Genomic DNA, 115,343 nt, shown 5'->3' on the forward strand with positions numbered 1-115,343 from the left:
ATCACACGATTAACTAACCTCCCCGATCAGTACAACCTGGTTATTCGCTGCACGACCCACGACCCGGACGGCTGTGTTCCCGAAGCCAAGGACGAGTTTCCCGGCGTGGACTATTGCCCTAGCCTGAACCACCTACTTCGGGACGAACCAGCTCCAGGATTCGACATCACCCACGACATCATCCGCGCAATGCTCCCCTACCGCGGGATTCACATGGAGGTATCGCCGCGGATTCTCGACGGTGATGTAGACATCGAGCAGCTGTAGCTGCCGGCTACGCTGTAAGCCATGAAGGAACCCAGCTGTGGTGTGTGCTGCGGCTGGGTTTCTTCTTGGGGAGGGTGAAGAGGGGACGTGATGGGACACCGGCCACGTCTTAAGTCGGGCAGCGTCTCCGCCAGACCCGGCAGAACTTGCACACCGCTGACTGTAAGCATATACTTACACCTGACATCGTTCGATTACGATACGGAGGGATGATGGACGCAGCACGGCTCGCTCAGATGCTCAGTGCTCTCGGAAGTGAGCCTCGGTTGCGAATTATCGCCTCCCTAGAGACGGATTCGACCCATGTCAGTGAGCTGGCCCGCCGACTCGGGATGTCTCGGCCACTGCTCTACCAGCACCTCAACCGCTTGGAAGCTGCTGGACTCATCGAGAGTGGCCTGGAACAGCTCGGAGAGAGCCGAGTGAGGAAGCACTACTGGGTCGCTCCGTTTCAGCTTGAAGTAACTCCAGACCACATTAGGCACCTGATTAATCAAGAACAGAAAAGGGAATCTTCGTGACACTTACCGCTACCGTATTTCTTATCATCCTCGCCGCCGCACTACCACTCGCGATCTTCGTTGCTCTTACCGTCTGGGTGGTACGCACCGTCACCAGCGCACGACGCGAAACGGCGACGGCGATCGATGGTTCAAACCAACTCATCGTGGAGCACCTACGCAACATCACCGAGCGGTTGGATCGGATTGAGGCCCAACTCAGCGAGATCCCCGAGTAATCAGGCTCTTCCTTAAACAAGGGGCGCGGTGGTTTTGGCTCCGCGCTATGGGCTGTCACAACGTATGCGCTAAGCGCGTCGCGTAGACCTCCAGCAACATAAACTTGCTTGTGGCTTTGGCGGCGGGGTGTGTCTCCGGTCGGGGTGCTGGCCTGCCTCCCTCGCGGATACAGGCTAGGGCTGGGGACGAACCTCCTGATGTGACACCACCCGCTACCTCTTCAGCCCCACTAGCCGACGGAACCGGGAACGGAAACCGACGGAAACCACCACTGTGGTTAGTGCCGTTGCAGGTGGATGGGTAGTTTCGCAAAAGACTCAAGGCCCGAACCGGTTGGTTCGGGCCTTGAACGTCTATGCCGGACAGTTCAGCACATTGGCGCGGTAGAAGCGCCCAGTATCGCAGCTTCAGCGCTTGCTGTCGTAGTCCGAGATGATGCCGATGCGGCGCACGTGGCGTTCGTCTTCCGAGAACGGTTCGTCAAGGAACGCGTCGACAATCGCAATTGCCTGGTCTTCCGGGTGCTGGCGAGCGCCGATCGACACGAGCCAGGCGTCGTTGTGCTGTCGTGCCAGGCGGGCGATTTCTTCGTTCCAGGCCAAAGCACAGCGAGCGCCCTGAACCTTGTTTGCCGCAATCTGCTCGCCGTTGCCGGAACCGCCGATGACAACGCCGAGGGAGTCTTTTCCATCGCGGCGGTCGTCAACAACGCCCTGGGCTGCATCAATGCAGAACTGGGGGTAGTCATCGAGTGCGTCGTATTCCAGTGCTCCGTGGTCGACGACGTCGAAACCGCGGGTCTGCAGGTGTGTTTTCAGGGCTTCTTTGAACTCATAGCCGGCGTGGTCTGTTCCCAAGTGAATTCGCATGCCCTCAGCCTACCGACTTTCGCCTTGCTCTTTCAGCTCAGTGTTCTTGCCTGGCGGTCCGGTTTTCAGCCTGTGCTTCCCCACCGTGGAAGAATGAGTTCAGTTCACCTGAGAATGAGCTCAGTTCGACTACCTGAAGAGGACGCGACGTGGCACAGTACAACCTGACCGAAGCTGAAACCGCTGAACGCGCTGAGATTGTCAGCGTGGATTCCTATGAAGTCCTGCTGGGGCTGACCGGGAAGGGTGAAACGTTCCGGTCTGTCACGACTGTGCGCTTCTCTGCTCAGGCTGGTTCGTCGACTTTCATTGATGCCATTGTCGATTCTGTTCACTCCATTACTCTCAATGGCCGCTCTGTTGATCCTGAAGCTGCGGGCCGTCCTGGTCGCATTCTCCTGAACGACCTTGCCGCAGACAATGTTCTGACTGTCGATGCTGAATTCTTCTACATGAACACCGGTGAAGGTCTGCACCGGTTCACGGACCCCGTGGATGACGAGGTGTATCTCTACACCCAGTTCGAGGTTCCGGATGCCCGCCGTGTCTTCGCTGTGTTTGAGCAGCCGGATCTCAAGGCGGACTTCTCTTTTACGGTCGTTGCTCCCGAACACTGGGACGTGGTGTCGAACTCCCCCACTCCCGCACCTGCTGAGCCGGGCGCCGATGCTGAGGTTCTCGGTCTTGACGGGCAGGGCCTGAAGTCGTGGCGCTTTGCTCCCACACCGCGCATTTCCAGTTACATCACCGCGCTTGTTGCGGGCCCCTACCGCAGTGTCCACGATGAGCTGGTCAGCTCCGACGGTTCGACGGTGCCGCTTGGCGTGTATGCGCGCGCTTCCCTGTTTGATCACCTGGACCCGGAGAACATCTTCGACATCACCAAGAGGGGCTTTGTCTTCTTCGAAGAGCTCTTCGATACCCCGTACCCCTTTGCGAAATACGATCAGCTGTTTGTTCCCGAGTTCAACGCCGGAGCAATGGAGAACGCCGGTGCGGTGACGATTGTGGAGGACTACGTCTTCCGCTCCCGCCCCACCGAAGCGGCCGTGGAGCGTCGTGCGGTCACGATCCTGCACGAGCTGGCCCACATGTGGTTCGGGGACCTCGTTACGATGAAGTGGTGGGACGATCTGTGGCTGAATGAGTCCTTTGCCGAGTTCATGTCCACGCTGGCCACTGCTGAGGCCACTGAGTTCTCTGAAGCCTGGGCAACCTTCGCTGCGTCTGAGAAGTCGTGGGCGTACGCCCAGGACCAGCTGCCGAGCACTCACCCGATTGCAGCCGGTATGGGCGATCTTGTGGACATCGAAACGAACTTCGATGGAATCACCTACGCCAAGGGCGCTTCGGTGCTCAAGCAGCTGGTGGCCTATGTCGGCCGCGAGAACTTCTTCCGGGGCGTGAAGTCGTATTTCGACAAGCACGCCTGGTCGAACACCCGTCTGGCTGATCTTCTGACAGAGCTCGAGGCTGCTTCGGGCCGTGATCTTCAGCGTTGGACTCGACTGTGGATTCAGGAGAGCGGTGTCAACATCCTCCGTCCGCAGTACGAGGAGGAGGACGGTCTGCTGACAGAACTCACTGTGGTGCAGCAGCCCTGTGTTCTGCCCGGTCACGAGGTGCCGAGCCTCCGCCCGCACCGTCTGGGGGTTGGTCTGTACTCGGTTCTCGAGGGGCGGCTTAAGCGGACTGCTCTGCACGAAATCGATGTTGATGGTGAGGCGGCCGAGGTGCCGGTCGATGAGGACACACCGGTGCCTGACCTCATCGTCGTCAATGACGGGGATCTGACCTATGCGAAGGTCCGCTTGGATGAACGCGGTTTGAAGACTGTGCGCACGCATTTCGGCGACCTCAATGATTCGCTGACGCAGCTTGTCGTGTTGGGTTCCGTATGGGACATGGCCCGCGATGCCGAGATCCCAGTGACGGACTACATTTCCCTGGTCTGCGACAACCTTGAGCACCTCGTACATTCGACTGGTCTGCAGACGCACCTGCGGCAGTTGGAAACAGCCGTGTTCTCCTACACTCCCCCGGCCCTGCGGGACACTGCCGCCGAACGCACTGCCGAGGCGCTGTGGGCTGCCGCCGGCTCCGCCCCGGAGGGAAGCGACCAACAGTTCCAGTTCCTCCGCGGTTTTGTCAGCTTCGCCCAGTCAGACGATCAGCTGCGGCTTCTCGCCCAGCTGCTCAGCGGAGAACAGCCGCTGCCGGAAGGTCAGAAGCTCGACGACGAACTGCGCTGGCACATGCTGACAGCCCTGGCCGGTCACAACCGCGCTGGCGAAGACGACATCGAGCGCACGCTCCAAGCTGATAACACCGCCGCCGGTCAGCGCAGTGCCGCACGTGCCGAAGCTTCGATTCCCACCCCGGCGGCAAAAACAGCCGCTTTCAGAGCTCTGACGGAAGACAGCGGCCTGCCCAACGCCGTACTCTCGGCAACCGCTCGCGGCTTCGCCTCCGGACTGCAGAAATCTGACGGCTCGCTCATCACGGCAGAGGCTCCATTCGACGACTTTGCGGCCGAATACTTCGCCCGGGCTGAAAGCTGGTGGGACACACAAACCCTTGAGATCGCACAGACGCTCACCCTGTGGCTTTTCCCGCCCGCGACCGAAGCGACAGTCGCCATGGCCGAACAGTGGCTGGAGGAACACCGGGAGGCCAACCGCGGACTGCAGCGAACAATGGTGGAGAACCTCGACCGAGCACGGAGGGCGTTGGCGGTCCAGCGCCGCAGCGAACATCCATGACCGCACACGAAGCGCACGGCCAGCGTTCCTTGTGCTCCCTCTGATGTTCACTTCCTACACTTGAGGGCGTATGACTGTATTGACATCTGCTGATTCGACCCCTTCGCCGGCACCAACCGACACGATCGGCGAAATCGCTGAAACCGCATCCGATCCGGCGTGGTGGACCGCCCTTCTGGGCACTCCGCTGCGCATTGCGCTCATCGTGGTGTTTGCGGTTATTGCGTCCCTGATTCTGCGCCGCATGATCGGCAAGTTCGCACGGAAGATCGCTGACGGCACGACCGCTGCGAACAAACGCCGACACTACGACGACGGAACCCGTTCCGACCCCGTTTCACGGGCACGACGCGCACAGAGAGCCAACACAGTCGGCTCCCTGCTGTCGTCATTCGCAACCATCATCGTGGCGGCAATCGCGGGACTCATGGTCCTGCAGGAGGTCGGCATCAACCCGGCGCCGATCCTGGCCTCGGCCGGTGTGGCGGGTATCGCGCTGGGCTTCGGTGCACAGTCACTCGTGCGCGACTACCTGTCGGGATTCTTCATCGTGGTTGAAGACCAGTACGGCATCGGCGACACAGTCGACTTGGGCGAGGCAATCGGCACCGTCGAAGAGGTTGGCCTGCGCACCACCCGCATCCGCGACGTCGAGGGCACCCTGTGGCACGTGCCGAATGGAGAAATCCTGCGCGTGGGCAACCAGTCACAGGGCTGGTCGCGGGCCGTTGTCGATGTACCCGTACCCGTCGACATCAACCAGAACACTGCGACCGACATCATCACCCGCGCCATCACCCAGCTCATGAGTGACCCGAACCGTGCGTCCGTCATCATGGAAGACCCGGAGATCATCGGCATTCAGGAACTGACCGGCTCGTCGACAACCATCCGCGTGTTCATCAAAACCCTCCCCAACGAACAGTGGGCTATTGCCCGAGCCTTCCGGTCCTGCCTCAAGTCTGAGTTCGACAAGGCCGGGGTCGCCATCGCCCTGCCTGACCAGATGGTCATCAAGGAGACACCGGGTCAGGCACCACCGGCTGCGACCGGAGCCGATGCCGACGACGGTTCACACGCCTCGAGCAGCTGAACCAGGCGACCTAAACGACGGCCTGACCCACTGCTGAAGCACATAGGAGACAATGACGGCATGACAAACGGTTATGAGCGCCCCGCCAGCGTTTTCGACATGGTCGGCGGACACGAAGCTTTCACCACCCTTGTCGACACCTTCTACGACGGCGTGGCACAGGACGACTACCTCATCGCCATGTACCCGGAGGGCCACGAACTCGAAGGAGCCAAGCACCGCCTGCAGACGTTCCTCGAACAGTACTTCGGCGGCCCCACCACCTATCAGGAAGAGCGTGGCCACCCGCGCCTGCGCATGCGCCACGCGCCCTTCCCCGTCACGCCGAAATCACGCGAACACTGGCTCAAGCACATGCGCCACGCCCTTGACCAGCTGAACCTGCCGCCCATGTACGACAGCCTCATGTGGGACTACTTTGAGCGTGCCGCCACAGCTATGCTCAACACACCGGACGAAGACTCAGACGAGCACCGAATCGATCCCAGCCGCCGGCTGCTCTGATTGCACCGGCAGGGTTTTCAGCCTGCCTCGATTGAGCGGGTGATGATGAAACCCGCAGGTGTCGCAAAGCGCAGCCACGGACCGCTGCGGTAGACCATCGCGGTCTCACCCACGGCAAAACCAGCCACGTCCATGCCGAAAGCTGCCCCCAGCGGAGCAGTCTCACAGCCGGGCAGCGGACGCGACCACACCATCCGGCGAACCTTGTCCACGGCCAGCGCTCCCGCACCAGAAGGTGAGGCTTCCGCCACAGCGGCAATTCCCTCAGCGGCGGCTTCCCGCAGCTGCTGAACCGGCAGCTGCGCTGCCGCCTCCCACCCCGCACGAGGTGGAGTCACGGCCGCCCACGGCATCCTCACCTCGGCAGGGGGAACACTGAGGTCCAGTCCCCCGGTGCGATCCATACGGGCAAAGCGGTCGGTAAGCCCGGAAGCCGGAACCACCGCATCGACCCCGTCGGCAGATGCCGAGCGCAGACGCAGAGCGCGCATCGCAATGACCAGCGGAAGTTCGTCGCCAAGGCCCTTGGGGTACAGAGGAGCACCGGAGACGACCAGGACATCCCCTACTCCGGTCAGCCGCAGTGCAGCACCGGAATCGACACGCTGCATACGCGCAGTGAACTGCCGCAGATCGGCAGCGTCGGCTTCCGCCTGCAGTTCAAACGCCGGCTGTTCCACGCTCACCTCCGCTTGAGCGGAAGCGGACCGACGGCGCAGTCGGCGAAAGCCGCCTGTTCGTCATCACGCAAACGGCGCGCGCGGCCGGTTTCCCCGTCTACGAAGACAAGATCAGATTCAGCGACCGAATAGACCTTCGAAGCATCCGGTTCGAGAATCACATAGCCGACCTTGATGATGACCGGCGTGATCTTGACGATGCACACATCAATTGCGATCGGACCGTCTCTGTACGGGATGGGGTCGCGGTAGTCAATCGCGTGACCGGACACCAGGATCTGCACGTCGGCAGAAGCCTCACGGAATACCGGCGGCATGACAAGACCGAAAGCATCCGTGCGCTCACCGCCGGGCAGCTCACCGGGAATGACATCGCGTGCCGCAGTCGGAGAGCCGAACGCTTTGACACGCGCCTCTTCCAACAGCTTCAGCTGTGTCACGTTGTTGACGTGCCCGTAGGCGTCCATATCACCCCAACGCAGCTCCACGAGCGTTCGCGTAAAGGGGCCGTCGATGAGTGGATTGTGAAGTTCGGTCATGCCGCCATCTTCGCATGACTGAACTCAACGCGTGTCAGATGCGGGCCACAGCGAGAGTTTTCTGCGTATCCTGAGCCAAGGTACGTACGAAGGAGCAGCATGGCCGACACCAGCAACAAGAATGTTCTCGAAAAGATCATCGAGCTCGAAAAGCTCACAGATCCTCCCGCCGGCGGTGAAGAGTTCGGATTCCGGGTGTGGAATCAGCCCAAACCGGACGGCAGGCTTTTCGGCGGGCAGGTCCTCGCTCAGTGCGTTATGGCAGCCTCGGCCACGGTCGATGACGACCGCCCCATCCACTCCTTCCACGGCTACTTCCTGCGGGCCGGCGCCGTCGACGAAGAAACGACAATCGGCGTTGAGGATCTGCGTGATGGCGGTTCTTTCTCAGCCAGGCGAGTCCAGGCCTACCAAAAGGGCATGCCGATCCTGTCGGGAATCTCCTCGTTTCAAAAAGTGCAGCCCGGCCTTGAGCACCGCGAGCCCATGCCGCAGGCTCTCCCCCACCCCGAAGCGCTGCCGAGCCTGGAGAAAATCCTCGGAAAGCTTGATATCACCCGCTTCACCCGAGCTGAGCGGATGCGGGAATGGCTCATGCAGCGGCCTTTCGACATCCGCCCCATTTCGCCCGACATTCACGCGGGCTTTCTCGGCTCACCCGAACCCATCAACCGCTTCTGGGCGCGTCTGAAGGAGCCGTTTACAGGCATAGACAGCCGTGCTGCGACCGCCGCGATCCTGGCCTATGCCAGTGACTTCGCGATGCTTGAACCGAGCTTGCGCGTTCACGGTCTCACATGGGCTGATCCGCGCCTGCGGATTGCCAGCCTCGATCACGCCATGTGGTGGCACTCGCACGTCGACGTGACCGGCTGGCTGCTGTTCGACATGTCCTCCCCGTCTTCCGATGGCGGGCGGGGCCTGGGCATTGGTCGGATCTACAACCAGAAGGGCGAACTCGCAGCCTCCGTCGCCCAGCAGGGCATGGTGCGGCTGAAGGAAAGCTGACTCATACAAACATGTGGGGCCCGCCGTATTCGGCGGGCCCCACATGTTTGTGCGCTGTGAGCGGCAGCGGCTGTACGTCAGTCGCGCGTCAGTCTGCGGTGCGTGGTGCGGTGCGGGCGAGCTGCCTCTACACCGAGGCGTTCAACCTTGTTCTTTTCGTAGCCTTCGAAGTTGCCTTCGAACCAGTACCACTGAGCCGGGTTCTCTTCTGTGCCTTCCCACGCGAGGATGTGCGTGGCCACACGGTCGAGGAACCAGCGGTCGTGGGTAACTACCACGGCACAGCCGGGGAACTCGAGAAGAGCGTTTTCCAGCGATGCCAGGGTTTCGACGTCGAGGTCGTTGGTCGGTTCGTCAAGCAGCAGCAGGTTCCCGCCTTGCTTGAGCGTCAGCGCCAGGTTCAGGCGGTTGCGCTCACCACCGGAGAGCACACCTGCCTTCTTCTGCTGGTCTGCGCCCTTGAACCCGAAGGCGGACACATAGGCGCGCGACGGCATTTCAACCTGGCCGACCTGAATGTAGTCGAGGCCATCCGAAACAACTTCCCACAGGGACTTGTTCGGGTCGATGCCCTCACGTGACTGGTCGACGTAGGAGATCTTGACGGTCTCACCGATCTTGAGGGTGCCTCCGTCGAGTTCTTCCAGTCCGACAATCGTCTTGAACAGCGTGGACTTACCCACACCGTTGGGGCCGATCACACCGACAATGCCGTTGGGCGGAAGCGAGAACGACAGCCCGTCGATGAGTTTGCGACCGTCGAAGCCCTTCTGCAGGTTCTCTGCTTCGATCACAACGGTTCCCAGGCGCGGGCCCGGCGGAATCTGGATTTCTTCGAAGTCCAACTTGCGTGTCTTCTCGGCTTCTGCCGCCATTTCCTCGTAGCGGGCCAGACGTGCCTTCGACTTGGTCTGGCGACCCTTGGCGTTGGAGCGAACCCATTCGAGTTCATCTGCCAGGCGCTTGGCCAGCTTGGCGTCCTTCTTGCCCTGCACCTGGAGACGTTCCTTCTTCTTCTCAAGGTACGTCGTGTAGTTGCCCTCGTAGGGGTACAGCTGTCCGCGGTCGACTTCGGCAATCCACTCCGCAACGTGGTCGAGGAAGTAGCGGTCGTGGGTAATCGCGATGACAGCGCCCGGGTAGGTGCTCAGGTGCTGCTCGAGCCACAGAACGGATTCGGCGTCCAGGTGGTTAGTGGGCTCGTCCAGCAGCAGGAGGTCCGGCTTTTCCAGCAGGAGCTTGCACAGTGCCACACGGCGACGCTCACCACCGGACAGGTGGGTGACGGGTTCGTCGCCGGGAGGGCAGCGCAGCGCGTCCATGGCCTGGTCCAGCTGCGAATCAAGATCCCACGCATCGGCGTTGTCGATCTCTTCCTGCAGTTTGCCCATTTCTTCCATGAGCGCGTCGAAATCGGCGTCTGGCTGTGCCATTTCGTCGGAGATTGCGTTGAAGCGAGCGACTTTGCCCATGATGTCGCCGACTGCTTCTTCGACGTTTTCGCGGACCGTCTTGTCTTCATTCAGCGGCGGTTCCTGCTGCAGGATGCCGACCGTGTAGCCGGGCGACAGCCGAGCTTCGCCGTTCGAGGGCTGGTCGAGCCCAGCCATGATCTTGAGGATGGTTGATTTACCGGCACCGTTGGGGCCGACCATGCCGATCTTCGCACCGGGGAAGAAAGACATGGAAACGTCGTCGAGAATAACCTTGTCACCGTGCGCTTTGCGCGCTTTGTGCATGGTGTAAATGAACTCTGCCATAGCACCTAAGGGTATCGGCAGGGCTCCCGATCAGCTAATCCGAGGTATCAGAGTCCGTCGTCTTTGCGCTGATGCATGTCTTCGCCCGGAAGATGACCCGCACCGTTGTCGTCGCTTCCTTCTTCGCGCTGTTCACCCGCGGGCATTTTCACACCCTTGGGGCGGTCGACTTCGCCGATGAGACAGTCGTCATTGGACTTCAAGGGCGGGTACAGGGCAGCCGTGGCCCCGCCGTTGCGGATCTCCCCAATGACGCAGCCCTTCTTCACTTTGACGGCAAAGACCTTCGAGGGGACATCGTGGTCCAAAGGCGATTTGTCAAGGGTTGCGGCGATGTTCTCCGGCTTGTAACCCCCGTCTTGAAGAACCTTGAGGGTTTCTTCGCTCGTGGGGATGCCGTCTTTTTGTGTCAGCGGTTCGATGACCTTGAGAACTTTTTCGACTTCCGCAGTCTGTTTGCCGGCTGGGCCGCCCTCAGGTTCTGAGGCCGATCCGAAAAGCCCGCAGCCGGACAGCACAAGAGCGGCCAGGCCGCTGGAAGAGATAACCGCTGCTGCGCGGGCGCCGAAGAGTTTCACAGTAGACAACTGTAGTACCTTTTCGGCGCCCGCACTCGCAGGCCGGCCCGGGCACGGGGCAGAAAAATCAGAACGGCGGGCCTTCTCCCCCGGCGCCGGCGCCCGCCATCTGCGGTTCGCTGTCCGTGCTGGCAGAGGAACCGCTGTCGACAGAGACCGCGGGCTGATCCGAGTCTCCGGCATCATTTGCCGCGGGGGCGTCGACTTTGGCCCACGGACTGTCACTGTGGCGCTGTTTGATTTCTTCCATTTTCTCGTTTTCTTCGGCCGTAACTGAATTGGAGCGGAACACCGCCATGCCGAAGGACAGATCCGGACCGACCGCGTGGGCGTTGACAGTCAAACGCTCCCCGCTGGCGGTCTCGGTTTCCCACTGGTCCATCGACACCCGGCCGATGACAATGACCCGTTGGCCCTTCTGCAGGGAGCCTGCGACATTGATGGCCCAGGGCCTCCAGACTTTGACGTCGTACCAGGTGGTTGGGCGATTGACATACGTGCCGTCATCTGTGCGGTAAGCGTCGTTGACCGCAAGACGGAAGCTCGCCCAGGTGCTGCCGTTCGAAGCGGTGCCCGAACGAATATCGCTGCCGACATTGCCGACGAGGTAGGTGTAGTGCTGCATTGCTGTTCCTTTCGATCAGAAGAGGTACAGCAATGGTCACCAGCCGCAAACGTTCAGAGAAGAGTGCAAAAGGCCCTGTGGAAAGCCGGAGGACCGTCCACAGGGCCGAGCGCACAAGTCAGCGTCAGAGCACTGACGCCCAGCTGCTCAGCTCAGAGCGTGATAGGTTTCCCTGTGCTTGCGCAGAAGCCGCGTCACAGGTTCGAACACATTGTCTTTCGCGGCCGAGTGAACTGCTCGCTCAATGTCTTCTTCCACCTGGGCTCGGGCATCATCAGCGCCCTTGCGCCTGGCATTCGCGGCCAAGACGGACGTGATGATCGAGCCGATAATGCCAATCACCAGCGGTGCGGCGGCAATCAGGCCCAAGACACTGAGCCGCATGTTCGGCAGGGCCGTCCACAGAATTTCCGGGAAAAAGAAGATTAAGACAGCGGCCGCTGCAGTGGTGATGATCCCGAGGATCGTGAGGATGAAGAACAGCCACTGGAAGAAGCTGGCAACACCCCACCAGCCGGGCCGGCGATGCGAAATGTCGACACTCGAGACAGCTGATTCTAGATCTGCTGAAATGCGAGCGGCACTCTGATCTTCCGCTGCTGCCGCGGCGCGCTTCCACGCTGCGGGTAGTCTGCGCGTGGCACCGCTGATGACCTCGTGGGCCGCAAGATTGATGCGTGCGGTCTGCGGCTGTGTCAGCTCCGGCTGTGCCGCCCGCAGAAGAACTTCGCGGTCTCCCCCGTGGCGGGCGCCAAGCGGGTCGGCTTTTCCGCGGGATGCTTTGGCAAGCAGCGGATAGGCGGTCTTGGCGTATGCGCGACGGGCGTAGTCATCGTGCACGGTTTGCGCAATGGCCGATGTGCCGACGGCTTCGTTCATAGCGCCGATGAGGATGTCCGACTGGGGAATCTGCTCCGGGTCGTCAACCGGACGGCCCAGTTCAGCGCGAATGCGCCCGGCGACATCGGCAAGCTCCTGTTCGATGCGGCGTTTGCCGGCTTCGCGGCTTTCGATCATCTTGACCAGCTGACGACGGATCTCGGGCACGCCTTCGCGTGTGACGGCACTCGCGGCTGCCACTGTGGCCTTTTCCATGCCGTCGGCTTCCAGAAGGCTGCGCAGGTGGCCCAGGGTGGCCTTCTTCTGTTCGGCATCAAGGCGGTCAACCTGGTTGAGCACAACAACGGTGCTTTCGGCTGCCGCTGACATCTTCGACAGGTAGCGGTTGTGCAGCGAGAAGTCCGCATACTTCTGCGGGTCGACAACCCAGAAGACGACGTCAACCATGTCGATGAGCCGGTCCGAGACTTCCCGGTGGGCGTAGGCGGTCGAGTCGTGGTCGGGAAGATCAATGAGAATCAGACCGCGAAGCGGCTCTTCGTCATCCCCGTCGAGAGCGGATTCGCGCCACGTGCGCCGGGAGTTGGGAACTTCGAGCCAGTCGAGGAGGTCGTCTCCGCCCTCGCCCCACACGCATGCAATAGGTTCCGAGGTGGTTGGTCGGCGGACCCCCACCTCGGCGATTTCAAGGCCGGAGACCGCGTTGAACAGAGAAGACTTACCGGAGCCGGTGGAACCTGCAAAGGCCACCACGGTGTGCTCACTGCCGAGACCGCGGCGCGCTTCGGCCCGACGGAGCACCTCGGCGGCAGCCTGCGCGGTTGAAGCGGACAGCGCACCGCCTTCAAGGTCGAGCGCGGTGCGGATGCCCTTGGACAGTTCGTCGGAGCGGTTCACGTCAGGCCTTCCAGTCGGCGAACGGTTGCGCGCAGATCATCAGCTTGGGTTCCGCTGACGGCAACGGAGGCAAGCGCGTCTTCAAAGGGCTCACGGGCCCTCGACAGCAGACTCAGCCCTGTGTCAAGCAAGCGCCGGCGCGCACTCGCGGCGAGCTCTTCTGTGGCTTCCGGACCGAAGATCGTGTTGAGCAGACGGTGCACTGCCAGCCGGTCCTCGTACTCTGCTGAGCCTGTACGAGGCGCCCCCGTTCCCCCAGCACCGGCGCACACGGCATACATCAGCACCCCGGAAACACCTGCGACGCCAAAGGACATGATGCGGGCCTTCGCAGTCTTCGACTGACCGACGCTGCGCACGGTGTCTTCCACACTCGCGGCCCATTCGGCAGCGCGCTGACGGCACAGCTGGTCAAAGCCCGCCGGCAGCGAGCCAAGGCCGGGGTGACGCTCAACAACGGGTCGTCCGTGCGGAAGCTCCTGCCACGTGTCGACTGTCGAACCCGAGGCACGAACGGCCTGTTCGCGCACCAGCACGACAATTGAGGACAGAATCGCCTGAATCAGCAGATCGGCACTGTCGCGCCGGCCGGTGACGGCTGAGGTGATGCGGTCGCGCAGACGGCTGACGGTCGGTTCGAGACCGCGGAAGAACTGGCCGGTGCCGACGAAGTCCTGCCATCTGGCCTGCACTTCACCGCGCAGCACCTTGTCGGCAACAAGAGCCTCGCCCAGCCTCCTGCCGGCCGCGCCGAAGCTGCCTTCTGCGGCCTCCTGCAGTTCGCGGTAAGCGCGCACCTGTTCTTCTGCGCAGTCGGCGAGGACTTCTGTTTGTGGGCGCACCGAGGCCAAGGCGCCCTGAAGGGTGCGCTCGAGGACCGCGGTCCGGGCACGAGGTGACCTCCCCAGGTTCTCGACCCACGACTTCAGGGGGAACACGGCTGCCTCGGGAATGAGGTCGTCTTCCAACTTCAGTTCCGGAACGGTGAAGATCGGCGCGGATCCGTGCCCCGCCTCGGCGAGCAGCTGAGCCAGGTGGTGGCGAACTTCGCGGTTGGCCTGGGGCGGCACGCGGTTCAGGACGACGGCGACTGATGTGCCACGTTCGTCGGCCTGGTGCAGCAGGTCCCACGGGACCGCGTCGGAGTAGCGAACAGCAGTCGTGACGAACAGCCACAGGTCTGCAGCCGACAGCAGCTGCCGGGACAGTTCGCGGTTGGAATCGCGCACGGAGTCAATGTCCGGCGAATCGATGATCGCAAGTCCCCGCGGCACGGCAGTGCTGGCCACCAGGCGCAGCTTCTGCTGGCTTTTAGCGCCCTCACCGCCGTCACGGGTGCGCTGGAGGTGCGGCAGGATCCGGTCGGAAGCGAAATAGGACCGATCTTCCGGATGGTGTACGAGCACCGGCCACACCGTGGTGGGCCTGATGACACCGGACTCTGTGAGCTCTTCGCCGACGATCGAATTGACGAGCGTCGACTTGCCAGAGCCGGTGGACCCGCCGACGACGACCAGCAGCGGTGCATCGGGGTCACGAAGACGCGGAAGCAGGTACTCAGAGATCTGCGTGCCCAGAGCGCGCTGAAGCTGGGAACCCTCTTCAGCCCTCTGCGTGTGCAGGGGAAAGTCGGCAGCGCGCACTCGCGCCGCAGCGTCCGAAAGGATCGGCACTGCTTTGGCACGCAGGTTCAGTCGGTGGGAAGTCACGTACTCACTTTGACGAAATTTTCAGCTTGTCTCCACTCGCCGCGCCGGACAGGGCGGGACAGCTTGCTGTGCGCGGGCTGCGGAACCGCCCGCAGAAACGACTGTGCTCGCTCTGTGCTGGGACAGCAGAACCAGCACAGAGCGAGCACGGACTGAATCAGCCGAACACGGCGCGAAGAGCCAAGACTCCGATCGCACCAATCACCGCGGCAGCCGGCACCGTAATGACCCAGGCAAGTGCGATGGGCTTCATCAGGTTCCAGTTGGCCGCCTTGTTCACAATGCCGACACCGAGAACAGCACCGATGAGGATGTGCGTCGAGGACACCGGAAGACCGAGAACAGAGGCCAACATGACGACGCCGGCGGCGGCAAGCTCTGCGGCGAAGCCGGAGGCCGGGTGCATTTCGGTCAGTCCCGAGCCTACGGTCTTGATCACGAACCGGCCGATGAACCACAGACCGGAAATCAGGGCGACACCTGCAGTGAGCATGACAGCCGGGTGGACCCCCGCCTCGTCATTGATCTGGTTGGTCTTGAGCACATCGAGGATCGCCGCGAACGGTCCGATGGCATTGGCAATGTCGTTGGATCCGTGGCTGAAGGCGAACGCGGAGGCCGTGAAAACCTGCATCCAGCTGAACAGCAGGAACGTTGAGCGCGACAGATCCCGCTTCTTCAGCGAGCGCGCGAAGATGAAGACCGCCATCCACACGGTCGCTGCGATCATGCCCAGGATGAGGAAGTTGCCGACCGAGCTCAGTTCGAAGTTGAGGTTCTTCAACCCCTTGAACAGCATCATCGAGCCGATGACCACGGCGCCGAAAGCTGCCAGCAGGGGCACCCATGCCTCCAGTGCGCGGTGCGCGTTGATTTCCTTGGCCCGGGTTTCTACGCGGTGCAGGTCGCGGTAGTACTCCGATTCGAATTCTTCCGGATCGTAGTCGTCGCGCTGGTAGACCGAGGCATCGCGCGCCATGGCGTTTGTGTACGAGATCTGCTGCAGTTCGTCGAGACGTTCGAAGGCCTGCTTGTGTTTAGTGCGCAGTTCAGCGCGTTCGCGCTTGAGTTCGCGCAGCTTCACGTCCATTTCCTCGTTGTAGACGAGGATGTGTTTTTTGATCTGCCCGAACAGCACCCAGGCGACGATTCCGCCGAGCAGGGGTGAAAGCACCCACGACATGACGATCTTGCCGATTTCGCCCCACTGCACCATTTCGAGACCGCCGGTGCCGGTCGTGATGCCCAGGGTCAGGGCTGCACCGACAATGCCGCCGACAATTGAGTGGGTTGTCGATACGGGCCAGCCCATGCGGGTTGCCACCAGCAGCCAGATGGCCGCGCCCAGCAGCGCTGACATCATGATGAACACGAAGTCCATGGGCTCAAGGTCGATCGCATTGAGGTCGACGATGCCCGAGCGCACGGTCTCGGTCACTTCCCCACCGGCCAGGACTGCGCCGCTGACTTCAAAGATTGCGGCGATGACGAGCGCCTGCTTCATCGACAGGGTGCCGGCGCCAACGCTCGTGCCGAAGGAGTTGGCAACGTCGTTGCCGCCGATGTTGAAGGCCATGAACAGTCCGAAGAGGACCGTCAGCACTAGGACAACCTTGTTCGCTCCGACGTCGACGTAGCCGAATGACCACACCATGAACACGACGAGTGCGATCGTCATGAGGCCGCCGAAGGAAATGTGCCACCAGCGGTCCGGCCCTAAGAAACCGTGGCCACCGGGCTTCACCGAGATGTTCTGCTGAGGTTTGGTTGTCTGCGACATAGAAAGCCTTTCCGTAGTGGCCTCATAGTGACGCAGACGGTTGACACACAGGATCCAATTGTGTGAATTCTGTGTGACGAATGTACGAAATACGATGGAGAGCAGTCGTGAAAGCCTGCACACCGACTGCTGGCAGCCTCGCGATTCGGCTGAGGAGACACCAATGAATACCAACCACATTGCGGAGGCCGCGCACGCTCTGCGCACCGCTGAGCTGACACGCACATCGATTCCACCGTTGACCGAAACCTATCCAGGGATGACGGTGCACGACGCGTATGCGATTCAGGTTGCGCTCGCGCAGAAGCACTTTGCAGACGGGCGCACCCTCATTGGCCATAAGATTGGGCTCACATCTAAGGCAATGCAGCGGCAGATGGGGGTAGACACCCCCGACTACGGGCACCTGTTCGCAGACATGGTCCAGAATGAGCGCGGCGTATTCCTCGCAAACGATCTCATCAGTCCACGCGTGGAACCAGAGATCGCGTTCGTCCTCAAATCTCCTCTGTGCGGACCGGGCGTCACCGCTGAGGATGTGCTCAGTGCAGTCGACTATTCCGTCGCGTCGCTGGAGGTTGTCGATTCCCGGATCGCTGACTGGCGCATCAAGCTCGAAGACACCATCGCAGACAACGGCTCCTCTGCGAGGATTGTGCTCGGTTCCGTCCGGGTACCCGCCGACAACCTCGACCTGAAAGCCCTGAGTGTTCGCGTCTTTCGCAACGGCGCCGAAGTCGGACAGGGAACGGGTGCGGCAATACTCGGATCGCCGCTGAATGCGGTGGCGTGGTTGGCGAACGCGCTAGGCGAACGAGGCGTCACCTTGGAGGCTGGCCACCTCATATTGCCGGGAGCGATGACCGCGTCGGCGCCCGCAGGCCCCGGTGACGTCATCACCGCAGACTTTGACCACCTCGGGACGGTCAAGGCTGAGTTCCGCTCTTCGGATGAAACCCCCGCTTGATTCACGGTTGACGCGCTGCGACCGGCACTCGGATACACGGATTGAACCGCAACCGATCTTGAGGAGAGCTCGAAAGCCCCAGCGTTGAAAACGCCCGGACCGTGGTTGTGACACCACGCGCCCGGGCTGAAGAAGCGCCCCCAGCAGGACTCGAACCTGCAACCTACGGATTAGAAGGCCGTTGCTCTATCCATTGAGCTATGGAGGCTTCAGCACGCCATTCTAGCGCCCGCCGCGACTTCGACGACCCCGGCTGTGCGGTCGTGCCCACACAGACAGCTGGGGTCGGCATCGGATCACCCCGATGCCGACCCCTGCGGAGGTCACTCAGACAGGATCAGGCCTGCGGCACCTCGACAATGAGAGCGTCACCCTGACCACCGCCGCCACAGAGGGCGGCGACACCCTTGCCTCCGCCTCGGCGCTGAAGTTCCAGGGCGAGGTGGAGGACAATGCGCGCTCCCGAGGCACCGATCGGGTGACCCAGGGACACGGCACCGCCGTTGACGTTCACACGCTCATCATCAATGCCGAGGTCCTTCATGGAAGCCAGCGACACCGCGGCAAAGGCCTCATTGATTTCGTACAGGTCGAACGAGTCCGCTGCCACGCCTTCGCGTTCAGCGGCGGCCTTGATGGCCTGCGAGGGCTGGTGCTGCAGCGTCGAGTCCGGGCCTGCAGTCCAGGCGTGCGACTTGATTTCCGCAAGGATCGGCAGGCCCTGCTCAACCGCCTTGTCCTTGTTCATGACGACAACGGCCGCAGCACCGTCAGAGATCTGCGAGGCGTTGCCGGCGGTGATGGTGCCGTCCTTGCGGAACGCCGGACGCAGACCGGCCATGGATTCAGCGGTCGTGCCGGCGCGGACACCTTCATCGCTGTCGACGACGACTTCGCCCTTGCGGGTCTTGATCGTGACCGGCACGACCTCGTCGGCAAACTTGCCGTCAGCCCAGGCCTTAGCGGCGCGCTGGTGTGACTGCGCGGCGAAAGCGTCCTGTTCTTCGCGTGAGAAGTGCACGCCGTCTTCATCGTTCATCGACTCGGTCAACCCACCCATGGCCTGATCCGTGAAGGCATCCCACAGACCGTCGTAGTCCATGTGGTCGCGCATCTGAATCGTGCCGTACTTAAAGCCGGCGCGCGACTTCTCAAGCATGTGCGGCGCGTTCGTCATCGATTCCTGGCCACCGGCAACGACGACGTCGTACTCGCCGGAGCGAACCAGCATCGCGGCGTGGGTGATGGTGTTGATGCCCGACAGGCACAGCTTGTTGAGCGTGACGGCCGGAACGTTCATGGGGATGCCTGCCTTAGCTGCGGCCTGACGGCCAGCACCCTGTCCGAGACCGGCCTGCAGGACCTGCCCCATGAGGACGTATTCAACGGCGTCCGGAGCGACTCCGGCCTTGTCGAGCGCGCCCTTAATGGCGTGTGCTCCAAGATCGACTGCGGAAAGACTTGCCAGTCCACCGGACATCTTGCCCAGCGGCGTGCGGGCACCGGCGACGATGACGGCTTCTGCCATGAGAACTCCTTTGCTGAGGTTTCAGTGAGTCTCGCCTCACTTTGGGAACAATCCTAGAGCACCGACAGTGACCCACGACACTGCGGCCCGCGGGGGCTCCCTCTTTGAGGAAATGTGAAGCTGACTACGTAGAATTGCCCCTAGTGGCTCAGCACTGAGGCGCGCCTGACGGCTGCATCGCCGGGCACGCAGAGCATTCGGACGAAGGAGAATCGGAACCGTGACACAACCGGAAGAATTCCGCACAGCAATGCGGGGGTACGAAAAGAACGAAGTCGATTCGCGTTTGAGCCAGCTCAAGCAGGAAATCGAATCCCTCCGCAAGGCCCTCTCCGACGCTCGCAGCCAGGTCATCGCGGCTGACCGCGCAAAGCTGCAGATCGCAGGCGAACTCTCCGAAGCCAAGCAGCAGCTGAAAAAGGCAGCTGACGACAACGCAGCACAGGCCGGCCCTCCCGGCAGCCGCATCGACCAGCTGCTGAAGATCGCCGAATCCCAGGCACGCGAAACGCTCGCCCAGGCAACCGCGGATGCCGAAACCATCCGCAACAAAGCCCGCGCAGACGCCGCGTCGTCACGTGCTCGTATGCACACCGAAAGCAACGACACGCTCAACAGCGCCCGCGCAGAAGCAGAGGCTACTGCCAAGGCTGCAGACCTGCGCGCTTCTGAAACGATCGATGCCGCAGAAAAGCGCGCCGCGGAACTCAAGCAGACCGCTGAGCGCGAAGCCCAGCAGATCCGCGACGACTCCGCTGCAGAAAAGTCTGACTCCTACGAAGCGCTCAAGCGCGAACTGAATGAAAAGCGCGCCGCTGCAGAAAAGGAAGCTGCAGACACGATTGCCGCAGCCAAGAAGGAAGCCGACACGCTTCTGGAAAAGGCCAAGGCCGAAGCGAACACGCTGCGCACAGAAGCCGAAAAGCAGTCGGCTGAGGCCAAAAAGGCCGCCGACGCCCAGGCTGCCAGCCTCGCCAAGATCCGCGCCGACCACGAAAAGGCCGAAAACGAGCGCTTTACCAAGGCCCAAGAAGAAAACCAGAAGCTGCAGAAGGCGGCCGCTGACCGGGCAGCCAAGGCCGACGCCGATGCTAAGGAAGCGGCTGAGCGCGCCGAGAAGACCCGCAAGGAAGCTCTCGAAAAGGCCGACAAGATCATCGCTGATGGCAAGGCTCGCGCCCAGGAACTCATCAACGAAGCACGCGAAACCGCCGAGGCAACACTGGAAGAATCCGCTGCAGAAGCCAAGCGCTCGGTGTCCGCGGCACAGTCGCAGGTCGACTTGCTGACCAAGCAGCGCCGCACCATCACCGCCCAGATGGAGCAGCTGCGCTCCATGTTCAGCGCACCCGGACTCTTCGACGACGTTGACCTCGAAGACGACCGTTCCGACCAAATCAAGGCAGCCGCCTACCCCACCGAAAAGATCGGGTCGAAGGAAGAACTCGAGAAGCTCAAAGCAGCCGAAGGCTCGGCACAGAAGAAGAGCGGCACCTCGGGCAAAGACAACAAGACAGACGAACAGGGCGACAAGCCGGCGGCTTCCGGCCAGCAGGCTGCCGGACAAAGCTCGGACGCAAAGACCGCTCAGGCGAAGCCCGCAGGCCCTCAGCCCGACAATAAGAAGAACGGTCAGGTGGGCGGCCCATCCCAGGCCAAGAACCCGAACAGCTGACCAGTCAGCTTAGGAAACCTGCAGCATAGAAAACCGGCGTCGCAGCAGCGGCGCCGGTTTTTGCATCAGCGCGGAACATTCACCGACGGCTGCGGGCGTTGAAACACGAGGTGTGCCAGTGCCGACGCTCCCCCACACCGGTCCCCCAGCCGAACTCATCGCCTGAGCGCCACGCGACGGTGTGCGGTGTGGAGGCGGGGAGATCCTGATTGCAGCCCGGGCAGATGTAGACCTTGCCCGGTGTGCCGCTGCGGATCTGCTGCACAATCCACGTGCCGTCGGATTCCGTGATCGAACGGCGCACAGAGTTCATCGACGACAGGGGTCGATGCGGCTGCTGCCACTTATTGCGGCGGCGGTTCGATGGGGAGCGTGGCATAGACATCATTGTGTCACGTAGAGTGTGCGACGTGCGTTTGGTGATTGCTCAGTGCAGTGTTGACTACGTCGGTCGTCTGACCGCCCACCTGCCCATGGCTAAGCGGCTTGTCATGCTCAAAGCCGACGGATCGGTGCTCGTCCACTCCGACGGCGGCTCTTACAAGCCGCTGAACTGGATGACCGCACCGGCACAGCTTCGAGTAGATGAGCCGTCCGACGAGCAGGCCGAAGCCGGCATCCGGGAAGTCTGGACTGTCGCGGCCGAAAAGACCGAGGACCGGCTCATCATCTCGATTGCCGAAATCCTCGAAGACATCACCCACGAATTCGGCGTCGACCCCGGTCTCATCAAGGACGGCGTCGAAGCACACCTGCAGGAGCTGCTGGCAGACCAGATCGACACGCTCGGCGAGGGCTACACAACCGTGCGCAGGGAGTACATGACGGCCATCGGCCCAGTCGACATCCTCGCCCGCAGCGGTGAGGGCGCCTCGGTCGCCGTCGAAATCAAAAGACGAGGCGGAATCGACGGTGTTGAGCAGCTCACCAGATACCTGGAGCTGCTCAATCGAGACCCGCTTTTGGCACCCGTCACGGGCGTCTTCGCCGCCCAGGAAATCAAACCCCAGGCGCGCACCCTCGCAGAGGACCGCGGAATCCGCTGCGTCATTCTGGACTACGACGCCATGCGCGGAGTAGACGATTCAGAATCCCGCCTGTTCTGAGCACTCGCACACGCCGCGGATGCTTTGTTGCCGGCGGCTTTGAGCCGCGAGTGCTAGGGTCATCGCGGTGGGCACGGCAGAGCGCCGTATCTGCCGACGTCCGTCGACCTAAGCTGGTTACCCTCGCAAGGAGCGAGACGAACAATGAGCAATCTGGAAAAGCGGCCCCGCGTTCATGTGTGCACGGCAGCCGATGCCGCTGAACTGACCGTTGTCGAACCGCGCGATATCCGCAGTGTAGACACGCACGGCGTTCCGCTGCGCCGCGCCCTGCCTCACGACGAGCTGGGCATGATCGGCCCGTGGTGCTACCTCGACCACTTCGGTCCGCAGGGCGTTGACGACGAAACCGGCAAGCTCACCTCGCCCACGCACCCTCATGCGGGTGTGGCGTGCATGCCGATGCTGTTCAGCGGCAGCCTGACAGAGACCTTCTCAACAGGCACCTCTGTCACCGTCGAACCCGGCGAAGCATCTTTGTTCATAGCCGGTCGTGGGGCTTCACACTCCGAGTTCACAACGGAAGACACAGAGATCCTCCACGGGGTGGAACTGTGGTACGCGCTTCCAGACAAGCACCGTTTTGCCCCGGCTTCCACCCAGCATTATCCCGCGGAATGCTTTTACGCCGGCGACTGCAAAGTCACGGTCTATGTGGGATCAGTGGGTGAGGTTCGCTCCCCCATCGACCCTGTCGTGAGCGTCGTCGCAGCACAGCTGGACATCTACGGCACGGCCGAGATTCCGCTGAGCGAGCATTTTGAACACGGCCTGCTCGTTGATTCCGGAGAAGCTCAGCTGACACTCGCAGACGGCACAACAGCCGTCATCGAAGCGGAACAGCTCGCCTTCATCCCCCAGGGCAACAGCACCGTTCGGCTCTCCGCCGATGTCCCCACGCGACTTGTGCTGTTCGGAGGCCAGCCCTTCGACGAGGAAATCGTCATGTGGTGGAACTTCGCTGGGCGCTCACACGAAGAAATCGAGCAGTGGTACGCGCAGTACCGCACCGAAATCGAAGTCGATGAAGAACAGGATGACGAGGAACGTACCGTAGTCTTCGGTCCTCTTCCGGAAAACCCGACCGACACGCTTTCTCTGCCAACACTGCCAGACGAAGACTGAGCTGCGCGAAGACTTCAGCTGAAACTCAGCGCTCAGCTGAAGTCGAGCATCTCCGGGACAGCGTCCCGCTCGACGTGCGCGCCGAGAGCACGCAGCTTCTCGGCGAAGAATTCGTAGCCGCGGTCGATGTGATCGACCCCTGCGACCTCAGTAGTTCCACTGGCAACAAGACCAGCGAGAACCAGACCGGCACCAGCACGGATGTCGGAGGCTTCCACCTCGGCCCCCGTCAACTCAGCCGTACCGGTGATAAGAGCGTGATTGCCGTCAATTGCGATGTTCGCACCGAGGCGGGCAAGTTCATGCACAAACCGCCAGCGGGCCTCAAACAGGTTCTCCGTAACCACGCCAACACCGTCGGCGACCGCGTTCAAGGCAATGGCAAACGGCTGCAGATCAGTGGGGAAACCGGGGAACGGAAGAGTAGAGATGTTCACCGAACGCGGACGCTCAGGTCCGATGACACGCAGACCGCGCTCAGTGTCAGAAATCGAGGCCCCGGCTGCTTCCAGCTTGTCAAGAACATTCGGGAAGAGATCACGCGTGACGCCCACGACCTCGACATCGCCGGCCGTAATCGCCGCAGCGTAGGCCCACGTGCCACCCACAATTCTGTCGGGCACGCAGCTGTGCTCCACAGGGCGCAGACTTTCCACGCCGTCGATGACGAGACGAGCTGTGCCGATGCCGTCGATCTTCGCACCCATGCTCACCAACATCGAACAGATGTCGACAATCTCCGGTTCTTTGGCAGCGTTGTCAATGACGGTGCGCCCATCTGCCAGAACCGCCGCCATCACAAGGTTCTCTGTCGCTCCGACAGAAGGAAAGGCCAAGGAGATATCAGCACCGTGCAGGCCGTCCGGCGCCTCAGCAACAAAATAGCCGTGATCAAGATGAACATCCGCACCCAGAGCCCTGAGACCCGCTGCGTGCAGATCAAGACCGCGCGACCCAATGGCATCCCCACCGGGAAGTGCGACCTTGGCGCTGCGCATACGGCCGATCAGCGGGCCCAAAACAGAAATAGAGGCGCGCATCGCACGCACAAGCTGATAATCAGCCTGAATATCCGTGCGCTCAGGGACGTCAATAGAGACGACGCCAGCCCGGGAATCGTAATCAACATCGCAGCCGAGCCGCTCAAGGAGACGGGCCATGATCGAAACGTCGAGAATCGCAGGAACGTTCGTGATGACAGAACGGCCGGGAGCAAGCAGAGCGGCGGCCATGAGTTTGAGGACACTGTTCTTGGCACCTCGGACTTCTACCGAGCCTTCCAAGCGAACAGGGCCGTGGACGCGGAGGACTTCCATCAATTGAACCTTCCGACGGCAATGTTGTCGCCGGGCGGAGACGATTCGATCCACGCGGACAGGGCAGACAGCGAATCAGCATCGAGAGCGAGCCTGCAGATGCGAGGATCAGGGTTTCCGCTGTTGATAGTCAAGGTGGCGATATAGGCATCCGACATAACCGCGAAGCGCTCATCGCCTTCAGGTTTCGTACGCTCAGCAATCTCCATAGTTGAGCGCGGCAAACGCACCGCGGGGCGCGAAGAAAAACCGAAGATCGGATACCAATCAAGAGTGCTGACGCTGAAAACCGCAACGCCCAAACGCCAACGTGGGCGGTGACTGGAGTCACCGCCCACGCTGTATGAGCAGTCAAAGGCGCCCTTAAGGCGGCCAATGGCCCGACGGCGAACGGAGACTGCTGCAACTGCAATAGCAGCCAATCCCACCAACGAGAGCAGAATAATCAGCAGGACAGATGCATTCACAGTGTCAGTCTACGTTCGCAGGCGTCGGGCTTTGGTCAGACCAGCTTCGCTGTGTCGGCGACGATGTTCACACGGTCGTTTTCAACCGACATGAACCCGCCAGCCGCGTGAGCGGTCACAAGCTGGTCGTTGGAGTCAATGATCCTCACGTCGCCGCCGGCGATCACGGCAAGCACCGGTTCGTGACCGGTCAGGATTCCGATTTCGCCTTCAACGGACTTAGCGACAACGCGCTTCGCCTGGCCGGACCACACTTCGCGGTCAGCGGCGACGACGGTGACATCGAGTGCCATGGATCAGTTCTCCTTCTGGAGCTGCTCGTAGTTGCGCAGCACATCGTCGATCGGGCCGACGTTGAAGAAGGCCTGTTCGGGGATGTGGTCGAAGTCGCCGTCGCAGATGCCCTTGAAGCCTTCGATCGTGTCCTTGATCGGAACGGTCGAGCCTTCAACACCGGTGAACTGCAGAGCGGTGTAGGTGTTCTGCGACAGGAACTGCTCAATACGACGTGCGCGGTGAACCGTGAGCTTGTCTTCTTCGGACAGTTCGTCAACACCGAGGATGGCGATGATGTCCTGCAGTTCCTTGTTCTTCTGGAGGATCTGCTTGACGCGCACGGCGGTGTCGTAGTGGTCCTGACCAACGTACAGCGGGTCGAGGATGCGCGACGACGAGGTCAGCGGGTCAACAGCCGGGTACAGACCGCGCGAAGCGATGTCACGCGACAGTTCCGTGGTGGCGTCGAGGTGTGCGAACGTCGTTGCCGGAGCCGGGTCGGTGTAGTCGTCAGCGGGGACGTAAATGGCCTGCATCGACGTAATCGAGTGACCGCGGGTCGACGTAATGCGCTCCTGGAGGACACCCATTTCGTCAGCCAGGGTCGGCTGGTAGCCCACAGCCGAAGGCATGCGGCCCAGCAGCGTCGAGACTTCCGAACCTGCCTGCGTGAAGCGGAAGATGTTGTCGATGAACAGAAGCACGTCCTGCTTCTGAACGTCGCGGAAGTACTCAGCCATGGTCAGACCGGTCAGGGCGATGCGCAGACGCGTGCCCGGCGGTTCGTCCATCTGGCCGAACACCAGTGCGGTGTTGGGCAGAACTCCCGATTCGTCCATTTCGTGGATGAGGTCGTTGCCCTCACGGGTGCGCTCACCGACACCGGCGAACACAGACACACCACCGTGGTCCTGGGCGACACGGGTGATCATTTCCTGAATCAGAACGGTCTTGCCGACACCAGCACCACCGAACAGACCAATCTTTCCACCCTGCACGTAGGGGGTCAGGAGGTCGATGACCTTGATGCCCGTTTCGAACATCTGAGTCTTCGATTCCAGCTGGTCGAAGTTAGGTGCGGTGCGGTGGATGGGCCAGCGCTCGGTGATCTCGTAGGGTTCGTCGATCATCGAGTCGTTGAGGACGTCACCGGTGACGTTGAAGACCTTGCCCTTGGTGACATCGCCGACGGGCACCGAAATGGGGCCGCCGGTGTCGCGGACTTCCTGGCCGCGGACAAGACCGTCAGTCGGCTGCATCGACACGGCGCGGACGATGCCGTTGCCGAGCTGCAGCTCGACTTCGAACGTCAGTTCGCGGGTGCCCTCAGACAGTTCGACCTCAGTCTTGAGTGCGTTGTAGATTGCGGGAACCGAATCGAGCGGGAACTCGATATCGACAACGGGGCCGATAACTCGAGAGATCCGCCCGACCCCACCCTTGACCTGGGGTGTTTCAGTAACGGTTGCAGTCATGTTCTCTTTCTTTTCTGCTCTCTTAGGGCGTTAGACGCTTCAGTCAGCAGATCCTGCGCCGGCAAGTGCGTCTGCACCGCCGACGATCTCAGAGATCTCCTGGGTAATCTCAGCCTGACGCGCCGAGTTGGCGAGTCGCGTGTACGTCCGGATGAGGTCGTCTGCGTTGTCGGTTGCGGTCTTCATTGCCTGCTGGCGTGCAGCCTGCTCAGATGCTGCCGCGTTGAGCAGCGCAGCGAGGATGCGCGATTCGATGTACTTCGGCAGCAGTGCGTTGAGCACAGTTTCTGCGTCAGGTTCGAATTCGTACAGCGGCAGAGGACCGTCCGCGGTGGTCGGTGCCGGATGATCTTCATCGGCTTCAACGACCTCAAGCGGAAGCAGACGACGGTGTTCGGGCTCCTGAGTAACGGAGTTCACGAACCGTGTGTAGACGAAGTAGATTTCGTCGACACCGTCGTTGCCGAAGTCACGGTCGAAGGCTTCCAGAAGCGTGTTGCCGATCTTCTGGGCGTCTTCGACAGTCGGGTTCTCAGAGAATCCCGTCCAGGCGCCGGCCAGCTGACGCTCGCGGAACGTGTAGTACGTTTCGGGCTTGCGTCCGACCACGTAGAGCTGCTGTTCAACGTTCTTTTCGTCGAGAAGCTGAACGAGCTCTTCTGCTCGCCGGATGACATTCGATGAATATGCTCCGGCGAATCCGCGGTCGGGGCCGATGACGACAACTGCCGCGCGGCGCACGTCTTCCGGTTCCGTGGTCAGAACGTGGTCGACATTCGACTGCGTTGCGACTGCGGATACGGCGCGCGTGATCGCGTTGGCGTAGGGCGTTGCGTCCTTGACCCTGCGGATGGCCTTCTGAATACGGGAAGCCGCGATGAGCTCCATCGCCTTGAAGATCTTCCTCAAGGACGATGTCGAGTTGATCTTCGCTTTGAAGACCCTCTGTGAAGCTCCCATCAGTACTTCCTTTCCCTATACCCGATCAGCGCTGCTTGACGATCTGCTCCTGAACGACTTCTTCTTCGTTCGTGGCGTCGAAGTCTTCAGTGCCGATCGCCGAGCCCCCGTCCGAAGACTGGAACTCGCGCTTGAATTCGGTGATCGCGGTTTCAAGCTCGCCCAGGAGGTCCTTGCCGAGCTTGTCGTTGAGGTTCGCGATCGTGGTCAGAATCTCGGTCTTGCGCTCGAGGTAGTCGTGGAATTCACGTTCGAAGCGCAGGACGTCCTCGACGGGGATGTCATCGAGGTGGCCTTCGGAGCCTGCCCAGATGGACACGGTCTGCTTTTCGGAAGGCATCGGGTCGTACTGACCCTGCTTGAGCAGTTCCATCAGGCGAGCACCGCGGTCCAGCTGACGCTTGGTTGCGGCGTCAAGGTCGGACGCGAACATCGCGAACGCCTCGAGCGAGCGGTACTGAGCCAGCGAGATCTTCAGGGTTCCCGAAACACCGCGCAGAGGCTTGCGCTGAGCCGAACCGCCGACGCGCGACACAGAAACACCGACGTCGACGGCCGGGCGCTGGTTGGCGTTGAAGAGGTCCGACTGCAGGAAGATCTGACCGTCGGTAATCGAAATGACGTTGGTCGGAATGAACGCGCCGACGTCGTTTGCCTTGGTTTCGATGATCGGCAGACCGGTCATCGAGCCGCCGCCGAGCTCGTCCGAGAGCTTGGCGCAGCGTTCAAGGAGGCGCGAGTGCAGGTAGAAGACGTCACCGGGGTATGCCTCACGGCCCGGCGGACGGCGCAGCAGAAGCGAAATCGCACGGTATGCCTCGGCCTGCTTGGAGAGGTCGTCAAAGACGATGAGGACGTGCTTGCCCTGGTACATCCAGTGCTGGCCAATAGCCGAACCCGCGTAGGGAGCAAGGTACTTGAAGCCTGCCGGGTCCGATGCTGGCGAAGCCACGATGGTCGTGTACTCGAGAGCACCGTTTTCTTCCAGCGAGCGGCGGACCGACGCAATTGTCGAGCCCTTCTGACCACAGGCCACGTAAATGCAGCGAACCTGCTTGCTCGGGTCCCCGGATTCCCAGTTGGCCTTCTGGTTGATGATGGTGTCGATCGCAAGAGCGGTCTTGCCGGTCTTGCGGTCACCGATGATCAGCTGACGCTGGCCGCGGCCGACGGGCACCATGGCGTCGATGGCCTTGAGGCCGGTCTCCATGGGCTCCTTGACTTCCTTGCGGTCCATAACGCCGGCAGCCTGAAGCTCGAGTTCACGGCGACCTTCGGCTTCGATGTCGCCGAGACCGTCGACTGGGTTGCCGAGCGGGTCGACAACGCGGCCGAGGAACTTGTCTCCGACGGGCACCGAAAGAACCTCGCCCGTGCGGTAGACCTTCTGCTCTTCGGCGATGTTGGCGAATTCGCCGAGAACGACCACGCCGATTTCGCGTTCGTCGAGGTTCTGGGCCAGGCCGAGCGTGCCGTCTTCGAAGCGCAGCAGTTCGTTGGCCATAACTCCGGGCAGTCCGGACACGTTGGCGATGCCGTCGCCAGCGGTCACAACGGTGCCCACTTCCGTCTTGTCAGCCGAGGTGGGCTTGTAGTTCTCTACAAACTTCCCCAGCGCGTCCCGGATCTCCTCCGGGCGAATTGTCAGATCCGCCATCGCGGTTTCCCTGCTTCCTTGGTTTGTGCGGCGCGGCCGCTGTTAGCTTGCGAGCCTGCGCTCAACTTCTGCGAGTCGGTCGGCAATCGTCGAGGTCATAACTTCGTCTCCAACCTGCACGCGGACACCGCCGACAACGTCGGGGTCGATGCGGATGTTGAGAACGAGTTTGCGACCGAAGTTGGCCGAGAGAGCTGCCTCGAGACGGGACTTCTGCTGTTCGGTCAGTTCCCGTGCGACAGTCACGTCTGCAACTGCGCGCTGCTGACGGAATGCGAGGATTTCCGAGAAGTTCTCGTAGGCTTCGGAGACTCGACGACGGCGCGGGTTGACAGCACCGTGGACGAGCAGCATGAGCGTTTCTGCCGAAACGCGGCTGCCGACGATCTGCTGCAGCAGCTGTTCCTTAGCGGCCGGCTCAGCGTCAGATTCGAGGGCCCGTTCGAGGTCGTGATCAGAGAGAACCAGACGCGTAAAGCGGAACAGCTCTTCTTCGACCTCGCCCAGGCGCTCCTGCGACTGCGCGTGTGCGGCCAGCTGCGACACAGCAGCGGTTTCGACTGCGGTCACGTAGTCCTGAACGCGCGCCCACCGACGTCCGGCGGCGCTGACGAGCAGATCGACGGCGGGAGCCGACAGCTTGCCTGCGAACAGCGAGTTCAGAAGGCCGCGCTTAGCTTCAACGTCGACTGCCGAGTCCGTGAGAACGCGTCGCAGCTGAACATCCGAAGCGAAAACGCCGACAGCTGCCAGGAGATCGGCTGCAAAGCCGGTTCCGGGCGTGACGACGGTCGCTGCCTCGTCAACGGTCTGCAGCAGTGAATTTCTGCTCGATGCCAGCATCACGCGTCCTTGCCGGCCGGAGCCTGTGCTTCGAGGTCAGCGATGAAGCGGTCGACAACACCGTTGGAACGGGCGTCGTCCTGCAGCGATTCGCCGACGATGCGGGATGCGAGGTCTGTGGCCAGCGAGCCGACTTCGCTGCGGAGCGAAATCATTGCTGCCTGGCGCTCAGCTGCGATCTGCGCCTTGGCAGTCGAGATGATGCGTTCGGCTTCTTCGTTGGCCTGCTGCTTCATGTCAGCGATGATCTGAGCGCCGTCTTCCTGAGCCTCGGCACGCAGACGGGCTGCCTCTGCGCGGCCCTCGGCAAGCTGCATCCGGTACTCTTCCAGCGCTGCATCGGCTTCGGCCTGTGCACGTTCGGCCTTTTCGATGCCGCCCTGGATAAGCCTGGATCGCTCGTCAAGGACTTCCTTGAACTTCGGAAGGATGAGCTTCCAGAAAACGAGCAGGATGATGACGAAGCAGACCAGCGACCACACAATGTCGTAGACAGCCGGAATCATGGGGTTCTGGTCAGAAGCCCCTGCGGCGATGAAAGTAGTCGGGGTCAAGAGTCAGTCCTTATTCCAGATCAGACGAAGATGAAGTGAGCTGCAATGCCGAGGAAGGCCAGGAGCTCGACGAATGCAATACCCAGGAACATGGTGGTGCGCAGCTGGCCGGAGACCTCAGGCTGGCGAGCCATGCCTTCGACGGTCTTGCCGACGAGGATGCCGATACCGATACCGGGACCGATAGCGGACAGACCGTAGCCGACCGTAGAGATGTTGCCCGAGACTTCAGCGAGAATGGTTGTATCCATGGGATGTTTTTCCTTCCGATATCTTGGCCGACTGGCTTAAGCCGACCGTGGTCCCGTGTGTTACAGGAGTTTGTGGGGTTGTACCTCAGTGGTCCTGAGCGATGCTCAGCTGAATGTACACAGCGGTCAGCAGTGCGAAGACGTATGCCTGCAGCACGGCTACCAGGATTTCGAAGAGTGTGAAGGCGAAACCGCCGACGAGAGTCAGACCGCCGAGTGCGAAGAGACCGCCGCCGGCTTCGAAGAAGAAAAAGTGGGTTGCGGCAAAGCACAGCACCAGAAGAAGGTGGCCGACAATCATGTTGAAGGTCAGACGCAGTGTGAGCGAAACCGGGCGAGCGATGAAGGTCGAGACGAACTCAATCGGGGTCACGATGATGTACATCAGCGGCGGAACACCGGCCGGGAACAGCTGGCTCTTAAGGTATGCGCCGCCGCCCTGGGCCTTGATTCCGGCGCCGATCATGACGAAGTAGGCGACGACGGCCAGCACGAGCGGCATGCCGATGTTCGAGTTCGGCGAGATGTTGAGGAACGGGATGATGCCCGTGATGTTCATGCAGAACACAGTCAGGAAGATGACGGCGATCAGCGGGAAGAAGCGGTCGCCGTCTTTTTTGCCGAGGATGTCGTGGGCGATGCCCTTGCGGCAGAACTCAAGCGCCATTTCCGCAATCGACTGAGCGCGGGTGGGAACCAGTCGGCCGCCGCGAAGCATCAGCCAGAAGGCCAGCACCATGAGGAGGGAAACTGCGATCCGGATGATCATGATCCGGTTGAGTTCAAAGGGGGTCCCGGCGAAGAGCACAGCGCTGGGGAAGAACTCTTCGAGCCCTGGTGCGTGGAAGCCTCCTCCCTCTGCGACGAGGGACACCGATGAAGTCAGAGCTGACGCGTTAAACAGGGCTAACTCCCAAAGCTCAGGGCGCACGCAAGCATGCAGTGGCCATATGCGGATGGTCGATGTGTTTGCAGAGCCACAAGTGCGGGCTCCGGAAAAACACACACGATTCCCAGAGGAATCATCGCGGTTTGACTGAATCTTACCAAGCGCGACTTATGATTCAAAACTCAGTCGCGTTTCCCGAGCGTCGGATCAACCGTCGGAATCCGAGCGTTCTGCACTGCCCATGTTTCGATCGCCAGGGATGCCACCGCACCGGCAACAAGCGTGATGAACAGAACCATCGGGTGATAGAAGCCTTTGCCGGAAAGCATCGCAATGACTGCGAACAGGAGCACGATCTTCACCAGGAAGCCGCCCATCGCCGCACCTGCCGTGACAGCCGGCCCGGCGTCTGCCGTGAACAGCATGATGACCGCGGTGATGCCGAAGAACACAAAGGCAACAGCCGCTCCGATGAGCGCACTGTAGACACCGCTCACACCGACTGTCAGCCCGCCGATCACCGCTGCGATCAACGCGATGGCAACACCGGCAGTCGCACTGAAAAGGAGGATCCGCTGCATGAGTCTACTGACGGCCTGTGCGCTGGTGGACTGCTGGCTCATCTTGTGATTTCCCTTCGGTAGCGACGACGGGCGATCACCGGGTAGAAGGTGAACGCGAGTGTTATGAGAAGGCTGATGCCCACAACGATGATGACGATGTCTGTTGGGAACAGCAGGAAGCCGATTGCACCGAAGGCGAAGTCCGCTGTCCACAGGTACATGATGAGCACTGCGCGAGCGTGAGAATGCCCCAGGCGCAGCATGCGGTGGTGAAGGTGCTTCGCGTCCGCGCTGAACGGCGATTTTCCTGCCGCCATTCGGCGGACAACAGCCAGGAAAAGGTCGATGAGCGGCAGCGCCATAACCGCCAGGGGCAGGATGATCGGCATGTAGGCGGCGAAAACACGTTCGTTCGAAAGAAGCGCGGGATCGACCTGGCCGGTGACGCGAATAGTCGATGCGGCCAGCAGAAGGCCGATGAGCATCGATCCGGAATCTCCCATGAAGATCCGGGAGGGGTTGAAGTTGTGCGGCAGGAAGCCAATGCACCCGCCTACAAGAAGCGCGATGATGAGCGAGGCCAGGTTCGCGTAGCTGGCGGGGCTTGTGTCCACAGCCAGCTGATAGCTGTAGATGAAGAAGGCCACGCCGCCGATTGTCACGACGCCGCTGGCAAGTCCGTCGAGTCCGTCGACGAAGTTGACCGCGTTGATGGTGACCAGAACAACGAACACCGTGAGAATGACCGACATACGCGGCGACCCCACGATGATGTCGACCCACGGGATCGACAGCATTGCCACGCCGTTGAGAGCCATAAAGCCCGCGGCCAGAGCCTGTCCGGCCAGCTTCGCGGCCCAGTTGATGTCCCAGATGTCGTCGATTACACCGATGAGCACCAGAAGGCCCCCGGCGCCGGCCACACCGATGATGGGCGCGGGATTGTCAAACAGGTGCCGAAGGAACGGGGTTTGGGATGCAAACAGCAGTCCGACGAGCACACCGGCGTAGATGGCCACGCCGCCGAGTCTGGGCGTGGGCACCGAGTGGACGTCGCGGTCGCGCAGCGGCGAGAAGATGAGCCCGCGTTCGGCCACGCGTCGGACCATGGGCGTCACAAGATAGGACACGATAGCCGACACGACGACGATGAACAGGTAGACGCGCATCAGCCGTCCCTATCGGCCTCTCCGGAAGCGGGCGCCTCGTCAGCAGCGGCTCCCTCAGCCGGCACCTCGGGGTCTTCGGGTTCTTGGCCGACATCCAGCAGATTCGGCACGTGCTCGGCAAGAGCGGCGTAGGAAATGGGCCCCGAGCGCACCACTCGAGGCGGCTGCGCAGTCATGTCGATGATCGTAGAAGCACCCTGGCCGGCTGCCGCGCCGGAGTCAAGGTAGACCTCGATGTTCTCCCCCAGCATCTGCTCGGCGTCTTCAACCGACAGCGCTGCTGGCTGCCCGTGCGCGTTGGCCGACGAAACAGCCAAGGGGCCGGTGCGGCGCAGCACGTCGAGAGCGGGTTCGTGGTCGGGCATCCGAACTGCCACTGTGCCGTGGGTGTCGCCGAGGTCCCAGTCGAGCATGGGCTGTGCGCGGCAGATGATGGTCAGGGCACCGGGCCAGAACTCTGCTGTGAGTGCCATGGTCGCAGCATCGACGCCCTCGGCGATTCCCATGAGGGTTTCCGGGCGCGCGATGAGCACGGGCGGCGGCATGGTGCGGTCGCGGCCCTTTGCTTCGAGCAGGCGCTCAACCGCTTCGGGTGAAAATGCGTCGGCGGCGACACCGTAGACGGTGTCGGTGGGCAGCACAATGAGTTTGCCGTCTTCGATGACCCGTGCGGCTTCGGCTATCACGAGGTCGTGGACCTCTGAGCTGCGAAGGTCATAGTGCCGCGACATGGGTCTCCTCGTGGGGTGTGAAGCCGGTGGTGAAACGTTCCCTGCCAGTGTAGTCGCGGTGGACTTCCACCCGTTCAAAGCCCGCGTTCGCAAAAGCATCGCGCATCTGCTGCCCCTGATATTCAGCGTGTTCGACAGCCAGTGCTCCTCCGGGAACTATGATCCTCGCCGCGTGGCCGATGAGCGCGCGGGGAAACTCCATACCGTCCTCTCCCCCGCCGTACAAGGCGATTTCGGGGTCGGCTTCAACTTCAGGCAGCTTCGGCTGGCGCGCACGGTCGACATAAGGCGGGTTCGACACCACGAGGTCCACCGGGCAGTCCGGAAAGAACTGCAGTGCGTCACCCTGGGTGACTATGCACTGCGAACCGCAGCGGCTGAGTGTCCGAGCATGGTTCTCAATGTTCTTCTGTGCCCACCTGTAGGCGGTCGGGCTCAGTTCGATGCCGGTTGCCGAGGTGCCGCCCACCTCGGTTGCCAAGGACAGAGCCAAGGCCGAGGTGCCGGTGCACAGGTCAAGCACCTGCCGACTGCCGCGGGGGCGGCTGCGCAGAAAGTCAATGCCCCACTGAGCCAGCAGCTCAGTTTCGGGGCGGGGAATGAAAACACCGGGGCCGACAGCCAGGTCGAGGTGCCGGAAAGGCGCCTGTCCGGTGATGTGCTGAAGTGGAACCCGTTCGCTCCGGCGAGTCAGCGCATCCTCAAGGCGGTGTACTACATCGGCGGGAACAGCGGGATCGGACAAGAGCGTCAGGGACAGATCCCTGACGTCACTCCCCCAGGCCCATGCAAGAAGAAGGCGAGCCTCTGCATCGGCGGCTTCTATGTCCGCGCGGTGCAGCCGAGCGGCTGCAGAAGTCAGAATCTGCCGGGCACGAAGCGGATCAGCAGACAATCAGCCGATCCCCTCGAGCCGCTCAGCACGTTCAGCAGCGCGCAGGGATTCGACAACCTCGTCCAATCGCCCGTCAAGGACCTGGTCGAGGTTGTATGCCTTGTACCCGGTGCGATGATCGACGATCCGGTTTTCCGGGAAGTTGTAGGTGCGGACGCGCTCGGAACGGTCCACCGAGCGAACCTGTGAGCGGCGTGCGCTCTGGGCTTCTGCAGCGGCTTCTTCGGCCTGTTTGGCCAACAGACGCGCACGCAGAATGCGCATGGCGGCCTCACGATTCTGCAGCTGTGACTTTTCGTTCTGACAGCTGGCGACGATTCCCGTGGGCAGGTGGGTGATGCGCACAGCGGAGTCTGTCGTGTTGACCGACTGACCGCCGGGCCCGGACGAACGGTAAACATCGATGCGCAGATCGTTGTCGTCAATGCGGATCTCGTCGGGTTCGTCGACTTCCGGAAACACCATGACACCGGCGGCCGATGTGTGGATGCGTCCCTGCGATTCCGTCACGGGAACACGCTGCACGCGGTGCACACCGCCTTCGAACTTCATCCAGCCGTACACGCCGCCTTCGCGGGATTTAACGGCCAGCGTGATGTCCTTCCAACCGCCCAAAGCGGTTTCCGTGGAGTCGAGGACCTCGACACTCCATCCGCGGTTGGACGCCCAGTGCCGGTACATGTTGACGAGGTCTGCGGCGAACAGGGCGGATTCGTCACCGCCTTCTCCGGCTTTGACCTCGAGCAGGGCATCGCGCACATCATCGGGGTCTTTGGGAACGAGCAGTTCCCGCAGCCGCTCTTCGAGATCGACAATCACACCGTCCAAGCGGTGTGCCTCTTCGGCAAAAGAGCTGTCCTCTTCGGCAAGCTCAGCGGCAGCCTCGCGGTCGCTGCGGGCGGAGTCAATCGCGTCGACGCAGGTTTTCACCTGTCCGAGTTCGGAATACCGCCTGGTCAGCTTGCGGGTCCGCCCCGCATCGGCGAGCACGTCCGGATCGGCGAGTTCCGCCTCGATTCGGTCGTGCTCGTCGATGAGTGAGCGGACACTGGCTTCCAGCTGCGAAGAGTCAAGCGCCATCAGTCGTCAGAGGCGGCTTTCGGCAGCGGGGTGGTCTTCTGCACCTGCATGAGGAACTCAGCGTTGTTCTGGGTTTCCTTCAGCTTCGAAAGCAGAAGCTCAAGAGCCTGCTGCTGTTCAAGGCCAGCGAGCACGCGGCGCAGGCGCCACATGATCTTGCGCTCTTCAGCACCCATGAGGTTCTCTTCGCGGCGCGTTCCGGAGCCGTTGACGTCAACAGCCGGGAAGATGCGCTTGTCAGCAAGGCTGCGCGACAGGCGAAGCTCCATGTTGCCGGTGCCCTTGAACTCTTCGAAGATGACTTCGTCCATCTTCGAGCCGGTCTCGACGAGGGCCGTTGCCAGAATCGTGAGCGAACCGCCGCCCTCGATGTTCCGCGCGGCACCGAAGAAGCGCTTGGGCGGGTAGAGGGCGTTGGCGTCGACACCACCGGACAGGATGCGGCCGGATGCCGGCTGCGCCAGGTTGTAGGCACGCCCCAGACGGGTGATGTTGTCCAGGAGCACAACGACATCCTGGCCCATTTCAACCAGCCGCTTGGCACGCTCAATTGCGAGTTCGGCAATTGCGGTGTGGTCGTCAGCCGGACGGTCGAAGGTCGAAGCGATGACTTCGCCGTCAACCGCGCGGGTCATGTCCGTGACTTCTTCGGGACGTTCGTCGACCAGGACGACCATGAGGTGGACGTCGGGGTTGTTCGTCTTCACAGCGTTGGCGATCTGCTGCATGATCGTGGTCTTGCCGGCCTTCGGCGGGGCGACGATCAGACCGCGCTGGCCCTTGCCGATGGGGGCAACAAGATCGATGATCCGCTGCGTGACGTTCGACGATGTCGTCTCCATCCGCAGGCGCTCCTGCGGGTAGAGCGGGGTGAGCTTCGAGAAGTTCACGCGGCGTTTGGCGTCCTCAACCGACAGACCGTTGACGGAGTCCAGGCGGACGAGGGCGTCGAACTTTTCGCGACGGTTATTGCGTTCGCCTTCGCGCTGCTGGCGAATGGCGCCGACAACGGCGTCTCCCTTGCGCAGACCATTGCGCTTGACCATGTTGTTCGACACGTAGACGTCGTTCTGGCCCGGCAGGTAGCTGGAAGTGCGCAGGAACGCGTAGTTGTCGTGTACGTCGAGGATGCCGCTGACGGGAATGAGCACATCGTCGGGACGCAGGTCGTCGTCACCTCGACGACGCTTGCGGTCTCGGCCACGGCCGCGTCGACCACGATCGTTGTTGTCGTCCCGGCCCCCGTCGTCGTGACGGTTGTTGCGGTTGTCGTTGTTGCCGCGGTTGTCATTCCCACGGTTGTCGCGGTTATCGCCGTTGTTGCGATTGTCCCCGTCGTCACCGTGGCTCTTGCGACCGCGACCTTTCTTGTTGTTCTTGTGGCCCTGCTTGTCGTCGTGGCCGTTCTTGTCACCACGACCACCCTTGTCGTTGTGGCCGTTGTTGTCACGGTTCTTGTCGTCGCGGTTGTTGTCACCGCGGTTCTTATCGCCGTGCTGGCCGTCGCCGGACTGGGAAGCGTCGGCAGAGCTGTTGTCGCCGCGCTTGCCGCCACGGCTGCGACGACGCGAACGGCCGCTGTCGTCGCCCTGTTCGGCACTGTCACGACCGTCGGCCTTGTCTTCAGACTTGCCTTCAGCCTTGGCTTCGGCCTTCTTTTCGTCGTTTTTCTTGCTGTCGGTGTTCTCGGCCTTGTCCGAGGACGCGTCCGAGCTCTTCTTCTTGTCTGCGCCAGCACCGGTGTCTGCACCGGACTGCGCGGCTCCGCCCTGCGCCTGGAGAATGGCGTCGATCAGGTCGCTCTTGCGAAGACGGCGGTAGCCCTTGATTCCCAATCCTGCTGCCATTTCCTGCAGCTGCGGCAGGCGAAGTGCGGACAGGCTTCCGGAGTGGTTGAAGTCAGTGTTTTCTGACACGAAGGTTCCTTCTCCCTCGTTCGGCTGAAGCACAAAGAGGCATTCAGCAATGGTCTGCACATGAAAGTGACTGTGAAAGCACCAGCGTGGGTGCTGAGGTGACTGTTCTTCATCGGAGACAGAACCTGTCGATCCGAACATCACAGCGAAGCGCTGCGGAAGAACAGGTCAAGCATAACGTGAAGAAATGCGGTAAAGCGAATCAGCGCGCCGACAGTCGGCGCGCTGATTCCCCTATGCGTCTGTTCGAGTGATGGTCGCCCCAAAATCTGCTATCGAGGCTGCAATGATCCTGGCATCGTCGTCGCCGAGGACCGAGGCGACTTCATCGCGCAGGTTTTCCCCGGTGCCCAGAACGAGCGCTGTCGGGCCGGCCCCCGAAACAACAGCGGCGAGCCCGTGAGCCCGAAGAGCATCGACCCGAGCCAGCGTTTCCGGCATCGCGGGACGGCGATACTCCTGGTGAAGATGATCTTCTGTCGCCTCGAAAAGAAGCGACGGAGCGCGGCCGATCGCGTGGATGAACAGAGCCGCCGCCGCTGAGTTCGCCACTGCGTCAGCGTGGGGAATCTGCTCCGGAATGAAGGAGCGCGCGTAGTCGGTGTCCAACTTGGTGTCGGGAACGATGAGAACCGCGCGCACAGCCGGGTGGACCGGAACTGAAACAGACCGAGGGCGGCCTTCCGCATCGAGCGTGCTGATGGAGACCCCGCCGAACAGAGCCGGCGCGGCGTTGTCAGCATGCCCCTCGTAGTGAACCGCCCAGGCGAGTCTTTCCTCTTCTGTCAATTCACCTCGTCCCGCGAAGGCAAGAAGAGCATCGGCAATCGAGATTCCCGCAACAACAGCGGCGGCCGAGGACCCCATCCCCCTCGAATGCGGGATCGTGTTGGCACAGCGCAGAGTCAGCCGGTCAGCCAGCGCCCCGTGTCCCTGGTGATCGAGCACCTCGCGCACAACCCTGTGGATCAAATGATCCGAGGAGGTGGGCACCTGGCCGGACCCCTGCCCGGTGACCTCTACACAGCTGCTGAGGTCAACCGGATCGGGGTGAAGTTCAGCCACCACTTCATCGGCAATGTCGAGGGCGAGCCCGAATGTGTCGTATCCGGGACCCAGGTTAGCCGATGTCGCAGGGACCGAGACTTCGATGCTGTAGGGCATTATCAGCTCTCCAGGCCCAGTGCGCGGGCCGCGCTGACAGCGTCAACCGGCACGCTCTTGGCTTCGAATTCGCCTTCTGCCGCCTTGAGTGCCCAGTCTGCGTCTTTGAGTCCGTGACCGGTGACGGTGCACACGATGACAGCACCCTGCGGCACCTGTCCGGCTTCGTGCATCTTCAGCAGACCTGCAATCGAGGCGGCCGAGCCGGGCTCGATGAAGACGCCCTCGGTTGAGGACAGCAGACGGTGAGCGCGGATGATCTGTTCGTCTTCCACCGAATCGATAAGACCGCCCGATTCGTCACGAGCCGCGATCGCCTTGTCCCACGAAGCGGGGTTGCCGATCCGAATGGCAGTTGCAATCGTCTCCGGTTCGTCAACGGGGTGGCCGGTGACAAGCGGAGCCGCACCGGCAGCCTGGAAGCCCCACATGCGCGGGGTCGAATCAGCCAGGCCCTTCTGGGCGTACTCGGTGTAGCCCTTCCAGTAGGCGGTGATGTTTCCGGCGTTGCCCACCGGCAGCGCGTGAATGTCCGGTGCTTTGCCGAGAGCATCGACAACTTCAAACGCGGCTGTCTTCTGGCCTTCGATGCGGTCGGGGTTGACCGAGTTGACCAGATGGACCGGGTAGGACTCCGACAGCTTGCGGCACAGGGTCAGGCAGTCGTCGAAGTTGCCGTCGACTTCCAGCAGCTGGGCGCCATGCGCGACAGCCTGGCTCATTTTGCCGGGGGCGATTTTGCCCTTCGGCACAAGAACCGCACACGTCATGCCGGCCTTTGTCGCATAGGCGGCAGCCGATGCCGAAGTGTTGCCGGTTGAAGCGCAGATGACGGCCTTTGCACCGGCGGCCTTGGCCGCGGTGATCGCGGCTGTCATACCGCGGTCCTTGAACGAACCGGTGGGGTTCATACCCTCATATTTGACGTAGACCTCTGCGCCGGTGCGCTCCGAGAGCTTTTCGGCGAAGATCAGTGGGGTGCCGCCTTCTCCGAGCGAAACAGGCTGAGCCTGCGAATCGATTGCAAGGTGTTCGCGGTATTCGGTCACGACCCCGCGCCACTGGTGTGCCATGGTCTTTCTCACTGTCCTTCGATGCGCAGAATCGACACAACGTCATCGACCACGTCGAGCGCGCGCAGCCGCTCCACGGTCGTCGCCAGCGCGGATTCGCTTGCACTGTGTGTTGCCACCACGAGCTTGGCGCGCGGGTCAGCCGCATTGTCCAGGCTGGTCTGTTCGACCAGCTTGATGGACACCTCTTGGTCGAGGAAGACCTCGGTGACGGTGTGCAGCACGCCCGGGCGGTCTTGCACGGCCAGTGTGATGTGGTAGCGGGTGGTGATGTCGTCGATCGGGACGATCGGCTGCGAATCGCCTTCGAGCTTCCGGTACTGGCCGGCGCCGCCGAGCACCTTGCGGCGCGCAACCGACACGAGGTCGCCGAGCACTGCGGACGATGTCGGGGCTCCCCCGGCTCCCTGGCCGTAGAACATGAGCTCACCGGCGGATTCAGCTTCGACGAACACGGCGTTGAACGCCCCGCCCACGCTGGCCAGAGCGTGGTCTGCCGGGATCAGCGCCGGGTAGACGCGCGCCGAGATTCCGGCGCCCGGGATGCTTTCGCAGATGGCCAGAAGCTTGATGGTGAAGCCCTGGCTGGCCGCGGTCGAGATCATGTCCGCGGTGATGTTCTCAATACCCTCAACGTGGACGTCATCGATGCTCACGGAGCTGTGGAATGCCAGCGAAGCCAGAATCGCGGCCTTGGCAGCAGCGTCATGGCCGCCGACATCTGCCGTCGGATCAGCTTCTGCATAGCCGAGTTCCTGAGCGGTCTTCAGCGCGTGTTCGTACTCCCAGCCCTTGGCTTCCATCGCGTCGAGGATGAAGTTCGTGGTGCCGTTGACGATCCCGAGCACGCGGGTGATGCGGTCACCGGCCAGCGAATCGCCTACGGGGCGGATGATGGGGATGGCGCCTGCTACGGCAGCTTCGTATTCAAGGCGCACCTTGGCCTTGTCGGCGGCGGCGAAGAGCTCGCCGGAGTGCTTGGCCAGCAGCGCTTTGTTGGCGGTGACGACCGAAGCACCGGAGTCCAGCGCCTTGATCAGCAGCTCGCGGGCGGGTTCGATGCCCCCCATGAGCTCGACGACGATGTCGGCTCCTTCAATTGTCTTGTCGAGATCGTCTGTGATGAGCTCGGCCGGAATGCCGGGACGGGACTTCGAAGTGTCGCGCACACCGACGGACATGAGCTCAAGCGGGCTTCCAATGCGCTCGGTGAAGCTGTCAGCCCGGTTGAGGATCGCGTCGGCGACTTCGCTGCCGACGGTTCCCGCTCCGAGCAGGGCTACCTTAAGAGGCTGGGCGCTCATTTTTCTCCGTTCTCATTGGCCCGGGCGAAGCCGGGATCCGATGCAAACATCTGTTCGTAGGTCTCGGGCAGCACCACCCACTCGGCTTGCCCGTCTTCGACGGCGACGACACCGGGGCGCGGTACGTGGTTGTAATTCGAGGACAGAGGCCTGCAGTAGGCACCCGTGCCGGGGACTGCGATGAGGTCTCCCCGGCTGATGTCAGCGGGCAGGTACTCATCGCGGACCACGATGTCGCCGCTCTCGCAGTGTTTGCCCACCACGCGGACAACAGTCGCCTTGGCATCGGATGACCGTGAGGCCAGTGTGCACGAATAATCGGCATCGTACAGAGCGGTCCGAATGTTGTCGCTCATTCCGCCGTCTACTGACACATAAGTACGGATGCCGGACCCGGTTTCGACTTCTTTTATGGTTCCAGCGGTGTAGAGCGAGAACACGGCCTGTCCGACAATCGCCCGTCCCGGTTCAAAGGACACTGCCGGGCGCGGGAAGTCCGCGTCGTCGCATTCTTCTGCAACCGCGGCGGCCAGCAGACCGGCCATCTGCGCAAAGGAGACGGGTTTGTCCTGCGATGTGTAGCGGATGCCAAAACCGCCGCCCAGGTCGATTTCGGGAACGACGAAACCGGTGTCTTCGCGCAGACGGGCAGAGAACTCAATGATCTTGCGGGCTGCGAGGGCAAAGCCGTCTTTTTCAAAGATCTGGGAGCCGATGTGACTGTGCAGGCCGACGAACTCGAGGTGGGGGTCGGCAATGACAGCACGGGCGGCTTGGTCTGCCGCTCCCCCGCTGATGGACAGACCGAACTTCTGGTCTTCGTGTGCTGTTGCGATGAAGCTGTGCGTGTGTGCTTCAACCCCAACGGTCAACCGCAGCATGACGGGTGCGGTGATGCCGCGTTCCGCGGCAGCCTGCGAGACGCGTTCGATTTCGTCAAGCGAGTCGATGACGATCCGACCGATGCCCCAGTCCAGGGCCATGGCAATTTCGTCATCGGATTTGTTGTTGCCGTGCAGGCCCACTGCTTGGGCGGGAACACCGGCGGCCTGAGCTGTCCGCATTTCGCCAAGCGAGCACGTGTCAACGCCCAGGCCCTCTTCGTGTGCCCAGCGAGCAACTGCGGTGCACAGAAAAGCTTTGCCGGCGTAGTAGGCACGGGCTTCCATGCCCTGGGCGGCGAAAGCCGCGCTGAACTCTTCGACAAAACTGTGGGCACGGTGGCGGAAGTCGTCTACATCGAGCACGTACAGCGGGCTGCCGAAGCGCTCGGCAAGCTGTGCGACGGGAACGCCTGCGACTTCCAGAACGCCTTCGGAGTTCTTGACGGTGTTGCGCGACCACAGCGATGCCATGAGTTCATTGACGTCAGAGGGCACCGGCAACCAGACCGGCGACGGTCCGGCGTGCAGAACGCCTGAAGGGTGAGCTGGCATTACATCTTCTCCGGGGCTGAGACTCCGAGCATGCGCAGTCCGTTGGCGAGCACGGTTTTGGTCGCACGGTCAAGCACCAGGCGTGTGCCGTGGACGGCAGCGAGCTCTTCGTCTGTGCGCGGCACAACGCGGCAGGCGTCATACCACTTGTGGAAGCTGCCGGCGAGCGATTCGAGGTAGCGGGCAACCCGGTGCGGTTCACGCAGCTTTGCAGAGTCGGTCACGACGCGCGGGAAGTCGGCGAGTGCCGACAGCAGGACCGCTTCGGTCGGATCGGTCAGCGTTGCCGGATCGACAGGAGCCTGCTCTACCCCCGCCTCGACCGCCCGGCGTTCCACACTGCAGGCCCGTGCGTGGGCGTACTGCACGTAGTAAACGGGGTTGTCGTTCGACGCTGAGCGCAGAACCTCGGGGTCGAGCGTGAGCGGCGAATCGGTGGGGATGCGCGCCAGCGAGTAGCGCAGCGCATCTGCGCCGAGCCATTCGATGAGGTCGCGCAGTTCGATGATGTTGCCGGCCCGCTTGGACAGACGCGCGCCGTTGACGCTGATAAGCTGCCCGATGAGGATCTCGATGTTCTCGTTCGGGTCATCGCCGGCGGTTGCCGCTAGGGCTTTGAGGCGACCCACATAGCCGTGGTGGTCCGCACCCAGCAGGTAGATCTTCTTGGCAAAGCCGCGGTCCTTCTTGGACAGGTAGTAGGCGGCGTCAGCGGCAAAGTAGGTGGGATTGCCGTCAGCGCGGACGAGCACCCGGTTCTTGTCGTCGCCGAAGTCCGTGGTGCGCAGCCACACTGCACCGTCCTCGTCAAAGATGTGGCCCTGTTCGCGCAGGCGGGCCACGGCATCGGCGACCTTGCCTTCGTCGTGGAGGCTCTTTTCGGAGAAGAACACGTCGAAGTCAACGCCGAATGCGGTGAGCGTGTCTTTGATGTCAGCCAACTGCAGTTCGTAGGCTTCCGCGCGCAGCTGGTCGTAGATGTCGGCATCAGCACTGTCGGCCCATTCGGGGTGGCGCTCAAGCAGGGCATCTGCGATTGCCTGCACGTACTGGCCGGGGTAGCCGCCCTCTGGGACATCCTGTCCGCGAAGGCGCGCCAGGACGCTGCCGGCAAATGTGTCCATCTGGGAGCCGAAGTCGTTGATGTAGTACTCGGCGGTCACATCTGCCCCTGCGGCTCGCAGGACGCGCGTCAGAGCGTCGCCGACGGCGGCCCAGCGGGTGTGTCCCAGGTGGAGCGGGCCGGTCGGGTTGGCTGACACAAACTCCATGTTGACCGGATCTCCGGCCAGGGCGTCAGAGTGTCCGTAGGAGCTGCCTGCCTTGACGATGTCGAGGGCCAGTTGGCCGGCAGCCGCCTTGTTGAGGGTGATGTTGAGGAAACCGGGGCCCGCAACGTCCACGGTGTCGACACCGGGATTTGCACGCAGCTGTTCAGCGATTTTTTCAGCAAGTTCCCGAGGTGGAACTCCCGCTTGTTTGGCAAGCTGAAGGGCCGTGTTGGCCGCCCAGTCGCCGTGGTCGCGGTTCTTGGGTCGCTCGACCGTGAGCTTGTCGGGAACCGTAAGGTTTAGGCCTTCGTCGGCCAGGGTCTGAATGGCCTGTTCAATTGCTGCTTTGAGATCTTCCGGAGTCACAGGGTCAACGATATTACGCGCGCGTCCAATGCGGCCAACCAGGTGCCGCGGCACAGACTCAGCCGCGAGCGCGCCTCACTCTTGGGGCACCCCGGAGCGAGCCTGCTTCTGGAGGGGCTTTGCGTTCCCCGGCGTCTTGGAAACCCGGGGCCGGTCGGACAATTGCCTCCTATATCGATATGCGTCAATATAGATACGTGTCGATTCAAGATCAAGGAGCTCCCGGCATGACTGCAGACACCACCACACAGCAGACAACACCCGCACGCCTGTCGACACTGGATAAGTGGCTGCCGGCCTGGATCGGCCTGGCCATGATCGCGGGCCTCCTCCTCGGCCGGCTGATCCCAGGGGTCTCTGAGCTTCTTTCCCATTTGGAAGTCGGTGACATCTCAGTACCCATCGCCCTTGGCTTGCTGGTCATGATGTACCCCGTCCTCGCTAAAGTCCGCTATGACAAGGTCGCCGATGTAACCGGCGATAAGAAGCTGCTGATCTCGTCATTGATCCTCAACTGGTTGGTCGGGCCCGCCGTGATGTTCACTCTGGCCTGGACGTTCCTGCCAGACCTCCCCGAATACCGCACAGGATTGATCATCGTCGGCCTGGCCCGCTGTATTGCCATGGTCGTGATCTGGAACGACCTCGCCTGCGGTGACCGAGAGGCAACCGCTGTGCTGGTCGCGATCAACTCGATCTTCCAGGTGGTCATGTTCTCAGTCCTCGGCTGGTTCTACCTCACTGTCCTGCCCACGTGGTTGGGACTTGATACACAGGGCCTGGACGTGTCAATGGGCCAGATCGCTCTCAACGTGCTCGTCTTCCTCGGCGTCCCCCTGATCGCCGGATTCGCCTCACGGTGGATCGGCGAGAAACGTCGCGGCCGTCAGTGGTACGAAGAGAAGTTCATTCCCCGAGTGGGGCCGTGGGCGCTCTACGGCCTGTTGTTTACGATCGTGCTGCTCTTCGCGCTCCAGGGCGAGCAGATCACCAGTCAACCGTTGGACGTCGCTCGAATCGCACTGCCATTGCTGGTCTACTTCTCGCTGATGTGGTTCGCCGGCCTCCTGCTCGGTAAGAGCCTCGGTCTTGGATACGCTCGATCCACAACACTGGCGTTTACGGCAGCGGGCAACAACTTCGAACTCGCGATTGCCGTCGCCATCGGCACCTTCGGCGCTGCCAGCGGACAGGCCCTGGCTGGAGTCGTCGGCCCCCTCATTGAGGTTCCTGTGCTGATCGGCCTCGTCTATGTCTCACTCTGGGCCGCGAAGGCATGGTTCCGCACTGACCCCTACGCCACGGAGTCGAGCTCGTCATGACTGAAACCACTATGACCCCGACTGCCGATGAACCGTGTGCCCCCGACCCGTCCCACGCCATCGCTCTCGACGTCGCGACGACGCTTGCCGGCACACTCAAGGCACTCGCTGACCCTCTGCGGCTGCGGATGCTCTCAGCGATCAGCACTGATCCGCGTGGAGAGTCATGTGTCTGCGACCTTGCAGAGCTTGCCGATGTTTCTCAGCCAACTGTCTCTCATCACTTGAAAGTGCTGAAGACAGTGGGGCTGCTTGACTCTCAACGTCGCGGCACCTGGGTCTGGTACTCGATTGCCGCTGGTCGCCAGGCCGCTGTGAGCGCTCTGCTGGAGGGGTTCGCCCCCGCCGTCATCGCACCAAACCCGCCGCCCGAGGCAACAATGGTGGGCAGTGCCGTCGACGTCGATGCCCGCATCAGCCGTTTGGCCGCAGACCTGTCGGCAACGTCGGCTGGTGTGTCACCAGAGACCGTCACCGGCATCGTGCGCGATTCCTACACAGCGCTCGCTCGATCGGCGAAAACCACTCACTGCCTCATCCCCTTGACCGAGCGCTTCGCGAAGCAGCGCTTGGCTGACATCACCCGGGACCGAGCCAGCGCACCTCCGCAGGTCCTCTTCATCTGTGTCGCCAATGCAGGCCGGTCCCAACTCGCCGCGGCCCTGACACGTCACTTATCCGGAGGTAAGGTCATCGCCCGCTCCGCAGGTTCGACTCCCGCGGCCGGAATCAACCCGAACGTCGCCGAACTCATCAGCAACCTGGGCGGAGAGAACGTTGGGGAACTGTTCCCAAAGCCGTTGACCGATGACGCGATTCGTGCGGCTGATGTCGTGATCACGATGGGCTGCGGCGACGTCTGCCCCATCGTGCCCGGGCTGCGCTACGAGGATTGGGCAGTCGCCGACCCAGCACTGGCCTCTCCTGAAACAGCGACACTCATCCGCGACGATCTTGCGACCCGGGTCCAGGCCCTACTTGATTCCCTTACCAGCTGATCGAAAGAGAGACCGCCCCTATGACTGACCACAAACCCTCTGTCTTATTCGTGTGCGTCCACAACGCTGGCCGTTCCCAAATGGCAGCCGGCTACCTGCGCCATTATGCGGGCAACCGCATTGAAGTCCGCTCAGCAGGATCCGTCCCGGCCGAACACATCAACCCCATCGCGGTCGAGGCGATGAGCGAAGACGGCATCGACATCTCCGCCGAGCAGCCGAAAGTTCTCACAGACGAGGCTGTGCAGGGCTCAGACGCGGTCATCACCATGGGCTGTGGCGACCCATGCCCCTTCTTCCCGGGAAAGCGCTACGAGGACTGGGAACTCGATGACCCAGCAGGCCAGGGCATCGAAGCGGTTCGCCTGATCCGCGACGACATCAAGACCCGCATCGAGGCACTCGTGGCTGACTTACTCAGTCAAGATTGAGGGGGCACCGGATGACTGATGTCGTAGTCATCGGCGGCGGGCAGGCCGGCCTCGCCGCTGGATATTTTCTTCGCAGAGCAGGTCTCGAATTCGTGATTCTCGATAACCACGCCGGCCCCGGCGGAGCCTGGCAGCACGGGTGGCAGTCGTTGCGTCTGTTTTCACCCGCCGAATACAGTCCACTGCCAGGCTGGCCGATGCCTGCGCAGAAGGGCGAGTCCTTTCCCACCGCCGATCATGTCGTTGACTACCTGACCCGGTACGAAGACCGTTACGATCTACCCGTTAAACGCCCGGTCCACGTCAGCAATGTCTGCCAGGACCGGGGGCAGCTGTTCGTCGATACCGATTCCGGCACCCTGGAGACCACGGCGGTCATCAGCGCCACCGGAACATGGCAACGCCCCTATGTCCCTCACTATCCGGGCTGTGAGGATTTCACGGGACGACAGCTGCACACCGTTGAATACGATTCGCCCGAGGACTACACCGACCAACGGGTCGTCATCGTCGGCGGTGGGAACTCCGCCGCCCAGATCGTCTCGGAAGTCTCGACCGTGGCGCAGACACTGTGGGTGACGCAGCGCCGACCACGGTTCATGCCTGATGACGTCGATGGACGAGTGCTCTTCGATGTTGCCACCGCCCGCGAGGCGGCCCAGCGGGCCGGGCGCGACCACGATGGCGTGTCGGGGCTTGGCGATATCGTCATGGTCCCGCCCGTTCGGGCTGCACGCGATCGTGGCAGCTTGAGCGCCTCGCCGATGTTCGAGCGATTGACCTCGGCTGGGGTTTCGTGGGCCGACGGCAGTGAGTACAGCTGTGATGCCATCATCTGGTGCACCGGCTTCAAACCACACCTCAAGCATCTCGAGGGTCTCGAATTGACCTGGGAGAACGGGCATCCAGTCACCACGGGAACTCGAAGCATCGATGTTCCTGGTCTGCACCTGTTGGGGTATGGCGATTGGACGGGGTTTTCCTCCGCGACCATCATCGGTGCCGCCCGCACAGCGGAGTCTGCGGTCGCGGACGTGAGCGAATACGTGCGAAGCACTCAAGCACAGTAGCTGCCGCGATGCCAATACCAATCGAGTACTGCTTCGGCTGGCGCTACAGTGGACGGGACAGCCCTGGAACCTGACATCAGGATCGAGTTATCAGCCCACCGGCACCAAAGAGCAGTACTGCCATCACAATTGCCATAGCAGGATATCCGCCCAGCAGACCGGCTCAAGCGGGTCCGGCCACAGCGACGAGCGACTCCTGGAAGAACTCGTCGATGCGCATGAGCCCATCATCCCTTGGGCAGCCCCATGCAGCCGGCGGCCCGTTGAATATTGCGCCCCTCAGTGCACACACGCCCCCTTAGAGACAGGCATGAAGAAGGTCCCTGATCAACGTTTCCGTTAGATCAGGGACCTTATCTTGTGCCCGCGACAGGATTCGAACCTACGACCTTCTGCTCCGGAGGCAGACGCTCTATCCACTGAGCTACGCGGGCGAAAAGCTCTCCAACTGTATCACGCGTCAGAAAGCCGAAAGGATCAGTGACCCTTGATCATTTTGCGAGCCGGCACATACTCCCAGTGCCACGGCTCGTACTTGCTGGACTTAGCCCAATCGGGGTTTTCCCAGCCGTACTCGCCTGCGTGAGCGACAAGCCAGTCGTACTGCTGGCCGCTGGCAGTTTCGGCGCCACCGCCGAAGTCAACGGCAATGCCCCAACCGTGCATCGAGGTGCCGGGCTTGGCAGCAAGTCCGGGCTTGGAAGCGGCAACTGCCTGCTGCGATCCGATGGGACGGTAGCTGTCGGTGACCTCGAGTTCTTTGCCGGTGTCCGCCTTGTAGGCGGCGTTCATCTGAGCAAAGGCGACTGCTGCGTCAGCGCGGAGCTTGTGCCCGCCCTTGCCGATCTTGCACATCCAGTCATCCGGAAGCTCGCCGTTCTTGGCTTCGCCAGTCGGCGCTTCACCGGAACAGCCTGGAAGCGCAGTGCGCTCAATGGTGCGCGAAGCCGCGTGGGCCTTGCCGCCCTCAGAGCTCAGAACACCGCCGGACAGGCTGCTGTCCTGACCTGAGGTCGAATCGCCGCCCTGACCGCCGGCACCGTCAACGGCTTCTGCGCGCAGACCGTCCGGTGCATCGCCGGACGCTTCAGCCTTTGCGTAGGCAGACGACCCCAGGCTGGAGCTCATGACAGCGAAGCCACCGCCGATCACGCCGAGTGCTGCGACTGCAGCGACAGACGAACCGGCAAGGCGGCGGCGCATACGGTAGGCGCGGAGACGAGAACCGTCGGATCCGCGAACAGTGGCGGCGGCAACAGGAGCGGTGACGGCCGGCGCAAGGGCTGTTTCGGAAGTATGCACTTCAGCAACTGGAGGTGCGGCCTCGGAGCGGCGCATAAAGCTGAACTTGGCGCGACGTGCAGAGCGCTTCTCTGCGCGGCGAATGTCGCGTCGGCGCATGGGCTGGCCGTTCGATCCTGCGTCCACGATCCTCCCTCAGAAAAACATTCACGGATGCACCGTCATCGACGGCACTCGATGTTACAGCAGTGTAACGACCAATAACGATCTTCACAATTCTGTTACGCAACGAGTGTGTTGATCACAGGCAGATCACCGCCGAGACGCACTTCACATCCTCATCAGCTGGCCGACTCGCGCTGCATTGCATCGTGAACCTCACCCACGAGCTCCTCGAGCACATCCTCAAGGAACAGCACGCCGACCGGCTTGCCCTTTGCACTCATGACGCAGCCGACATGATTGCCGGCTTCCTGCATGCGCTGCAGAGCATCTTCGATTTCGTCATCAGCCGAAATCGTGACAAGCGAACGGAAGCGCTTCGAGGGCACGGGCTTTTCATAGTCGACTTCGTCCTCGACATAGAGGATGTCCTTGACGTGAAGGTAGCCATCGGGCGCGCCATCAGCACCGAGCACAATGAACCGCGAAAAGCCCTTCTGCCCCACCAGGCTGGAAATCCGCTCCGGAGTCACATCTGCTGCGACAGTGACGACCTTCTGAATGGGAACCATGACATCGGAGGCCTTTTTGTCCGAGAACTCCAAAGCTCCCTTGAGCAGCCCGCCTTCGTCGGCCAACAGACCTTCGCGTTTGGATTCGGCGACGATCGCCTGGACTTCTTCGACTGTGTAGGCAGCATTGACATCATCGCGCGGAGTGATTCCGCACAGCTTCAGCAGCGCATTGGAGAAAGCGTTGAGCGGATGGATGACAAAGCCGAAGATCTTCGCCAACACCACCAGCGGCGGTGTCAGAAGCAGCACCGCATGCTTTGCTTCTGCCAAGGCAATGTTCTTCGGAATCATTTCGCCGACGACCACGTGCAAGAACGTCACGATGGAGAGCGCAATCGCGAAGCCGATGGCACTCGCGGCGGCCGGAGGAATCTTCATCCACTCGAGCGGACCCGCCAAGAGGTGATGAATAGCCGGCTCAGCAACGTTGCCGAGCATTAGGGAGCAGACCGTAATGCCCAGCTGGCAGATTGCCAGCATAAGAGACACGTGTTCCATCGCGTACAGCGCGGTCTTAGCCGAGCGACGCCCCTGATCAGCCAAGGGCTCAATCTGCGATCGACGTGCCGACACAACGCTGAATTCAGCAGCCACAAAGAAGGCATTGCCCAAAATGAGGATGACAAGCCACAGAAGTCCCAACCAGTCGTTCACAGCGTCGTCCTCGAATAGTCGGGGATCATGCGCAGACGCTCAATCCGGTGCCCCATCATCCGCTCGACCACAAGGTCAGCGCCGTCAATGCTGAGGCGCGCACCGACCTTGGGAATTTCACCCAAGCGATAGAGAACGAGTCCGGCCATGGTCTCGTAGTCAGGGTCCGAGGGAATCTCCATACCGGTGGCCTCCACCACCTCGTCCGGACGCATCATGCCCGGCACGATCCACGAGCCGTCACGAGCGGGCCGAACCATAACGCGCAGTCGGTCGTGCTCATCCGCGACTTCGCCGACAAGCTCCTCGACCACGTCTTCCAGCGTCACAAGACCAGCAGTGCCCCCGTATTCGTCAATGATGACGGCAACCTGGTTCCCTTCCTGCCTCAGAAGCAGGAGGAGAGGCTCCAGTTCCAAAGTGTCAGGCACCTCGCGCAGCTCCGACATAAGACCACCGGCGTAGGCGTCCTCACGCTTGCTGAAGGGAACGGCGATCGCGTGCTTGACATGCACAACGCCGACGATGTCATCGCGCGAGTCCCCCGCCACCGGGAAACGCGAAAAGCCAGTCGAGCGTGCCTGCGCGATGATGTCGGCAGCAGTGGAGTCCTTATTGACAGACACCATGCGCGTGCGCGGAGTCATGATGTCCTCTGCGGTGAGTTCAGAAAAGCTCAGAGTGCGGGCCACGAGGTCGGCAGTCTGCTCATCAATTGCGCCTTCGTCAGCAGAGTGCCGAACAAGCGCGGTCAGTTCGTCAGCCGACCGACCCGCTGAAGACTCTTCCTGCGGCTCAATTCCCATAGAGAGCAGCGCCTTATTCGCCGACCCGTTGAGGAACGCAATAACCGGCTTGAAGACAACCGAAAAGAAATACTGAAACGGAACAGCGATCTTCGCTGCCGCCATCGGAGAGGCAATGGCCATGTTCTTCGGCACAAGCTCACCGATCACCATCGACAAGAACGTCGAAATGATGAGCGCAAGAACAAGCGACAGAGACAGCGAGGCGGCAGCTGGAAGGTCAAACGCACCGAAAAGGCGTCGGAGAATCACGCCGACCGACGGCTCCATCAAGTAGCCCGTCAAAAGGGTCGTGAGCGTAATGCCGACCTGCGCAGCAGACAGCTGGGTCGACAGATGCTTCAGGCCAAGATCGAGGTACTTGGCGCCGCGCTGCCCTTCGGCAAGCGCTTTGTCGACATCGTGCCGATCGAGCGTCAGGAGAGAAAATTCGCCGGCCACAAAATAGCCCGTGCCGACGATCATGAGGAGGGCCAAGCCCAGATACAGCCACTCCACTACAGAACAACCCCGAACATCTCCGAGGCGCGAATGAGCCCGACGGTCAACGCCGGGCCGAAACTGGCATATTTCATGAGACCATCGTAGCGAACAGCAAGCAGGAAATGACACGGCAACCGCACAGGGAGCCAGCCCCGCAAAGGGCAAGGTGACAGATGACACAGCCGAAATTGAAACCATGCGGGATACTGCCGGTTCAATTGGCTAGACTGGTTCGCGACGTCGTTGTACCCACCGAAGCTTAGGAAGAAGGCGATCAGCGCCGTGTCTGAATCGAACCCGACCATCACGGCCGAAGACTTCGGCTCGAACGAATGGCTGGTTGAGGAGCTCTACGAGCAGTACCTGAAAGACAAGAACTCAGTAGACAAGGCCTGGTGGCCGGTCTTCGAAAAGTACGAAGCTCAGAGCAGCGATTCGGCCCCTGCCGCACAGAAGACGGCCCCGCAGAAGAAGGCCCCCGCCGCATCTTCGCAGAGCACACAGAAGAAGAGCTCGACGTCGTCCAAGGGCGTAACCCCTTCGTCGACGGAAGCGGAAACCCCGAAGGCCGAATCCAAGACCGCCGCCTCCAAGAAGTCTGCAGCCGGCAGCGCGCAGAAGTCCGCCTCGGCACCCCAGGACGCCGAAGACAAGGTCACGAAACTGCGCGGACCGGCCAAGGCCGTTGCCGTCAACATGGACGACTCCATCAACGTCCCCACCGCAACGTCCTACCGCCAGCTTCCCGCCAAGGCGATGATCGACAACCGCATCGTCATCAACTCGCACCTCAAGCGCACCCGCGGCGGCAAGGTCTCCTTCACCCACATCATCGGCTTCGCCGTGATCAGGGCACTCAAGGCCATGCCCACCCAGAACGTCTACTACGACGAACAGGACGGCAAGCCCGCAATGGTGCAGCCGGCCCACGTGAACTTCGGTCTTGCGATCGACGTTCCCCGGCCCGACGGCACCCGCATGCTGCTCGTACCCAACGTCAAGGCTGCTGACACCCTGACATTCCGCGAATTCATGGCCGCCTACGACGACCTCGTGGAACGCGGCCGCAACGGCAAGCTCGGTGCTGAGGACTTCGCCGGCACCACCGTGTCGCTGACCAACCCCGGCGGCATCGGCACCATGATGTCCGTCCCCCGCCTCATGCGCGGCCAGGGCGCCATCGTCGGCGTCGGCGCAATGAACTACCCGGCAGAATTCCAGGGCGCAAGCCAGGAGACCATCAACCGCCTGGCCGTCTCCAAGGTCGTCACCCTGTCCTCGACCTACGACCACCGCGTCATCCAGGGTGCGGGCTCGGGTGAGTTCCTCAAGCTCGTCCACGAGTACCTGCTGGGCGGCGACGGCTTCTACGACGAAATCTTCGAGTCCCTCCAGCTGCCCTACGAACCGGTCCGCTGGATGCCCGACCTCGATGCATCCGACACCGACGATGTCAACAAGACCGCCCGCGTCATCGAGCTCATCGACTCGTACCGCACGCGCGGTCACCTCATGGCGAACATCGACCCCCTGGTCTACCGCCAGCGCACGCACCCGGACCTCGACATCAACAACCACGACCTCACCCTGTGGGACCTCGAGCGCTCCTTCGCAACCGGCGGATTCGGCGGCAAGCCCGTCATGCCCCTGCGCGACATCCTCGGCCTGCTGCGCGACGCCTACTGCCGCACGACCGGCTACGAATACATGCACATCGCCGACCCGGAGCAGCGCCGCTGGTTCCAGTCGAAGATCGAAATCCCCCACGAAGAGCTCACCCGCGAAGAACAGGGCCACATCCTGGGCCGTCTCAACGCGGCAGAGGCTTTCGAGACCTTCTTGCAGACCAAGTACATCGGCCAGAAGCGCTTCTCGCTCGAAGGCGGCGAATCGACCATCGTCCTGCTGGACGAAATCGCCAACGAAGCAGCTGACGCAGGTCTGGAAGAAGTCGCCATCGGCATGGCCCACCGCGGCCGCCTCAACGTGCTGACGAACATCGCGGGCAAGTCCTACGCACAGATCTTCCGCGAATTCGACGGCGTGCAGTCGCCCGAATCCTTCCAGGGCTCCGGCGACGTCAAGTACCACCTGGGCATGGACGGCTCCTTCACCTCGCCCGCCGGAAACACCACCAAGGTGTCGGTTGCTGCAAACCCCAGCCACCTCGAAACCGTCAACCCCGTCCTCGGCGGCATTGTGCGCGCCAAGCAGGACGAACTCGACCACGGCGAAGAGGGCTTCGGCGTTCTGCCGATCCTCGTCCACGGTGATGCCGCTGTCGCAGGTCAGGGTGTGGCCTTCGAAACCATTCAGCAGTCCGAACTGCGCGGCTACCGCACCGGCGGCACGATCCACGTGGTCATCAACAACCAGGTCGGCTTCACCACCCCGCCGGCATCGGCTCGCTCGTCGTTCTACTCAACCGACGTCGCCAAGTCGATTTCGGCCCCGGTCATCCACGTCAACGGCGATGACCCCGAAGCCGTCTTCCGCGCTGCCCGCCTGGCATTCGAATTCCGCCAGACGTTCCACCGCGACATCTTCATCGACCTCGTGTGCTACCGCCGCCGCGGCCACAACGAGGGCGACGACCCGTCGATGACCCAGCCGGTCATGTACTCGCTGATCGACAAGAAGGCTTCGGTGCGCAAGCTCTACACCGAATCGCTTGTCGGCCGTAAATTCATCAGCGACGAACAGGTCTCCGAAGTCGTCAAGGACTACCAGAACAAGCTCGAAGCTGCCTTCGAAGAAACGAAGGAAGCCGAGAAGTCCGCAGGCGCCGACGCCGGCTTCCCGCAGAAGATCGACATCGAACCGAGCGACTTCGGCACCGAAGTCGAAACCGCAGTTTCGAAAGACATCGTCGAAAAGATCGGTGACGCACACGTTGACGTTCCCGAAGACTTCGAAGTCCACAAGAAGCTGCGCAGCCTGCTCAAGAAGCGTCAGGAAATGTCCCGCTCCGGCGGCATCGACTGGGGCTTCGCGGAGCTGCTGGCCTTCGGTTCGGTCCTCATGGAGGGCATCCCGGTCCGCCTTGCCGGTCAGGACTCCCGCCGCGGTACATTCACTCAGCGCCACGCGGTCCTGATCGACCACGACAACGGCAACGAGTGGACGCCGCTTGCCAACCTCACCGACGAGCAGGCTCGCTTCTGGGTCTATAACTCCCTGCTGAGCGAGTACGCGGCCATGGGCTTCGAATACGGCTATGCCGTAGAGAACAAGAAGGCCCTCGTGCTGTGGGAAGCCCAGTTCGGTGACTTCGCGCAGGGTGCACAGTCGATCATCGACGAATACATCGCGTCCTCGGAACAGAAGTGGGAACAGCTTTCCGGTGTTGTCCTCCTGCTGCCCCACGGCTACGAAGGCCAGGGCCCGGACCACTCCTCGGCCCGCATCGAGCGCTTCCTCCAGCTGTGCGCAGAGAACAACATGACGGTTGCCTACCCGTCTAACGGCGCTTCGCACTTCCACCTGCTGCGCCGTCACGCACACACCGAGAACAAACGCCCGCTGGTGATCTTCACACCTAAGTCCATGCTGCGCCTCAAGGCAGCTGCCACGGACGTCGAGCAGTTCACCTCGGGCCGCTTCGAGCCGATCATCCCGGACACGACCGTCGACGCTTCCAAGGTCAACCGCGTGGTACTTGTCGCCGGCAAGTTCTACTGGGACCTGGTTGCCGAACGCAGCAAGCGCAACGACGAGACCACGGCGATTGTCCGCATGGAGCAGCTGTACCCGCTCGACACCGACGCGGTGAAGGACGTGCTCAGCGCCTACCCGGCGGATGCCGAAATCGTGTGGGCTCAGGAAGAACCGGAGAACCAGGGTGCTTACCCGTTTATGGCCCTGCACCTGGACCCCGTGCTCGACGGCCGCACCCTGCGCCCCGTCAGCCGCGCATCCTCGGCGGCCCCGGCTACCGGTCTGAAGAAGGTTCACGACTACGAACAGGCCGAAGTCATCAAGCGGGTTTTCGATAAGTGACCCCGAAGAGGCGCACATCGATCGTCGTGGCCGGTGACCACCTGGTTGCCGGCCACGGCGACGGTCGTGCACTGGGCTGGGTTGGCCGGGTGGCTGTTCGCACGCACCCAGCGCTCGAAAACGCCAGGTTCTACACTCTGGCTGCCCCGAGCGAAGACTCCGCACAGTTTGCCGACCGCTGCATCGCAGAGGCCGAGCTCCGGTACGGCGATGACGACGACAAGCGACTGGTGCTTGCGCCAGGCTGCGGAGACATCGCCGCGGGAATTTCTACGGCACGATCCCGTCTGAACCTGGCCAATATCCTCGACCAGGCCCTCAGCCGCGGATACTCCGCATTCGTTGTCGGGCCGACCCCCGGGCGCAGTCAGAGCGAAAACCGTCAGATCGAAGAGCTCAACCGCGGTTTTTCGGAAGTCGCGCTGCGCCGCAGCATCCCGTACGTCGACTGCTTCACTCCCCTGGCAGACCACGCTGTCTGGCAGCGAGAACTTGCCACATCGAGCGAAGGTCTGCCCGGTCAGGAAGGCTACGGGCTGTTGTCATGGCTGGTGCTCAACCGCGGCTGGTTTGAGTGGCTGGGCGTCGACGACGTCACCGGCTGACACGAGGTGCAGCTCACATTATTTGGCGTGAGCGCAACAGTGTGAAAGAATACCGTAGTTGACCAGGAGGAGATCATTATGAGCAAGCGCGGACGTAAGCGCAAGGACCGCAGGAACAAGCCCGCTAACCACGGCAAGCGCCCCAACGCAGGTCGCTGATCCTCGGTCTCGTATAGACGCAAAGGGCGTGATGGTGTTAATCACCATCACGCCCTTCTTGTTTGTCTGCTGACTTCAGCCAGCCGTGCAGTCTGTCATTCGGTACTGCCTGTCATTCGACGGTGACGACGGCTCAGCCCTGCCAGTGGATCTGGGTGCGTTCGACCGTGATCCTGGCGCGGATGCGATCAGCGAGCCCTTCCGGTGCGACGTCGCAGTTGCACGAGCGGCGCACGAGCTCCTTGAGCATCGATTCGATTTGGTATTCGTCAGAGCATTCTTCGCAGTCGCGCAGATGCGCTTCGATTGCCTGGCAGGCTTCGGGTCCGAGCTCACCGTCGAGGTAGCCGTAGATGCGCTCCAGGCTTTCCATGCGACACGAACTCCAGCGATTTGTCCCTGTCATTTCTTCGCCTCCGTCTTCGCTGTGCCGATGCCCCGCTCCGCCGCGTAGTCAGCGAGCTTGTCTCGCAGCTGACGGCGTCCACGGTGCAGACGGGACATCACGGTGCCGATTGGTGTGTCCATGATTTCGGCGATTTCCTTGTACGGGAGACCTTCGACGTCCGCGTAGTACACCACCATCCGGAAGTCATCCTGCAGGCTGGCCAGTGCCTCTTTGACGTCGGAGTCGGGCATTTGGTCGAGAGCTTCGAGCTCGGCCGAACGCCCCTGGTCCGAGGTGTGGCTGGCTGCCCGGTGCAGCTGCCAGTCCTGAATGTCGTCATCACTGGATTCCAGCGGCTGACGCTGTTTCTTCCGATAGTTGTTGATGAACGTGTTCGTCAGAATCCGGTAGAGCCACGCTTTGAGGTTGGTTCCGGGCTTGTACTGGTGGAAGGCCGCGTATGCCTTCAAATACGCCTCTTGGACGAGGTCTTCAGCGTCTGCGGGGTTGCGGGTCATGCGCATGGCGGCCGCGTACAGCTGGTTGACGTACTGCAGGGCGTCGGCTTCGAAGCGCGTTGAGCGCTCTTCGTCCGTTTCGCGTTCAAGATCAATCGGTTCACTCATCACGGTCAATGCTACGTCGCCGTGATGTGGGGCCTCTGGGAAGTCGGCTGTCCGGGTGCCTGACGCACCGGTCGCCGCGGCCTCGGCCGATGTCTGTCGCTCTTTGCACAGAACCATGCGGTCTCCTCTCGATCTGTTCACTGAACACAACGGCTTGTCATGGGCAACTATTCCGAGGCGGCGCCGCGGAGCGACCGACTCTGCCGATTGCGCTCGTGGGCGATATGCTGGGAGTGCTCTCGAAAGAAAGGACGCAGCTTTGTCTCTTGTACGGCTTATTGCCCGCCCCATGCTTGCCTCGTCGTTCATCGCCAACGGCGTCAGCCGGGCACGCCGCCCCCAGTCCGCTTCTATCGCCCCTCTGACCCGCCTCCTGGATGAAAAGTTTGACGTCCAGGTCAGCCCCGACCTCGTTGCCCGCGGTGCCGGTGTTGCGCAGATCGCCGCCGGCAGCCTGCTTGCAATCGGCAAGATGCCGCGCCTGTCCGCCGGCCTGCTTGTGAGCACCTACCTCATCGATGTTGTTGCAGAACAGCTTGACGGTGAGGCAGAGAAGAAGAACTCGCTGGTCACCAAGACTTCACTGCTCGGCGGTGCTCTGCTGGCAGCTGTCGACACGGCCGGCCGTCCCAGCCTGGCATGGCGTGCCCGCCACGCTGCCGAGAGCGCGTGGGACAGCATCGAAAAGCAGTCCGCTAAGGCAATGGACGCCATTACGCCGAACTCCTGATGACTGACGTTTTCACCACGTGGCCCGCACCCGCTGTTTCTCAGCCGGTGCGGGCTCGTGTTTCTGTTCCCGGTTCGAAATCGCTGACCAACCGTCTGCTTGTGCTGGCGGCGCTGGCCGAGGCGCCATCAACTCTTCGGGCACCGCTCATCTCTCGTGATACTCAGCTGATGCTCGATGCAGTTATTGCTCTTGGCGGTGCTGTTGAGCACGACGGTGACGCTGTGCGCATCACGCCTATTGAAGGCGTTCCAGATGCCCCCGCCGAGGTCGAGTGCGGTCTGGCCGGCACCGTTATGCGCTTTGTGCCATTCGCAAGTGCCGCAGCCGGGGTTTCAGCACGCTTTGACGGCGATGCGCAGGCCCGCGTTCGCCCTATGGGCACTGTTCTGTCTGCACTCCGAGAGCTCGGGGTGGATGTCAGCTCTGAGAGCGAATCTCTGCCGTTCACCATGACGGTTGACGCAGTCCCCCGCGGTGGGTCCATCGACATCGATGCCAGTCAGTCCAGCCAGTTCGTGTCCGGACTTCTGCTGGCGGCACCGCGCTTTGCCGAGGGCCTCACGGTGCGCCACACGGGTGCTTCCCTGCCCTCTGTCCCGCACATCGACATGACGGTCGAAACGCTGCGCGCTGCCGGTGTCACGGTCGATACCCCTGAACCGAATGTCTGGCGTGTGCACCCAGGCCCGATCGCACCGCTGGACATCACGGTTGAACCTGATCTGTCGAACGCTGCCACCTTCCTCGCGGCCGCACTCGTCACCGGGGGCGAAGTCGCCGTCCCGAACTGGCCTGACCACACAACGCAGGCAGGTGATGAATTCCGGTTCATCGCAGAAGCCTTCGGCGGTGAAAGCGAACTCATCGACGGCGAACTCACGGTCCGCGGACCCAAGCAGCTGCAGCCGGTAGACCTCGACCTGTCATCCGTCGGCGAACTGACCCCCGTGACCGCCGCAGTGGCAGCGGCAGCCGGTGGCACCTCGCGAATCACCGGGATCGGCCACCTGCGCGGGCACGAAACCGACAGGCTCAGCGCATTGGCAGCAGAACTGTCAGCCTTCGGCGTCACGGTCGATGAAGGCGAGGATTCCCTCACCATCACCGGCCCACCGGCTCCCGATGCCGGTTCCATCGCCGACCGCGGCTGGAACACCTACGCAGACCACCGCATGGTCATGGCCGGAGCCGTACTGGGCCTGGTCACACCGGGGCTTGTCATCAACGACCCTGACACCGTCAGCAAAACACTGCCCGCATTCACCCGAATGTGGGACGAGGCTTTCGGCTGATGGCAGGCCGCTACACGAACTTCACAGAAGAGGACTACCGCCCCCGCCCCAACCGAAAAGGCAAGAGGCGGAGGACAAAAGAGCTGCCCAGCTATGACGACGCGATCGGCGGGATGATCACATCGGTCGACCGGGGCCGCTACCGCACCCGACTCGACACGGGTGTCAGCGTCACGGGTGTCCGCGCCTCACACCTGAGGCGCACTCCCCTGGTCCCCGGTGACCGGGTGAGGTTGGTGGGCGACACCTCGGGAACCGAGGGAACCTTGGCCCGCATTGTCGTGCTGGATGACCGCAAGACGATCCTGCGGCGCAGCGCCGACGACAATGACGACTCAGAACGGGTGATCGTCGCCAACGCCGACCAGATGGTCATCGTCACCGCCGCAGCTGATCCCGCGCCTTCGGAAGGGCTGATCGACAGGGCGATTGCGGCTGCCTTCAACGCCGAGATCGAACCGATCCTCGCTGTGACCAAGCTTGACCTCGCACCGATCGACGCTCTGCGCGAGCGCTTCGCAGACGCGGGAGTGCCGATCGTCGCGTGCGGATTTGATGACTCCGGACAGCCCAGGACTGAGGAGCTCGCGGAACGTCTGCACGACAGGATCAGTGTGCTGCTCGGACATTCCGGGGTGGGCAAATCAACGCTCATGAACGCGCTCGTCCCCGAGGCCGACCGGGCCACCGGCCACGTCAATCAGGTCACCGGGCGCGGCCGGCACACCAGCTCTTCCGCACTGGCGCTGCCGCTGCCTGATGGCGGATGGATCATCGACACCCCGGGTGTGCGCTCCTTCGGCCTCGCGCACGTTGACGTGGACACCGTCATCGCGGCGTTTGCCGACCTCGCCCCGGCAACGGCACACTGCCCGCGCGGCTGCGAACACCAGGCAGACTCCCCCGGCTGTGCTCTCGACACGTGGGTCGCCGACGGCCGTGCAGGCCAGGGTGGGTTGGCGCGGCTGGACTCGCTGCGCCGCCTTCTGGACAGCCTCAGCACTGACTGAGCTGTTCGACTAGCCTGGTGGGCATGGACGACCTCGAACTTGCCCACTATTTGGCTGACAAAGCCGACGCTCTGTCGCTTCCTGCATTCCGCGCGCAGGACTTCAGCGTTTCGCAGAAGCCGGACATGACCCCCGTGACGGACGTTGACCGCGCAGTTGAACACGCCCTGCGCGAAATCATCGTCGACAACCGTCCCGATGATTCGCTGTACGGGGAAGAATTCGGCGCTTCCGGTGAAAGCGCCCGCCGCTGGATCATCGACCCCATCGACGGGACGAAGAACTTTGTCCGCGGTGTTCCGGTCTACGCCACCCTCATCGGACTGTACGAGGGTGCCACTCCCCTTTTGGGCATGGTGAGCGCACCGGCACTCGGCCGCCGCTGGTGGGGCACCCCGGACGGCGGCGCCTTCTTGAGGTTTGACGGTGATGATCGACAGATCTCCGTTTCTGAAGTCAACGAACTGGCCGATGCATCACTGGCTTTCTCATCTCTGTCCGGTTGGCGTGATCTTGGCCGCCGCGACGCTTTTATTTCATTGACAGACCAGGTGTGGCGCCTGCGCGGCTATGGTGACTTCTGGTCATACATGCTCGTAGCGGAAGGTGCTGTCGACATCGCGGCAGAACCTGAGCTCGAACTGTATGACATGGCCGCCCTTGTACCCATCGTGCAGGCAGCCGGCGGCGTCTTCACGGATGTTGACGGCCGTCCGGGACCGTTTGGACCCAATGCGGTCGCATCGAACGGACACCTGCACCAAGCCGCCCTGGAGAAACTCGCATGACATTAGAGCTCAGCCCTCTGCCAGAAGAGGTCAACCGGGCCGCCGGACTGCTGGACGCTGACGGCAAGCCCACCGAAACGATCTTCGGGGTTATGACGAAGTTCGCCGCTGAACAGGGAGCGGTCAACCTCGGCCAGGGTGCCCCCGGCATTCCTGCTCCCACACCGCTGCTCGACGCTGTCAATCGCGCTATGAAGGACGGCGAGAACCAGTACCCGCCGGGACAGGGTCGTCCCGATCTCATCGAGGCCGTGTGCACTCAGCGGGAACGCGAATACGGGCACAAGGTTGAGCCCGAGCAGGTGCTCATCACAGTGGGCGCGACCCAGGGGCTGACGAGCGCCATCATGGCGCTGCTGCCGCGCGGCGGGAAGCTTGTGACCTTTGAGCCGTTCTTCGATTCCTACCCTGCGGCTGTCGCAATGGCCGGGGGCGAGTTCGCCACTGTTCCCCTGCTGCCCGCTGACGGCAGCTGGCAGCCGGATTGGGCGGCCTTCGAACGTGAAGTCGAGGGCGCATCGATGATTCTGGTCAATTCGCCCCACAACCCCACCGGGACCGTGTTCTCCGCCGAGGCTCTCGACCGGATCTATGAAGCAGCCGAGCGCGTGAACGCATGGATCCTCACCGACGAGGTCTACGAACACCTGGTATTCGACAACACCGACTACCAGCCGATTGCCGCCCGCTACCCGGATTCTGAGCGCATCGTGTCGGTTTCTTCTGCCGGGAAGGCATTCAACATCACCGGGTGGAAGATCGGCTGGCTCATTGCTTCTCCCCGTGTGCGTGCGGCATGCCAGGCAATCCAGCAGTACATGACGTTCTCCGTGGGCAATCCACTCCAGGCGGCACTCGCACAGGCGATCGGCGAAGGATGGTCGTTCCCCAAGGAAAACCGCGATCTTCTGCAGCACAACCGCGAAATCATCGTGGGCGCGCTGGAAGACGTGCAGGGCATGCAGATCCATGTACCCCAGGCCGGGTACTTCCTGCTGGCCGATTTCTCGCAGCTGACAGACAAGGACGCGACGGCGGTCAATGACGTGCTCACCCGAAAAGTCGGCGTGACGGGAATACCGGCTACAGCACTGTGCCGCGAGGGTTCAGAAACCGCGAAGCGCTTCCGCAGCTTCATTCGCTTCAGCTTCTGCAAGTCAACCGAGGAAGTCGAGAACGCAGCCGAACGCATTCGCAGCAGCCTCGACGTTTTCCAGAACCTCTGAGGGTTAAGGCGGAGCCTGCGCCTGGGGGTGGATGACCCGCCTCACCCCAGATGTACGCCTGAGCTGCGTACGCCCCGCCTCACCCCAGATTCACGCGTAAATGCAGATTTGCGCTTTAATGCAGCGCGGCAGCGCGCAAATCTGCATTAAAGCGTGAGAACGGCCCGCAGCGGCGCTGAGCAACCACGACGAGGGCCCCGACACTTCTGTGCCGGGGCCCTTTCCGTTCACACCTGCCGAGGTGCCGCTCTCCCCTGCTTTCCACCTCGGGAGTTTTCGGGTGCTGGGGAGCAGTGCCAGCCTGCGCAAGTCCGCGTTGACTCCCCTTCATCCCAGATTCACGCGTAAATGCAGATTTGCGCTTTAATGCAGCGCGGCAGCGCGCAAATCTGCATTAAAGCGTGAGAACGGCCCGCAGCGGCGCTAAGCAACCACGACGAAGGCCCCGGCATGAAAGTGCCGGGGCCTGCCCGTTCACCCCTGCCGAGGTGCCACTCTCCTTTGCTTTCCACCTCGGGAGTTTTCGGGTGGCGGGGAGCAGTGCGAACCAGCGTGAGTCCGCGTTGACTCCTCTTCATCCCAGATTGACGCGCAAATGCAGATTTGCGCTTTAATGCGGCACATTAACGCGTGAATCTGCATTAAAGCGTGAGAACGGCCCAGCGCCGCAGTCGGTGCGCAACGGCACAGCATAAAAAATCCCGGGACATCTTTGCGATGTCCCGGGATTTCTACGTGGTGGCGGGGGAGGGATTCGAACCCTCGACCTCCGGGTTATGAGCCCGGCGAGCTACCGAACTGCTCCACCCCGCGGTGCGTGTACCACTATACGGAACCTTGCGGTGAACACCAAATTAAGCGGGTGTGATGTGTATCGCACCGCGATTCAGCAGGTGTCCCGGCAACGATTCCACCCAGCAACCACAGTGCTCAACAAACGGTCACCGCCCCCGCCAAGCCCGCTGGGCAAAACAGCTGGCCAAGCCCGCTTGACGCAGCGTCCGCCCCGGCTGCGTCAAGCGGCCGGGGCGAACGCTGCGGGCATCAGTCCTGGTCGCCATCCTGGTCTGCACCGGTGTCGCCACCCTGGCCTGCACCGGCGTCAGCACCGTCGGCCTTCATGGCCTTCTCCAGTGCCTTGCGCAGACGATCCTGAGCCTTGCCGTACTCGTCCCAGTTGCCTTCCTTCATGGCCTTGTCAGAGTCCTTCATTGCCTGATCGGCTTCCTTCAAAGCCTCATCAAGTCCTGCTCCCCCGGCGGCCTTGCCCTTGTCGCCGTCCTTTGAGCCGTCAGCTGTGACCGAGCCCTTTTCGTCGTCAGAAGCCTGGCCGGACTGTCCGTGGTCACCCGCGGACACACCGGAGTCACCGCCGAACACCTGGTCAAGTGCTTCGTCAAGGGTCGGAGCGAAGCCGATCTGCTCACCGAATGCCACAAGCACTCGCTGCAGAACCGGGTATGACGTTTCGCCCTGCGAACGGACGTAGACCGGCTGAACGTACAGCAGTCCCCCGCCGATCGGCAGTGTGAGAAGGTTTCCGTTCTCCACCTTCGATTCACCCTGGCGCAGCAGGTTGAGGTTCTGCTGAATGGCCGGCTCGGTGTTGAAGTTGTTCTGCGCCTGGCCGGGGCCGGGAACCGTCGTGTTGCGCGGCAGCTGGAGCAGGCGCAGGCGACCGTATTCGTCGGCAACCTTGCCCTTTTCATTGCCCGCGTCGCCGCTGGCTGCGAAATAGCCAGTGAGGTTGTTGCGCGTTTGTCCTTCGATGGGGCGCGGAATGAAGCTCGACGTCAGCGAGAACGTGGGCTTTTCCTGACCTGGCATCTGCAGCGTCATGTAGTAGGGAGGCTGCATGAGCTGCTTGTCACGTGCGACCGTCGGGTCAAGCGGCGTCGTCCAGAAGTCCTGTTTCGTGTAGAACGAGTTCGCATCCGGAACGTGGTACTGCGTCAGCAGCTGGCGCTGCACCTTGAAAAGGTCCTCCGGGTAGCGCACGTGGCTCATCAGGTCGCCGCTGATTTCCGAGATCGGCTTGAGCGCGTTCGGGAAGATCTTCGACCACGACTGAAGCAGCGGATCTTCTTCATCCCACGCGTACATGTCGATCGAACCGTCATAGGCATCGACGGCGACCTTCACCGAGTTGCGGATGTAGTTGACCTTCTGCGGCGGAAGCGCAGCCACAGCACCCTGGCGCTGGGTGTTGGAGTCTTCCGTGACGGCCTGCAGGACCTGCGGCGTCGAATACGGGTAGTTCGAGCTTGTGGTGTAGGCGTCGACAATCCACTTAATGCGGCCGTCCACAACCGTGGGGTACGGATCGCCGTCCACTTCGAGGAAGGGAGCGACCTTCTTGACCCTCTCCCGCGGCTTGCGGTTGAACAGAATCTGCGATTCCGGGTTGACCGCATCCGACAGGACGATCTGCTCGTCCTGGAACTTCACGGCGAAGGCCAAGCGATTGAACAGCTTGCCGACATTCGGTCCGCCATCCCCCTGGAATGTGGTGTAGACCTGAGCACCGCCGTCCTTGTCGTCGTCCGTCGGGTAGTCGATCTCGCGCTTCTCGCCGTCCTCCGGGCCGCCGACAATCGAGTAGGTGGGCGACTGTTCGCCGAAGTAGACACGCGGTTCGTATTCGCCGAGCTCACCCGTCGGCGGGATGTTGTGTTCGAGGAACGCCGGGCGGCCATCCGCGCCCTGCTTATTGCCGTAGGCTGCGACAACGCCGAAACCGTGCGTGTAGACAACCGACTGGTTAAGCCATGAAGCCGTCGCCTGCGATTCCGGGTTCAGTTCACGAACCGAGATCACGGTGTCCTGCTGTTTTCCGTCGATCTCGTAGCGGTCAACGTCGAGCTGTTCAGGGAACGAATAGAAGGAACGCTGCTGCTGCAGCTGACGGAACGTGTCCGACACCAGGTTCGGGTCCAGAAGTCGAATAGAAGCCGCCGTGTCAGCGTCAGCCCTCAGGGCACCTCGTTCGCCTTCAGTGGAAGGCTTGTACTGCTGCACTTCGACATCGGCAATGCCGTAGGCATCGCGAGTCGCGTCGATGTTCCGCTGCAGGTAGTCCTTTTCCAGGCTCTGTTCACTCGGCTGGACCATGAACTGCTGCACGGCTGCCGGCAGACCGATGATGGAAACCGCACCGAGAACCAGCAGCATGACAACCGAGACCACTGAGAGCTTCCACATGTCGCGAAAAGCGTTCGCGGCCAACAGAACTGCCACGACCACGGCGGCAATCGCGATGATGAGCAGAGCCGGGATCGTGATGTTCACGGCCGTGTAGCTGGCACCGGCCATAAGACCGGATTCGTCCATCAGCCTCGTGTAGCGCTGCAGGAAAATACGCCCTGCCTGCAGCAGAACCAGAATTGCTGCCGTCACGGCCAGCTGCACGCGTGCGGCTTTTGTCAGCTGAATGCCCTTTTCTTCGCCCGGACGGATACCGCCGAACAGGTAGTGGGCCACGGCTGCTGCCACGAGGGACAACAGTGCTGCCATTGCGAGGAAGTCACCGATGACCCTGAGCATTGGCAGAGAGAAGACGTAGAAAGAAATGTCGAGCCCGAATTCCGGGTCGGCTTTGCCGAACGAGGTGGGGTTGAGGAACAGAAGCACCTCTTTCCACGCACCACTGAGCGAGACACCGCCGATGCCGCCGATCACCAGCGGCATGACAATCGTCATGAGTCGGCGCAGCGGCTCAATTGCTTCGCGGTAGCGGTCAAGGTTTTCCTGCTGCGGGGTCTGCGGCACGTAGACCGGTCGTTTCCGGTAGGCCAGTGACAGCGGCAGGAAGACCGCGAACCCCATAACAATCAGGCCCGCGGCGAACAGGGCAATCCGAGTGATCCACTCCGTGGTGAACACCGCGAGGTAGTCAACCTGGGAGAACCACAGGACGTCCGTGTAGATCTGCGCAAACACCACGTAGAGCGCCAGCAGTGCGATGACCGCGGCAATCGTCAGCACGAGAGGCGATGGGCCCTTGCGCTTCGCTGTTTCCTGACTGTTGGACACTGGGTTCCTTTCGAAGGCTCTCACCTGTCGGCGCTGCACGAAGGCAGGTCGGATGTTCGGTCTTCTGCAATGTCCTCCAGCGCGGTTTTCGCCGCGTGGAGATTGTCGATTCTCACAACTGTGATGTCGCGGCCCTTGGCGGCGTCAACCGCTTCCGCGCAGTTGTCACGCGGGGACAGGAAGTATTCGCTGCCGGCATCGTCTGCGGCGGCGACCTTCTGTCGCGCTCCCCCAATGGGCTGCACGGTGCCGTCGGCTGTGATCGCTCCGGTTCCGGCGACGTTCTTGTCACCTGCCAGAGGCCCTTCGGTCAGCTTGTCGATGATCGTCAGCGCAAACACCGTGCCGGCTGATGGGCCGCCGATGTTGTCGAGGTTGAACTTCACGTCGACGGGGAAGTCGAAGTCCTGGTTCAGCAGAACTCCCATCCGGTGTTTGCCGTCGATCATGGTCGGCTGGACCGTTTCGGTCCGCTCTTTTCCCCCGCTTTCGAGGCGGAGCTCCACCGGGCTGCCTTTCTCGACTTCCGCGTGGATTGTCTGCAGGGCGTCCGGGCCTTCGACTTCTTTGCCGTTGATGGCCAGCACGGTGTCGCCCTGGGCGACTTTGCCGCGTGCCGGTCCGTCAGCGGGGTCTTCTGCCACTCGCATGCGGACTGTGTAGTCCATGCCGAGTTCGCTGAGCGCCGCGGCCGTGGCGATGTCCTGGGAGCTTGTCATCTGCGCCGTGTTGGTCTGGCTGACCTGTTCACCGGTTGTGTCCAGCGGGTACATGGATTCGGTCGGCACGACGGTTTCTGTCCCCTTGAGAACCCCCATGAATGCGCGCAGTGCGCTCATGTGGCGGTCGGGACCTCCCACCACGCCGACGGTGAGCATGTTGAGCTGCCCGTCAGTGGGATAGGTTTTCGCTCCCGTGATTTCAACGACGTCTTTGTCGGTGTCTTTGACTTTCCCCAGCGTGTTGAACACCGGGCCGGGGGTTTCGACCATGTACGGGACAGGCAGAACAACTGTGACTAGCACGAGAACGAACGCGAGAAAGCTCGAAACGGCGAATGCGGAGATCCGCCTGCGGGGCTGGTCAGAGTGCCTGGCCACAGTGTCCTTTCGGTTGGTCGGCTTGAAGCATTCTAGTCGGTGCCGTGACGACACCACCATTCGGCGTTACGTCGAGAGCGAAATGTGCAGTCGACGGCGCTGAGTGGAAATCTTTTAGCGACTCGCTTCGTTACCCTGAAAAGAACGATCAACCCGTGGGGGCCAACATGAGTGATGACAAAGACCGTCCAGATGACGACCCGAGGAACAACATGTTCGGCATGTTCTTCGGCGGCGGGCAGGGGCCGTTCAACATGGATCCAAGCCAGCTGGGATCGATGATGAGCAGCTTCCAGTCGATGATGTCCCCTCCCGACCCAGAAGAAGCCGCCCTGCGGACAGCCGAAAGCGCTGTCCCCCAGCCGGACCCGACCGTGACCAACGAGACCAGCCAAGCCACAGCAGATGCGTTCCGCCTTGCCGAACTGTGGCTCTCAAAGGTGACAGACGCCTCGTCAGGGGCCGCCGGCGTTCAGGCACTCAGCCGCCGAGGCTGGGTCAAGGAGACGATCGGCGGTTGGCTGTCGCTTGCCTCCCCCATCCAGGAACGGACCGCTTCCGGACTCACCGAGAGCATCACGGAGCAGATTCCCGAGGAGATGCGCGGCTTCCTCAGCAGCGCACAGCCGATGCTTGCCTCCATGACAACGTCGATGTTCGCCTCCCAGCTGGGGCAGGCCGCCGCTGCACTGTCCGGCTCTGTGCTCACCGGCACGGAGTACGGTCTGCCGCTGGCATCAAGCCAGCGTCCCTCCATGGTGAGCGCAAACATCACGGGCTTCGCCGCTGAAATCGATGTCGACGTGACCGAGCTGCGCATCTACCTGGCCGCTCTGGAACTGGCACACTACGCGCTGTTTGCTCGCGCTCCGTGGCTGCGCAAGCACATTGAAGAGGCCGTGCGCGCATACGCTGCGATGGTCGAAGTCAACGGGGGCGCCCTCGGTGGCATCACACCGGACATGGATCCGCAGAAAATGCAGGAAGCGGCCGAACAGATGCAGAAAGACCTGTTCAAACCCGCCGATACAGCAGAACGCCGCGCCGCAGAACAGAACCTCCAGCGGCTGCTGTCAACGGTTGCAGGCTGGACCGATGTTGTTGCCTACGCCGCTGTCGAACCGCTTGAAAAGTGCGACCAGATTCGCGAAGCGCTGCGCGAACGCTACAGCACCCAGTCGGAAGCCGAAGCTGAATTCGCTTCGCTCATCGGGCTGAACATCCACCCGACCCGCATGAACGATGCGGTACAGCTGTTCACGTTCCTCGAACAGACAGAAGGCGCTGAAGCCCGCGATGCCGTGTTCAGCCAGGTGGAGTCCCTGCCGTCGGCCGTCGACCTCGACGACCCTCTGGGCTACCTGGAGCGCCGCAGCCCCGAAGCGGCCGACGCCGATATCGAAAACATGGACGAAGCTCTCCAGCGACTGCTGGACGAGGAATCCGGCAAGGACGACTGACGCCTGCTGAAGCAAGCAGCCTCACCGAAGCACAAAAGCGCCGCGGGGAGATCACCCGCGGCGCTTTTGTGTGCTGACGCAGCGCAGCGTTCGGCGGCGCCGCGGCTTATGCCTGTTCAGCTTTGTCTTCCTGCGGCTTCGGCGGCATCTTCGCCGTGCGCAAAGCCTTCGAGGAAGACTTCCGCTGCCTCTGCTTTCGGATGCCTGTTCGCCAAAGCGCGAAAAGCAGGTGAATGGTCGAGGTGCCGCAAATGGGCCAGCTCATGAACCAGGACTGCCTCGAGGACCCACCGGGGAACGTTCCGCAGACGGTCGGACACTCTGATATCCCCCGTCAGACCGCTTGCAGAGGCAAACCTGCGTCGCTGGTTCGCAACCCAGCGCACAGAGCCCGGCTCAATGCCGTCGTCGAAATAGCGGCTGTTGAGCTCCTCGGCGAGGGCTCGGAGTTCGTCGTCGCTGCGGGGAGCCAGCGCCCGGCGGCGCTCGGCACGTTCCAAAAGCCGAGCGATGCCGTCGAGGTTTGCTGCAACATTGAAACGCTGCGGAACAGCGAGCTTCCAGCCGTCGGCGGTCGGCTGCAGCGAGTATGTTTTCTTTCTGCGCGCAGAGCGCACCACAGTCATTTCTCCGCTGCGAAGCATTCGCTCAACATCTGCCGCCGTCATGGTGCCAATCCAAGCAGAGCGCCCCACCAAGAACAAAGTGAAGCGAACATGTCCAGGATGTGACGAACACCACCTACTTAAATCCAACAGATTTCAAAAATTTATGCGTTAACAGCCGAATTTCGCGGATTCTCGGGCCTGAACAGCCATCAACCACATCATCATCCACAGCTGTTTCCACAGGCATGGGAGAAGTCTCCACAGAGAATCCACACGCGTCCACACTGCCAACCGGACTCCGCTTTGACGACGTCCCGTCCGTCCTTTAACTTTGAGGGACGGACCTGCGGAAAACGCAGTGATCACGGGCAAGGGGAAGGCTCGTGAACACTGACGGCCCTGCGGGTCCGCCTACTGAGCAGGGCCTGCACAGTGGCGTCGGTTCTCACCAGCCGACACCCGCGCAGCAGGCCCTGCTCGTGTTCTATCCACAGGTTTTCCACAGATGTAGAAATCGTCTTCCATCCGGCCAGCCCAGCAACGTAGATTGACTGCACTACCGGAGGTGAAGATGCTCATAATTGATCCGGCCGCTGCCGTCATCAGCCGAACGCACGCCTGTGTGCAGTTCGGAATAGACGACCCGGTCCTCCTTTCCGGACTCAGCGACAGCGAAGCCGCCCTCATTGACGCTCTGCGGCTGGGCATTGAAGAAGACGACTTCGAACCCGAAGCACAGACACTCGGAGTCACAGCAAGCAGGGCGCACGAACTCCGCACACTCCTGACGGAAGCCGGAATACTCGTGACCACCCGGGTTCCCGGCACCTCGGCCCCGTGGCGTCTGCGCACGTGGGCGACCCAAAACTCGGCTGATCCCCTCGAGCTCGCGGCAAAAGTGCGCCGCTCCCCCGTGTATGCCATCGGGCCCTTCAATGATGAATTCGCAACGGCAGCTGCTGCCGCAGGACTGCGAGCCGCGCCGGCGGACAGCAGCATTGACCCCCGCATCCACCCGGGCAGCCTCGTGATCATCACGGCAGTGTGGATGCCTGATCTGCTGAGCTCGGATGCACTGTTTGCCCGCGATATCGACCACGTCCACGCTGTCATCGGAGACCACTTCGGAACTGTCGGCGGAGTCATTGTGCCCGGTGCTTCGCCGTGTTCCCGCTGCAGCGTGCTCTGGGCCAAACAGCATGACCCCGGATGGTTGGAAGCGTGGAAAGCCGTCCACCTGAGCGGACCTCGGGCTTCACTGGCCGACCCCGCACTCGTGGCCATTACGGCTGCCCACACAGCCTCCCGGCTGCGCGCCAATCGGGCGGGAATGCCCGGCGCGCACAGCAAGCTGACCGTGTCAGATTGGGGGTTCGAAGAAGATGCGGTGTCTTTCCACCCCGACTGCCAGTGTCGTCAGGGCTCCGATGCCGCTGCCGAATCTGCTGCAGTGATGTCGAGCAGTTCAGCCCCGAACTGAGCGAGTTTGACCGAGCCGAGACCAGGAATGAGAGCCAGCTGGTCCCGGCTGCGCGGAGAAGCTTCGGCAAGCGCGCTCAGCGTGGCCTGTGTCAGCACCATGTATTCGGGCACGCGCAGCTCTTCGGCTTTTGCCGCCCGCCACTGGCTGAGCTGCTGCAGCAGTCCGCTGTCAGCCGGAGCCGCACATGCGGCGCACCTGCCCATGCGCCGTTCAGCGGGCTGAGTGAGTGCCCTGCCGCACTGCCTGCAGGACTTCCCAGCCGAAGTGGCACGCGGTTCTTCTTCACGGTGAACAGGCTGCGAACCGCGCATCTCACCAATAAACCGCGACACTTTGCGCTGGGTGCGGGCACCTGACTGGCGCATGCGCGCCCACGACATATCGAGTGAATCCCGGGCGCGGGTGACGGCAACATAGAATAGCCTGCGCTCTTCGGCGATATCGCGCGGAGTCTGCGCATAGGAAATGGGCATGAGCCCCTCGGTGAGGCCGATAAGGTGCACGCGGCTCCACTCCAAGCCCTTCGCTGCGTGCACACTGGCCAGCGTCACTCCGTCAACCGTGGGTGCGAACTGGTGTTCTCGCCGATCTTCCAGTTCCGCGCTGAACTGCGGCAGGGTGACCGGCAGCTCTGAGCTGCGCTGCATATCTGCGGCCAGCTGCACGAGGGAATTGAGCGATTCCCATTTTTCCCGCAGCGCTCCGGTAGCCGACGGCGGCTGAGCCTGCCAACCAATGCTGGACAGCACCTCGGCAACAGCGGTATCGAGTCTTTCCGTGCGCCGTGCCGCGGCAGAAGAGCGCAGAAGAACCATGGCCTCTTTGACTTCGCGGCGAGCAAAGAAGCGCTCTCCCCCACGCAGCACATAGCTGATGCCGCGGGCTTCGAGGGCCTCTTCTATCGCCCGGCTCTGCCCGTTGGTGCGAAAGAGCACCGCAATGTCAGCTGCGCGCGTGCCCTGCGCGATCTGCGCTGCAATCCGCTGGGCGACAGCGGCGGCTTCTGAAGCATCGTCTGCGTACTCCGAGGCGGACGGCGCCTGACCGCCTTCGCGCACCGCCTGCAGCTGCAGAGCTCCGCTGCCGGTGTGGGCGAGGATCCGGTTGGCGGCTTCGACAATGGGCTGCCGCGAACGGTAGTTGCGCACAAGTTCGATGGTTGTCGTGTCCGCAAAGCGCTGCGCTGTGTTCAGCAGATAGTTCGATGTGGCGCCCGCGAATGTGTAGATGGTCTGCGCGGGATCACCGACAACGCACAGGGAGTCCCTGTCGCCCAGCCAGCGCATCAGGAGGTCGTACTGCAGTGGCGAAACGTCCTGAAATTCGTCAACCACGAAGTGGCGATACTGACTGTGCACGGTGGCTGCGAGGTCGGCACGCGAACCCAGCACTCCCGACAGCGTCAGCAGGACGTCTTCAAAGTCCAGCAGCCGGCGTTCTGTTTTGAGGTCGCTGTAGCCGCGCATGATGTCGACAATCGCGGAAACGGTGAGCCCGCCCGGCAGTTCACGATTACGCGCCTGTTGCGCGTAGTCCTCAATGCCCAGGAGGCTCACGGCCGCGTATTCGATTTCTGATGCGACGTCGCGGACGAGTTCGCGTTCGACCGTCATGCCGAGATTTCCCATGACGCGGGCAACAGCCCCGGCTTTGTTGGGCATGAGCTCTGGGAACGGACCTTCGGCGAACATGGGCCAGAAATAGCGCATCTGGCGCAGGGCCGCAGCGTGGAATGTGCGGGCCTGCGCGCCGTCGACACCGAGTGAGCGCAGCCTGGAGCGCATTTCTCCCGCAGCCTTTGCGGTGAATGTCAGGGCCAGGGTCTGTTTGGGATCGCGCTTGCCGGTGAGCGCCCCATAGGCGATGCGGTGCGTCATGGCCCTGGTCTTTCCAGTGCCCGCACCGGCAAGCACTACGAGAGGGCCGCCGCTGTGTTCGGCAACTGCCCGCTGCTGGGTGTCCAGCGCTTCCAGCAGCTGTTCCGCTTTGGATGTCACAGCAGCTGTTCTCCGTCGAGCCAGGCACTGATGATCTGCCCGGCAATCGAGACTTTGCCGGGCAGAGACAGTGAACCGTCCGCTGTTCCGGCTTTTATGTCTTCGCGACTGAACCACTTGACGTCGGCGATTTCATGGCCGTCCGCCGCAATCGCAGCAGACTGCGCTCGCGCAGCAAAGCCGAGCATGAGTGAGCACGGAAACGGCCACGGTTGGGAACCGAGATAGCGAATGGTGTCGCAGTCGATGTCGGATTCTTCGTGGACTTCGCGCCTGACCGCCTGTTCCAGGGTCTCACCAGGTTCAACGAAACCGGCGAGGAGCGAGTACCGGCCTTCGGGCCACAGCGCGTTGTTGCCCAGCAGAATGCGCTCCGTGCCGGCGTCGTCAGTGTGCAGCACCGCGGTGATCACAGCCGGGTCGGTGCGGGGGAAGTGTTCCGTGCCGGCTTCCGGGTCAACCCGCACCCATCCCCCGGCTGAGGGCACCGTGGGGTCGCCCGTACGCGGTGAATGGGTGTGGGTTCTGTGCCAGTTATCGAGTGCCACAGCGGTCGTTGCCGCATCGATGTCGGTGTCGCTGAGCTGTATTGCCAGTGCGCGCAGATCAACCCACGTGGGATCGTCCATTGTCGTGCCGACCGCCGGGGCCAACAGGAAGTCGTCAGCAGAAGCTGCGGAGTCATCGAGAACAGCGCTGTCGGCGGTTGAGCGTCCGGCGTCGTCAAGCAGCAGCGCAACGAGGTCCGCGGTGTCGCTGCGGCCGATGTAGACCCTGGTGCCGGTCAGGCCGCCCCAGTGCTCCTTGAGCTGCGCCACCCTGAACAGGTGCAGACCTCCACGAGATACCAGCAGGCTGCCGCGGTGGCAGAAGAAGACGCGCGTGCTGCTGCGGGCGAGAACGTCTGCAACACTGCCGTCAGCACCGCGATCAGTGTGATTGCGGTCAGTTCCAACACGAGCCAGCGAGCGTACTGGCAGCTGGTAGCGGTTCATGCCCACCACGATAGCCGCCGGCACTGACACAGATCTGACACGCGCCGTTGCGAAACTGAAGAGCAAGTCCAGCCCGGGTAGATTGGAGGCGTGGACACTTTCGATCTTCGTGCAGTAGCAATCAGCACCGTCATGCTGGACGGGTTCAAGGCCAAGCGCTGGAAACGGCTCGATGACGAACGCGGCCCGCGCCTGCTCGTCAGCGACGGTGAGCGCACCGTTGTCGTCGCGGCCTTTGACCAGGCCGCAGCAATTGATGCCGAGGCCGAAAAGCTCGCATCTGCTGTTCTGCGCTCCATTCTGCCCACCGAGCGCAGCTTTGCCGTGCCCCGCGTCATTGAGTCGCGGACCTTCCGCCCGGGACAGATCAGCGAAGAAGAATGCTGCATCGCGATTTCCCAGCCACTCGAAGGTGCACCCATGTCAACGGAGGATTTCCGCACCGCCCCGAGCCACGTTGATTCTCTTGCAGAGATTCTTGCGGTTCTGCACGGTGCCGAAACAGGCCCGATTGCCGATGCGGGGCTCGTGGTCCACGAACCACAGGAGGCCCGGAGCCTCCTGTGGGAACTGCTGGACCGAGGTGCCGCCACCGGCCGCGTGCCGTCGCAGCTGCTGGAGAGGTGGGAAACTGTTCTTGAAACTCCCGCCCTGTGGCACTTCTTGCCCGTGCCCCTGCACGGTGATCTCACCATTGATGCACTGCGCACCAACGGCGAATCGATTGTGACGGTTGCCGATTTCAGTTCGCTGCGTGTGGGCGATCCCGCTGTCGACCTCGAAGCTGTTTCGCACCTGCTGGAACCTGAGGACTTCGACAGATTCCTCGAGCTCTACACGGAGCGTGTCCGACACGATGATGCCGGTCTGCGCAGCCGCATTGACCTGCGCAGCGAAATGGCTGTTCTTGAGCTCCTCTTGGCCGCTGTTGATTCTGGCGACAACGCACAGATTAAGGAAGTCGAAGAAATGCTGGCGGACCTTGCCGAACTCATTGTTCCGCAGGGGGACAGTGACGCGGCGGGTGGGGAGCCGAAGCAGGGAACACAGACGACGGATGACTCCGACGGTCTGCGCCCGCTGTCCTTCGGCGCCCCCGATGACGAGGGTGAAGCCACCGACGTCATCAGCCGCTGACAGCGGCCTCCAGCTGTTCCCAGCTGAGCAGGGTCCGCTCGCTGCTGTCTGCGCCGGCAGCCGCGAAGCGCACAACGGTGTCGCTGCCCAAAAAGTAGAAGGCCGCTGACACTTCCCGTCCCGCAAACTGCGGCATGCGGGCGACGGCGTGGGCATACATCGAAAGCTGAATCGCTCGGTCTGCCATTTCGCGTTCGCTGTAGGGCGCAGAGCCGGTCTTCCAATCGACAACCTCGAGTACTGTGCCGGTGTCGAATACCGCATCGATTTTTCCGGAGATGACCTTCGGACCGACTTTGAGTTCAAAGGGAAGTTCGACTGCCGCCGGTGTGCGTTCGGCGAATTCTGACGCTTCGAACCGCTTCTTAAGCTGTTCCAAGCGTGCCTTGTCCCTATCTCCCAAACGCCTGGGCGTGTAGTCGTCCAGTTCAAGCAGGCTCGACTGGCCGAACCTGTTCTCGACCCACGCGTGGAACTCGGTACCGAGAGCCGCCGCCGAAGAGGGCTCCTGCGGCATGGGACGGGTGCGTTGACGGTCGAACTCTTCGCGGTCGCCTAAGAAGTCAACGAGAGCTGTTGTCGACAAGCGGCTGAGTTCGGCAGGCGCACTGTGCGGCTCTGGCTCAAGGAAAGCCTGTGCGCTCCTGGCCAGCCCTCCGATATCCGGCATGCTTTCGAGGTCGCGAAGTTCAGTGCCCGAAGCTGACCTGTATTCAGCAATGAGCTCTACGCGCTGCCTGCACGTCTGCTCAGCAACCACCGGCGGCCACACCACGCTGGTCGTAGGCCTGGCACTGGGGTCAGCGGCTTCGGGCAGTGCGACTTCCCGGCCAAGTGCTTCGGCGATCTCCTCCAAGAAGGGCGACGGGGTATTCGGTTTGGTGCGGCTGGTCATTGCTGATGCACCGAGCCACAGGTGCGTTTCCGCACGGGTGACGGCAACATAGGCCAGACGCCGTTCTTCGGCTTCGTGGTCCGCTTTAATCTGCTCGCCGAGCGAACCTGCGAACAGTTCTTTCATGTCTTTTGCGGTGCTGAGGTTCTGCCGTGTTGTGTCGAGGTCGACCAGGTGCTGGCTGTCTCCGCGCAGGGGGTAGGGAAGTTCGGCTCCCGCCAGCCATGCTTTTGTGCTCCTGGGCAGAGTAGGGAGATCGCCGACGGTGTTGTCGGGGATCGCCACAGCACTGAACTCAAGGCCCTTGGACGCGTGAATCGTCATAATCTGAACGGAGTCGGGGTCGGCTTCTTCTGCCGCAGCTTCGAGGGCTTCGCTTTCTTCAGCCACCGTGAGCCAGGCAAGGAAGTCCGCCGCCGTAGCAGACGGGTGCTGAGCACCGTAGTTCTGCGCCATGGCCTTAAGCGAATCGATGGCCCTGCGATGGGGTTCGGAATTGGGCAAAGCCTCGATGTCGAGGTCAAGGTTGAAAACGCGGATCGCAGCACGCAGCGCGTCCACGGGTGACGATGCACTGCGACGCACTGCCCTGAGCCGTCGTGCCAAAGACTGCAGTCTGCTGATCGCGACAGCCGACAGTCCTGCTTGTTCCGCAAGATCGGCAGATGTGGCGTCGTCGGCGAATTCGTCGATGCATTCGATGAGAGTAGGCACCGCGTCTTCTTCAAGACCTTCTGAGCGCAGTCGGCAGAAGCGGTTGAGAGCTCGGATGTCTTTTGCACCCAGTGCTGCCTGCGGTCCGCTCAGCAGCCGCATCACCTCGGTCGATGCCGTGATGTCGACCGCTGAAGCAAGAGCGGCGACTGCGTCGGCGGTGTAGGGGTTGTCGAGCGAACCGCGCGAACCGACAATCGCGTATGGAACGTCCGCGGTCCGCAGGGCGTCCGCAATCGGTCCGATGGATTTGCGAGCCCGCACAAGGACCGCCCGGGTGCCCGTCCGTTCCTTCATCCACAGCGCAAGGTCACGGTACTGGTCGAGGCCGTATTGAATATCTGTGCTGCCCGATGTCGTGCAGATTGTCACAGTGCCGGAGGACGCTTCGTCTGGTTCGGGCACAGCCTGGGTACCCTTTGCGGCGCGCGATTTGTGTTCCAGCTGCTTCGCTGAGGTTGCCGAGATCGCTGTGAGCTTGGCTGAGACAGCGTTTGCCGCGTCCAGGATGAGCTGCGCATTGCGGAACGAAATGCTGAGCGAGTATTCCTGCGCGGGCTGGCCGTTGAACCTGAACTTTTCCGGGAAATCGCGAAGGCTTCCAGCCGAGGCTCCACGCCAACCGTAGATGGACTGGCGGTAGTCGCCGACCGCGGTGACGGCTTTGCCCGCGAACAGGGTCTGCAGCAGTTTGAACTGGCTGTCCGAGGTGTCCTGGTATTCATCAAGCAGAATGATGTCCCAGCGGCCGCGCTCCTCACGTCTGGCTTGTTCGTCAGCGGTCATGATCTTGTAAGCAGACGCAACCTGATCGGAGAACTGCATGCGCCCGGTCTCACCTTTGTGGTCCTTCCACCGGCCAGCCAGCACAGCGTACTGTTTCTTGCGCAGCAGCGATTCGATGAGCTCCGATGCTCCCGCTTCCTGCACCGCAGCGACGGCTCGGTCAATGAATTCTGGTGACAGTGTGCGCATTCCGGCTGCTTCGGCGGCCAGTGTTTCTAAACGCGCGGCAAGGGCTTCTTTTTCCTCTTTGGGAATGCGCTTGCGGCGTACTGCCTTAGCGTGTTCCGTCAGGTTGTCCGAACTGACCGCGTCTGCCAAAGACTCATCGAGGTACTCGACCACCTCGTCTGACGTTTTGAGGTGTTCGTCAATCTGCGATGCCAGGTGAAGAGCGTCTTTGATGACCGTGGCTCGTGATTTTCCCGCCGGAATATCGGCATCGGCCGCTTGGTCGACGAGCGAACCGAATTCCTGGATGGCTTCCGCATCGTCGATGATGGTGGTTCCGTCTTCGATCCCAATGCTCAGACCGTACTCGCTGACGAGTGCCGAAGCATAGGAATTGTAGGTCTGCACGGTTGGTCCGAACAGCGCGTCCAGTGGATCTCGCTCGCTGTCCTCTCCCCTTTCGCAGGGCCTGCCTTTGGCTGCCTCGTAAGCCTCGAATGCGCTGATGAAGCCGTTGATGCGCTTGGCGAGTTCGCCGACTGCTTTGCGGGTGAAGGTCAGCGCGAGGATCCGGTCCTTGGCAACGTAGCGGTTAGCCACCAGCCACAGCACACGCTGCGCAATGACAGCTGTCTTGCCGGAACCAGCGCCTGCGACCACGACAGCCGGTTCGTCGACCGGGCTTTCGATGATCTTCTTCTGTTCGTCAGTCGGCATGGGCTTGGTGCCGTCTTTGAGCGGTGTGCCGACGATCTGGGCGAGGTCTTCCGCTGAATAGAACGGAGGCTTGCAGTTCACGATTCGTCCTCTCCTGTCTGAACAGCGGGGCAAGAGCGCTTCACGGGGCAGAAGCGACACGCTTCGGCACTCGGTGTGGCAGGGAATTCTGCGGAGCGAATGCCGGCAGCTGTTGGCCGTACTTTCTGAGCCAAGAATTCCTCGCGCGTGTCCTCCGTCATGGGGTCCTGCATACGCCGATTCGATGTTCCGCTTGCCCCGGCGGCTTTGCGCGGATACATGAGCATGCCGCCTCCGGACTCAGCGCCGTACTCTGACAGCGGCATCGAATGGCCGTCCTCCCCTTCTATGCGGACCTTCGGCAGCCCCATGGCCGCTTGGTACGCCCCCAGCTGAGGGTCGTTCTGCGCGTCCTTCAGGGATTTCGGCGTTTTCGCGGTTTTGAAGTCGACGATGTGCCGGCGGCCGTCGCTGTCACGTTCCAGCCGGTCAATGCGCCCGCGTATCCGCCAGCCCTCACCGCTGTCGGCAGCCAAAGTCATTTCGGAGCCGATGAATTCATAGCCCTCACTGCGCCGACTCACAAGGAAGTCGTTGAGGTTGGCCACCATGTCGAGGCCTTCGGCATACTGCCTGTCGCGTTCCCACTGGGAGGAGAATTCCAAGAAAGCAAAGCCTTCTTCAAACGCTTCTTTCAGCTCCGCATAACCGCCCTGCGGGTATTCTTCGGCCAAAGAGTGCACGAGGGTGCCTATCTTTTGGGCGTTAGTGGACGGCATCGTACCTGCGTGGCGTGACAGCAGCCATTTGAGCGGGCACTCCAGAAATGTTTCCAGGGTCGACGGCGAAATCGTCACGGGAACATCTGGGGCGGCTGAAGGTTCAGCCGTTGAACGTTCACGCCAGGCGCTCCAGGTTTCCGGCGACGCTGATTCGATGCCGGCATTGGCAAGGCTGGCCAGCAGCTGTGCCCACGGCTTAGGGTCGGCGCTGTTTTCGAACTGACCGCGCGCATAGCCCACAAGTTGGCGCATTGATGCTGGCCCCACGGTCGCATCGTCGCTTTTTGGACCAAGAATTCGCGGCTCGGCCGCGGAGTGCGTGCCCTCACGGCCGAACTGCGCGGCGGCTTTCTGAACGTGTTCGAAAAACACCGACGGCAGGATTTCACCGTCGTTGACGGCGAGAACCACCGCGTTTGAGCGAGCCCGAGACAGTGCCGCTAGGAACATGCGGCCTTCGTCACGGACGGTGTCCCTCTGCAGTTTGCGGTAGCTGTCCCCCGTATCAGAATCGACGGGGCGAGCGCTGTCTTCGGCTGACGTCCTGTCGGCGTCGCGCCAAGCCCCAGCAGCCAGATCTTCGTCGAGCTGCTGTTGAAGGAAGACCGAGCCGCGCACCCGGGTGTTGGGCCACGTGCCGTCCTGCACATCGGCGATGATGACGTGCTCAAAGTCGCGGTGTGCGACTGCCGCCGGTGTGGTCACCGGGACTTCGCGACTCTGTCCGGAGTGTGCCAGGGAGTCCTGTGCAATTGCCTGGCTCAGCACCGTCTGGGCAAAGCTTTCGGCTTGGGCAGTTGCTCTGTCGGTGAATTTCTGTGCCAGCGTCTGCAGGCGGATGACGGCGTCGAGGTCGGTGTTGCGTTCGTCTTCGGGATCGGATTCTGCGCGGCGCTGCCATTCGTCGGCAACGTCGAAAGCTTCCCAGACTTCCCACACTGCGCTTTCCGGATCGAGCTTGCGCGTACCTTCCGCCGCCGTCAGCACGCGCTGCAGCATGCGCACAATCCGGTGTCCCGCCGCGGTGTTCTCTGCTTGCGGTCCCCCGTCCGCGCCCACAGCACCATCCGCTGCATCAGCACTATCAACGGTTTCGGCACGCCGGTCGATAGCGCTGAGCAGAAGCGCCCCCAGGCTGGTATCGCTGGTGTCTTCCCGACTGTCAGTGCGCAGCAGTGCTCGCCGCAGGCTTCCCGCGCCGACCGCGTCGAGTTCACCGTAGGGGCCTGCCGCGATGTCTTCGCACAGGCGTTCGCGCTCACCGGGTTCTGGGTTTTCGCCAAGGGCGAGCAGGCGCAGGATGTGCGCGGTTGCCGGTTGGGAGCTGAGCGGCTGCACCTGTTTCTGCACCGGAATCCCGTGTGCTGCGAGTTCTGCCGCGAGCGCGGATGCGGTCCCGGATGAGCGCGACAGCACCGCGATGTCGTCCCATTGCGTGCCTTCGTCGTGCCAGGTGCGAATGAGCGAGGCAGCCAAGCGCGCTTGCTCGGAATGAGTGCCCACGGCGGCGGTGGACACGGTCGAGGTCCCGGCTGCGAAGTCTTCCGGCGAAGCTGGGACGTGCCGACGGTGAAGATCGCGGGAGATGATGCGGGCCAGGGAATCATAGACGCGGCGAATGCCGCCGGCCCCGCGGTGCACGTGTGCGGCACCGTCGATGGTGAAGGTCTGCGTGCCCGCTGCCAGGTGCCTGAACAGCCGGCCGCCGGCGCCGCGGAATCCCTGCACTGTCGTGTCCGGGGATGTCCACAGGCCGATGGTCGTGCCTTTGGCTTCGAGTGCCAGCAGGAAATCAAGCGCGGTGTCGGGGAAGTCCTGTGCAGAGTCCAGCAGAATGTGGGTCGGCACCGTTTCCGAAGAGAACGACCAGCTGTTCCCGGCTTCAGCGCTGTCGCCGGCGACTACCGAAGCTGCGTGGGCGAAGACCGCGGCTGTGTCGACGCCGCCGAAAACGGGGATCGCAAGGAGGCCTTCGTAATCCTGCAGGACGCGAGCCAGGGCCTGCCATTCCTGCAGGCCTCGCCTTCTGCCCAGCCGTTTCAGTTCATCCGATTTCATGCCATAGCCCATAACGGCGTTCAGTGCATCGCGCATCTGTCGACGAAAGCCGGAGGTGTCACGGAGTTCTCTGCTGAAGCCCGGCGGCCATTCGGGACCGGAAACCCGTCCAGATTCAAAGCCTTCGAGAATAGAGGCCAGCAGGTATTCCTGGTCTGCACCGGAAATGAAGTCAAGCGGCCGGCCGTCTACAGCCGTCGAATGCGCTGATACGAGCGAAAAAGCGTAGGAGTGGACCGACCGGGCTGCCGGTGCGGAGCGAATGGTGTCGGCACTCGGCAGACGATCGCGCAGGGTGTCTGCGTGTTCGCGGCTGGGAGTGAGCGCAAGAACGGATTCGTGTCCCCCACGCCCAGCCAAAACGGAGTAGGTGTTGATCAGCTGTTCGGTCTTTCCTGTACCGGGACCGCCGAACACCGCCGTCCGCTGCCCGGCAAGCAGGGATTCAACCGCCGCGTCGTCCACACCAGCGCGCTCTGCGTCCCTGCTTTTTGCACCCGAGTTCGTCATCATGCTCCTATGAGACCACGAACCACTGACATAAGGGCCGCACGCACAGAAAAAAGATCTAGAATGGTCAGTCGTTCACCGCGGAACAGCTCCTGTCTCCGCGTCCGTCGTCAGATAAGAGTCACACAATGCCGCCGACACCTCGTATGAGACGCGCGCAGCGCCGCGCGCAGATCATCAGCATCGCTACCCGCCAGTTTGCCCAGGAGGGCTACCACGCGACGTCGATGGATGCGATTGCTGCGAGCATCGGAGTGTCCAAACCCGTCCTGTACCAGCACTTCGAATCGAAGCTTGACCTGTTCCTCACGGTCCTTGACGGGGCGATTGACAACCTCAACCGAATGCTCGCCACTCTGCTGGACTCGGTTCATGACCGCCGCGAGCGCGTGTACTCGACCATCAAGAGCTTCTTCATGTTCGCAGTTGAGGACCGCAACGCCTTTGATGTCCTTATGCGCGCCGACAACGAAAACGACGAAAGCCGTCAGCACTGGCGGGATGCTCTGGACAGCTTCGCCGACACGGTGAGCCGTTCCATCCGCCGCGACACCGAGGTCACGGAGGCCGAAGCGAACATCCTCGGCCACGCTCTTGTCGGCATGGCGAAGCAGGCGGCGTTCGAATGGTCCCGCAACCGCGACTACGATCCTTACGAAAGTGCTCGGCTTGTCGGCATCCTCGCTTTTGACGGGCTGTCGGCGATTGAAGATCCCCAGGTCAACTTGCACCTGGGGGAATAAGCGCAGCCTCGTGTGAGGTTGCCTCTGCGAACCGCGAACCCGCCAAGGAGGCGCTATGGAAATCAAAATCGGCATCACACAGTCCACTCGTGAAATCGCCATCGAATCTGATCTTGATGCTCAGCAGCTGAAGGACCTTGTCGATTCCGCGTTGAAGGACGGCACTCCTCTCGTGCTGGAGGACGGTCAGCGTCGCGTTGTCGTGCCGGCTGATTCCATTGCCTATGTTGACTCCGGTCCGTCCACGCAGGGTCGGGTCGGCTTCGGCATCAGCTGATCGGCTAAGTCAAAAGGGGAGGCTGTCGGCCTCCCCTTTTTCCTTTTCGCACGGGTTTTTCTGTTGTCACCGGCTCCTGACTCACGAGGCGCCGCTGATCTCCCGCTGCCCCGCTCAGTCAGGTGCGCGCTCGGTTCAGGCGGTGAGCCCGAGGTCCGACATGCGCTTGGAGTGTCCAGCCAGAAGCCTCTGGAGAAGAGCTTCGTCGGGCTTTTCGAATACTGTGTTCGGGATTGCGGCGAATTCGCGGATGCGGGTGAGAGATTCGGCGACGAGCTTGCGTCCCCACAGTGCCAGGCGGCTGCCGATCACCTCGTCGTCGGCCACGACTGAACGCAGGCATTCCCGGAGATAGTCGGCAGAGCGTGTATCATCGAACACGGAATCGACGACCTCTCGACTCTTGGAGTCAAGAGCTGTAAGGGTGCTTCGACAGTATTCGGTCATGATCCCGTCGTAGACGTAGACCTTCATGACGGATTCGTACCAGTCTTTGGGTCGAGTGCGTTCCCGGAAAGCGCGGAACGAACCCGCCTGGCTTTCCATGAGGCTCGTCAGATCCCCGCCCAAGTCCGCCACCCGCGACGCCAGCCGCTCGAAGTGTTCGAGCGAGTGCCCCGCAAGACGCGCAAGGCCGATGGATTCGCGGATGCTCGGCGCGTGCTGTGAGTCCGTTGATGTGAGTTCAAACGTCGAAAGTGCGTGGAAGGCCAAAACGGACAGCGTTGCCGCGTGGACTTCTTCAGGCGTGTTGGAGTGGGGCATGGCCCTAGCCTAACCGCCGTGAGTGCGTTCGCCGCACCGGATAGACAATAGGAAAAATGTGACTGAACAGAAGACTTTTGCTGACTTCGGGGTTTCCGGCCCCATCGTCGCGGCTCTTGCCGATCACGGCATCACCGAGCCCTTCCCCATTCAATCGATGACTCTGCCGATCGCCCTCGGCGGCGCCGACATCATCGGTCAGGCGCAGACGGGCACCGGCAAGACCCTCGGCTTCGGCCTACCGCTGCTGCAGCGCCTCGATGCGCCTGTCCGCCCGGAGTTCGCTCCGGCCGAGGGCTCAACCCCCGAAATCCCCGAAGCCGGACGCGCCCCGCGTGGGCTCGTCGTCGCACCAACGCGCGAACTCGCCCAGCAGGTTGCCGGCGAACTTGCGACCGCGGCAGAAAAGCTGCAGGTCAAGGTCGTCACGATCTACGGCGGTCGGGACTACGAACCGCAGATTGAATCGCTCAAGGCCGGCGCCGATGTCGTCGTCGGAACTCCGGGCCGTCTGCTCGACCTGTACGGCCGTCGGATTCTCAAGCTCAGCGAAATCACGACCGTCGTCCTCGACGAGGCCGACGAAATGCTCGACCTGGGCTTCCTGCCGGATGTTGAGCGGATCATCGCCGCTCTGCCTGCTGGGCGTCAGACGATGCTGTTCTCGGCAACCATGCCGGGTGCGGTTGTGACAATGGCTCGCCGCTACATGCACCAGCCCACTCACATTCGGGCAGCGAACGAACAGTCGGCGCACGAAAAGACGGCGAACATCAAGCAGTTCGCCTACCGTGCCCACGCTATGGACAAGGCCGAGCTCGTCGGTCGTGTACTGCAGTCAGAGGGTCGCGGCCGCACCATCATCTTCGCCAAGACGAAGCGCACTGCCGACCGTCTGGCCGAAGAGCTCACGGACCGTGGTTTTAATGCCCGCCCGCTGCACGGTGACCTCAACCAGCAGGCGCGCGAGCGTGCTCTGAAGAACTTCCGCACCGGCAAGACCGATGTTCTGGTTGCCACCGATGTCGCTGCCCGCGGCATCGACGTTGAGGACGTCACCCACGTCATCAACTACCAGTGCCCGGATGACGAAAGCACCTACATTCACCGCGTGGGACGCACCGGTCGTGCCGGCAGCACCGGCATTGCGATCACGCTCATCGACTGGGATGACATTCCGCGCTGGAACATGATCGCCCGCACCCTTGAGCAGGACCTCGAGGCGAAGGAAACCTACTCCACGTCACCCCACCTGTTCGAAGAGCAGAACATCCCCAAGGGCACCAAGGGCCGGCTGCCGCGAGCACAGTCCGCAAAGTCGGAAGGCTCAGGTTCTGGCCGCAGCGAGAACCGCCGTTCCGGCCGCGGCGGGCGTCGTCGTGATGACAGCAAGCCGCGCCGTCCGCGCCGCCGCACGCGCGGAGGCAAGAGCGTTGAGAGGGGTTCGGACGCACAGAAGTCCGATTCCGCACAGCAGGCGAAGACCTCTGGTGGGGATGCGCCCAAGCCTCGTCGCCGTCGCCGCCGCACCCGAGGCGGAGCGCAAGAAGACTGACGGGTTCCGGCGGGTGCCGGGCGGGTCAGGCGTGAAGGACTTCGACGCCGCGGGCTCGTTCGGCTATTCGCTCCAGCTGTTCCGGCTCGGTGATGTTTTCACCGAGCCGGTTCGGCTTTCCGGCGCCGTGATAGTCGGATGATCCGGTCACAATGAGGTCGTGTTCTGCCGCCATGCGGCGCAGTCGGCGTCGCCCCTCCGGAGGATTGTCCCGGTGGTCGATTTCCAAGCCGTCGAGTCCCGCTTCGATGAGTTCGCCGATGGCGGCGTCACCGAGCACCCGGCCGCGTGCTGATGCAAGCGGATGGGCGAACACGGCGACTCCCCCGGCATCGTGGACCATGCGCACGGCATCGATTGCGGATATTGCCGGAATCGGCACGTAGTAGGGCCCGCGCGGGGAGAGCAGGTGCGCAAAAGCCGCACTGCGGTCGGCGGCGAATCCGCCGGCGACGAGGGCGTCGGCAATGTGCGGCCGTCCGATTGTCGCTTCAGGGCCGACAACGGCCAGAAGGTCGTCCCAGTTCAGCGGGTAGTCGCGGCTGAGCAGTTCGACCATGCGCTGGCCGCGTTCAAGGCGGGCTTTGCGCATATCGGCAACCGCGGCGGAAAGTTCAGCCCCGTCTGGATTGTGCAGGTAGCTCAGCAGGTGCACTGTCACGCCGTCGTGTTTGCACGACACTTCCATACCGCGCACCAGGCTGATGCCTTCGCGTTTGGCTGCCACGGCCGCATCGGCCCATCCGCGAACCGTGTCGTGATCTGTCAGCCCCACAGCCTCAAGCCCCACCTGCGCGGCTTCTTTCAGCAGTTCTTCGGGCGTTTGAGTGCCGTCGGAAAAGCTCGAGTGGGTGTGCAGATCGATCGACATGCCACACAGTCTACTGAGCCGGATGACACGGCGGCACTGGCGACTATGCTGGAGACATGACTACCGATCAGGCTCTTGATGACCGTGTCAACAACCGCTCCCGCAGGCCGAACTCGAAGGCCTTCCGGGATTTCGTCGCTCAGGGCTGGGAACGCACTCCCGTTCCCGCCGAAGCGCTCGAAGCCTCCCGCTTCACTCCCGCACGCCGCGAGGCCGTGTCCAAGGCGTTCCCGGGCGAACGGGTTGTCGTTCCCGCCGGCAGCCTCAAAGTCCGCTCGAACGACACCGACTACCCCTTCCGCCCGCACTCCGCGTTCATTCACCTGACCGGGCTGCACGCTGACCTTGAGCCCGACTCAGTGCTCGTGTTCGAACCAACCGAGGACGGCCACGACGTCACGTTCTACTTCAGCCCGCGCGCTGGAGCGGACACCGAGGAGTTCTTCTCGGACGCCCGCTACGGCGAATACTGGGTCGGCAAGCGCCCGGAACTGGAAACCATGGAGACCATGACCGGCATGGCGTGCCGGCCCATTTCCGAAGCCGGCGAATCCATTACGAAGGACCTCGGCAGCACCTCGGTGCGTCTGCTGCGCGGTGCCGACAGCAGCATCGAAGCGCAGGTTGATTCCGCCCGCCAGGCTGTTCAGGCCGACCTCGAGGCCAGCCAGGCCGGCGATGACGAGCTCGCCCAGTTCCTGTCCGAGCTGCGCCTGATCAAGGACAACTATGAAATCGGCGAAGTCCGCCGCGCTATCGCAATCACTCGTGAAGGCTTCGACCACATCATCGACAGCCTCGACGAAGCCGTCGGCCACCATCGCGGTGAGCGGGTCATCGAAACCGCGTTCTGGAAGGCTGCCCGCACCGAGGGCAACAACGTCGGCTACGAAACGATTGCCGCTTCCGGCAACAACGCCTGCACCCTCCACTGGACGAAGAACACCGGCAAAGTCAACCCGGGTGATCTGCTGCTGGTCGATGCCGGTGCTGAGGCCGACAGCCTGTACACGGCTGACATCACCCGCACGATTCCCATCAGCGGTACCTTCTCGGACGTGCAGGCCCGCATCTACGATGCGGTTCTCGAAGCCGCGGACGCTGCTTTTGCGGTTGCCGGTGAGCACGTCAACCGTCCCGTGAAGTTCGCCGAGGTCCACGATGCCGCTATGGGAGTCATTGCGCACCGCCTGGAAGAGTGGGGTCTTCTGCCGGTTTCTGCCGAAGAGGCGCTCAGCCCTGAGGGCCAGCAGCACCGCCGGTGGATGGTCCACGGAACCAGCCACCACCTCGGGCTCGATGTTCACGACTGTGCTCAGGCGCGTGCTGACATGTACCTGGGTGCTGACCTCAAGCCGGGCATGATCTTCACGATTGAGCCGGGACTGTACTTCAAGGAAGAGGATCTTCTGCTTCCCGAGGAGTACCGCGGCATCGGCGTGCGGATCGAAGACGACATTCTCGTCACCGAGGACGGTGTTGAGAACCTGTCAGCCGGCTTCCCGCGGACCCGCGAAGAAATCGAAGCGTGGGTTCAGGGGCGCAGCTGAATGGAACTCGGCCGTCTGCTTCCCGGTGTGAGCCCCGAACATCTGGGGGTTCGCATCGGGGTTGATTCAGTTGATGAACGCAGCGGCGTCACCGTACTCATTCCTCCGCCGGGTACGACTGTCGGTGTTGATTCCCGAGGCGGTGGTCCCGCCACGCACGAAACCGACATCGCCCGTCCAGGCACCCTGCCCTTTGGGGCTGACGCTGTTGTCCTCACCGGTGGCAGCGCACTGGGTTTGGCTGCCGCACGCGGTGTGCAGAACCGTCTGGCTGAAGCCGGCATCGGCACACCCGTTGCCGGTGTTCGGGTACCCATTGTTCCTGCGGCCGCGATTTTCGACATCGGCCGCAGGCCGCATCACGGCAGTCGCGAGAATCATCGCAGCGGCATCCCAGATGCCCGCGACGGGTACTGGGCCGCTGTTCATGCGCTTGGGGACGACCTCACCGAAGAACCCAGCATCAGTTCTTTCCGCGGGTCGGAAGGTGCCGGTACAGCAGCGTGGACCGGTCGCGGATTCTCCCGAGGCGGAATGGGCTACGCTTCGATCCGCACCTCGTCCGGGGCTTGGGTCAGTGCCGTCGTGATTGCCAACCCCATGGGCACCATCCTCTCACTTTGCGGCGAACTCTACGCGGCACAGGCGCTGTCGGCCTATGGGCTCACACTGCCCGGTGTCGACCCAGCTGAGGTTGCCAGGCTGGTCGCGACAGCTGCCGAACGCGGAACCTCGCAGGAAGACGCCCGCACCAACACGACGATCGCCGTCATCTGCACGGATGCAGGTCTCACTGATTCTGAGACCACTCGGCTAGCGGCGTCGGCCCACGCGGGAATCGCCAGGGCCGTGTGGCCGTCCCACACGATGTTCGACGGCGACACGGTGTTTGCCTTAAGCACGGGCGAGCGCACTGAGAACTCCGCAGCACTGCTGACCGAACTCAATATTGCCGCCGCCGATGCTTTGTCTGCCGCCATCATCGACGGTGTGCTCAGTGCAGAAGAGGCCCTGCCGTGGGAACGAGATCCCGACCCCTTCCCCGATGCATTCAGCACTGTCTTTCCCGAACTCTCACAGAAGTGGGAAGAGGAAGCCGAGCGGCGCCTCGGCAATTTAGAAAACTCGCCACACCCCGAACCGGAACACACCGACGAACAGTAGAATAGCCAGTCGAATATCGTCGTCAGAGGAAGGTCGGTCAGTGACACCTCCCAACAGGGACGCGGTATATGAAGCCCTCAAAGGCGTCATAGACCCCGAAATCCGCCGCAGCATCGTCGAACTGGGAATGCTCGACGAATTCACCATCGCAGACGACGGCACCGTCGACGTCCGCGTTCTGCTGACAGTCGCGGGCTGTCCGCTCAAGGACACCATCATCAGCGACACCACGAAGGCCGTACAGGCTGTTGAAGGCGTCACCGCCGTCAACGTGGAACTGGGCACCATGACACCCGAGCAGCGCCAAGAGATGCGCGAAAAGCTCCAGGGGCCCGGCGCCTCGCGCCCCATTCCCTTCAACGAACCGAACTCGCTCACCCGCGTCTATGCGGTGGCCTCCGGCAAGGGCGGTGTCGGCAAGTCGTCCGTGACTGCCAACCTCGCTGTCGCACTCGCCGAACAGGGCCTGTCGGTCGGCGTTGTCGACGCCGACATCTACGGCTTTTCGATCCCCGGCATGCTCGGCCTGTCCGGTAACCCCACCCGCGTGGACGACATGATCATTCCGCAGGTGGCTCACAACGTGAAGGTCATGTCGATCGGCATGTTCGTCCCGCCGTCACAGCCTGTCGTGTGGCGCGGACCTATGCTGCACCGTGCGCTCCAGCAGTTCCTCACGGACGTGTTCTGGGGCGACCTCGACATCCTGCTGCTCGACCTGCCGCCGGGTACGGGTGACATCGCCATTTCGGTTGGCCAGCTGCTGCCCACCTCGGAGCTTCTGGTTGTCACGACACCGCAGCAGGCCGCCGCCCAGGTGGCCGCACGCGCCGGCACGGTCGCAACCCAGACCCGCCAGCGCATCGCGGGTGTTGTCGAGAACATGTCGTGGCTCGAGTTGCCCTCCGGTGACCGCATGGAAATCTTCGGTTCAGGAGGTGGCACCGAGGTCGCCGAACAGCTGACCCGCACAACCGGTGCGAAGGTCCCGCTCCTGGGTCAGATTCCGCTGGACGAGCCCGTCCGCTCCGGCGCTGACGCCGGTGTGCCGGCCGTCCTGTCCCACCCGGATTCCCCCGCTTCGGTGACGCTGCGCTCTGTTGCCCAGCAGCTCAGCCGCCGTTCGCGCGGACTTGCCGGCCGTTCGCTCGGACTGTCACCGGCCTGAGTAAGGCACACAGCTGAAGAAGAGGGGCGTGCGAGTTTCAACCTCGCACGCCCCTCTTTTCGATTTCACAGCATTAGGTCGGCACTTACGTAGCTTCGTCGTCAAACGGCGCCGGTTTCGATGTGTCGCGCTGGCCTGCCTGTTCTGAGTACCTCTGCAGGGGTGACAGGCGCATGGGCTCCAGCGGGCGATCATCAGCCGGTTCGGGTTCGTCGTCTTCCATGAGGGCCTCACGCACAATCCTGCGCGGGTCGTACTGGCGCGGATCGAATTTCTGCCAGTCGACGTCTTTGAAGTCGTCACCCATTTCGTCCTGCACGCTGTCGCGCAGACTGACGATCTGCTTGCGCATGGTTTTGACGAAATCACGCAGCTGCGCGGCATATTCCGGCATGCGCTGCGGGCCTACGACAATGAGAACAACAAGCATGATGATGATGAACTCAGTGCCGTTGATCCCGAACATGCACACCATTCTAAGCCGTGGCGCCCTCCGGCTTCAGCCGAGGTCGGCACACGCCAGGACCTGTGACTATGCTTATCCCACCGGGGTCATCAGGCCCGGCGGGAAGACACGCAGAACAGGAGGAGCGCTTGTCCAGAAACTGGGCGGCTGACAGCCACTACGCTTCTCGGTTCAACACCGCGACAGCCGCAGAAGAAGCGGCGCGCACAATTGCGGCGGACTATCAGAGCGCCCCGTTGGGCGCGACATCCGCCAGGCTTCTGACCATGCTCGTACAGCTGACCGGTGCAAAGAACGTCGTTGAGCTGGGCACCGGCACGGGAGCGTCAACACTGGCGATACTCGCAGGATTGGGCCCCGGCGGCATGCTCACGAGTGTTGACATTGATCGCGAACGCCAGTCAGTGGCTGCTGAACTCGCTGAGGTCGCAGGTTTCCGCGCCCACCGAACCCGGTTCATCCAGGGTTTTGCCGAATCGGTCCTCAGCCGGCTCTCACCGGAAGGCTACGACTTCGTGTTCGTCGACACTGACCCGGCTGGTTTCCCCGACATCGTGCCGCAGGCCCTGACGAAGGTGCGCAACGGCGGACTGCTGGTGGTCAATGACGCCCTGGGTTCGGGGACCGTCGCAGACCCCGCTGCTCGGGATGCGAGTTCCACCGCCCTGCGTCGGGTTCTTGCCGACCTCCAGGACTCCCCCAACCGTGTGCTCCTGCCGATCGATGCGGGACTGCTGGCAGTGCGCCGCTGACCGGCCAAAGAAAAATCCCGTTCTCCCACCGGGAGAACGGGATCTGCGAAACGCCGGTCAGCCTTCGAGCGCTCCGGCCAGGACATCCTTGAGGTCCTGAGCTTCGTCCTGGCTGATTTCGATAACCAGACGGCCGCCGCCTTCAACGGGCAGGCGAAGGACATAGCCGCGTCCCTCTTTCGTCACTTCGAGAGGGCCATCACCGGTGCGAGGCTTCTGAGCTGCCATTCTTAATCCTTTCGCCGAACACAGTTATCAGCTATTATCCAACACTTTCTCGGGTTTCGCACATAACGAGACCTTCTTCGTCATATGCACTCCTGTCACGGCGGAAAACCAGTCGGCGGCACCAGACGCCACAGCAGCGATATCCACAGAAGCTGCAGGACCGTAAACCCGATAAGCGCCGTAGCCAGAGCCGTGCGGGAGCGACTGCGCGCCTGCACCATTGCCAGACCGAACATCGGCAGCAGAAGCCGCAGGGTTGAAGTCTGCGGTGTGAAGAACAAGAGCAGGTACACGGCGTAGCCGAAAAGGAACTGTTTCTGCGTCCTGCCGATCAGCTCACCCGTCGGACCGAGCGTTCCCCACACGAACAGCAGGATGAGAACAGCGAGGGCAATCGGCCCCCACCAGCCCAGATAGCGTGTCGAGGCCGTGAGCCACTGGGTGAAGACCTCCGTGTGGCCCGTCCACGCGGCTTCGGTCTTCCGGTAAGCGTCGAATTGTCCTGTGAGCATCCATGCTCCCAGCGGCTGCAGTACGGCGAAGAAGCACGACAGCACACCCAAAGCCCACGATGTCAGGACTTCCCACAGCGGATACGGCTCTGTCTGCCTGCGCCGGATCCGATCAAGCAGGTGAATGAGCATGAAGAACGAAAACGCCACCCCAATGGGCCTGGCGAGGTCCATGAGGAGAACTGCTGGAATGGCAAGAAGATAGCGGCGAGAATCCACGCACAGCAGGGAAAGCGCGAGGAAGAAGATGCCGGCGGCTTCCGAATAGCCGGTCGAAAAGACGGCTGCTGCGGGAAAGAAGAACACGAGCGCTGTACCGGCAAGGGCTCGTGCAGGATCTGCGTGCCGCCGGAACAGGTACAGGATCGCAATCGCTGCGGCCAAGGCGAAGATGTGCGACACGATGGGTGAGAGCACCTTGTAGTCAAAGCCCGTCATATCGCGCAGCCAGCCGACGATCGTGGGGTGCAGCGGATAGAACGCCCACTGGTTCTGGGCGACATCCCCACTGTCGGTCAGCGGAAGAACGCGGGGGTAGCCCTCGTCGGCGATTCGCCGGTACCAGTCAGCGTCCCAGAAGCCCAGGAACTCAAAGAAGGTCGGAGGTTTGTTGTCCGACCAGAACGTGGGCGCCTGGAAGCGCAGAACAATGCTGAACAGCAGCAGAGTCACCACGCGGCTGACGGCATAGACCGCAGTGGCCTGCACCCATACCGGCAGGCGCAGTAGAGACGCGGTCAGACTCCGGGCAGAGAAGGCTTCGGTGCGTAACTGCACGGCTTCACTTTTCGGTTCTGACACCGGCTTCTTCTTCAAGCTCTTCTATGCGGGCAGTGAGGATGTCAATGGCCTGATCAACTTGGTCCCTGCGGTACCCGCCGAAAGCTGGTGAGAACCGCATCCGGGCAATATCAGCAGCGGTTGCGTCCTTCGGTGGCAGAACGGGTTCGGGTTCGCTCATGCCGGAATCGAAGATGCCGAAAGCGCCGGCGGCAACGGCTGCGAACACGATGAGCGCCGCGCACACTCCAAGGATCATCCAGGCCATGCGTCTATGCTCTCACACGCTTTCAGCGCAGTCCCCGCTGTGCCCTGACAGGCGGTTTGAGGCCGCGTATGCCGACAACCACGTCAATCGCCTGACGTGTTTCAGCCGTGTCATGCGTGCGGATAATGGCAGCACCCGCATCGACTGCAAGCGCCGTGGCCGCAATAGTGGCGGCAAGCCGGTCATCCGGTCCTTGTGAACCGACGAGCTCTCCCACAAAGTCCTTGCGCGAAATCGCGAGCATCACGGCGCTCTCACCGGCTGTGAGCATGCCAAGGTCCCGCATAACAGCGGCCGACTGGTACGTGTTCTTCCCAAAATCGGGTGTGGGGTCAAGAATGATGGCTCGCTCGTCAACACCCGCCTCAAGGGCGCGTGCGCGCAACCGCTCAAGCCCCTCCATGACGGCCGGCATGACATCAGCAGACGATAGGCCCAACCGGTTGCGGTGCGCGTCAGTCCGGGGAGTCAGGCCCCCGGTGTGGGAGCAGACCAGGCCGACCTCCGCCTCGGCGGCGGCGTGTGCGACATCAGGATCCACACCCGCCCACGTGTCGTTGATGAGCCCGGCACCGGCCTCGGCCGCGGCTCTGGCCACCGGTGCGCGGTAGGTGTCGCAGGAGATGAGCACATCCGGGTGTTCCTTAGCCAAAGCCGAGATGACCGGCGCGACCAAAGCGATTTCATCGTCTGCCGACACAGCCGGTCCGCGCCCGGCCCTCACTCCCCCGATGTCGAGGATCCGCGCACCTTCCCGGACCGCCTCCTCGGCAGAGAAGAGTGCATCGTCCACGGTTGCCGCAGACGTGTAGAAAGAGTCGGTCGACCGGTTGATGACAGCCATGATGACCGGCTGCAGGGGTCCGGCCTCAACCCCGCGAACTCTGAACGTCACGGACGGAAACGACCGGTGGGAATCGGCTGGTCGGCAGACTCCTGAATGAAGGCAATTGCCTCGTCCACCGAATCCGTCAAATGGAACAGACCGACATCGCCGGGAGAAATCGTTCCCTTCTCAACGAGTGTGGTGGTGATCCAGTCAACGAGCCCCGACCAGAAGTCCGTTCCCATGAGAACCACCGGATAGCGGTTCTTCTTGCGTGTCTGCACCAGTGTGAGAGCCTCAAACAGCTCATCAAGAGTGCCGAAGCCGCCGGGCAGCACGATCGCGGCCGAGGAATACTTCATGAACATCGTCTTGCGCACGAAGAAGTAGCGGAAGTTGATGCCGATGCCCACATAGGGGTTGAGCCCCGATTCAAACGGCAGTTCGATGCCCAGGCCCACCGAGGTGCCATCGGCTTCCGCTGCACCCTTGCTGCCGCCCTCCATGACACCGGGCCCACCGCCGGTGACAACAGCGTAGCCCTCATCTACCAGCCGGCGGCCGAGCTCTTCAGCCAGAGCGTACTCTTCTGTGCCTTCGTTCAGACGGGCCGAACCGAAGATCGACACTGCCGTCGGCAGACCCGCCAGCGAACTGAAGCCCTCAATGAACTCCGCGTGGATCCGCATGGTCCGCCACGGGTCTTCGTGCACCCAGCCAGAGTCAGGGCGATTGTCCAACAGCCGCTGGTCGGCGGTGGTTTCGGGCACGTGCTGGCTTCGCAGGTGCAGTGAGCCCTTCGTGTAGAAGAGTTCGTCGTTCGGGATGTCAGAGCTGGTCATTGTGTCCTTTCACGAAAAAGACGGGGCGGGCACAGTGCCTCACCCCGCCTTCACCCAGCCGTCAGTTCGACGGGTAGGTGCGAAGCTTTTCGCCGGTGTAGATCTGGCGCGGACGGCCGATGCGGGTGGTGTCGTCACCGCGCATTTCAATCCACTGGGCAATCCAGCCGGGCAGACGGCCCATGGCGAAGATCACCGTGAACATGTCGGTGGGGAATCCAAGCGCCTTGTAGATCAGACCCGTGTAGAAGTCGACGTTCGGGTACAGCTTGCGGCTGACGAAGTAGTCGTCGTCAAGCGCAACCTTTTCCAGAGCTGTAGCAAGGTCCAGGAGGTCGTCGTTGCCGCCCTGCTCTTCGATGATGTCGTGGGCGGTCTGCTTGATGATGGCAGCGCGCGGGTCGTAGTTCTTGTAGACGCGGTGGCCGAAGCCCATGAGGCGTACGCCGCGTTCCTTGTTCTTGACCCGCTCCATGTAGCTTTCGGCGCCGTCGTCGGACTGCGAAATCTCTTCGAGCATTTCCAGCACCGCGGAGTTCGCGCCGCCGTGCAGAGGGCCTGCCAGAGCGTTGATGCCGGCTACAACCGACTGGTAGAGGTTTGCTTCGGACGAGCCGACCAGGCGAACCGACGATGTCGAGCAGTTCTGTTCGTGGTCTGCGTGCAGGATGAACAGAAGGTCGAGCGCCTTGCGGACGTTCTCGCTGGATGCGTATTCTTCACCGCTTACACCGAAGTTGCTGCGGAAGAAGTTGCCGACCAGGCCGTACTGCGGTTCGGGGCGCAGCACCGAGTCGACGCCGAAGCGGCGGCGGTGGGCCAGGGCCGTCAAGACGGGCATGGCGCCGAGCAGGCGAACGGCGGCTTCTTCCATCTGTGCGTCGTCGTAGACGTCGATGGTGTCCTGGTTGAAGGTGCCCAGCGCCGAAACGGCGGTCGAGAGGATCGACATGGGGTGGGCGTCTTCCGGCATTGCGGCGACGAGGTCGTAGATGCCCTGCGGGACTTCGGCGTGCTGGGCGATGCGCTCCTCGAACGACTTCAGCTGTTCGGCGGTGGGCAGTTCGCCCTTGATGAGGAGGTAGGCGACTTCGACGAAGGATGCGTTCTCGGCGAGGTCTTCGATGGCGTATCCGCGGTAGCGCAGGATGCCTTCGTCACCGTCGATGAAGGTGATGGCGGAGGTCGACGAGGCGGTGTTGCCAAAGCCGGGGTCGAAGGTGACGCGGTCGGTTTCGGCCAGGAGCTTGCTGATGTTCAGCCCCTCAGTACCGGCTGTTGATTCGACGCCTTCGAGTTCGAGTTCATGGTCATCTACCCGCAGGAAGCCGTCTGCCGCCATTGATTCTCCTCTGTTCGAACTTCGCACGCTCTGTTCCGCTGTGGTTCAGAGACATGAAGAAGATTACCTAATTGTAGAAAAAACAGTAAATCACTGAGAGTTCGCTCAACGTGTGGTAGCTGAGCTTCCGCGCAGCCTCTCAGCCGCCGCGCGGATCCTTTCGTCCGGTGCTGTCAGCGCCAGCCGGACGTGCTGCTGACCCTCGGGTCCGTAGATGAAGCCGGGGCCTGCCATGATGCCCAGCCCTGCCAGCCATTCGAGTGTTGCCATGCAGTCTTCGCCCCGGGTTGCCCACAGGTACAGGCCCGCTTCCGAATGGTCGATGCGCAGGCCCGCCTGTTCGACTGCCGGCCGCAGAAGCTCGCGACGACGCCGGTAGAGGTCGCGCTGCCGCTGCCAGTGCGCGTCGTCATTCAGAGCGGCGATCATCGCCGCCTGCACGGGTGCGGGAACGATCATGCCCTGGTGTTTGCGGGTGGTGGTCAGTTCCCGGATGAGCACGCGGTCACCCGTGACGAATGATGCACGATAGCCGGCGAGGTTTGACTGTTTGGACAGCGAATAGACGCTTAGCACGCCGGAATAGTCGTCGCCGACGACCCCAGGGTCGAGCACCGACGGGGTTGGGCGATCCTCGGCCCAGTTGAGAGCTGCGTAGCATTCGTCGCCGGCGACCACGGTGCCGCAGCGACGCGCTTCTGCGATGACAGCCCGAAGCTCTTCAGCCGTATCTACGCGGCCGGTGGGATTGCCCGGCGAATTGAGCCACAGAAGGCCCACACCTTCCAGCGATGCTCCCGCGGCAATGTCTGCTGCATTGATGCGCACACATTCGACACCGGCAAGGCGCGCACCGATTTCATATGTGGGGTATGCCTGCGACGGGCATGCCACGCGCAGTCCCAGCTGAGCGAGCCCCAGCAGGCTCGGCAGGGCTGCGACGAACTCTTTGGACCCGACCGTCGGCAGGATTTCGCTGCCGGGATCAAGTTCGATGCCGCGGACCCGCTTCGACCAGCCGGCAATCGCTTCGCGCAGCTGAACAGTGCCGTCAGTTGTGGGATAGCCCGGAGCGTCAGCTGCCGTCCGCAGGGCTTCCTGTATGAGCTCCGGTGTTGGGTCGATGGGCGTGCCGATGGAGATGTCGACGATCCCATCGGGATGAGCTTCGGCGGTCTGCCGTACGGCGGCCAGCCGGTCCCACGGGTAGGCCTCCAGGTGAAGGCCGTAGCGTTCGTAGGTCACTCGTCGTGTTCCTGCTTGGGCAGCGCTGCAACGATCGGGTGGTCGTAGCCGACATTGCCGACACCGGCGGCTCCGCCGGGTGAACCGAGGTCGTTGAAGAAGTCGACGTTGGCCGTGTAGTACTCGGCCCACTCTTCTGGGACGTCGTCTTCGTAGTAGATGGCCTCAACAGGGCAGACCGGTTCGCAGGCACCGCAGTCCACGCACTCGTCGGGGTGGATGTAGAGCATCCGCTCGCCTTCGTAGATGCAGTCGACGGGACATTCGTCAACACAGGCGAGGTCTTTGAGGTCGACGCAGGGCTGGGCAATGATGTAGGTCACTGGGACTCCTTCTGCTGAGCGTGGAGTGACACGCTCCCGGCGGCATTCATCTGATCCAAGGGTACTCCCCCGCTAAGGTGGTGACGTTCATGGTCTGGATACACCTTGGAGGTCACAGGAGTGTTTGAGCCGCAGCCGGGAATGCGGGTCGTCGTCCGCTACAGCGACGGCGGGCAGCTGACAGACGCTCTCGGCCACGTTCTCGCGGCCGATGCCGACTCCGTGACAGTTGACTCCAAGCGCGGTCCCGTCCGGATTGAGCGGGCCTCCATTGAGCTCGCCCACGAAATCCCGCCGGCACCTCAGCGACCGGGTCCCGTCCATTCGACCGTGTCGGCGGCAGACCTGCGCCGCATTTCAGCCCAAGTGTGGCTGCCGGGCGAAAGCGTGTGGCTCAACCGGGACGCGGTTGCCGAAGAACTCACCTCGGACGAGGGCGCGGTCTCTGCGGTCGAGTCCGGCTGGCTCTTGCGCGCCGCCGCCGGGGCCGATGCTCGCGCGAACTCCGCTCTTGTGCTCACAGACCCGCAGATCCCCGCGGAAGAGGCACTCGGAGCAGTCGAGAAGTGGTACATAGATCGGGGCCTTCCCCCTGCCCTGCAGATCTTTTCAGGTGAGGCCGGAGGAGAACTCGACTCCGCCTCGGCCCAGGTTTCGCAGCTGCTGCGACCGGCGGGTTTTTCCCCCAGCGACACGTGGCTCACGATGACCGCCCCGGCCCGGGAAGTTGCGGGTGCCGCACAGCCGCCGCAGGGTTTGGAGATTGTACAGTCCGATCAGGCCCACACGGCGCACTTGGCCGCGTGGGGTCATGACGACACTGAGGACATGCGCGCGCTCCTGCACAGTGCGCCGCAGGTGATTTTTCTCTCAGCCGTTGCAGTGCACCCGGACGGGTCGAAATCACTCGTGGGCGCTGTCCGGCTGGCTATCGCCAGCAAGTGGGGCTGGTTGGACAATCTGGTTGTCAATCCCCAGCTGCGCCGCCGAGGTGCCGGGAAGGCTCTCGTGCAAGCCGCCGCCCGCTTGGCTGCGGTTCAGGGCATCCGCTCCCTTGGGTGCGATGTGCCCGCGGCGAACGAAGAAGCGGCAGCGCTCCTTGCCGGATTGGGCTTTAAGGAGCACCACCGCTTCTGGTTTGCCGTCCAGGAGGCCGCTGCCGGCGGCAACACTGAGCAGCCCACGGGGCTTAGTCGCAGACGATCCTGTTGACCGGGCGGTAGACGGTCGTGAACTGGTCCTTGGTCACCTTGCCGGTCTCAATGTTCTTCATAGTGCGGTAGATGGTGATCGACCATCCGCCCCGCGGGGACTGCGGTTTGCAGCTGGGGCCGGACTTCTTCACAGTCGCCGGGCTTGTGTGGGCGAAACGGCCCGAGGCGCCGGCTTCGACTTCGAGAGTCTTCTCGCCCTTGATCTCCGCATTGACCTTACCGCCGGAGACCGACATGTGCAGAACCACCGGCTTGTCCGAGGTGTTGGTGAAGGCCATGTCGATCGAATGCCAGTCAAGGGTGGATTCGCGGCCTTCCGGGTAGCGAGAAATGTAGCGCGAGTGAGCCTTGTGCCTATCCAGCTGCATACCGGAGAAGAACGCGGCATTGAACAGTGTTGTCGACACCTGCGAAACACCGCCACCGTAGTCCTGCTTCATCTCTCCGCCGGAAATCACACCGGCCTTGCGGTAGCCGTTGGCCGCGGTGCGCTGTCCGAGTGCTTTGTTGAGGCTGAACTGTTCGCCCGGCTGGACGACCGTGCCGTCAACCTTGGCGGATGCGACCTTGAGGTTGGTGTCGCGGCCCGGCTGCGACGAATACGGGGTGGAGAACTTACCCATCGTCTCCATCTTCATATTCTTCGCATCATCCGTGGTAAAGGATGCTTTCTCCGCCGTCAGCGGCAGTTCTGCTGTGCGGTTCTCTGCCTTCAGCGCGGCGTCTACGGCTTTCGCCACGTCAGCGTCTTTCGCTGAGGTCCCGTCCTTGGATGGAACGACCGTCAGCTTTCCGCCGGAGAATTCAAAGCTGGCGTTCTGCGCTTTTTCGCCCACTCCCTTGTTCTCTTTGAAAAGCGAACCCTTCAGGGCTTTGCCGTCGAGCTCAAGGGCAAGTTTTGATTCGCGCGGTGTGAAAGAAGCTGCCTTCGCAATCGCCTTGGGTGAGAGTTTGAGGCTTTCGCCGGACTTTTCGCCCGTCGACTTCAGGGTCACAGGCGATGCGACAGCCGGCTCTGCAATCTCTGTTTTCGCCTTCTGCGCTTCGGCGTCCGTAATGTCCGGTTCGACGGTCTCAGCCGTCGTGTTCAGCGGCTTGCCGTCCTGTGCGGGCCACTGAGTTTCGATGGCCTCGACAATGCTGTCGGCAGTGACTTCACGGCCGTCTGCGTCTTCCGTGACTTCCGGCTTTTCACCAGAGAAAGCCAGTTCGGCGTTCTTCGGCTCCACGCTCAGGTCCTCGGCCAGCGACTTCGCCGCGGTATCGAGAGCCTTCTGGTCGTATTCGAGTGCCAGCGGTTTGTCGTGCTCGCTTCCGGACAGCGCGCGGAAAATATCGACCGGGTTGAACCGCGGGCCGATGAGCTCATCAACGGTGTCTTCGGCCGAAAAGCCCAGCGACACATCATCAGGGGAAAACTCGGCTTCCGAATCCTCACCCGCACTCAGCGCAACCGGCTCCTGGGCCCTTTCCGCAAGCCCCTCATCGAGAGCCTTCACGGCTTCGTCCCGGCTCATCGAGCCGATGTCGATGCCGGCCACGTGAGTTCCGGCGGGAACAGACCGCCCCGTCCAAAAGGCCAAGGCCGCATAGCCGATAAGAACAGCGGCCACGGCCGTCAGGGTTCCCCACAGAGCTTTTGACATATCAGTGCTTTCGGTTTGCGCGCAGACACGGCAGCGTGAACGACAGAACAGCGGCAATGATCATGGGCCCGAACAGCCAGGCCACGGACCGCAGGGTTCCGGTGACCAGAACTCCTCCGCCGGGCAGCAGGCCGGGCTGAGAGCCGATGAACGACACGAGGCTCATTGTGACAGCACAGAGCACAACTGCCGCCGTCGAACGGTTGGCCTCGGCGACGTACCACAGCACACAGCCGGCAAGGGCCAGCGCCAAAAGCAGTCCCCACGGCACGATGACAGCCTGCCCTGCGAGGTTGAAAAGCGATGCTCCCAGGTGCTGGAAAGTGCCGAGCACACCCGCCAGCAGCCCGAGGAAAACACTCGAGAACACCATCGCCACCGCCGAGGGCGGGTCTGGACGATCAGGTTCTTCGAGGAACTCGAGGATGTCCGCACCCTTGTGGCCATCGGGTGATGTGAAGTATTCGGTGTCCAGCAGCACGGTGCCGATGTTGTTCGACAGCGCATAGAAGTCACCGGCAACCTGCAGCTGAGTGGCGTGAGCCGCCATAGCCCGAGCTTTGTGCCCGCGGTGGGCGCTGATGTCCTGGCTGAGAACAACCGGGTCTTCAGCCGGGATCGTGGGCACTTTCTGGGCGGGCTCAAAGCCGGTGAGGGCAAAGCCGGGACGGTCGACGTTGAACATCTGGTCGACAGCGTCCTGCGGGGTATCGACGTAGATGACGCGCGGCCGGTGTTTGCGTTTGAGCCTCGACACTGCACGCAGTGTTGCCTCGTGAACCCGAACGTGGTCGGGGTGCCCGTATCCCCCGCCTGCCGGGTAGGTCACCACGAGGCGGGGTCGGCGATCCTCAATGACGGCGGCAATATAGGCGGCAACGTCATCGAGTTTCGCGGCACACAGTGATTCGGCCGGAGTGTCGGCGGGAACCTGCGCGTGACCGTCAGGCCCCCATTCCATGCCGGAGTCCTCAAAGCGGCGCTCCGGCAGCGTGCCGGCACCGCCGGCAGGAGTGCCGAGGAACGCCCAGTCGTCCACACCGAGGGCTTTCATGGCCTCGGCGAGTTCGCCCTCCCGGTGGGCAGCCAGCGCGTCGCGGTGGCCTTCCAGGGTGTCGTTCAGCGGACCGATCACCTCACCGCCCTCACCGCGGGTTGCGGTGACGATCGTGACGGGCACCTGGGCTTCGCGCAGTCTGACGATGGTGCCGCCGGTGAGGATCGATTCGTCGTCCGGGTGGGCGTGGACGAACAGGACTCCGGACATCAGGAGTTCCTGCGTTTGCGGGCGTTGGCGGCCTTGCGGCGCTCAGCCTGGTCAAGGATGACCTTGCGCAGGCGAATAGCGCCAGGGGTCACTTCGACGCATTCGTCTTCAGCGGCGAACTCGAGGGACTCTTCGAGTGTGAGTTTGCGCGAGGGCGCCAGGTGTTCGAAGCTGTCGGCGCTGGCTGCGCGCATGTTCGTCAGCTTCTTTTCCTTGGTGATGTTGACGTCCATGTCTTCGTTGCGGCTGTTTTCGCCGACGATCTGGCCCTCGTAGACCTCCGAGGTGGGCTCGACGATGAACGAACCGCGCTCCTGCAGGGCAATCATGGCGTACGGGGTGGCAGCACCGGCACGGTCTGCAACAAGCGAACCGGTGTTGCGGAACTCGATTTCGCCGGCCCACGGCGCGTAGCCGGCACTGATGGAGTTTGCGATACCGGCCCCGTGGGTTTCCGTGAGGAATCGCGTGCGGAAGCCGATGAGGCCGCGCGCCGGTACACGGAACTCGATGCGGACCCAGCCGGTTCCGTGGTTCGACATGGATTCCATCTGGCCCTTGCGGCTGGCCATCAGCTGGGTGACTCCGCCCAGATACTCTTCCGGCACATCGACCGTGAGCATTTCAAAGGGCTCGTGCAGGGTGCCGTCGATCGTCTTAGTGACAACCTGCGGTTTGCCGACGGTCAGTTCGAAGCCTTCGCGGCGCATCTGCTCAACGAGCACGGCCAGGGCGAGTTCACCTCGGCCCTGAACCTCCCACGCGTCGGGACGTTCCGTGGGCAGCACCTTGAGGCTGACGTTGCCGACCAGTTCCTGATCGAGGCGGTCCTTGACCATGCGCGCGGTGACTTTGGTGTTCTTTTCGCGGCCGGCCATGGGCGAGGTGTTGGTGCCGACGGTCATGGAGATCGCCGGGTCGTCGATGTGGATGGGCGGCAGGGGGCGCGGGTCGTCGAGGTCGGTGATGGTGTCGCCGATCATGACGTCCGGGATGCCCGCGATTGCGAAGATGTCGCCGGCCCCACCCTCTTCGACCGGCACGCGCTCCAGGCCGCGGGTTTCGAGCAGTTCAGTGATTTTGACCTGCTTGAGGTCGCCTTCCTTGTTGATCCAGCCGACCTGTGCTCCCTTGCGCAGCACGCCGCCGTAGATCTTCACGAGTGCCAGACGGCCCAGGAAGGGCGAGGCGTCGAGATTCGTGACGTGTGCCTGCAGCACGCCGTCGTCCGTGACGGTCGGGGCAGGGATGTTCTCCATGATGGCCGCGAACAGCGGTTCGAGGTTGGTGCCGTCGGGAACTTCGCCGTCAGCGGGCTGTTCTGCCGAAGCGATGCCCGCGCGTGCCGACGCGAAGATGGTGGGCACGTCGAGAACCGCGTCGACGTCGATGTCGGGGTCTTCTTCCGAAAGGTCGCTTGCCAGTCCCAGCAGGAGGTCCTGAGCTTCTTCGACAACACCGTCGATGCGGGCATCCGCGCGGTCGGTCTTGTTGATCAGCAGGATCACGGGGAGTTTCGCGGCGAGTGCCTTGCGGAGCACGAAGCGGGTCTGCGGCAGCGGACCTTCGGAGGCGTCAACGAGGAGCACAACTCCGTCGACCATCGACAGGCCGCGTTCGACCTCGCCGCCGAAGTCGGCGTGGCCGGGGGTGTCGATGACGTTGATGGTGACGGGCTCACCGGGTGCCGACGGGCCGTTGTAGATGATCGAGGTGTTCTTCGCCAGGATCGTGATGCCCTTTTCACGTTCCAGGTCACCGGAGTCCATCACGCGGTCCTGGACCTCGCCGTGATCGCCGAACGCGCCGCCCTGTTTGAGCATCGCGTTGACCAGCGTGGTCTTTCCGTGGTCGACGTGCGCCACGATCGCTACGTTGCGGAGGTTGTTTTTGCGTGATGTCTCAGCTGCCATCAATCCACTTTCTTCTTGGAAGATCCGGGCACACTGCGTGGGCCCAACCGACAATTATAAGTCCGCGCCCGGTGTTTCCGGGCAGTGTTCACCAGCCGCGCTCCTGCCATTCGTCCAGGTGCGGCCTTTCGGTGCCGATCGTGGTGTGCGCGCCGTGGCCCGGCAGCACGACGGTGCTGTCGGGAAGAACGTCGAAGATCCGCGTGCGCAGGTCGGCCATGAGGCTTGTGAAGTCTTCAGGGGACCAGGTTTTGCCGGGGCCTCCGGGGAACAGCGAGTCTCCGGAGATCAGCACGGTGTCATCCCCGTCGCGGATGATGAGCGCAATCGATCCGGGCGTGTGCCCGCGCAGGTGAACGATCTTAATGGCGATATCGCCGACGGTGATGATCTCTCCGTGCTTCAGGCGCTCAGTGATGACAGCACCGGACTCTTCTTCGATGGCATCGGCGTCGTACTCCCCCGCCGCAGACACAGCGCCGGTGTCCGCGAGCGCATCCGCCAGAGCCCGAACGTGGTCCCAGTGGCGGTGGGTTGTCAGAACGCGTTCAACAGGAGCATCGCCGATGAACTGTTTGATGGCCGACCAGTCGTCTGCCGCGTCGACGAGCAGTCGCGCCCCGCTGTCGCGGTGGGTGACAAGGTAGACGTTGTTTTCCATGTCCGAGACCGCGATCCAGCGGATCTCGAGGGCCGAGGTGTTGATCGTGTTCTCAGTCATGTCAGCCTCCCTGACGCATCGGCGCGCGGGCCGATAGTGTTGTTGTCTGCTCCCAGTCCATCACAGAGAGGGTGCCGTGTTCGAGTCTTCTACTGTCGCGTGGACGGTGCTGTTGATTTCCGGCGCGTTTGAGGCCATGTGGGCTGCCGCTCTGGGTGAGTCTTCCTGGTCGATGCGCAAGCGGGTCATTGTGTTCACGGTCGGCACGATTGTGTCGATGGGCGGACTGTACCTGGGCCTGACCGTGATCCCAGTCGGTGCGGGCTATGCCGCGTGGGTTGGTGTCGGTGCTGTCGCAGCTCTTGCCTATTCGGCGCTGCGGGGCCGTGAGCGGCTCACCCTGTTGCGGCTGTTCTTTGTTTTCGTCCTCATTGCCGGAATCGTGGGCCTGGGGGTGTTCTCGTGAATCGCTTAGCGCCGACCACCCGCACGGGTGCGTGGATTGTTCTGCTGATCTCAGGTGCCTGTGAGTCCCTCTGGGCGCACGCTCTGAGCAGCGGGCTGGGCAGCATCGGCTGGATTCTGCTGTTCTACGTGGGTCTGTTCGTGTCGCTTACGGGTCTGCGCATGGCGATGCGGATCATCCCGATGGGCACTGCCTACGCCATGTGGACGGGGATCGGCGCGGCAACGACCGCTGTGTGGGCGGCCGCTGCCGGTGAGCCTTTCCCCCTGCTGAAGATCGCGAGTCTGGTTCTTGTGGTGATCGGTGTGGCGGGCTTGGAGCTCACCAGCGGCCACGGACGTACTGGGGAGGGTACGGAATCTCGCGAGGATTGAGGCCGAGTTCGTGGGCGGCTCGCAGCGGCCACGACGGTTCGCGCAGGGCTGCCCGTCCGATGAGGACCGCGTCTGCCTGCCCCGTAGTGAGGATGGTCTGTGCCTGCACAGGGTCGGTGATGAGGCCGACTGCTGCCGTCGGCACGCCTGCCTCGCGGATCCTTTGTGCGAAACCGGTCTGATAGCCCGGTCCCACCGGAATGTCAGCAGGGGTGTTTCCTCCCCCGGACACGTCGACGAGGTCGCAGCCCTCTTGATGCAGAACTCGGGACAGTTCGACTGCTTCGTCAATGCCGAAGCCGCCCTCTGCCCATTCGTCGGCGGAGATGCGCACGAGCACTGGGAAGTCGTCCGGCACCCTCGAGCGCACTGCGGCAAGGATGTCGCGCAGCAGTTTCCACCTGCCGGTGCCTGCGCCGTATTCGTCGTCGCGGTTATTCGACAGCGGGCTGAGGAAGGAATGGATGAGGTAGCCGTGTGCGCCGTGGATTTCGACGGTGTCGAAGCCTGCCTCGACGGCCCTTTCTGCGGCCGCGCCGAATGCTTCGACGACGTCCCTGATCTCTTCGACACTCATAGCCGTCGGTTCGGCAAGCTCCGGGTAGGCGAGGCTGCTGGGCCCGAGTGTCGGCCAACCTCCGGTTTCCTCGGACACCGTCCCCTTTCCTTCGCCGGGGAACGGCCGATGCGTACTCGCCTTTCGGCCGGCGTGTGCAAGCTGAATGCCGATGGCAGCGCCCTGGGCGTGGACGAAGTCGACAATCGGTTTCCACGCCTGGGCTTGTTCGTCGTTCCAGATGCCGGCGTCCTGCGGTGAGATCCGCCCCTCGGGAACAACGGCGGAGGCTTCCGTGATGATCAGCCCGAACCCGCCGGCTGCACGAGCCCCGAGGTGCGTCAGGTGCCACTGGCCGGGCACGCCGTCGCGGTTTTCGCAGGAGTACTGGCACATGGGAGGCAGCCACACGCGGTTGCGCACGGTCAGTCCCCGCAGGGTCATGGGGTTGAAGAGCTGTGTCACGGGTTCCTCACAGGTGGTTGCGGAAGAACTCGCCCAGGTGATCGGCTGCGAGTTCGGGGTGTTCGACCATGAAGACGTGAGCGGCATCCGGGATGGTGACGTGCGTGCCGTTCTGTGCTGTTTCGGCCAGCTGCTCCATGGACTCCGGGGTGTTGACGACGTCCTGGGCGGCAGACATCCACAGGGTGGGCACCGCAATGTCGGCGGTGCGCTCGGAAAGGTCGTAGTCGGCGAGCGCTTCACAGCAGGCGATGTAGGCCGCTTCAGGTGTTGTCAGCAGCTGGTGGGCGGCAATGTGGCCTGCGGCAAGGTCCTCGCTGAGGAAACCGGCGGCAAACCACAGGTCGAGCGTGTCCGGCACTGCCGGAGCAATGCCGTCTGCGCGCACCCCGGCGATCCTGTCGTGCCAATCCTGGGGTTCGCCGAACTTGGCCGCTGTTGCCACCGGTGCTGCTGCGCGCACCCGGTCGGAGTGGTTGAGGGCGAGCTCCTGTGCCACCCCACCGGAGATAGAACAGCCGGCGTAGCCGAAGGTCTCCGCACCGAGCTCATCGGCAATCTGGACGACACCTCGGGCCATGGAAGCAACCGTGATGGGCTCTTCAGTCGAGAAGTCCCGACCGACATCGGTGCCGTGGCCGGGAAGCTCAGTCAAGACCACCCGGAAATCATCAGCCAGGCGGGCGGCGACGGAAGCCCACACGGATGCGTGGGTGCCCAGGGGCGGACCGAAGATAAGCGTAGGAAGGTCAGTCGATTCCGGGTTGAGAACGGAATAGGCGAGTTTCGTCATATCAACTCCAACGGTGAGTGGCCGGCTTTTCTTCCTGGGCACCTGGTTCGATCAGCCGAACGACCCGCCCGACTTTTCGAGATAGCACTGCGGACACAAGGACTCATAGGTGACGTCTGCCCCTTCGATTGCCACCTGTGAACCGGCGAACACGAAGTCACCGTCGGCTTTGCGGCCGTTGAACATGGCTTTCTTACCGCAGCGGCAGATGGTTTTGAGCTCTTCGAGGGTGTGGGCGATCTCCAGCAGTCTGCGCGATCCGGGGAATGCCTGCGTTCGGAAGTCGGTGCGCAGGCCGTAGCACATCACCGGCACGTTCTGGCCCACCGCGATCCGCATGAGTCCCTCAATCTGGGTGGGTGTGAGGAATTGGGCTTCGTCCACCAAAAGGCAGGCGACCGGCTGCACCGGCTGATCGACGTGGGTGATGAGCGCGGACGGGTCGGCGTATTCGGCGGCTTCGCGGAAAACGGTTTCAACATCGTCGTCTTCGCGCACGAGGATGTCGACGGTGCGCGAAACTCCCAGACGCGAAATGATCTTGTCCGCACCCTTCGTGTCGACGTACGGCTTGGCAAGCAGGATCCGCTGTCCGCGCTCTTCATAGTTGAACGCAGCCTGCAGCAGAGCTGTCGACTTGCCGGAGTTCATCGCTCCGTGCCGGAAATACAGTTTGGCCACCCTGTCCGTCCTTCCTACGCGACCGGAAACAGGATACCGGCACCGACGCCTGCACCCGGCTGTCGCGAGGGCGGCCGGTGTTTGGCACGCCGAGTCGATAGAATGACTTCGACAATCCCGAAGCGAGTTGGAGTGATCCTCTACTAATGGCAAAGATCATCTACACCCGCACCGACGAAGCGCCTCTGCTTGCAACGTATTCGCTCAAGCCGATCGTTGAAGCCTTTGCGCACACAGCCGGTGTCGAGGTCGAAACGCGCGACATCTCACTTGCCGGTCGAATCCTGGCGCAGTTTAACGATGTCCTCCCCGAAGACCAGCAGCACCCTGACTCCCTGGCTGAGCTCGGCGAACTGGCCAAGAAGCCCGAAGCCAACATCATCAAGCTGCCCAACATTTCGGCATCCGTTCCGCAGCTGAAGGCTGCCATTGCCGAACTGCAGGGCCAGGGCTACGACCTTCCGGAATTCCCGGAAGAGCCGAAGACCGATGAAGAGCGCGACATCCGCGAACGCTACGGCCGCGCCCTCGGTTCGGCTGTCAACCCGGTTCTGCGCGAAGGCAACTCTGACCGTCGCGCCCCGCAGGCAGTCAAGAACTTCGCGAAGGCCCACCCGCACCGGATGGGCGAATGGACGAAGGACTCCGGCACCCGCGTGGCCACCATGTCCGCTGACGACTTCCGTTCGAACGAACAGTCCGTCGTCATGGAATCCGACGACACCCTGCAGATCCGCCTGCGCGGTGAAGACGGCGAAACCACCGTCCTCAAGGACGGCCTCAAGGTGCTCAAGGACGAAGTCATCGACTCGACGTTCATGAACGTCCGTGCCCTTGAGAAGTTCCTCAAGGAGCAGATCGCCCAGGCCAAGAAGGACGGCGTTCTGTTCTCCGTCCACCTCAAGGCCACCATGATGAAGGTGTCGGACCCCGAACTGTTCGGTCACGTCGTCCGCGCTTTCTTCCCGTCGGTCTACGAAAAGTACGGCGAAGAGCTCACTGCCGCTGGCCTCACCCCGGACTACGGCCTGGCAGCCCTGCTCAACGGTCTTGACAACCTCGACCCCGAGGTCGCAAAGGGCGTGAAGGCAGAAATCGACGCCGGCTTCGAAAACGGCCCGGCACTTGCCATGGTCGACTCCTCGCGCGGCATCACCAACCTGCACGTGCCCTCGGATGTCATCGTGGACGCCTCCATGCCCGCGATGATCCGCGACGGCGGCAAGATGTGGGGTGCTGACGACGGCCAGCACGACACCCTGGCAGTCATCCCCGACTCCAGCTACGCCGGTGTATTCCAGGCCACCATCGAAGACTGCAAGGAAAACGGCACCCTCGACCCCGCCACGATGGGCACCGTGCCCAACGTGGGCCTCATGGCGCAGAAGGCCGAAGAGTACGGCAGCCACGACAAGACGTTCATCCTTGACCGTCCCGGCACGGTTGAGGTCGTCAACTCCGCAGGCGACGTCCTCATGTCCCACGAAGTGCAGACCGGTGACATCTGGCGCGCATGCCAGACCAAGGACATTCCGATCCGTGACTGGGTCAAGCTCGCTGTTACCCGCGCTCGCCTGTCGGACACCCCTGCTGTGTTCTGGCTGGATGAGGAGCGCGCACACGACCGCAACCTCATCGAAAAGGTCAACACCTACCTCAAGGACCACGACACCTCGGGTCTGGACATCCAGATCATGAGCCCGATCGAGGCTGCTAAGCACTCGCTGGCCCGCATCCGCAAGGGACAGGACACCATTTCGGTGACCGGCAACGTGCTGCGTGACTACAACACCGACCTCTTCCCGATTCTCGAACTGGGAACCTCGGCCAAGATGCTCTCAGTTGTTCCGCTGCTCGCCGGCGGCGGCCTGTTCGAAACCGGTGCCGGCGGTTCGGCACCCAAGCACGTGCAGCAGGTTCAGCAGGAAAACCACCTGCGCTGGGACTCGCTCGGCGAATTCTTCGCGATTGCCGAATCCTTCCGCCACTTCCTGCACTCGCAGGACAACCAGCGTGCGGGCGTTCTCGCTGACACCCTGGACCGTGCGACAGAGACCTTCCTCAATGAGAACCGTTCGCCTTCGCGCAAGGTCGGCGAAATCGACAACCGCGGCAGCCACTTCTACCTGACCCTGTACTGGGCGGAAGAACTGGCCAAGCAGTCTGACGATGCCGAACTCGCCAAGGCGCTGGCTCCCATTGCCGAAGCGCTGCGCGAAAACGAAGCTGTGATCGCCGAAGAGCTGCTGGCCGTGCAGGGCCAGCCGGTTGACCTCAACGGCTACTACAATCCTGCTGACGAAACGCTGACCAAGCTCATGCGTCCGTCGCAGACGTTCAACTCGATCATCGACAAGCTCGGCTGAGAACTGAGCTGACCGATACCAGCTGAGGGCCGGGAGCACGCCGCTCCCGGCCCTCGGTGTTTCACACACAGTGACATATCCAATGCCCCGAAAGGCTGACCTCAGCGTCCGCGAATGAAAGAATGGCGGCAGAGAGAAAGGATGTCCCCATGACGCAGCCCAACGGCGACTACCCCACCGTTCCCAGCGAAAACCCGGTTCCCGAGTACACCTCGCCCGACACCGTCGAACAGGTAGGCGAAACCGCACCGCAGACCGAAGCGGCACACACACCGGAAAAAGCCCAGACCCCACCACCGGAACCCAAGTCTTCCGGCGGCCTTTCGGCGGGCATTTGGGCGTCGCTGATCATCGGCGCCCTCATTCTGGTTCTGCTGCTGATCTTCATCATCCAGAACAACGAACCGACCCAGTTCTACTACTTCGGCTGGCAGTTCACCCTGCCGCTTGGCGTGTCGATTCTGCTTGCCGCAATTGCAGGCATTGTGATCGCCGGGATCTTCGGCACGGTCCGCATGTTCATTTTGGGCCGCCAGATCAAACGCGCACGCAAGCGCTGAGCGGCCGCGATACAGACCTCACTGAGGTCAGAGAAAGGACAGGATATGCACTTCATCGTCGTCAAGTTCCGCGTCAAGGATGAGTTCGTGGCCGACTGGCCGAACATTGCCCGCGAATTCACGGAAGCCACGCGCGCAGAACCCGGCAACCTGTGGTTTGACTGGTCGAAGAGCCTGGAGCGCGATGACGAATACGTGCTCGTTGAGGGCTTCGCCGATGACGAAGCCGCAGGCGCACACGTCAATTCGGACCACTTCAAGAAGATGCAGCAGGACTTCCCGCCGCACCTGAAGGAAACCCCGCTCATCGTGTCCCGCAAGGTCGAAGGCAACGACTGGGACCGCATGGGCGAAATCTCGGTCGACTGACCTTGACTGACCTCGACTGACCTCACTGCACGCAGACGGGGCCGCGGAATCTTCCGCGGCCCCGTTTCTGCTTCTGCCCTAGTTTTCCGCGCTTTCCGCGCCCGAGGTGAAGCTCACCTCGGACTGTGCCCGCACCTCGGTCCTGCGCTCGATTGTGCGGGCTACGGTGCACGTCTTCCCATGAGCGTGAGCAAGCGCGCGGTCGACCGTGCGGGCGGCACGCCGTGTGTCAGGAGAGTCGTCGAGTTCAACGGCCAGCTGGATGAGCACATCCTGAAGGTAATTTTCGTCTTCGCGCACATAGTCGGCGGAAACCTCAGCGGCAAATGACCGGGGTTCTGTGCGCCGGCTGATGACGGCGTCGGGATCAACCGAAGAGCACGCTCCGAGTGCGGCCAGAAGAAGCTCGACGGGTGTGAAGACATCCTCGCCCGTGCCGATTTCAATCTGGGCGCCCGCTGCGTTTGTCGCTCGGAAACGTCCCTGCGCTGTCCGCTGGACACTGACGTGAACTCGTTCCACTGCCTCGCCTTCCTGAAGAATAAAACCAGCCTAGTTCCCCGAAACCGTGAGACACAGCTCACCCGTGCGGGCGCCTCGTGAGCCAGACCTGAGCCGAACCGTCGGCTCTTTTGCAAAACACCCGAAACAATACGCGGGCAACGACCCTGCAGACCGTACAGTGAGAAAAACCTTTGTCTTCCCCATGTAAAGGACTCACATGCGACACCTACCGGCAACACTCGGCGCCCTCGGGGTGGCCGTTGCGGTAGCCGTGCCCGCTGCCGCGGCACCCAATGCCGACAGCAGCGCAGAACCGGCGCCGCAGGAGACCGCCAAGAACGCTCCGCAGGAAACCGACAACGACGGTCAGGAACCCAAGGTCGACACCGTCAAGCAGAAGGTTGACGCTGACAGCACGGCCCTCATCGACGCCACCGGCACAAACGATGAGAACACCGTAGTCATCTTCGGAGCGACATGGGCAGGCGACGCCCAGCCGAAGGTCGAGTACCGCTCAAAGGTGACCAACAGCCTCAAATGGTCGATGTGGCAGGAACTCGAGGCCGACCCTGACGAAGGCCCCGACGACGGCTCGAACGAGGCCAACACCCCCGGCACGGGAGCCGTCAGCGCTGCCTACAACGAAAAGATCGAAGTGCGCACCAAGGGCGCACCCGTCACCGTGACCGTCACGACCACCCCGATCACGGACGCCGACCGCACCATGTTCGGCGGCGTCAACGACGAAGGCACATTCTCCTCCCCCGACCTCAACGAACCCGCATCGTCCGCGCCGGAAGCCGACTCCACCTCGGCAGCCGGCAGCGGCCCCATCGCCGGCGGCAAACTCAACGCCAAGAAAGCCGCATCCATCGGCGGCTTCAAGTACTTCTCGCGCAAGCAGTGGGGTGCGCGGAAGGCTCGCTGCTCGACTTCGACGACCAACCGCAACACCGCGACGATCATCCACCACACGGAAGGCTCGAACAGCTACTCCAAGGAGCAGGTTCCGGGCATCCTCCGCGGTATCCAGTCCTACCACCAGGGCAGCCGTCACTGGTGCGACATCGGCTACAACATGCTCGTCGACAAGTACGGCAACATCTACGAGGGTCGCCCCAAGCTCGACAAGGCTGCCATCGGCGCCCACGCATCGAGCGTCAACCGCGGCACGTTCGGCATTTCGGTGATCGGCTCCTACAAGAAGAAGGCGCCTGAGGCAGTAATCAACTCGGTTGCCCGCATCGTCGCCTGGCAGTCCTCGAAGTGGAACTGGAAGATCGACTCCAAGGTCACCCTGACCTCGGCAGGCGGCGACACCCGCAAGTACCCCAAGGGTGCGAAGATGACCGTGCAGCGCGTGTCCAGCCACCGGGATGTCGGCAGCACCGACTGCCCCGGCGACGGTCTGTACAGCCAGCTGGGTGACATCCGCAAGAAGGCCATCGGCTTCCAGAAGGGCAAGCCTCCGGCACCGGCTGAAAAGCCCAAGAGTCCCATCCAGAAGTTCCACGAGGCCAACAAGTCCAAGACCGGCAAGCCCACGGGCAAGGAGCACGGCGGTCTGCCCGGCGGCGGCGCGTACCGAGCCTTTGAAAAGGGCGCGGTGCACCACTCACCGAAGACCGGCACCCACTTCACCCGGTTCGGCTCCGGCATCCAGAAGGCGTGGGCCGCGCAGGGCTTTGAACGCGGCGCGCTGGGCTACCCGACCGGCGAAGAATCCTGCACCATCAAGGACGGCGGCTGCTACCAGGCGTTCCAGAACGGCTCAATCCACTGGTCGCCCAAGATCGGCGCCCGCAAGCTCATGTACGACTCCGCCATCCGCAAAGAATGGGCCAAGCAGGGCTTTGAACGCGGCTCGCTCGGCTACCCCACAACGGAAGAGTTCACGTGGGGCAAGTACAAGCGTGTCAACTTCGAAGGCGGCTACCTCACCTGGACAAAGGAAGAGGGTGTGAAGCACCACAAGAAGAAGTGATCCTCTTCAGAGTTCGTCTCACCTGAGCGGGGCGGCAGTTCTGATCGAACTGCCGCCCCGCTTCTTTGTTCGGCTGCCGTGTTCGCTTCCGAGTGCTGACGAGGCGCCGCTAGAGTGAGCGGTATGACTGACCTTGCGAAGCTGGACACCGAAGGCGTTCAACGGGTGCTCGCGGTTGTGGCCCACCCGGACGACATGGAGTACGGAGCATCGGCAGCAGTTGCCAAGTGGGCGGCAGAGGGAATCGCAATTCACTATCTGCTGCTGACCGCCGGAGAAGCCGGCATCGCCTCCATCGAACCAGACCGGACCGCAGCCCTTCGCGCGGAAGAACAGCAGGCGGCCTGTGACATCGTCGGAGCTGCGTCACTGGAAATCCTTGGCTTCCCGGACGGACTGCTGGAACCCGACCACAGCGTGCGCAAGGCCATTGTCCGCAAGATCCGCGAAGTACGGCCGCAGATGGCGATCTCACTGACGTGGGAACTCGAGGTTGGGTTCGGGATCAACCACGTTGACCACCGCGCCTGCGGTATTGCTCTCATGGACGCCATTCGGGACGCCGATAACCCGTGGCTGTTCCAGGACCTGGGCCTTGAGCGTTGGAAGGTCGACCGGGCCCTGTTCTGTGCAGCGACCAAGCCCACGCACTATGTTGATGTGTCCGGCGAGCCGCTGCAGAAGGGCATCGCCTCACTGGCAGCCCACGAACAGTATCTTGCAGCGCTGCCCGACCATCCCACCCCAGAGCAGATCAACCGGGGTGTGACAGAGGAAGCCGGCAGGCGCCTCGGGATTGAGGCCGCTCTGCCAGTCCGTGAGGTGCGGCTGTGACAGCTGTTCCGTGGCAGCCGGAGTCCGAGCCGAGCGTCACCGACACCGCACTCGTGTTTGAGGGCGGAGGCATGCGGGCTGCCTTTTCTGCCGGCATTGCCATCACACTCATTCGGGCCGGCATCGACTTCCCGCACACCTTCGGGGTCAGTGCGGGCACTTCGACGACGGCAAACCTGGTGTCGCGCGACATCGATCGCGCCAGGCGCAGCTTCGTGGAGTTCTCCACCGACCCGCAGTTCGGGTCGCTGAAGACTTTTGCGCGCGGGCAAG

The 115,343-nt window shown here is 62.3% G+C and carries 105 protein-coding genes and 3 tRNA genes (1 of these 108 running past the window's edge); 42 read left to right on the forward strand and 66 right to left on the reverse strand.

Annotated elements, in window-relative coordinates; all coding sequences use genetic code 11:
• The 3 genes from HMPREF3172_RS08040 to HMPREF3172_RS08050 all read left to right on the forward strand — a co-directional run.
• The coding region (locus HMPREF3172_RS08040; protein WP_218078935.1) for a hypothetical protein at positions 1–267 on the forward strand (267 nt) is incomplete at its 5' end.
• A gap of 236 nt (positions 268–503) precedes the next feature.
• Positions 504–788: an ArsR/SmtB family transcription factor gene (locus HMPREF3172_RS08045; RefSeq protein ID WP_230310978.1), complete on the forward strand. Its 285-nt coding sequence runs from the start codon at positions 504–506 to the stop codon at positions 786–788.
• A complete protein-coding gene (locus HMPREF3172_RS08050; protein ID WP_070516675.1) occupies positions 785–1,006 on the forward strand; it encodes a hypothetical protein in 222 nt (73 codons plus the stop codon). Before HMPREF3172_RS08045 ends, HMPREF3172_RS08050 begins: the two co-directional genes overlap by 4 nt.
• 408 nt (positions 1,007–1,414) lie before the next feature.
• On the opposite strand, the gene HMPREF3172_RS08055 is transcribed toward HMPREF3172_RS08050, so the two are convergent.
• On the reverse strand, positions 1,415–1,876 hold the full coding sequence (locus HMPREF3172_RS08055; RefSeq protein WP_070423698.1) for a ribose-5-phosphate isomerase: 462 nt from the start codon (positions 1,874–1,876) through the stop codon (positions 1,415–1,417).
• A gap of 149 nt (positions 1,877–2,025) precedes the next feature.
• On the opposite strand from HMPREF3172_RS08055, the gene pepN reads away from it, so the two are divergent.
• The 3 genes from pepN (at position 2,026) to HMPREF3172_RS08070 (ending at position 6,235) form a co-directional block, all read left to right on the forward strand.
• Positions 2,026–4,638 carry an aminopeptidase N gene (gene pepN, locus HMPREF3172_RS08060; RefSeq protein ID WP_070516676.1) on the forward strand — a complete coding sequence of 871 codons (2,613 nt, stop codon included), beginning with the start codon at positions 2,026–2,028 and terminating at the stop codon, positions 4,636–4,638.
• A 70-nt stretch (positions 4,639–4,708) separates the two neighbouring features.
• Positions 4,709–5,731 carry a mechanosensitive ion channel family protein gene (locus tag HMPREF3172_RS08065; protein ID WP_062021677.1) on the forward strand — a complete coding sequence of 341 codons (1,023 nt, stop codon included), beginning with the start codon at positions 4,709–4,711 and terminating at the stop codon, positions 5,729–5,731.
• 60 nt (positions 5,732–5,791) lie between these two features.
• Positions 5,792–6,235 (forward strand): globin, encoded by a 444-nt coding sequence (locus tag HMPREF3172_RS08070; protein WP_019175413.1) that lies wholly within the window; start codon positions 5,792–5,794, stop codon positions 6,233–6,235.
• A gap of 17 nt (positions 6,236–6,252) precedes the next feature.
• Here HMPREF3172_RS08070 and HMPREF3172_RS08075 read toward each other — a convergent pair whose 3' ends face one another.
• The gene (locus HMPREF3172_RS08075; RefSeq protein ID WP_083281471.1) at positions 6,253–6,915 is read right to left on the reverse strand and encodes a DUF8185 domain-containing protein; all 663 of its coding nucleotides are present in this window, start codon (positions 6,913–6,915) and stop codon (positions 6,253–6,255) included.
• Positions 6,916–6,917: 2 nt separating this feature from the next.
• Positions 6,918–7,454, reverse strand: a complete 537-nt coding sequence (locus HMPREF3172_RS08080; protein ID WP_062021683.1) for an acyl-CoA thioesterase — start codon at positions 7,452–7,454, stop codon at positions 6,918–6,920.
• A gap of 99 nt (positions 7,455–7,553) precedes the next feature.
• Here HMPREF3172_RS08080 and HMPREF3172_RS08085 point away from each other — a divergent pair, with 99 nt between their 5' ends.
• The gene (locus tag HMPREF3172_RS08085; RefSeq protein ID WP_070516679.1) at positions 7,554–8,462 is read left to right on the forward strand and encodes an acyl-CoA thioesterase; all 909 of its coding nucleotides are present in this window, start codon (positions 7,554–7,556) and stop codon (positions 8,460–8,462) included.
• A gap of 77 nt (positions 8,463–8,539) precedes the next feature.
• On the opposite strand, the gene ettA is transcribed toward HMPREF3172_RS08085, so the two are convergent.
• The 6 genes from ettA to HMPREF3172_RS08115 all read right to left on the reverse strand — a co-directional run bounded on the left by ettA (position 8,540) and on the right by HMPREF3172_RS08115 (position 16,651).
• A complete protein-coding gene (ettA, locus tag HMPREF3172_RS08090) occupies positions 8,540–10,222 on the reverse strand; it encodes an energy-dependent translational throttle protein EttA (protein WP_019175417.1) in 1,683 nt (560 codons plus the stop codon).
• 47 nt (positions 10,223–10,269) lie between these two features.
• The gene (locus HMPREF3172_RS08095; RefSeq protein WP_070516681.1) at positions 10,270–10,800 is read right to left on the reverse strand and encodes a DUF6993 domain-containing protein; all 531 of its coding nucleotides are present in this window, start codon (positions 10,798–10,800) and stop codon (positions 10,270–10,272) included.
• 67 nt (positions 10,801–10,867) lie between these two features.
• Positions 10,868–11,425 carry a single-stranded DNA-binding protein gene (locus tag HMPREF3172_RS08100; RefSeq protein ID WP_070516684.1) on the reverse strand — a complete coding sequence of 186 codons (558 nt, stop codon included), beginning with the start codon at positions 11,423–11,425 and terminating at the stop codon, positions 10,868–10,870.
• A 147-nt stretch (positions 11,426–11,572) separates the two neighbouring features.
• Complete coding sequence (locus tag HMPREF3172_RS08105; RefSeq protein ID WP_070516687.1) at positions 11,573–13,162, reverse strand: GTPase; 1,590 nt, start codon at positions 13,160–13,162, stop codon at positions 11,573–11,575.
• Positions 13,159–14,871, reverse strand: a complete 1,713-nt coding sequence (locus HMPREF3172_RS08110) for a GTPase domain-containing protein (RefSeq protein WP_070516689.1) — start codon at positions 14,869–14,871, stop codon at positions 13,159–13,161. The genes HMPREF3172_RS08105 and HMPREF3172_RS08110 overlap by 4 nt, the downstream gene beginning before the upstream one ends.
• Positions 14,872–15,028: 157 nt before the next feature.
• On the reverse strand, positions 15,029–16,651 hold the full coding sequence (locus HMPREF3172_RS08115; protein ID WP_083272076.1) for an inorganic phosphate transporter: 1,623 nt from the start codon (positions 16,649–16,651) through the stop codon (positions 15,029–15,031).
• A 163-nt stretch (positions 16,652–16,814) separates the two neighbouring features.
• On the opposite strand from HMPREF3172_RS08115, the gene HMPREF3172_RS08120 reads away from it, so the two are divergent.
• Positions 16,815–17,618, forward strand: coding sequence for a 2-keto-4-pentenoate hydratase (locus HMPREF3172_RS08120; protein WP_070516690.1), 804 nt, complete (start codon positions 16,815–16,817; stop codon positions 17,616–17,618).
• Between the two features lie 135 nt (positions 17,619–17,753).
• On the opposite strand, the gene HMPREF3172_RS08125 is transcribed toward HMPREF3172_RS08120, so the two are convergent.
• Together HMPREF3172_RS08125 and HMPREF3172_RS08130 are read right to left on the reverse strand one after the other, a co-directional pair.
• Positions 17,754–17,826: transfer RNA gene (locus HMPREF3172_RS08125), tRNA-Arg, on the reverse strand.
• A gap of 129 nt (positions 17,827–17,955) precedes the next feature.
• A complete protein-coding gene (locus tag HMPREF3172_RS08130; protein WP_061942543.1) occupies positions 17,956–19,146 on the reverse strand; it encodes an acetyl-CoA C-acetyltransferase in 1,191 nt (396 codons plus the stop codon).
• Between the two features lie 220 nt (positions 19,147–19,366).
• Here HMPREF3172_RS08130 and HMPREF3172_RS08135 point away from each other — a divergent pair, with 220 nt between their 5' ends.
• Entirely contained in the window at positions 19,367–20,821 is a 1,455-nt protein-coding gene (locus tag HMPREF3172_RS08135; RefSeq protein WP_062021699.1) for a coiled-coil domain-containing protein, read from the forward strand.
• 79 nt (positions 20,822–20,900) lie between these two features.
• Here HMPREF3172_RS08135 and HMPREF3172_RS08140 read toward each other — a convergent pair whose 3' ends face one another.
• Complete coding sequence (locus HMPREF3172_RS08140) at positions 20,901–21,200, reverse strand: hypothetical protein (protein ID WP_061512418.1); 300 nt, start codon at positions 21,198–21,200, stop codon at positions 20,901–20,903.
• Between the two features lie 31 nt (positions 21,201–21,231).
• Here HMPREF3172_RS08140 and nucS point away from each other — a divergent pair, with 31 nt between their 5' ends.
• Together nucS and HMPREF3172_RS08150 are read left to right on the forward strand one after the other, a co-directional pair.
• Positions 21,232–21,927: an endonuclease NucS gene (gene nucS / locus HMPREF3172_RS08145; RefSeq protein WP_070516692.1), complete on the forward strand. Its 696-nt coding sequence runs from the start codon at positions 21,232–21,234 to the stop codon at positions 21,925–21,927.
• Positions 21,928–22,071: 144 nt separating this feature from the next.
• Entirely contained in the window at positions 22,072–23,052 is a 981-nt protein-coding gene (locus HMPREF3172_RS08150) for a pirin family protein (protein WP_070516694.1), read from the forward strand.
• 32 nt (positions 23,053–23,084) lie between these two features.
• Here the strand turns inward: HMPREF3172_RS08150 and murA are convergent, their stop codons facing one another.
• The 21 genes from murA to argS all read right to left on the reverse strand — a co-directional run bounded on the left by murA (position 23,085) and on the right by argS (position 44,708).
• On the reverse strand, positions 23,085–24,368 hold the full coding sequence (murA, locus tag HMPREF3172_RS08155; protein ID WP_070516696.1) for a UDP-N-acetylglucosamine 1-carboxyvinyltransferase: 1,284 nt from the start codon (positions 24,366–24,368) through the stop codon (positions 23,085–23,087).
• Positions 24,368–24,835 (reverse strand): DUF2550 domain-containing protein, encoded by a 468-nt coding sequence (locus tag HMPREF3172_RS08160; protein ID WP_061942533.1) that lies wholly within the window; start codon positions 24,833–24,835, stop codon positions 24,368–24,370. The genes murA and HMPREF3172_RS08160 overlap by 1 nt, the downstream gene beginning before the upstream one ends.
• Before the next feature lie 35 nt (positions 24,836–24,870).
• Positions 24,871–25,128: a F0F1 ATP synthase subunit epsilon gene (locus tag HMPREF3172_RS08165; RefSeq protein ID WP_019175430.1), complete on the reverse strand. Its 258-nt coding sequence runs from the start codon at positions 25,126–25,128 to the stop codon at positions 24,871–24,873.
• Between the two features lie 3 nt (positions 25,129–25,131).
• Complete coding sequence (gene atpD, locus HMPREF3172_RS08170; protein WP_061942531.1) at positions 25,132–26,586, reverse strand: F0F1 ATP synthase subunit beta; 1,455 nt, start codon at positions 26,584–26,586, stop codon at positions 25,132–25,134.
• A gap of 39 nt (positions 26,587–26,625) precedes the next feature.
• Positions 26,626–27,546 (reverse strand): F0F1 ATP synthase subunit gamma, encoded by a 921-nt coding sequence (locus tag HMPREF3172_RS08175; protein WP_062021714.1) that lies wholly within the window; start codon positions 27,544–27,546, stop codon positions 26,626–26,628.
• A gap of 25 nt (positions 27,547–27,571) precedes the next feature.
• Positions 27,572–29,203 carry a F0F1 ATP synthase subunit alpha gene (gene atpA / locus HMPREF3172_RS08180; RefSeq protein WP_070516699.1) on the reverse strand — a complete coding sequence of 544 codons (1,632 nt, stop codon included), beginning with the start codon at positions 29,201–29,203 and terminating at the stop codon, positions 27,572–27,574.
• A 42-nt stretch (positions 29,204–29,245) separates the two neighbouring features.
• A complete protein-coding gene (locus HMPREF3172_RS08185) occupies positions 29,246–30,046 on the reverse strand; it encodes a F0F1 ATP synthase subunit delta (protein WP_070516701.1) in 801 nt (266 codons plus the stop codon).
• Entirely contained in the window at positions 30,046–30,600 is a 555-nt protein-coding gene (locus tag HMPREF3172_RS08190; protein ID WP_019175435.1) for a F0F1 ATP synthase subunit B, read from the reverse strand. Before HMPREF3172_RS08190 ends, HMPREF3172_RS08185 begins: the two co-directional genes overlap by 1 nt.
• Before the next feature lie 20 nt (positions 30,601–30,620).
• Positions 30,621–30,851, reverse strand: a complete 231-nt coding sequence (gene atpE, locus HMPREF3172_RS08195) for an ATP synthase F0 subunit C (protein ID WP_062021720.1) — start codon at positions 30,849–30,851, stop codon at positions 30,621–30,623.
• A gap of 85 nt (positions 30,852–30,936) precedes the next feature.
• The gene (gene atpB / locus HMPREF3172_RS08200; RefSeq protein ID WP_019175437.1) at positions 30,937–31,725 is read right to left on the reverse strand and encodes a F0F1 ATP synthase subunit A; all 789 of its coding nucleotides are present in this window, start codon (positions 31,723–31,725) and stop codon (positions 30,937–30,939) included.
• Positions 31,726–31,922: 197 nt separating this feature from the next.
• Positions 31,923–32,363 (reverse strand): Cg1360 family ATP-synthase-associated protein, encoded by a 441-nt coding sequence (locus HMPREF3172_RS08205; RefSeq protein WP_070516703.1) that lies wholly within the window; start codon positions 32,361–32,363, stop codon positions 31,923–31,925.
• Positions 32,360–33,472 (reverse strand): MraY family glycosyltransferase, encoded by a 1,113-nt coding sequence (locus tag HMPREF3172_RS08210; protein WP_061942519.1) that lies wholly within the window; start codon positions 33,470–33,472, stop codon positions 32,360–32,362. Before HMPREF3172_RS08210 ends, HMPREF3172_RS08205 begins: the two co-directional genes overlap by 4 nt.
• Entirely contained in the window at positions 33,472–34,203 is a 732-nt protein-coding gene (locus HMPREF3172_RS08215; protein ID WP_070516705.1) for an L-threonylcarbamoyladenylate synthase, read from the reverse strand. The genes HMPREF3172_RS08210 and HMPREF3172_RS08215 overlap by 1 nt, the downstream gene beginning before the upstream one ends.
• Entirely contained in the window at positions 34,187–35,098 is a 912-nt protein-coding gene (gene prmC / locus HMPREF3172_RS08220; protein WP_070516708.1) for a peptide chain release factor N(5)-glutamine methyltransferase, read from the reverse strand. Before prmC ends, HMPREF3172_RS08215 begins: the two co-directional genes overlap by 17 nt.
• Positions 35,099–36,178: a peptide chain release factor 1 gene (prfA, locus tag HMPREF3172_RS08225; RefSeq protein WP_070516710.1), complete on the reverse strand. Its 1,080-nt coding sequence runs from the start codon at positions 36,176–36,178 to the stop codon at positions 35,099–35,101. It lies immediately after the preceding gene.
• Positions 36,178–38,025, reverse strand: coding sequence for a transcription termination factor Rho (gene rho / locus HMPREF3172_RS08230; RefSeq protein WP_370919347.1), 1,848 nt, complete (start codon positions 38,023–38,025; stop codon positions 36,178–36,180). The genes prfA and rho overlap by 1 nt, the downstream gene beginning before the upstream one ends.
• 303 nt (positions 38,026–38,328) lie before the next feature.
• Positions 38,329–39,258 (reverse strand): homoserine kinase, encoded by a 930-nt coding sequence (gene thrB, locus HMPREF3172_RS08235; protein ID WP_070516711.1) that lies wholly within the window; start codon positions 39,256–39,258, stop codon positions 38,329–38,331.
• A 2-nt stretch (positions 39,259–39,260) separates the two neighbouring features.
• Entirely contained in the window at positions 39,261–40,331 is a 1,071-nt protein-coding gene (gene thrC, locus HMPREF3172_RS08240) for a threonine synthase (RefSeq protein ID WP_070516713.1), read from the reverse strand.
• 8 nt (positions 40,332–40,339) lie between these two features.
• Complete coding sequence (locus HMPREF3172_RS08245; RefSeq protein WP_062021737.1) at positions 40,340–41,635, reverse strand: homoserine dehydrogenase; 1,296 nt, start codon at positions 41,633–41,635, stop codon at positions 40,340–40,342.
• Complete coding sequence (gene lysA, locus HMPREF3172_RS08250; protein WP_070516715.1) at positions 41,632–43,071, reverse strand: diaminopimelate decarboxylase; 1,440 nt, start codon at positions 43,069–43,071, stop codon at positions 41,632–41,634. The genes HMPREF3172_RS08245 and lysA overlap by 4 nt, the downstream gene beginning before the upstream one ends.
• A complete protein-coding gene (gene argS / locus HMPREF3172_RS08255; RefSeq protein WP_070516716.1) occupies positions 43,071–44,708 on the reverse strand; it encodes an arginine--tRNA ligase in 1,638 nt (545 codons plus the stop codon). The genes lysA and argS overlap by 1 nt, the downstream gene beginning before the upstream one ends.
• A 227-nt stretch (positions 44,709–44,935) precedes the next feature.
• Between argS and arsB the strand changes: the two genes are divergently transcribed.
• Genes arsB through HMPREF3172_RS08275 form a run of 4 tightly spaced genes read left to right on the forward strand, consistent with a single transcriptional unit; the run spans position 44,936 to position 48,529 of the window.
• Positions 44,936–46,030 carry an ACR3 family arsenite efflux transporter gene (arsB, locus tag HMPREF3172_RS08260; RefSeq protein ID WP_070516718.1) on the forward strand — a complete coding sequence of 365 codons (1,095 nt, stop codon included), beginning with the start codon at positions 44,936–44,938 and terminating at the stop codon, positions 46,028–46,030.
• Complete coding sequence (locus HMPREF3172_RS08265) at positions 46,027–47,028, forward strand: metalloregulator ArsR/SmtB family transcription factor (protein WP_070516720.1); 1,002 nt, start codon at positions 46,027–46,029, stop codon at positions 47,026–47,028. The genes arsB and HMPREF3172_RS08265 overlap by 4 nt, the downstream gene beginning before the upstream one ends.
• A 20-nt stretch (positions 47,029–47,048) precedes the next feature.
• Entirely contained in the window at positions 47,049–47,459 is a 411-nt protein-coding gene (locus HMPREF3172_RS08270) for an arsenate reductase ArsC (protein WP_070516722.1), read from the forward strand.
• An 11-nt stretch (positions 47,460–47,470) separates the two neighbouring features.
• A complete protein-coding gene (locus HMPREF3172_RS08275) occupies positions 47,471–48,529 on the forward strand; it encodes an ArsO family NAD(P)H-dependent flavin-containing monooxygenase (RefSeq protein ID WP_070516723.1) in 1,059 nt (352 codons plus the stop codon).
• A 361-nt stretch (positions 48,530–48,890) separates the two neighbouring features.
• Here the strand turns inward: HMPREF3172_RS08275 and HMPREF3172_RS08280 are convergent.
• The 4 genes from HMPREF3172_RS08280 to HMPREF3172_RS08295 form a co-directional block, all read right to left on the reverse strand.
• Positions 48,891–48,963 (reverse strand) — tRNA-Arg (locus HMPREF3172_RS08280).
• A gap of 43 nt (positions 48,964–49,006) precedes the next feature.
• Positions 49,007–49,957, reverse strand: coding sequence for a M15 family metallopeptidase (locus HMPREF3172_RS08285; protein WP_070516725.1), 951 nt, complete (start codon positions 49,955–49,957; stop codon positions 49,007–49,009).
• 155 nt (positions 49,958–50,112) lie between these two features.
• Complete coding sequence (locus tag HMPREF3172_RS08290) at positions 50,113–51,162, reverse strand: hemolysin family protein (protein WP_070516727.1); 1,050 nt, start codon at positions 51,160–51,162, stop codon at positions 50,113–50,115.
• Positions 51,159–52,466 carry a hemolysin family protein gene (locus HMPREF3172_RS08295; protein WP_070516728.1) on the reverse strand — a complete coding sequence of 436 codons (1,308 nt, stop codon included), beginning with the start codon at positions 52,464–52,466 and terminating at the stop codon, positions 51,159–51,161. The genes HMPREF3172_RS08290 and HMPREF3172_RS08295 overlap by 4 nt, the downstream gene beginning before the upstream one ends.
• A 267-nt stretch (positions 52,467–52,733) precedes the next feature.
• On the opposite strand from HMPREF3172_RS08295, the gene HMPREF3172_RS08305 reads away from it, so the two are divergent.
• The 3 genes from HMPREF3172_RS08305 to HMPREF3172_RS10775 all read left to right on the forward strand — a co-directional run bounded on the left by HMPREF3172_RS08305 (position 52,734) and on the right by HMPREF3172_RS10775 (position 57,214).
• The gene (locus HMPREF3172_RS08305; RefSeq protein WP_070516731.1) at positions 52,734–56,450 is read left to right on the forward strand and encodes a multifunctional oxoglutarate decarboxylase/oxoglutarate dehydrogenase thiamine pyrophosphate-binding subunit/dihydrolipoyllysine-residue succinyltransferase subunit; all 3,717 of its coding nucleotides are present in this window, start codon (positions 52,734–52,736) and stop codon (positions 56,448–56,450) included.
• On the forward strand, positions 56,447–57,055 hold the full coding sequence (locus tag HMPREF3172_RS08310) for a GDSL-type esterase/lipase family protein (protein ID WP_070423722.1): 609 nt from the start codon (positions 56,447–56,449) through the stop codon (positions 57,053–57,055). Before HMPREF3172_RS08305 ends, HMPREF3172_RS08310 begins: the two co-directional genes overlap by 4 nt.
• Before the next feature lie 78 nt (positions 57,056–57,133).
• Positions 57,134–57,214 (forward strand): 50S ribosomal protein bL37, encoded by an 81-nt coding sequence (locus HMPREF3172_RS10775; protein WP_370919328.1) that lies wholly within the window; start codon positions 57,134–57,136, stop codon positions 57,212–57,214.
• Positions 57,215–57,347: 133 nt separating this feature from the next.
• Here the strand turns inward: HMPREF3172_RS10775 and rsrA are convergent, their stop codons facing one another.
• Complete coding sequence (gene rsrA, locus HMPREF3172_RS08315) at positions 57,348–57,620, reverse strand: mycothiol system anti-sigma-R factor (RefSeq protein ID WP_070516732.1); 273 nt, start codon at positions 57,618–57,620, stop codon at positions 57,348–57,350.
• Positions 57,617–58,345: a sigma-70 family RNA polymerase sigma factor gene (locus HMPREF3172_RS08320; RefSeq protein ID WP_141741611.1), complete on the reverse strand. Its 729-nt coding sequence runs from the start codon at positions 58,343–58,345 to the stop codon at positions 57,617–57,619. Before HMPREF3172_RS08320 ends, rsrA begins: the two co-directional genes overlap by 4 nt.
• Before the next feature lie 142 nt (positions 58,346–58,487).
• Here HMPREF3172_RS08320 and HMPREF3172_RS08325 point away from each other — a divergent pair, with 142 nt between their 5' ends.
• The 5 genes from HMPREF3172_RS08325 to HMPREF3172_RS08345 are packed head-to-tail and all read left to right on the forward strand — an operon-like array spanning position 58,488 to position 63,277.
• Positions 58,488–58,958, forward strand: coding sequence for a DoxX family protein (locus HMPREF3172_RS08325; protein WP_082784735.1), 471 nt, complete (start codon positions 58,488–58,490; stop codon positions 58,956–58,958).
• Positions 58,958–60,253 (forward strand): 3-phosphoshikimate 1-carboxyvinyltransferase, encoded by a 1,296-nt coding sequence (aroA, locus tag HMPREF3172_RS08330; protein WP_070516734.1) that lies wholly within the window; start codon positions 58,958–58,960, stop codon positions 60,251–60,253. Before HMPREF3172_RS08325 ends, aroA begins: the two co-directional genes overlap by 1 nt.
• Positions 60,253–61,263: a ribosome small subunit-dependent GTPase A gene (gene rsgA, locus HMPREF3172_RS08335; RefSeq protein WP_070516736.1), complete on the forward strand. Its 1,011-nt coding sequence runs from the start codon at positions 60,253–60,255 to the stop codon at positions 61,261–61,263. Before aroA ends, rsgA begins: the two co-directional genes overlap by 1 nt.
• Before the next feature lie 23 nt (positions 61,264–61,286).
• A complete protein-coding gene (hisN, locus tag HMPREF3172_RS08340; RefSeq protein WP_070516738.1) occupies positions 61,287–62,051 on the forward strand; it encodes a histidinol-phosphatase in 765 nt (254 codons plus the stop codon).
• Positions 62,048–63,277: an aminotransferase class I/II-fold pyridoxal phosphate-dependent enzyme gene (locus tag HMPREF3172_RS08345; protein ID WP_070516740.1), complete on the forward strand. Its 1,230-nt coding sequence runs from the start codon at positions 62,048–62,050 to the stop codon at positions 63,275–63,277. The genes hisN and HMPREF3172_RS08345 overlap by 4 nt, the downstream gene beginning before the upstream one ends.
• A 736-nt stretch (positions 63,278–64,013) precedes the next feature.
• Here HMPREF3172_RS08345 and HMPREF3172_RS08350 read toward each other — a convergent pair.
• The 3 genes from HMPREF3172_RS08350 to HMPREF3172_RS08360 all read right to left on the reverse strand — a co-directional run bounded on the left by HMPREF3172_RS08350 (position 64,014) and on the right by HMPREF3172_RS08360 (position 68,409).
• Positions 64,014–64,090: transfer RNA gene (locus tag HMPREF3172_RS08350), tRNA-Met, on the reverse strand.
• A gap of 231 nt (positions 64,091–64,321) precedes the next feature.
• Positions 64,322–67,309, reverse strand: coding sequence for a UPF0182 family membrane protein (locus tag HMPREF3172_RS08355; protein ID WP_070516742.1), 2,988 nt, complete (start codon positions 67,307–67,309; stop codon positions 64,322–64,324).
• A gap of 20 nt (positions 67,310–67,329) precedes the next feature.
• A complete protein-coding gene (locus HMPREF3172_RS08360) occupies positions 67,330–68,409 on the reverse strand; it encodes a YlbL family protein (RefSeq protein ID WP_070423727.1) in 1,080 nt (359 codons plus the stop codon).
• Between the two features lie 167 nt (positions 68,410–68,576).
• Here HMPREF3172_RS08360 and HMPREF3172_RS08365 point away from each other — a divergent pair, with 167 nt between their 5' ends.
• Positions 68,577–69,869 (forward strand): zinc-dependent metalloprotease, encoded by a 1,293-nt coding sequence (locus HMPREF3172_RS08365; protein WP_141741612.1) that lies wholly within the window; start codon positions 68,577–68,579, stop codon positions 69,867–69,869.
• 116 nt (positions 69,870–69,985) lie between these two features.
• On the opposite strand, the gene HMPREF3172_RS08370 is transcribed toward HMPREF3172_RS08365, so the two are convergent.
• Positions 69,986–70,537 (reverse strand): M48 metallopeptidase family protein, encoded by a 552-nt coding sequence (locus HMPREF3172_RS08370; protein WP_083281477.1) that lies wholly within the window; start codon positions 70,535–70,537, stop codon positions 69,986–69,988.
• Positions 70,538–71,024: 487 nt separating this feature from the next.
• Here HMPREF3172_RS08370 and HMPREF3172_RS08375 point away from each other — a divergent pair, with 487 nt between their 5' ends.
• Complete coding sequence (locus HMPREF3172_RS08375) at positions 71,025–71,957, forward strand: hypothetical protein (RefSeq protein ID WP_141741613.1); 933 nt, start codon at positions 71,025–71,027, stop codon at positions 71,955–71,957.
• On the opposite strand, the gene HMPREF3172_RS08380 is transcribed toward HMPREF3172_RS08375, so the two are convergent.
• Complete coding sequence (locus HMPREF3172_RS08380; RefSeq protein ID WP_070516747.1) at positions 71,894–73,957, reverse strand: ATP-dependent DNA helicase UvrD2; 2,064 nt, start codon at positions 73,955–73,957, stop codon at positions 71,894–71,896. The genes HMPREF3172_RS08375 and HMPREF3172_RS08380 overlap by 64 nt on opposite strands.
• Positions 73,954–74,952, reverse strand: coding sequence for an NAD(+) diphosphatase (gene nudC / locus HMPREF3172_RS08385; protein ID WP_070516898.1), 999 nt, complete (start codon positions 74,950–74,952; stop codon positions 73,954–73,956). Before nudC ends, HMPREF3172_RS08380 begins: the two co-directional genes overlap by 4 nt.
• 90 nt (positions 74,953–75,042) lie before the next feature.
• Between nudC and HMPREF3172_RS08390 the strand changes: the two genes are divergently transcribed.
• The gene (locus tag HMPREF3172_RS08390) at positions 75,043–76,089 is read left to right on the forward strand and encodes a phosphotransferase (RefSeq protein WP_070516749.1); all 1,047 of its coding nucleotides are present in this window, start codon (positions 75,043–75,045) and stop codon (positions 76,087–76,089) included.
• On the opposite strand, the gene HMPREF3172_RS08395 is transcribed toward HMPREF3172_RS08390, so the two are convergent.
• Together HMPREF3172_RS08395 and HMPREF3172_RS08400 are read right to left on the reverse strand one after the other, a co-directional pair.
• Positions 76,079–79,450 carry an ATP-dependent helicase gene (locus HMPREF3172_RS08395; protein ID WP_070516752.1) on the reverse strand — a complete coding sequence of 1,124 codons (3,372 nt, stop codon included), beginning with the start codon at positions 79,448–79,450 and terminating at the stop codon, positions 76,079–76,081. The genes HMPREF3172_RS08390 and HMPREF3172_RS08395 overlap by 11 nt on opposite strands.
• The gene (locus tag HMPREF3172_RS08400) at positions 79,447–82,740 is read right to left on the reverse strand and encodes a PD-(D/E)XK nuclease family protein (protein ID WP_070516755.1); all 3,294 of its coding nucleotides are present in this window, start codon (positions 82,738–82,740) and stop codon (positions 79,447–79,449) included. The genes HMPREF3172_RS08395 and HMPREF3172_RS08400 overlap by 4 nt, the downstream gene beginning before the upstream one ends.
• Before the next feature lie 146 nt (positions 82,741–82,886).
• Between HMPREF3172_RS08400 and HMPREF3172_RS08405 the strand changes: the two genes are divergently transcribed.
• Positions 82,887–83,483: a TetR/AcrR family transcriptional regulator gene (locus HMPREF3172_RS08405; RefSeq protein ID WP_070516757.1), complete on the forward strand. Its 597-nt coding sequence runs from the start codon at positions 82,887–82,889 to the stop codon at positions 83,481–83,483.
• Positions 83,484–83,538: 55 nt separating this feature from the next.
• The gene (locus tag HMPREF3172_RS08410) at positions 83,539–83,760 is read left to right on the forward strand and encodes a DUF3107 domain-containing protein (protein WP_019175483.1); all 222 of its coding nucleotides are present in this window, start codon (positions 83,539–83,541) and stop codon (positions 83,758–83,760) included.
• A 135-nt stretch (positions 83,761–83,895) separates the two neighbouring features.
• On the opposite strand, the gene HMPREF3172_RS08415 is transcribed toward HMPREF3172_RS08410, so the two are convergent.
• The gene (locus HMPREF3172_RS08415; RefSeq protein WP_019175484.1) at positions 83,896–84,525 is read right to left on the reverse strand and encodes a ferritin-like fold-containing protein; all 630 of its coding nucleotides are present in this window, start codon (positions 84,523–84,525) and stop codon (positions 83,896–83,898) included.
• 58 nt (positions 84,526–84,583) lie between these two features.
• Between HMPREF3172_RS08415 and HMPREF3172_RS08420 the strand changes: the two genes are divergently transcribed.
• Positions 84,584–86,080 carry a DEAD/DEAH box helicase gene (locus HMPREF3172_RS08420; protein WP_070516759.1) on the forward strand — a complete coding sequence of 499 codons (1,497 nt, stop codon included), beginning with the start codon at positions 84,584–84,586 and terminating at the stop codon, positions 86,078–86,080.
• 25 nt (positions 86,081–86,105) lie between these two features.
• Here the strand turns inward: HMPREF3172_RS08420 and HMPREF3172_RS08425 are convergent, their stop codons facing one another.
• Positions 86,106–86,951, reverse strand: a complete 846-nt coding sequence (locus HMPREF3172_RS08425) for a PHP domain-containing protein (RefSeq protein WP_019175486.1) — start codon at positions 86,949–86,951, stop codon at positions 86,106–86,108.
• A 56-nt stretch (positions 86,952–87,007) separates the two neighbouring features.
• Between HMPREF3172_RS08425 and HMPREF3172_RS08430 the strand changes: the two genes are divergently transcribed.
• From HMPREF3172_RS08430 to HMPREF3172_RS08440, 3 genes are read left to right on the forward strand one after another with little or no spacing between them, the layout of a single operon-like run.
• The gene (locus HMPREF3172_RS08430) at positions 87,008–88,501 is read left to right on the forward strand and encodes an aminopeptidase P family protein (RefSeq protein ID WP_070516761.1); all 1,494 of its coding nucleotides are present in this window, start codon (positions 87,008–87,010) and stop codon (positions 88,499–88,501) included.
• On the forward strand, positions 88,502–89,665 hold the full coding sequence (locus tag HMPREF3172_RS08435; protein ID WP_070516764.1) for a P1 family peptidase: 1,164 nt from the start codon (positions 88,502–88,504) through the stop codon (positions 89,663–89,665).
• Between the two features lie 40 nt (positions 89,666–89,705).
• Positions 89,706–90,833: an Mrp/NBP35 family ATP-binding protein gene (locus HMPREF3172_RS08440; protein ID WP_070516766.1), complete on the forward strand. Its 1,128-nt coding sequence runs from the start codon at positions 89,706–89,708 to the stop codon at positions 90,831–90,833.
• Positions 90,834–90,918: 85 nt separating this feature from the next.
• On the opposite strand, the gene HMPREF3172_RS08445 is transcribed toward HMPREF3172_RS08440, so the two are convergent.
• Positions 90,919–91,299, reverse strand: a complete 381-nt coding sequence (locus HMPREF3172_RS08445) for a twin-arginine translocase TatA/TatE family subunit (protein ID WP_019175490.1) — start codon at positions 91,297–91,299, stop codon at positions 90,919–90,921.
• 128 nt (positions 91,300–91,427) lie between these two features.
• Between HMPREF3172_RS08445 and HMPREF3172_RS08450 the strand changes: the two genes are divergently transcribed.
• Positions 91,428–92,051 (forward strand): O-methyltransferase, encoded by a 624-nt coding sequence (locus tag HMPREF3172_RS08450; protein ID WP_061942449.1) that lies wholly within the window; start codon positions 91,428–91,430, stop codon positions 92,049–92,051.
• 57 nt (positions 92,052–92,108) lie between these two features.
• On the opposite strand, the gene HMPREF3172_RS08455 is transcribed toward HMPREF3172_RS08450, so the two are convergent.
• The 8 genes from HMPREF3172_RS08455 to fdxA form a co-directional block, all read right to left on the reverse strand.
• Positions 92,109–92,279, reverse strand: coding sequence for a DUF3117 domain-containing protein (locus HMPREF3172_RS08455; protein WP_019175492.1), 171 nt, complete (start codon positions 92,277–92,279; stop codon positions 92,109–92,111).
• Between the two features lie 95 nt (positions 92,280–92,374).
• Positions 92,375–93,568, reverse strand: coding sequence for a hypothetical protein (locus HMPREF3172_RS08460; protein WP_256173363.1), 1,194 nt, complete (start codon positions 93,566–93,568; stop codon positions 92,375–92,377).
• A gap of 4 nt (positions 93,569–93,572) precedes the next feature.
• Complete coding sequence (locus HMPREF3172_RS08465; protein ID WP_070516770.1) at positions 93,573–93,839, reverse strand: DivIVA domain-containing protein; 267 nt, start codon at positions 93,837–93,839, stop codon at positions 93,573–93,575.
• A gap of 22 nt (positions 93,840–93,861) precedes the next feature.
• Positions 93,862–94,734 (reverse strand): dihydropteroate synthase, encoded by an 873-nt coding sequence (gene folP, locus HMPREF3172_RS08470; RefSeq protein WP_070516772.1) that lies wholly within the window; start codon positions 94,732–94,734, stop codon positions 93,862–93,864.
• The gene (locus HMPREF3172_RS08475; RefSeq protein WP_141741615.1) at positions 94,731–95,507 is read right to left on the reverse strand and encodes an LOG family protein; all 777 of its coding nucleotides are present in this window, start codon (positions 95,505–95,507) and stop codon (positions 94,731–94,733) included. The genes folP and HMPREF3172_RS08475 overlap by 4 nt, the downstream gene beginning before the upstream one ends.
• Before the next feature lie 61 nt (positions 95,508–95,568).
• A complete protein-coding gene (locus tag HMPREF3172_RS08480; protein ID WP_070428550.1) occupies positions 95,569–96,849 on the reverse strand; it encodes a citrate synthase in 1,281 nt (426 codons plus the stop codon).
• Positions 96,850–96,954: 105 nt separating this feature from the next.
• Positions 96,955–98,094 carry a succinyldiaminopimelate transaminase gene (gene dapC, locus HMPREF3172_RS08485; RefSeq protein ID WP_070516774.1) on the reverse strand — a complete coding sequence of 380 codons (1,140 nt, stop codon included), beginning with the start codon at positions 98,092–98,094 and terminating at the stop codon, positions 96,955–96,957.
• A complete protein-coding gene (gene fdxA / locus HMPREF3172_RS08490; RefSeq protein WP_061942434.1) occupies positions 98,091–98,417 on the reverse strand; it encodes a ferredoxin in 327 nt (108 codons plus the stop codon). Before fdxA ends, dapC begins: the two co-directional genes overlap by 4 nt.
• 105 nt (positions 98,418–98,522) lie before the next feature.
• Between fdxA and HMPREF3172_RS08495 the strand changes: the two genes are divergently transcribed.
• On the forward strand, positions 98,523–99,629 hold the full coding sequence (locus tag HMPREF3172_RS08495) for a GNAT family N-acetyltransferase (RefSeq protein WP_176746143.1): 1,107 nt from the start codon (positions 98,523–98,525) through the stop codon (positions 99,627–99,629).
• Here HMPREF3172_RS08495 and HMPREF3172_RS08500 read toward each other — a convergent pair.
• The 4 genes from HMPREF3172_RS08500 to HMPREF3172_RS08515 all read right to left on the reverse strand — a co-directional run bounded on the left by HMPREF3172_RS08500 (position 99,607) and on the right by HMPREF3172_RS08515 (position 105,178).
• The gene (locus HMPREF3172_RS08500; protein WP_070516779.1) at positions 99,607–101,277 is read right to left on the reverse strand and encodes a VanW family protein; all 1,671 of its coding nucleotides are present in this window, start codon (positions 101,275–101,277) and stop codon (positions 99,607–99,609) included. The genes HMPREF3172_RS08495 and HMPREF3172_RS08500 overlap by 23 nt on opposite strands.
• A 1-nt stretch (position 101,278) precedes the next feature.
• Positions 101,279–102,544, reverse strand: a complete 1,266-nt coding sequence (locus tag HMPREF3172_RS08505; protein WP_070516781.1) for a PIG-L family deacetylase — start codon at positions 102,542–102,544, stop codon at positions 101,279–101,281.
• Positions 102,544–104,457 carry a translational GTPase TypA gene (gene typA, locus HMPREF3172_RS08510; RefSeq protein ID WP_070516783.1) on the reverse strand — a complete coding sequence of 638 codons (1,914 nt, stop codon included), beginning with the start codon at positions 104,455–104,457 and terminating at the stop codon, positions 102,544–102,546. The genes HMPREF3172_RS08505 and typA overlap by 1 nt, the downstream gene beginning before the upstream one ends.
• 88 nt (positions 104,458–104,545) lie before the next feature.
• Positions 104,546–105,178: an MBL fold metallo-hydrolase gene (locus tag HMPREF3172_RS08515; RefSeq protein WP_070516785.1), complete on the reverse strand. Its 633-nt coding sequence runs from the start codon at positions 105,176–105,178 to the stop codon at positions 104,546–104,548.
• 76 nt (positions 105,179–105,254) lie between these two features.
• On the opposite strand from HMPREF3172_RS08515, the gene HMPREF3172_RS08520 reads away from it, so the two are divergent.
• Both HMPREF3172_RS08520 and HMPREF3172_RS08525 read left to right on the forward strand, forming a co-directional pair.
• Positions 105,255–105,584 carry a DMT family transporter gene (locus HMPREF3172_RS08520; protein WP_070516787.1) on the forward strand — a complete coding sequence of 110 codons (330 nt, stop codon included), beginning with the start codon at positions 105,255–105,257 and terminating at the stop codon, positions 105,582–105,584.
• The gene (locus HMPREF3172_RS08525) at positions 105,581–105,958 is read left to right on the forward strand and encodes a DMT family transporter (RefSeq protein WP_070428556.1); all 378 of its coding nucleotides are present in this window, start codon (positions 105,581–105,583) and stop codon (positions 105,956–105,958) included. Before HMPREF3172_RS08520 ends, HMPREF3172_RS08525 begins: the two co-directional genes overlap by 4 nt.
• Here the strand turns inward: HMPREF3172_RS08525 and HMPREF3172_RS08530 are convergent.
• Genes HMPREF3172_RS08530 through HMPREF3172_RS08540 form a run of 3 tightly spaced genes read right to left on the reverse strand, consistent with a single transcriptional unit; the run spans position 105,906 to position 108,453 of the window.
• On the reverse strand, positions 105,906–106,979 hold the full coding sequence (locus HMPREF3172_RS08530; RefSeq protein WP_176746144.1) for an NADH:flavin oxidoreductase/NADH oxidase: 1,074 nt from the start codon (positions 106,977–106,979) through the stop codon (positions 105,906–105,908). The two genes, HMPREF3172_RS08525 and HMPREF3172_RS08530, sit on opposite strands and share 53 nt — an antisense overlap.
• Before the next feature lie 7 nt (positions 106,980–106,986).
• Complete coding sequence (locus HMPREF3172_RS08535) at positions 106,987–107,772, reverse strand: alpha/beta fold hydrolase (protein WP_070516790.1); 786 nt, start codon at positions 107,770–107,772, stop codon at positions 106,987–106,989.
• Positions 107,773–107,823: 51 nt separating this feature from the next.
• Positions 107,824–108,453, reverse strand: coding sequence for a thymidine kinase (locus tag HMPREF3172_RS08540; RefSeq protein ID WP_019175509.1), 630 nt, complete (start codon positions 108,451–108,453; stop codon positions 107,824–107,826).
• A 146-nt stretch (positions 108,454–108,599) separates the two neighbouring features.
• Between HMPREF3172_RS08540 and HMPREF3172_RS08545 the strand changes: the two genes are divergently transcribed.
• From HMPREF3172_RS08545 to HMPREF3172_RS08555, 3 genes are all read left to right on the forward strand, one after another.
• Positions 108,600–110,819 carry an NADP-dependent isocitrate dehydrogenase gene (locus HMPREF3172_RS08545; RefSeq protein WP_070516792.1) on the forward strand — a complete coding sequence of 740 codons (2,220 nt, stop codon included), beginning with the start codon at positions 108,600–108,602 and terminating at the stop codon, positions 110,817–110,819.
• Positions 110,820–110,968: 149 nt separating this feature from the next.
• Entirely contained in the window at positions 110,969–111,379 is a 411-nt protein-coding gene (locus HMPREF3172_RS08550; protein WP_019175511.1) for a LapA family protein, read from the forward strand.
• 45 nt (positions 111,380–111,424) lie between these two features.
• The gene (locus HMPREF3172_RS08555; protein ID WP_070516794.1) at positions 111,425–111,748 is read left to right on the forward strand and encodes a putative quinol monooxygenase; all 324 of its coding nucleotides are present in this window, start codon (positions 111,425–111,427) and stop codon (positions 111,746–111,748) included.
• 78 nt (positions 111,749–111,826) lie between these two features.
• On the opposite strand, the gene HMPREF3172_RS08560 is transcribed toward HMPREF3172_RS08555, so the two are convergent.
• Positions 111,827–112,270: an OsmC family protein gene (locus HMPREF3172_RS08560; RefSeq protein ID WP_070516796.1), complete on the reverse strand. Its 444-nt coding sequence runs from the start codon at positions 112,268–112,270 to the stop codon at positions 111,827–111,829.
• 199 nt (positions 112,271–112,469) lie between these two features.
• Between HMPREF3172_RS08560 and HMPREF3172_RS08565 the strand changes: the two genes are divergently transcribed.
• From HMPREF3172_RS08565 to HMPREF3172_RS08575, 3 genes are all read left to right on the forward strand, one after another.
• Entirely contained in the window at positions 112,470–114,236 is a 1,767-nt protein-coding gene (locus HMPREF3172_RS08565; RefSeq protein WP_070516798.1) for an N-acetylmuramoyl-L-alanine amidase, read from the forward strand.
• A gap of 123 nt (positions 114,237–114,359) precedes the next feature.
• Positions 114,360–115,070: a PIG-L deacetylase family protein gene (locus HMPREF3172_RS08570; RefSeq protein WP_070516800.1), complete on the forward strand. Its 711-nt coding sequence runs from the start codon at positions 114,360–114,362 to the stop codon at positions 115,068–115,070.
• Positions 115,067–115,343: the 5' portion of a patatin-like phospholipase family protein gene (locus HMPREF3172_RS08575; protein ID WP_082784729.1), read on the forward strand. It continues 638 nt past the right edge of the window; only the first 277 of its 915 coding nucleotides appear in the window; it begins with the start codon at positions 115,067–115,069; its stop codon lies off the right edge, out of view. The genes HMPREF3172_RS08570 and HMPREF3172_RS08575 overlap by 4 nt, the downstream gene beginning before the upstream one ends.

This window comes from Brevibacterium sp. HMSC08F02 (genome assembly GCF_001807555.1).
Taxonomy (GTDB): domain Bacteria; phylum Actinomycetota; class Actinomycetes; order Actinomycetales; family Brevibacteriaceae; genus Brevibacterium; species Brevibacterium ravenspurgense.

Coding starts and splice junctions, on each gene's coding strand:
- HMPREF3172_RS08455 (WP_019175492.1), bottom strand. CDS start 92,279: ATGGCAGCTCAGAAGCCTCGCACCGGTGATGGCCCTCTCGAAGTGACG.
- HMPREF3172_RS08120 (WP_070516690.1), top strand. CDS start 16,815: ATGAATACCAACCACATTGCGGAGGCCGCGCACGCTCTGCGCACCGCT.
- HMPREF3172_RS08500 (WP_070516779.1), bottom strand. CDS start 101,277: ATGTCAAAAGCTCTGTGGGGAACCCTGACGGCCGTGGCCGCTGTTCTT.
- HMPREF3172_RS08100 (WP_070516684.1), bottom strand. CDS start 11,425: ATGCAGCACTACACCTACCTCGTCGGCAATGTCGGCAGCGATATTCGT.
- HMPREF3172_RS08130 (WP_061942543.1), bottom strand. CDS start 19,146: ATGGCAGAAGCCGTCATCGTCGCCGGTGCCCGCACGCCGCTGGGCAAG.
- HMPREF3172_RS08080 (WP_062021683.1), bottom strand. CDS start 7,454: ATGACCGAACTTCACAATCCACTCATCGACGGCCCCTTTACGCGAACG.
- thrC (WP_070516713.1), bottom strand. CDS start 40,331: ATGGCACACCAGTGGCGCGGGGTCGTGACCGAATACCGCGAACACCTT.
- HMPREF3172_RS10775 (WP_370919328.1), top strand. CDS start 57,134: ATGAGCAAGCGCGGACGTAAGCGCAAGGACCGCAGGAACAAGCCCGCT.
- lysA (WP_070516715.1), bottom strand. CDS start 43,071: ATGCCAGCTCACCCTTCAGGCGTTCTGCACGCCGGACCGTCGCCGGTC.
- rsrA (WP_070516732.1), bottom strand. CDS start 57,620: ATGACAGGGACAAATCGCTGGAGTTCGTGTCGCATGGAAAGCCTGGAG.
- typA (WP_070516783.1), bottom strand. CDS start 104,457: ATGGCAGCTGAGACATCACGCAAAAACAACCTCCGCAACGTAGCGATC.
- ettA (WP_019175417.1), bottom strand. CDS start 10,222: ATGGCAGAGTTCATTTACACCATGCACAAAGCGCGCAAAGCGCACGGT.
- HMPREF3172_RS08165 (WP_019175430.1), bottom strand. CDS start 25,128: ATGGCACTCGATGTCACCGTCGTCGCCGCTGACCGCGAAGTGTGGTCC.
- HMPREF3172_RS08565 (WP_070516798.1), top strand. CDS start 112,470: ATGCGACACCTACCGGCAACACTCGGCGCCCTCGGGGTGGCCGTTGCG.
- HMPREF3172_RS08430 (WP_070516761.1), top strand. CDS start 87,008: ATGACTACCGATCAGGCTCTTGATGACCGTGTCAACAACCGCTCCCGC.
- HMPREF3172_RS08270 (WP_070516722.1), top strand. CDS start 47,049: ATGACTGACCACAAACCCTCTGTCTTATTCGTGTGCGTCCACAACGCT.
- HMPREF3172_RS08150 (WP_070516694.1), top strand. CDS start 22,072: ATGAGCAATCTGGAAAAGCGGCCCCGCGTTCATGTGTGCACGGCAGCC.
- HMPREF3172_RS08550 (WP_019175511.1), top strand. CDS start 110,969: ATGACGCAGCCCAACGGCGACTACCCCACCGTTCCCAGCGAAAACCCG.
- rsgA (WP_070516736.1), top strand. CDS start 60,253: ATGGCAGGCCGCTACACGAACTTCACAGAAGAGGACTACCGCCCCCGC.
- HMPREF3172_RS08555 (WP_070516794.1), top strand. CDS start 111,425: ATGCACTTCATCGTCGTCAAGTTCCGCGTCAAGGATGAGTTCGTGGCC.
- HMPREF3172_RS08535 (WP_070516790.1), bottom strand. CDS start 107,772: ATGACGAAACTCGCCTATTCCGTTCTCAACCCGGAATCGACTGACCTT.
- HMPREF3172_RS08055 (WP_070423698.1), bottom strand. CDS start 1,876: ATGCGAATTCACTTGGGAACAGACCACGCCGGCTATGAGTTCAAAGAA.
- HMPREF3172_RS08480 (WP_070428550.1), bottom strand. CDS start 96,849: ATGGCGGCAGACGGCTTCCTGCGGGTAGATGACCATGAACTCGAACTC.
- HMPREF3172_RS08465 (WP_070516770.1), bottom strand. CDS start 93,839: ATGGCCTGGATGATCCTTGGAGTGTGCGCGGCGCTCATCGTGTTCGCA.
- atpD (WP_061942531.1), bottom strand. CDS start 26,586: ATGACTGCAACCGTTACTGAAACACCCCAGGTCAAGGGTGGGGTCGGG.
- atpE (WP_062021720.1), bottom strand. CDS start 30,851: ATGGATACAACCATTCTCGCTGAAGTCTCGGGCAACATCTCTACGGTC.
- HMPREF3172_RS08435 (WP_070516764.1), top strand. CDS start 88,502: ATGGAACTCGGCCGTCTGCTTCCCGGTGTGAGCCCCGAACATCTGGGG.
- murA (WP_070516696.1), bottom strand. CDS start 24,368: ATGGAAGTCCTCCGCGTCCACGGCCCTGTTCGCTTGGAAGGCTCGGTA.
- prfA (WP_070516710.1), bottom strand. CDS start 36,178: ATGGCGCTTGACTCTTCGCAGCTGGAAGCCAGTGTCCGCTCACTCATC.
- HMPREF3172_RS08140 (WP_061512418.1), bottom strand. CDS start 21,200: ATGCCACGCTCCCCATCGAACCGCCGCCGCAATAAGTGGCAGCAGCCG.
- HMPREF3172_RS08365 (WP_141741612.1), top strand. CDS start 68,577: ATGAGTGATGACAAAGACCGTCCAGATGACGACCCGAGGAACAACATG.
- HMPREF3172_RS08070 (WP_019175413.1), top strand. CDS start 5,792: ATGACAAACGGTTATGAGCGCCCCGCCAGCGTTTTCGACATGGTCGGC.
- HMPREF3172_RS08400 (WP_070516755.1), bottom strand. CDS start 82,740: ATGACGAACTCGGGTGCAAAAAGCAGGGACGCAGAGCGCGCTGGTGTG.
- HMPREF3172_RS08545 (WP_070516792.1), top strand. CDS start 108,600: ATGGCAAAGATCATCTACACCCGCACCGACGAAGCGCCTCTGCTTGCA.
- HMPREF3172_RS08425 (WP_019175486.1), bottom strand. CDS start 86,951: ATGTCGATCGATCTGCACACCCACTCGAGCTTTTCCGACGGCACTCAA.
- HMPREF3172_RS08570 (WP_070516800.1), top strand. CDS start 114,360: ATGACTGACCTTGCGAAGCTGGACACCGAAGGCGTTCAACGGGTGCTC.
- HMPREF3172_RS08445 (WP_019175490.1), bottom strand. CDS start 91,299: ATGTTCGGGATCAACGGCACTGAGTTCATCATCATCATGCTTGTTGTT.
- aroA (WP_070516734.1), top strand. CDS start 58,958: ATGACTGACGTTTTCACCACGTGGCCCGCACCCGCTGTTTCTCAGCCG.
- HMPREF3172_RS08085 (WP_070516679.1), top strand. CDS start 7,554: ATGGCCGACACCAGCAACAAGAATGTTCTCGAAAAGATCATCGAGCTC.
- HMPREF3172_RS08505 (WP_070516781.1), bottom strand. CDS start 102,544: ATGTCCGGAGTCCTGTTCGTCCACGCCCACCCGGACGACGAATCGATC.
- HMPREF3172_RS08215 (WP_070516705.1), bottom strand. CDS start 34,203: ATGTCGCGGCACTATGACCTTCGCAGCTCAGAGGTCCACGACCTCGTG.
- HMPREF3172_RS08175 (WP_062021714.1), bottom strand. CDS start 27,546: ATGGGAGCTTCACAGAGGGTCTTCAAAGCGAAGATCAACTCGACATCG.
- HMPREF3172_RS08415 (WP_019175484.1), bottom strand. CDS start 84,525: ATGCCCCACTCCAACACGCCTGAAGAAGTCCACGCGGCAACGCTGTCC.
- atpA (WP_070516699.1), bottom strand. CDS start 29,203: ATGGCGGATCTGACAATTCGCCCGGAGGAGATCCGGGACGCGCTGGGG.
- HMPREF3172_RS08275 (WP_070516723.1), top strand. CDS start 47,471: ATGACTGATGTCGTAGTCATCGGCGGCGGGCAGGCCGGCCTCGCCGCT.
- HMPREF3172_RS08045 (WP_230310978.1), top strand. CDS start 504: ATGCTCAGTGCTCTCGGAAGTGAGCCTCGGTTGCGAATTATCGCCTCC.
- HMPREF3172_RS08210 (WP_061942519.1), bottom strand. CDS start 33,472: ATGCGCGTCTACCTGTTCATCGTCGTCGTGTCGGCTATCGTGTCCTAT.
- HMPREF3172_RS08410 (WP_019175483.1), top strand. CDS start 83,539: ATGGAAATCAAAATCGGCATCACACAGTCCACTCGTGAAATCGCCATC.
- HMPREF3172_RS08185 (WP_070516701.1), bottom strand. CDS start 30,046: ATGCTGGCATCGAGCAGAAATTCACTGCTGCAGACCGTTGACGAGGCA.
- HMPREF3172_RS08475 (WP_141741615.1), bottom strand. CDS start 95,507: ATGACCAGCTCTGACATCCCGAACGACGAACTCTTCTACACGAAGGGC.
- HMPREF3172_RS08320 (WP_141741611.1), bottom strand. CDS start 58,345: ATGGTTCTGTGCAAAGAGCGACAGACATCGGCCGAGGCCGCGGCGACC.
- HMPREF3172_RS08370 (WP_083281477.1), bottom strand. CDS start 70,537: ATGACGGCGGCAGATGTTGAGCGAATGCTTCGCAGCGGAGAAATGACT.
- arsB (WP_070516718.1), top strand. CDS start 44,936: ATGACTGCAGACACCACCACACAGCAGACAACACCCGCACGCCTGTCG.
- hisN (WP_070516738.1), top strand. CDS start 61,287: ATGGACGACCTCGAACTTGCCCACTATTTGGCTGACAAAGCCGACGCT.
- HMPREF3172_RS08065 (WP_062021677.1), top strand. CDS start 4,709: ATGACTGTATTGACATCTGCTGATTCGACCCCTTCGCCGGCACCAACC.
- HMPREF3172_RS08265 (WP_070516720.1), top strand. CDS start 46,027: ATGACTGAAACCACTATGACCCCGACTGCCGATGAACCGTGTGCCCCC.
- nudC (WP_070516898.1), bottom strand. CDS start 74,952: ATGAACCGCTACCAGCTGCCAGTACGCTCGCTGGCTCGTGTTGGAACT.
- HMPREF3172_RS08205 (WP_070516703.1), bottom strand. CDS start 32,363: ATGAGCCAGCAGTCCACCAGCGCACAGGCCGTCAGTAGACTCATGCAG.
- HMPREF3172_RS08405 (WP_070516757.1), top strand. CDS start 82,887: ATGAGACGCGCGCAGCGCCGCGCGCAGATCATCAGCATCGCTACCCGC.
- HMPREF3172_RS08245 (WP_062021737.1), bottom strand. CDS start 41,635: ATGAGCGCCCAGCCTCTTAAGGTAGCCCTGCTCGGAGCGGGAACCGTC.
- thrB (WP_070516711.1), bottom strand. CDS start 39,258: ATGCCCTACAGCATCGAAGTCTCGGTCCCTGCGACATCGGCTAACCTG.
- rho (WP_370919347.1), bottom strand. CDS start 38,025: ATGGCAGCAGGATTGGGAATCAAGGGCTACCGCCGTCTTCGCAAGAGC.
- HMPREF3172_RS08515 (WP_070516785.1), bottom strand. CDS start 105,178: ATGACTGAGAACACGATCAACACCTCGGCCCTCGAGATCCGCTGGATC.
- HMPREF3172_RS08115 (WP_083272076.1), bottom strand. CDS start 16,651: ATGTCGCAGACAACCAAACCTCAGCAGAACATCTCGGTGAAGCCCGGT.
- HMPREF3172_RS08345 (WP_070516740.1), top strand. CDS start 62,048: ATGACATTAGAGCTCAGCCCTCTGCCAGAAGAGGTCAACCGGGCCGCC.